The following is a 115,343-nucleotide window of genomic DNA, read 5'->3' as shown; positions in this document are numbered from 1 at the left end:
ACAAGCAAAATATGCTTTCGTATTTTACCGATAGTAGCGATATGCTCTTGCTCATGATTTGGCAACGGGATCATAGTGGCGTTATCAATAACTTCGAGCCGGGCTTCAACAGCTATTCCGGCCGCTGCTTTTTCCGAGTCGCTATAGTTTTCCTCGCCCCATGGGATGCCAATAATTATTTCTGTCCCCTTATACCTGTCACTGTAAACATAAATATCTCCCTTATGCAGTTGCGTAAGGCTTTTTACAATGGAAAGCCCAACACCGGATCCCAGGTGATTTTTACTGATACGGTAATACCTGTCGAAAATACGGGTGATGGATTCGCTGGAAATTCCTATTCCGGTATCTGCAACCCTAAAATAAAGATAATTTTTCGCCCGGTGTTCTTTATTTAGCAATTCAAACCCGGTATTAAAGGATGGTTTAAACTGCCCGATATCAAAAAATAATTCAAAAGAGATACTCCCACCTGCATTGGTGTATTTAAAAGAGTTGTTTAAAAGGTTAAAAAGTATCTTCTCTAATATTTGTACATCAAAGTACCCAGTTAAGGACGATTCGGAATTTTTTGTGTGATCGGTAAGTTCGAAACTTATCCCTTTACTTACGGACATATTCTGAAATTCCCAGGCTAGGTCCTTACAAAACTGATTGGCTATTAAGGGCTGTACCTGAAGTTTAATAACGCTGTCCGCAACTTTTTTAAAGTTCATCAGCTCGGTGATGAGGTTGAGGAGCCTTTTGGCGTTTCTGAACATCAACTGGTATGAATAATCGAGCGCCGTGTTTTTATTTTGACTGATCAAACTTTCCAGTGGTCCAAGTATAAGGGTTAACGGTGTGCGAAATTCGTGGGAAACATTCGTAAAAAACATCAGCTGCTGTTGATAAAGCTCTTCACGCTGGTGATGCATTTCTTCGCGCTTTCCCTCATTGACCGCACTCACCGCCATTTCTCTTTTCAGACGATACCACCTTGCCTGGTAGATGTAGACCCCTGCAAGCACTGATATAAAAATCAAGCTGTAAATAAGTTTGGCAGCTACCGATTTCCACCATGGAGGCGTTATAATGATGGCAGTCTCCGCTTGCGATTTGCTCCAGATCCCATCGTTATTTGTGGCCTCAACTACAAATTTATAACTGCTGTAATCCAAGTTGCTATAAGCTGCACTGGGATTTTTTCCGTCTGTAAACTTCCAGTCATTATCGAAGCCAATAAGTTTATAACGGTAGTTGCATTTTAGCGGATTGGCAAAATGCATAGAAGAAAAATAGATAACAAAATTATTCTGCAAGTAATTTAGCGTTACTTCCTTACAATAACCGATAGCTTGTGTGATGACATTTGGGGATGAACCGGGAGCGCCATAAAGGGGTTTCTGATTATTAATCAGGATATCTGTCAAAATGGGCCTAGCTTCAACACCATTAGCTCTTATCTGCTGCGGGTAAAAAAAGTTGAGGCCGTTTATGCCACCGAAATAAAGCCTTCCGTCTGCACCTTTATTGGAAGAACCAACCTTAAAACTATTGCCCTGCAGGCCATCGTTCTTATCATATCGTATCAGTTTTTCGGTTATGGGGTTAAAGCACTCCAGCCCGTTACCGCCCATCCATAAATTGCCTTCATTATCTATCTCCAGGCTTTCAACGTCCTTAAATATGCCATATTCGTCAGCGTAAGTTTTTATAGAATAAGCATTGGTTTTTCCATTAAGCGACAGCTTATTTAAACCACCACCTATCGTTCCTATCCAATAGGTACTGTCATTTTGTTTACTGATCGGATAGGTATAATTGGAACTCAATGAATTAGCAGCGCCAGATGCTTTGTAAAGATAACTTTGGGTAATATTTCCGGTTTTGTCAAATGTAACCCGTTTTAACCCGTTTGTGCTGGAGATAAGTAATTGCGGCCGTTCCTTATCAGCTAAAATAAAAAATCCTTCGCCATAGTATTTAACGTGATAGGCTTTTTTTTCATCCTTCCATATGACACCAAACTTGTCCGTATGATTGCCAAACCAAATATTGCCGTAGCAGTCTTCCGCGAAGGTATCAATTACGTAAGCCGGGAAGTTTTCATACCCCGGTGGCCGCCAGAGTTCAGTCCCGTTTGGTCTCAAAATTTCTATGCCGGCCGCGCTACCTATCCATAAATTGTGATCTTTATCAAAAGTAAGTGCGGTTATGACATCGTTTTTTAATTTAAGCGGCGAATTGAAAGTATTATAATAGGTAAAACGCTGCGTTTTTAAATTATATAGATTTAATCCGTTAGCCGTAGTGCCTATCCATAATTGATCGCCGTCTGCCAATACAGAGCGGATATGGTTACCACTTAATGAATTTGCTACGGCAGGGTTATGCTGAAGGGTATAAAATAATTTCTCATTTAAGTCACAATAATTCAGTCCGCCTCCAAAAGTGCATATCCACAAACAATCCGTTCGGTCAATGAACGCCTTGGTTAATGAATTTGAATTTAAAGTGTGTGTTGAACTACGTGTGTTTACTTCCTGTATGAAATTAAGGCTGCTATCCACCCGTATTAATGCCGAACCGGTATTAATCCAGTAATCAAGCTTGCTGTCTCTTAAAACGTCACGTACAAAATGATAACCCTCACAGATAAACCGCTTGCTCACGGTTAACCCGGAACTGACAGATTTACCTGTTCTGTTGATACGCAGTACTTGGCTCCCGCTTGCCAAAAGCATGTTATTACTGCGATCAAAAAAAACTCCGGATAATTCACGGTTGATAAGGCCAGCCACAGTAACTGCTTTAAAATGGCCGTTTTTGTTCAACGTCCAGACACCTTTATCACTTGACAAATAAAGAGTTCCCTTTTTATCAGGCTCCATGGATGAAAAATGTACGTTGGCAGGGAGAAGTAGTTTTTGTTGCACGATTGAATTTCCCTTTATGAGGTAGATTCTAACAGAATTATTGGCATAGGCATAGATAAGATTACCAAGGGGCTTAAACAGTTTCCAGAAGGTAGGGGTCTTTGTGTTTTTAGACTCGATAAAGTCCTTATACTTTTCCGATTTGGCATTAAAACATTGAAGTCCTCCTTCGGATCCTATCCAGATATTGCCTTCCCCATCCGGATAGATGCAGGTAATCCTGTTCTTCGCAGCATTATTTAAAGGGACGTTGCTGTTATAGAACTTTTTTACAGAGTAACCGTCAAACCTGTCAAGGCCAAAATAAGTACCCACCCAAATATAGCCTTGTTTATCCTGGGTAATATCGTTTGCATCAGTATGCGATAAGCCTTCATCAACGGTAAGGTAATTAAACTTAAAAGGGTATGACTGGCCCGAAGCAAACCCAGGAATTGTACCGCATGTCAGCACCAAAAAGAACGAAGTCTTGGTACGCAATCGCTTCATAAACCAAATCAGATCTCTAATTTTCATTATATAAAAAATTCAAGTAATAGTACCAAAAAATCAATTAAGATTTCCTTGATTTCTGTTTGTGTTGCAAGTAAAGCTACTCGCGTTTATAATTGGAGACCCTGGAATTGATTTAATTGTTTGCCTGATTATTTGTTAATAACAAAAATGGGTTTATATAACGGATTTTATAATTACAGCCAGATAAAAATGCACTTAATGGCAATTAATATGTACGATTTAACAATCCTGTAGTTTAATTAATTAGAGTTCTTTGTGAGGTCGGTGCCTTTTAATATTAAGGATAGCCTAAGGCCAAATTAATCCTCCTTATGAAAAAATTACTCCTAATTGCCGCTTTACTTGTCGCCAGCGAAACGTTTGCACAACAGGTTAATACGGTATCCGATCCTGTTGAATGGATAAACCCGCTGATGGGCACCGACTCGAAGTTTGAACTATCCAATGGCAATACTTATCCGGCGGTAGCCTTGCCATGGGGTATGAACACATGGGTTGCTCAAACGGGCGGTATGGGAGATGGTTGGATATACACGTATGATGCGCATAAAATACGCGGCTTTAAGCAAACGCATCAGCCGTCGCCATGGATGAATGATTATGGTCAGTTTTCCATCATGCCGTTAACCAAACACTATAAAGTTACCGAAAATGAAAGAGCAAGCTGGTTCTCGCATAAGGCCGAAGTTGCTAAGCCTTATTATTACTCTGTCTATCTGGCAGACCACGATATAACAACAGAGATAACGCCTACTGAACGTTCCGCCCAGTTCAGATTTACTTTTCCGGAGAGTGATAGCTCGTTTATAGTAATCGATGCTTTAGATAAAGCGTCTTATGTGAAGATCATTCCGGGCCAAAATAAGATTATCGGATATTCGACCAAATATTCCCGTGGCCCTTTGCCAAATTTCAAAAATTATTTCGTCATTTATTTAGATAAGCCTTTTACGGTATCCCGCACTTATCGCGACAGTGTGCTGACTGACTCGCTCGAGCTTCACTCAAACAGATCCCTTGCGGTAATTGGATTTAAAACCAGTGCAGGTGAAAAAGTTCACCTGCGCGTTGCTTCTTCATTTATAAGCTTTGAACAGGCAGAGCAAAATTTAAGACGGGAGCAGGGTAACGACAGCTTTGATGTGACCAAGCAAAAGGCGAAGAATACCTGGAATAAAACTTTACGCCGCATCACCGTTGCCGGCGGCTCTGTAGATCAAACGCGTACTTTTTATTCTTGCCTGTACCGGATGTTGTTTTTTCCGAACAAACTCTATGAGATCAATGGAGAAAATAAAATTATTCACTGGAGCCCTTATACAGGTAAGACCGAGCAAGGTTACTTGTTTGCAGGCACCGGATTCTGGGATACGTTCAGGGCGCTGTATCCGTTTCTCAACCTCGTCTATCCGTCTATGGACAAAGAGATGCAGGAGGGGCTTATTAATGCCTACAAAGAGGGCGGATGGCTACCGGAATGGAGCAGTCCCGGTTATGCCGATATCATGATCGGCAACAATTCGGCTTCGGTTGTGGCCGACGCTTATTTAAAAGGTATCCGGGGATACAATATCAATAAACTTTATGAGGCACTTTTACATGGTGCTAATAATGCCGGGCCGAACGCAACCGGCCGCAAGGGAGTAGAATACTACAATGCACTAGGCTTTGTGCCACGCGATAAAATTGGTGAAAGTGCTGCACGTACCCTGGAGTATGCTTACGATGATTTTTCGATTTACCGGCTGGGCAAAGCATTAAATAGGCCCGCTGCGGAAACAGACATTTACAAAAAACGTAGCTTGAACTATAAAAACGTTTTCGACCCATCAACCGGGTTTATGCGGGGCAAAAACCAGGATGGCACTTTTGAAACCCCGTTTAATCCTTACAGATGGGGCGGTGCTTTCATCGAGGGCAATAGCTGGCATTATACCTGGTCGGTTTTTCATGATGTACAGGGATTGATCAATTTAGTAGGCGGCAGCCTAAAGTTTGCAGCTAAACTTGATTCCGTATTTACTGCGCCGCCAATATTTGGAAATAAAGACTATAATGGTGGGATCATACACGAAATGCGGGAAATGCAAGTCGTCCACATGGGGCAATATGCTCATGGCAATCAGCCTATACAGCATATGATCTACCTTTACAATTATGCGGGTATGCCTTGGAAAACCCAGTACCGGGTACGCGAAGCCATGGAAAAATTATATATGGCAACTCCAGATGGTTATTGCGGGGATGAAGATAATGGGCAAACATCGGCCTGGTATGTATTTTCGGCTATGGGCTTTTACCCGGTTTGCCCAACCAGCAATCAATATGTGCTGGGTTCACCATTATTCAAAAGTATAACTTTAAACCTGGAGAACGGCAAAAAATTGATATTGAACGCACCAAACAACAGCAGCGAAAACAAGTATATCAGCAGGATAAATATCAATGGAAAGATCTATAATAAAAATTGGTTAGATCATGACGCCTTGCTCAAAGGAGGATTGATCAACTTCACGATGTCGCCGCAGCCAAACAAACAAAGAGGAGCGGCAGCGGAGAATTCCCCGTATTCCTTGTCCAATGAAAAGTAATTAAAAAATATTTAATGAAGAGAAGGCAATTTATTGGCAGCACCAGTATATTAGGTGCAGGAGTACCAACCCTACTTATATAAATACCCGTAAAATGCTTTTATCGCTTAACAACCCGTTTTTTTTTAAAGGCACGGCAGGCGAGGGCATAGGCGGCCCGCACATTGGTAAAGATATGATCTCGCCTATAAGTATCACCATCCGGGCGTTAACCAGTACCGATGATAACGAGATAAAAGAATGTATTGAAATGTTGCGCAAAACGCATGGCGGTACAGGCTTTATGCACGAGTCATTCCACAAAAATGATCCTACTAAGTTTACCCGTAAATGGTTTGCATGGGCAAATACGCTGTTTGGCGAATTACTTTGGGAAACATACACACAAAAGCCACAATTATTGCTGCGACTTTGAATTATAAATAACAAAGTGGTAAGATTTTTAAAAGATTGATTAGGCGAGACTGATCGGTAGTTGATTAATTCTAAGGCGTTACGGATCAAATATCCGGACGCTTTTTTGCTTTTAGATTATCCGACAAAATAATTCTATTGTTTCCAAATGTTAAAAATTCCGGCATTTTTAACACTGTTGAAAATCTTTTTTAATAATGTCAGGTGTAAGTCGACTTTATTGCCCAATAATTCTGAAATGCACTTTATGTCAATAAATATGTATGATTTGGCAAACTCCCGCTTTAATAAAACATGTTATTTGTCCCAACCAATTAAATAAGTACATATTATTCATTCTGTAATACGCATTAAATGTGTGCCTTACCTCCTGCTGCTTCGGTTAGGTGGTAATCGCAACGCTATTTAAACGAAATTATCGAACCCTTAAAATTTAAAACCATTCACCTAAATGCCAATGAAAGTAAACAGCTGTTATCAAACCAATTTAATTCCAATCCCTCATTATGCGCAATTAAAAGTTCAATTATGAAAAAGACTTTACTAAAAAAAACTTCAATTATTTCACAGCCACGGTTTTACCTGGGTAGTATTGCTCTTTTACTTTTCTCCGGTCTTAGTTCTGCACACAATTTAACCACAGTTTTAGATAATAAAACATACGCCATTGTTAAGGATGCAAACACAAGCCCCATAATTGTAAAAGGAAAAGTTACTGATCGTTCCGACGGTCAATCTATGCCGGGCGTTTCTGTAAAAATTAAAGGGACGAGCATCGGCACGGTCACTGATGTAAATGGAAATTTCTCGCTGCAGGCCGAAGAGAATGCTATCTTGATATTTACCTATATCGGATATGACGCTGTTGAGGCGGCAATTGATGGAAAAACAACCTTAAGCATTAGCTTACAACCAACTAATAAAAATCTGAATGAGGTGATTGTTGTAGGTTATGGCACGCAAAAGAAGACCTCGTCTACCGCAGCGGTGTCGACCATAAATACGGCAGAGATTGCCAGGAAACCGGTTGCGAATTTAACAAACAGCCTTGTGGGCAGGGCTTCAGGCCTTATTGCCACGCAGGGAAGTGGTGAGCCGGGTATCGATGGCTCAGGCATCCAGATACGCGGTACATCTACCAACGGCCGCCAAGGTGTATTGTTGATCGTAGATGGTGTGCCACGTGATTTCAGCCGCTTAGACCCAAATACTATAGCAACGTTTAGTGTGCTAAAAGATGCAGCCGCTGTTGCGCCATACGGCGTCGCCGGAGCAAATGGGGTGTTATTGGTGACCACCAAACCGGGACAAGTTGGAAAGGCTACCTTGTCTTACAGTGGTTATTACGGTTGGCAAAATCCGACCAGCGTTCCACGGTTTGTAAATTCATTTGAATATGCTTCGCTAAGGAATGAAGCAGATGCGAACGAAGGACGTACCCCAACCTATAACGCCGGTGACCTTCAGAAATTTAAAGACCATTCGGATCCTGACGGCCATTCTGACGGTCATCCTCTGGATGACATCATTTTAAAAAATCAGCCTATTCAATACCATAATCTTACGCTTTCGGGCGGTAATGATGATATAAGGTATTTTGCTTCGGTGGGCTATAATCATCAGGCCGGTATGTGGAGTACCACATATCTGAACAGGTATAACGGTTCGTTAAACTTAACAGCAAAGGCTACAAAAACCACAACGGTAAACTTTTCGGTTAACAGCTATCTGGAGAACCAGCACTTTCCATCACAAGGTGCAGGTACAATCATTGGTCAGGCACAAAGGCAAAATCCTACCTATCCGGTTCGATACAATAACGGATTGCCATCAGGCTACATAGGTCAGTCGTTGATAGGTGAAATCTACGGCAGCGGTTATCATGTAAATGAAAACACGTCTTTATTAACCCAACTATCAATAGAACAACAATTGCCAATCAAGGGGTTGAGTTTAAAAGGGGTAATAAGCTATGATAACGGCCCGGACCCTGTATTTGGCGGCAATACATCCTTTACTCGTAGGTACACAACACCGATTGAGTTTTATACGGTTGATACCTTAAAGAAGCCTTACGTTTACAACAAAAGTATTCAGGGAAGTTCGAAACCGCAATTCTATGAAGCGTATACACAAAATCATGCACTTACCTATCAAGGTCTTCTAAATTATTCGGGTTCGTTTGGGAAAAGCGATATCACCGGCTTACTGGTGGCTGAGTACCGAAATGTAAGGACTAATAATTTCTCTGCTAATAGAATAAACTATAACCTTGATATAGACGAACTGGATTTTGGCGGCCCTCTTCCGAGTGACGCTACTGTGGGAGGTAGCTCCGGCGGGCAAAAGCAAATCGGATATGTTTACAGAGTTGGTTATGCTTATGATAAAAAATATCTTTTCGAGGCAACAGGCAGATATGATGGCAGTTACCTTTTTGGGCCTGGCCGTAGATTTGGTTTCTTCCCCGCATTCTCTGCAGGATGGCGACTGTCTGAAGAGAAATTTATCAAGGACAATTTTACCTGGATAGACAACCTAAAGATCAGGGCTTCCTGGGGGCAGTCGGGTAATTATCCAAATGGTTCCTACCTTTATCTAAGCCAGTATAATGTCGCTTCAACGTCCGCAGTGATAGGAGGAAATGCCACACAGGGAATTTATGAAAACCTTCAGAAAAATGCTGATTTTAGTTGGGAAAAAGCCAATAAAACCGATATAGGTTTTGAAGGCAGCTTCTTTAAGGGTGCTTTAGGGCTGGAAGTGGATTACTTTTATGAAAAGCGGTCAAACCTTTTGGTTACCATTGGGGCCGTGTTGCCTGGAGAATACGGCGTTGCAACCGGCCCTGTTAATGCGGGTATTATTGATAACCGTGGCGTCGATCTGACAATCACTTCTTTTAAAAACTTCTCGAACGGTTTAAGGCTGGATATAAAAGGAACCTTAACGTATGCGAAAAACAAGCAGCTTAAAGTTTTCGAAAACGGTGCAACCTTCAACAATCCAAACAGGCGCCAAACAGGTCGCTCTTTAGGTGAGCAGTATGGACTCAATGCCCTAGGTTATTTCAGCGACGCGGATTTCGTAGATCCCAAAGCTACAAACCCAGTTTTAAAGCCAGGGATCCCCGTACCAACATTCGGTCCGGTACATCCTGGCGACCTGCGTTACGCCGACTTAAGCGGCCCTAACGGAACGCCTGATGGCAGGATCGACGGCGATGATAACACCGATATAGGACACCCGCAAACGCCGCAGCTTATCTGGGGTCTTGAGCCGAGGATCGCCTTTAAAAACTTCGACCTGGATCTGCTTTTTCAGGGTTCTGGTTTAAGTAATATCCGGCTTGAAAATTATTATGTGTTCCCATTTTTGGGGTCAGGGTCTGCTACCGAACTTTATTACCAGGACCACTGGACGCCTTCGACACCGAATGCTACCTATCCAAGGGTAACTAATACGCCATCTAACAACAACACACAAGTATCCAGCTGGTATTTAAGAAACAATTCTTACATCCGCTTAAAAAGCGCAGAGCTTGGTTATACATTCCCCAATAAATTAACGGGCAACACGATCCGCTCATTAAGGATTTATGCCGCGGGCCAAAATATTTTTTTCTGGACACCTTCCATGAAAGAAAGTATTGATCCGGAAAATTCCGGCAGTAACCAAAATTATTATCAGCAACGTGTGCTTTCAGTAGGACTCAACGCAACTTTTTAAAAGATTAATATGAAACTCAAAAACATAAAAAACAGACAAGTCTTTTTAATTGCCTTCCTGGTTATAAGTATCGCTGCTTGTAAAAGAGACGACTTTTTAAACGTGCCTCCTAAAGGAATTGTAACAGATGATGCCACATTCAGTTCTGAAACTAATGCCGATTTGTTTGTGAACGATATTTACAATAATCTGCCGGATCTGAATAACAATACGGAAATGCTTGATCAGTGGACCGATAATAGCATGACTGGGGCGTCAAACCAGCCAGGGCAGGCAATCATACGCAATAATTCGATCAACCCTAATGCGGATGGGGCCACCAATGGACCAGTAAACGCTTTTAGATGGGAAACGGTGTACGGCAACATCAGGAAGTGTAATGTTTTTCTGCAACAGGCAGATAAAAATAAAGGCAACTTTTCTGAAACCTTTTATAAATCCCGCGTTGCTGAGATTAAATTTTTACGGGCTTTTTATTACTCTTTGTTATTACAGAATTATGGTGGTGTCCCATTAATATCAACGCCGCTAAATAATTTAGATGGCAGCGACATATTTGTTGCCAGGAGCACTTTTGATGAAACGCTTGCTTTTATAGAAGTTGATTGTGATGCAGCAGCGGCAGATTTACCCGCAACAACAGATAACCAAAACACAGGGCGCGCTACAAAAGGAGCCGCCTTAACATTAAAGGGCGCAGTTGATCTGTTTGCTGCAAGCCCATTAGCTAATACAACCAACGATAAAGCAAAATGGGCGAAAGCTGCGGCTGCCAATCTTGCAGTAATGAACCTGGGCACATATGGTCTATTTCCGGATTATGGTGCGCAATTTTTAGCGGTCAATAATTGGAATAGTGAAACTATTTTTGCCAGGGGCTATGCGCTGCCAAGTAAGGGTCATAAGCGCGAGGGGATCTTGGGGCCGGTTTTTGTTCATGGCGGGCAACAGGCCTGGGGAAATATAGTACCCACCCAAGGTTTGGTGGATGATTATGAAATGGATAATGGTAAACCTATCAATGATCCTGGTTCTGGTTATGACGACCAGCATCCATACGTTAACAGGGAGCAACGGTTCTATAAATCTATTGTATATGATGGCTCAACCTGGCAGGGCGAACCCTTTTTATCAAGAATAGGGGGTGGTAATCAGATAGATCTTGGTTCTACAAGTGATATAACCAATACCGGTTACAATGGGCGCAAAACACTGGACGAATCTATCCTTGGCCAAACAAGTCTTGGAACCAGCCCAGGTACCTCAAATTATCAGTTCTACCGCTACGCAGAAGTGCTCTTAAGCTATGCGGAAGCGCAAAATGAAGCTGTGGGACCGGATCAATCGGTTTATGACGCGGTTAAAAAGGTTAGGGCGCGGGTAGCCCTGCCTGAGATTCCGGCAGGATTAAGTCAGGAGAAAATGCGGGAAAATATCCGTCGTGAACGTCGTGTAGAACTTGCTTTTGAAGATAAACGCTGGTATGATATAAGGCGCTGGGATATCACCACAAAAGGGCCGGCCGTTTTAACCGCTGCTGAATATGGTATGAAGATTACAGTAGGCGGTGGAGGAGTGTTAACCTACACGCCGGTTAAAGTATTTCAAAATACATTTTCACAGTACATGAACTGGCTGCCTATACCGCAACGGATTCTTAACCAAAACACAAAGCTTAAACAAAATCCAGGATATTGAGGCTTTAGTTATAACTTAATTTACGTTCACAATCCCGGCTGGTCCGGGATTGTGTTTTTTTGTTTAATATGATTACTTCATTTATCAATATCCCAACAAAACGATGAAATTAGCCAAGTTAGCATTTTCTGTTATTTGTCATAGTAGGGTGTTCCTGTTTATTTTACCTGGTTTACTATTGCTGTTTTTGACAGGATGCGAAAAAGCGGGGATACACCAAACCTTATTTAAATTATTATCCGAAGAACAAACGCATATTAATTTCACCAATACGTTAACAGAAGGTCTAAACACCAACGTGTTGATGTATGAATATTTTTATAATGGCGGAGGTGTGGCTGTCGGAGATCTAAATAGCGATGGCCTACAGGATATTTACTTTACCGCGAACATGACTGATAATAAACTGTATTTGAACCAGGATCATATGCAGTTTAAGGACATTACTGAACAGGCTGGGGTAGCAGGCCGTCCGGGCCCCTGGAAAACCGGCGTTACGCTGGCGGATGTTAATGGTGATGGCAAACTAGATATCTATGTATGCTACTCCGGGAAAATAAAAGCTGAAAAACGCATTAACCAGTTATTTATAAATCAGGGTAACAATAATTCTGGTGTGCCGCTGTTTTTAGATCAGGCTGCTAATTATGGCCTCGCATTTCCGTCTTTCAGTACACAAGCTTATTTTTTTGATTGCGACCGCGATGGTGATCTTGATCTTTTACTGGTAAACCACAATCCGCAACGGATAAGTCTTGTTGATGATATTTCTGTTAAGGATATGATACGTAAACCGGATGCAGAATCGGGGATACGCTTATTGAGAAATGATCATGGGCACTTTATTGATTTTACAGCAGCGGCTGGAATAATTAACACCTCATTTTCTTATGGGCTGGCGGCCGGCATAGCTGATATTAATGGCGACGGATGGCCGGATTTCTATGTGTCAAATGACTATAGCGTACCTGATCGATTATATATCAATAACGGGAAGGGTGGGTTTACAGATCAGCTTCAAAAGCAAATTGGTCATACCTCCTTTTATTCTATGGGTAACGATGTAGCCGATATTAACAATGACACCAAGCCTGATATCTATACGCTGGACATGCTTCCCGAGGATAATAAGCGTCAAAAACTTTTATTCGGTGCCGATAACTATGATGCCTTCGATTTGAACCTGCGGGTCGGGTTTTACTACCAGTACATGCGCAACATGCTTCATGTAAATAACGGCAATAATTCATTTAGCGAAGTTGGGCAGTTAGCCGGTATCTCCAATACCGACTGGAGCTGGGCCCCCTTATTTGCTGATTACGATAATGATGGATGGAAGGACCTTTTTGTAAGCAACGGCTATACCCGTGATTATACCAATATGGACTTCCTCAAGTTTATGGGGGATAACCTGCGCAACCGTAATGTGATGCGCCAGGATCTGCTAAACATTGTAAACCGAATGCCTTCATCAAAGGTTAGCAGTTACTTTTTTAAAAATAATGGCAACACGACATTTACAAATACCAGCGCTGACTGGGGCATAACAAAATCTTCAAATAGTAATGGCGCAACTTACGCTGACCTTGATAATGACGGCGACCTTGACCTGGTAACCAATAATATTAACCGGCCGGCTTTTGTTTACGAAAACCAGGCGATAAAGCAAAACGGCAATCATTATCTTTCCATCAGCTTAAAAGGTGCCGATGCTAATACGCAGGGGATAGGGGCCAGGGTGACGATCTATAAGGGCAATAAAACCCAATATCTCGAACAAATGCCCATACGGGGTTTTCAATCCGGGGTGTCACCCATATTGCATTTTGGCCTTGGTAAAGATCAAAAGATAGATTCCCTGCGGATAACCTGGCAACGCGGTAAAATGCAGTTAGTTCAAAATATAAAAGCCGATCAGGCGATCACCCTGAAGGAAAAGGATGCCATAACATCCGCTATCAGCAAAAAACAGATAACGCCTGCATTTAAGGAAATTACTTCGCCCATCGTATCGCACGAAAGCGAAAACGCCACTAACGATTTTAAACGACAGCCCTTAATGGTTAACCCAGTTTCTTTTTCGGGCGCCATTATTACCAAAGGCGACGTAAATGCTGACGGGTTAGAAGATATGTATGTTGGCGGGCATGATGGAATACCCGGAATGCTATACTTGCAGCAGGAAAATTTAAAATTTGTAAATAAGCCCAATCCTGCTTTTGCAGCAGACAAAAACAGCACCGATGCAGCGGTGCTGTTTTTTGATGCCAATAGCGATGGTAAGCCCGATCTCTATGTGGCATCCGGTGGCTACGCCGACTATTTGACGGATGACCCGCTGTTGCAAGACAGGCTATACCTTAATGATGGTAAAGGAAATTTCACCAAAGCAATAGGTGGCCTACCAAAAATGCTAAGCAGCAAAAGCTGTGTAAAAGTTGCCGATATCAACGGCGACGGTTCGCCTGACCTGTTTGTTGGTGGCCGTGTTATCCCGGGCCGGTACCCGGAAACGCCGGAAAGCTATATTTTAATAAATGACGGCAAAGGTCATTTTACCAATCAAACCGTTCACTATAACCCTTTATTGAAACACATAGGCATGGTGACTGATGCTGCATGGGTGGATATGAACGGCGATAAAAGGCCTGATTTGGTTATCGTGGGTGAGTGGATGCCGATAAGGGTTTTGGAAAACGCGAACGGGAAACTAACCGATGCGTCGGTAAAATATTTCGATAAAAAATACAGTGGTTGGTGGAACTGCATCCAGGCAAGTGATATTAACCATGACGGGCACCCGGATATTGTTGCGGGTAATTTGGGTTTAAATACCCAATGCAGGGCAAGCGATGCTGAACCAGCAGAGTTGTTTTATAAGGACTTTGACGATAACGGGTCAATGGACCCCATGCTGTGTTTTTACATTCAGCATAAAAGTTATCCTTATGTAAGCCGCGATGAAATGCTTGACCAGATCAGTGTGATGCGTACCCGTTTCTCCGATTATAAAAGTTATGCTGATGCTACGATTGATCAAGTATTTACTTCCGAAGAACTGAAAGGTGCCGGTCACCTTAGCGCAAATCATTTGGCGACAACCCTTTTTATTAGTAACGCCCAGGGCAAGTTACAAATTGCGGCATTACCCTTACAGGCGCAGTATTCACCGATATATCAGATAATGACACTGGATTATGACCATGACGGTAAAAGTGACTTGCTGCTCTGTGGCAATATCAACCACAGCCGTATTCGTTTTGGCAAATACGATGCCAACTACGGTATATTACTGAAAGGCAATGGTGCAGGCAGTTTTAGATATGTGGATCAGCAGCACTCCGGCTTTAACTTATGGGGAGATATACGGGGAGTGCTGCAATTCAACAATGTTTTACTATTTAGCCTTGATCAAGGCCGGTTTAAAGCTTACCAACAACAATAAGCAATGAAAAGAAATGCCCTAATAACCTTGCCAGTGCTGCTACTGCTTTTTATGGCAGCGTGTGTTAAAAAAAACCAGCCTGAGTTAACAAACCGGGATATCGGAAAAGTAACAGCGCATATGACGGACGTAATGGTCCATGACGTGACCAATCCACCACTGGCCGCGCGTTTTTTTGCCTATACCTGTTTGGCTGGGTATGAGGTAATGGCCCAGAATGACAAGCATATTAAAAGTATGCATGGTATCTTAAACCAATATCCTGTTATAAGATTGCCTAAAACCAATACGCCCTATAACCCTAAGTTAAGCGCTGTGCTTGCCATGTTCGAAACAGCCGCCAAACTACAACCATCCGGGAACTTAATGGCCAAACACGAAGATGTATTTTTAGATTCCTGTCGTAGGATAGGTTTTACCAGCCAAGTGGTCGATAGTTCAAAAAGCTATGCTCAAGTTATCAGCAGGGAGATACTGGCTTATGCAAAAGCGGATGGTTACCGTAAAATAAGTAATTATCCAAGGTATAAGCTTAAACGTGTACCGGGTAGCTGGGATCTGACACCCCCTTCCTACATGGTACCGGTTGAGCCTTATTTTAATACTGTACGCACCCTAACGCTTGATTCCGCTTCTCAATTTGTACCCGCCGCGCCTATTCCGTTTTCCGCAGATAAGCATTCAGCCTTTTATAAAATCCTACAACTGAGTTATACGAAAAGCGGCAAAGGTTTAAGCCTGGAAGAAAAAAATATTGCAAATTTTTGGGATTGCAACCCTTTCGCCGTTCAAAACAACGGGCATATGCTGATTGGCTTAAAAAAGATTTCACCAGGCGCGCACTGGATGGGCATAACCGCCATTGCTTGTGAGCAGGGTAAAGCTAATTTTAACAAAACGATGGAGGTAAACACAATGGTGGCCGTAGGTCTGATGGATGCCTTTATCTGCTGCTGGGATGATAAATACCGTACTAATCGCGTCCGGCCGGAAACTGCCATCCGAATGTATATTGATCCTCATTGGAAACCTTTGCTGCAAACACCTCCATTCCCAGAATATATCAGCGGACATTCTGTAGTTTCTGCAACCTCTGCTGTTATCCTTACACATTACTTCGGTAACGATTTTAAATACATCGATAATGTTGAAGTACAGTTTGGCATACCGGCAAGACATTTTAATTCCTTCGCCCAAGCGGCAAAAGAAGCTGCAATTTCCAGGTTTTGGGGTGGGATACACTTTATGGATGCTATTGACAATGGTGTTGTACAAGGTTCGCAGGTGGGTAATTTTATTTTAAATAAAGCGAACGGAACTAAAATGAAATGACGACTAAAAATTGTGGCTTTAATCTAAAGTGCGATACTCCATTATCGTTAATGGCGCGGCCAAAAAGATTAAGAAACTGGCTGTGATAGGCCGTCAACACTCAAATGTTAATGATTTATGGTACGCATTGGCAATAAATATGTATGATAGGGCAATTAACCAGTGTATAATTTATAGTTATTTGTTAGTCAAAAACAAAGCGCGTTAGTACTTTCATTACAATATATTATTATCTTATGAGTAGAACCCTAATTAAGAAAAGGATCGCCTTTTTTCAACTGATTGTTATTTTTTGTTTTAGCCATATGGCAAGTTATGGTATACAGCAACAACCAAATACTTTTTTGTCAAAGTCTGATACGGCATTTGTGCCCAAAGAAATTGAGGACCCTGAAAACATTGGCATCAACAAGGAAGCGAGCCATGCGACATTAATGCCATATGCTTCTTTAAAAGAAGCACTGGCAGCCAAAAGACATGCATCCTCATTTAGTCGGAGTTTAAACGGCGCATGGAAATTTAATTGGGTAGACTGGCCACAAAAGCGCCCTGTTAATTTTTACAAAACTGATTATGATGATTCCAATTGGAAAGAAATTAAAGTGCCATCATGTTTTCAAGTAGAAGGCTATGGAACGCCTTACTACAGTAACTTCAATTACATATTTCAAAAAGATTTCCCAAAGGTGATGAGCACGCCACCCGAAAAATTTACCGCTTATAAAGAAAGGAATCCGGTAGGCAGTTACCGTCGTGATTTTACCTTACCAGCACAGTGGGAGGGCCGCCGCACCTTTATCACTTTTGACGGAGTGGATGCTGGGTTTTTCATTTGGGTGAACGGCAAAAAGGTTGGTTACAGTGTAAATAGCCGCAATGCAGCAGAATTTGACCTGACGAAATATGTGCATCCCGGTAAAAATACTTTAGCTGTAGAAGTCTATCGTTTTACAACGGGCAGTTATTTGGAAGATCAGGATATGTGGCGTTTAAGCGGCATCTTTCGCAACGTAACATTGTGGAGCAGCCCGCAACAACACATTAGGGATTATTTTATCAAAACCGACCTTGATAAGCAATACCGCGACGCAAATGTTTTAGTTACTACAAAAATTAAGAATTACGGCAGCACAGTAACAAAAACACGTCAGGTAAGCGTTACTTTATACAATGGTACTATTCCTGTACCAGGGGCAACCGGCAAAAAAACGATTCCAGCTTTAAAACCTGGAGAAGAGGTTACTGTTAATGTGAATTTAAAAGTAAGCAACCCACAAAAATGGACAGCAGAAACACCGAAGCTTTATACTTCTGTTATTACGCTTACAGATGGGGACAAAACGGTAGAAACACTTTCATCACGCACCGGGTTTCGCGAGATTGAAATCAGAGGGCGCTTGTTTTTGGTTAATGGGATGCCAATAAAATTAAAGGGGGTAAACCGCCACGAGAACTGGCCGGACGACGGGCATGCGATAACCGAAGCACAGATGATACGGGATATTGTGCTGATTAAACAAACCAATAGCAACCATGTACGTACCTGCCATTATTCTGATGACCCAAGGTGGTACGAATTATGTGACGAATATGGCATTTATCTTGTTGCCGAAGCCAATGTGGAATGCCATGGCGCCATGAACGAGTTTAACGATGAACCGAGGATTAAAGCGGCTATAATAGACAGGAATGTAGCTAATACAGAGAATTTCAAAAATCACCCATCTGTAATGATCTGGTCATTAGGTAATGAAAACGGCAGCGGCGGCACTAACTTTAGGGCTGCATTAAAAGCAGTTAGGGCGATAGACCCTACAAGGCCAACACATTACGAAGGTTTTGGTACAGGCGACGACAGAAACCCTGCAGATATGGACAGTCAAATGTACACAAACGTAGTAAGCCTGGAAAATGCTGCTACCGATCCAAAACTTACCAAGCCGTTCTATTTATGTGAATATGCACATGCCATGTTTAATTCTATGGGCTCTGTAGATATTTATAACGAATTATTCGACAAATATCCGGCCTTACTGGGCGGCGCGATATGGGAGTGGCAGGATCAGGGTATTTACAATAACCGGAACCCTGAACATCCTATAACCGCCTTTGGCGGTGGATTTGGCGAATACCCGAATGACCGCTACTTCATTCATAAAGGCGTTGTGTTTTCAGACAGGTCACCTAAGCCGCATTTTCCTGAATTGAAACATGCTTATCAATGGATCAGCATCAGAGCAAAGGATGTTAAAACCCAAATATTTACCATCAAAAACCGCTATCAGTTCATCGATCTTAACAGCTTTACCGCCAAATGGGAACTGAGCGAAAACGGTACCGCTATCGCATCAGGACCGTTATTGGTAGGCTCCATTAGTCCGGGTAACGAAAAAGATATAAAGTTACCTTATCTAGTAAAGCCTAAAGCCGGCGCGGAATATTTTGTCCGGGTCTCATTCCAATTGGCAACAGATAAATTATGGGCTCCGAAAGGATTCGAAATTGCTGCACAGCAATTTGAATTACATACACCAATACCTGCTTTGATAAACGGCTCGCAAGGTGGTAACCTGACATTAAATGACTCAAAAGACGCCATTAAAGTAAAAGGTGCTGATTTTAGCCTTGAATTCGATAAAACGAAAGGCACTTTCACAAAAATGGAAAGAGACGGAGAAAACCTCCTGAGAGACAACGGCGGTCCAATGCTGCATTTATGGCGTGCCCCGCATCAAAAAGATGATATGTGGGCTTATGGCGATTGGGTAAAAAATGGATTACAAGCTATAAACTGGGCAGCGGATGACGTGAAGGCCAGACAAGTTGCGAGTAACGTAGTGGAGATCAGCGTAAGCCTAACAGGTACCGGCAAACAAAACTTTGTCGTCCATCATAAAGCAGTGTATACGATAAATGGTAACGGCGTTATTAAAGCGGTGAATAACGTGGATTTCAGCGATCCTAAACTGGTTCTGGCACGCATTGGTATACGAATGTTCCTCAATAAAGATCTTGACCAGTTTGATTACCTGGGACGTGGGCCCATGGAAAACTATGGGGATCGTAAGAGCGGGTTTGATGTTGGCCATTATTCGGGCAGCGTAGTTAAGGAATTAACCCCGTATGAAAAACCAATGGAATGCGGTAATCATGAAGATGTTCGCTGGGCGAATGTGACATCTGCAAAGGGTTTAGGAATGAATATTAAGCAAGTCGACTCCTTAATGCAGGTGGCGGCATTGCCATTCAGCGACGAGGAAATGGAAAATGTAGAGTATAAAATAGATCTGCCGAAAAGCAAGGGAACTGTTTTATGTATCAGTCATAAAACACTGGGGGTTGGTTCAAACGGATGCGGGCCACAACCATTGGAACCTTACAAGGTATATGCGAAGTCAACCGTGTTCAGTTATCAGATACAATTGTTCCAAAAGAAATAATAGTTAATAATTATATAATGTGAGCAAGGTTAGGGAGCGAAATAAATTTAAACAGTTTAACTTTTGCTCCTTTCCTTTCGTTTAGTTCCAGAGTAGTCGTGGTCATGGCAATTGTATACTACAAATAATTGTAAGATAATTAGCGTGTACAAAATGTAGAAAATAGTCTTTGATGGAAGATTAGGTAACTTAGTTTGTAGAGTAAAAGCTAATAACGACATATCACTGAAAAATGATTATTAAAAAAATATTTCTGCAAGCATCCTTCACATTGATCTGTTTCAATGTTTTTTCACAAGCAACCATTACAAGATACCTTTCAGGGACTGATAAAGATCATACCGTGCAGTGGGATTTTTATTGTAGCGGTGGCAGAAACAGCGGTAAGTGGACAAAAATTGCAGTTCCATCTAACTGGGAACAACAGGGCTTTGGTACCTATAATTATGGGCACGACAAAGTTAAAGCTACTGAACAGGGAAATTATAAGTACAATTTTTCTTCTGCAGGATTTCAAGGCAAAAAAGTATTCATTGTTTTTGAAGGATCGATGACGGACACCAAAGTTCAGATCAATGGTAAACAAGCCGGTCCGGTACACCAGGGAGGCTTCTATCGCTTTAAGTATGATATAACAGACCTGCTCAGGTCTGATGGGGATAACATGCTGGAGGTAACTGTCGACAAAAATTCGGCAAACTCGTCCGTAAATGATGCTGAGCGCAGTAATAGTGATTTCTGGGTATTCGGCGGGATTTTCCGTCCGGTTTATTTGGAAATAGTTCCCGAAACTTTCATTGAAAGGATGGCTGTGAACGCTAAAGCCGACGGCTCACTGCAATTGGATCTATATCCTCAAAATTTAAAAGCCGGTGAAACCATCGAGGCGCAGGTGCAAAAACTAAACGGCGAAAATGTAGGTAAAGCTTTTGCTATTGAAGCAGAGCCTGGCGCGGAGCATCTTGAACTAAAAAGTAACATTAACAAACCATTATTATGGAGCGCCGAGTTCCCTAACCTTTATCAGCTAATAGTATCTATAAAAGAGGAACCAAACATTATTCACCGTGTTAAACAAAAATTCGGTTTCCGTACGGTTGAATTGCGAATAAATGATGGCTTTTATGTAAACGGGGCCAAGGTAATATTTAAAGGCAGTAACCGGCACAGCTTTTGGCCTGAAACCGGGCGTACCTTGAGCCACAGTATCCAGCTAATGGATGCAAGCTTGATGAAGCAAATGAATATGAATGCGGTGCGCATGTCGCATTATCCGCCGGATCAGGATTTTCTGGATGTTTGCGATTCTCTGGGCTTATACGTTCTGGATGAATTAACCGGCTGGCAGGCAAAATATGATACCATAGTCGGCCGTAAATTGGTAAAAGAATTGGTGGTTCGCGATGTAAATCATCCATCTATCGTTTTTTGGGACAACGGTAATGAAGGCGGGTGGAACAGGGGACTGGACAATGACTATGCCTTATATGATCTACAAAGACGCACGGTTATACATCCATGGGAGAAATTTAACGGAACCGATACCAAGCATTATCCTGATTATAATTATATGGTTAAAGCTGCCGCTAAAGGGCAAGAAGTATTTTTTCCAACAGAGTTTATGCACGGGCTTTACGATGGAGGTGCCGGTGCCGGGCTTGATGATTTTTGGAACATGATGTTAAAACACCCGCATGGGGCAGGCGGTTTTATCTGGGCATTCTTGGATGAGGCGATTATTCGTACCGATAAAAACGGTGTTTACGATACCGATGGTAATCATGCACCTGATGGTATAGTTGGTCCACATCGTGAAAAAGAAGCCAGTTTTTATACCATAAAAGAAATCTGGTCGCCGGTTTATATTGAATCGAAACCTATAGATGGTACCTTTAAAGGTAAGATACCTGTAGAGAACAGGTATGCCTTTACTAACATGAACAAATGTGCCTTTAAATGGAAACTGGTAAAATTTCCAACAGCACACGATAAAAAAACCGAAGCAATAGTAAATGCTACCGGCATACCTGCTGTAGCCAATATCAAACCCGGCGAAAAAGGCTTACTTAATTTAAAGCTACCTTCATCGTGGAGAAGAAACGACGCGCTGTATCTCACCGCATATGGCCCGGATAAAAAAGAGATATTCACCTGGAGCTGGGCAATTACTCCTCCTTTGGCCGTTGCTAAAAAAACAATTATCCCTCCTCCCAAATCTTTAATAATTGTAAAAGAAAACGATGGTGTTTTGATTGTGAAATGCGGTGGAATAAATTATTTTTTTGATAAATCAACCGGGTACATACAAAAGGTGATGAAACCCACAGGCACCGTTTCTTTATCGGGTGGTCCGGTTTTGGCAGGCATAGATAACCAGTTGAAGAGCTTCACCCATCAAGGCAGCAAAAGACAGTATATTGTGGAAGCCAATTATCAGGGCGTTGCTCCGCTACATGTGAAATGGACTTTTACAACTAAACAACCCGTTAAGATGGAATTTCAATACACCCAGCACGGCGACGTCTATTTTATGGGTATCACTTTCAATTATCCCGAAGATAAAATTACAGGTATGAAATGGCTTGGTCGCGGACCCTACCGGGTTTGGAAAAACAGGCTGAAAGGCCAGGCATTTGGTGTTTGGCAAAAAGCGTACAACAATACCATAACAGGAGAAACCTGGGGATACCCGGAGTTCAAAGGCTACCACGCTGAAGTTAACTGGGTTGTCATAGAAAATAAAGAATCGCCGTTTACGATTTATATAGCTGATAAAAATACTTATTTGCAAGTGCTTAACCCGTCCCGGGAACAAGATGGGCTTCAAAATAATAACGTAGAACCCGCTTTTCCTGCCGGTACGATAGGGTTCTTAAAAGCTATAAGTGCCATCGGTACTAAGTTTCAGCCAGCAGATGTATTAGGGCCGCAAAGTCAGAAAAACCACGCCACCGGCGAAAAAATAACCGGGACATTGTGGTTTGATTTTAGCCAATGATGAATAGATTCAATCTTCCAATAAACATCAATATGAAAAATTACCAGGGAGTAAATTTGTTTTCTATCTTATCCTGTTTAGTGTGGGCGCGGCCACATGCCTTTTTCTTCTTACGTAAGCATTTCGTTTTAAAGACCATCGGACAACAGATCCTGGTTCGTTACCGCTTAATACAGTTAACGCACAAACGGTGCAGTTTGCTTGCATTCTCCTACCGCGATTACTTTTCCGGGCAATGGGAATATCTGGGTAACCGAGCAAACGGATTTTATCCGGATAATTAAAAATGGAAAACTTTTCGTTTACACTAAACGCTACACCGAGTTGTACCAATTTTGGCTCTGGGGTTCATATAAGATCCGCAACCTTATCTATGGCACCAGACGTTAACGTAACGGTTACAACGGCTGCCGGCCCCACGATCATCTCACGCCGTTAATGTTGAATTTATAGAGCCTTTCAAGTTTCACAATTTGGTAATAATGAATGCACGTATCGGACTTTTTAAAATTATCTCTTTGCTGTTAAATAGGCAAAATTTAGCTCCGTATCAATATCAATATTGCCTTTGTCAAAAGAAATCGCAGCCACATCATCTTGGTTTTGCCTTAAATTTTTTTTGCACCTTCGTTTCCTTTTAGATGAAGGAGTGCGGGGAAATAAGTCTTTTTAAATAGAGCCAAGATTGCAAAAAATTAATATAAATATCTTATATTCAGTTAGTTATATAGTCAAATCTAATTAGTATACCGCGAAGTATACCGAATTCTTTGTATCAATTTGATGTTGTTTCAGAACGTTTGTTACTTAAATATAAGAATTAAATTTGCACAATTCAAATGAAAAGGTAAATATCAAATGAGCAAATTTATCAAAAGAACCATTTTGCCCGTTATTTAATTGACCAATGTGCGATAGCTTTTAACTGCACCGCCAGTTTATTTTGTTCTTCGGTGAATATTTCTGTTTTGGTTAAACCCATAATTATATCGCAATATTACGATGTATATTTGATAGACCAAAATAAACTTTAAGATGGGGAGTTGATATGAATGTTAGCTTATTTCAAAACAGAGTATATTAAAAAAATGTTAAGCCAGCTGTTTAGCGGGCTGGTTAAAAGACTTCCATCGCTTTATCTAACTCTTCGTTTAGAATTTTGGCATATACCTCAGTATGTTTTACTGATGAATGGCCCATTAATTTGGAGACATACTCAATTCGCATCCCCTTTTGTAATGCCCTTACAGCCCAACTGTGCCTGGCTGTATGAAAGGAGATGTTTTTATAGATCTTCGCTTTTTTAGTAGGTTCTCGCAAGCTTTTATTTACGTATGTAGTTGCTGAGGAAATTGCCTTGTGCAGGATCAATTTATCAGATTCATCTGTAGCTATTTTTAAGAATGGAAAAATAAAGCTTTCCGGATCAATAAAAGTTTCACCTTTTCGGCTTTGAGCTATAGTCCTATAATAAGTTAACATATCCAACGACTTTTCGGGAAGCTTGATGCTTATATCTTCCTGATTCTTTTTAATGATAAAATAAAGGTGGTCGCCATCAAAGTTTTTCCAGCGCATGGTCAAAAGATCGGAAATCCTAATGCCTGCGGTGTAAGCACTAAATATGTATAAATTCCGGTGGTGACATAATATCGTATTTTCCCGTAATTCCAACTTCTCCAATCTATCTAATTCATCGTCAAGCAAAAACTCCCTAGAGGTCTTTTGAGATCTCAACTTTATCTTATTGAACGGATTTTTTTCAATTGGCATTAGTTCCTCGGCAGTTGCGTCATTTATCAATGTCCGAATTATTTTGAGATTAGAGTGTATCGTATTCGTGTGGTTATTCAGGTCATTTTTCAAATGCTCCTGAAATCCCCTGATAAAAGGAACGTTGAGTTCATCGAAAAAAAGCCGTTCCTTTCCACTAAATGCTTTTAATTTTTTAAGGACGCAATTATAATGATTGATGGTTCCTATACTAAATTCTTCCGTGCGTTCCCGAATTCGCTTTTCAACAAAAGTGAAAAAATCTCCGGGGGTTATACCACTTAATTTAGATTTAATATCATAGGCGCTCACAAAGTTTGACCTGCTTTCCATTTCCAGGGAAGTTGCTTCCGCCTCTGCCTCTTTGATTGATAGGTAACTATTGATCTGTTTCGCGTTTACAACACCAGACCTTACCTTGCCGGTTTTTTCATTCCAGTCCTTCGGGTTAATGTATACGTCAAGTGCAATATATTTTGACCGGCGTTTTTTTGTTATTCGAAGATAAATAGGTACTTGACCATATTTATTGATCTTATTCATTTTTGGGAAAACTTTAATGGATGCCATTTTAGTGAATTTTGAGGGTGAAACTTTTAGTAACGTTCTCCCAATAAAAAAGGCTCCACGAAAAAATTGAAATATTCGTTTGGTACAGTTTGAGATGTTTTACCTTAAAATCACACGATCCCAGTTTAAGAAATGTAAAAGCCCCTACATAAGCTAAATTTTAGCTATATCAAATGTTTTACCTATGTTGTACCAAAACGAAAAACGCCTTAGTAGTCGTTTGACTACCAAGGCGTTACTTTAAATTTTCGTGATCCCGCTGGGATTCGAACCCAGGACCCCAACATTAAAAGTGTTATGCTCTACCAGCTGAGCTACGGAATCATCCTTCTAACATTTTCGGTAGTGTTACCGTTTCCGTTTAAAGTGGTGCAAATATAGGATTAATAGATATACGGCGCAAGCCTAATTTAAATAAATTGTAAAGTTTATAATAAGTGCCTAAAACACACAATTTTAAAATTTAAATATTCCGAGTTTGCCGCGGTCGCCGGCCAATAAAACGAGGTTTCCATGCTTTGCCTTACGGCAAACGTTATAACTGGTGCCATCTATCTTAACCCATGTTTTGCCGCCATCTGCAGTTAGGTTGGTTCCGGGAGTGCCTGTCGACAAAAATTTATTGCTTTTTAAATACTCAACGCACGACTGATAACCCGCCGGCCCGATAACCGGGGTGTTATTTTTAAACTTAGCTTTTGCCCCGGGGATAACGTAGGCTACCGAGTCGGGTAGCTTATCTTTTGAATAATTACCGCCTACAACAATGGTTTGGTGTTTACCAAACGCAACCGAAAATGCGCCACGGCTTGCAACGCCATTAGTTAATGGCAATGCTTTATTAACCCAAACCATATCGCCAATTGGCGACATTAGCATACGGCTGTTACTACCACCGGTTACAATGGCAAGGAAACCCTCAGCTCGTAAGCAGGTGCCGCTGGCTGCGAAGGCTGCCTCATCTTTTAAAGCTGCAGGCGCGTTTTTAACCGGGGCCCAACTGTCGCCTGCATCGTCAGTTTCTAATAACAGGAACTTGCCGTTGATAGGATCGCCTAATACAAAGCCGTTTTTTGAATTGGCAAAATCCATCGCATCTAAAAAGTAGGTGCTGTCTGTTTGTTGAAATTTTGTTTCCCAGTGCCGGCCACCGTCTGTAGTTTTTAAAATATAGGCAGGCGAGCCGGACGCTATCATCACCGCCTCTTTGTCAGAAAATGCTTCAATGTCCCTAAAGTCTGATTTTTCGAAACCTTTAACTTGCTGCCAGGTCCAGTTTGTACCACCATCGGTTGTTAGGCCAACAGTACCTTTAGAGCCGCTCACCCATGCAACTTTATCATCTAAAACAGAAAGGCCCCGAAAGCTTACAGGTTTGTTTTGTTGGATAGGTGTAACGGTTTGGGCTTTGATACTTGCGCAAAACAGCGTAATCAATAACGCCAGTATGATCTTTAATCTCATTATTTTACTCGTTTCCAGATTTCGCTTCGGCCTAATAATGCTATGCCAATAAATCCGCGTATTTTTAAATTGTCGTCGTTTAAGGTCATTTTGCAACTATAGGTTTTGCCGTTTTTGGGGTCATAGATGGTGCCGTCTTCATAAACATCGTCGCCATCAAACACAAAATCCTTTAATAATTCCAGCCCCAACTTAGGGCGAGATTGTAAGGCTTTGTCGGGATTTTGGTTATCCAGTTTAGGCTTACCGTTTACCTCATTCGGAAATTTCATCCAGGTAAGCTTACCATAATATTTAGTGCCTTTTTTAAAGATCTGCACCTGGCCTTCGCCACTTGGGTTGATCCATTTACCTAAAATGGCATCAGCATTTTGCGCAGATGCAGCTAAAGAGCATACTGCTAAAAATAATATCAAACAGGCTTTTTTTATCATGAAATTTATAATTGGTACCCGAAGTTACCCTTTGCGCGTGGTTTTACAAAGCAACGCCTTATTTTTTCAAATATTTTAGCCCCGCTGCGTAAAACAATTATATTTGCAACCTCTTGAATGCCCGGATGGCGAAATTGGTAAACGTTGCGGTCTCAGAAGCCGTTGAGAATTGTCTCTTGAGAGTTCGAGTCTCTCTTCGGGCACATACATTTAAGATATGAGATTAGAGATGTGAGGTATGAGAAAACTTGTGTCTCACATTTTTTTTGAAGAGGTTTATTGATTTATACGCGTTGGTTTTAAATCTAAAAATGGTATCTCAATCAAATGCCCGGGTGGCGAAATTGGCAGACGCACCACCTTGAGGGGGTGGCATTCGTAAGGATGTACGAGTTCGAATCTCGTTCCGGGCACTATACTGCAAAAATCACCTGCTTGTTGGTTTAAATTTGTTTTTATAATACCACTCAACTACGCAAACCCCGTCGCTCCAGGTCAATTCACCATCAGCAGCTACCCGGGCAATCATTACAGATAAATTATGCAAATAGGCAGATTTGACATTGCTATTTAAACCTTGCAGTGTTTTTACAGCGCATTTTATAATTTCTTCCGGATCTGTAAGTTCACCACATTTATCAGCAAGTTTTAAATTTGTTAAGATAACGGGTAATGCTGATCGTAGCGATTGCTTAATCTTATCATCAATATCGCCCGGAATAAGCATAGTTAAAATATCAGACACGGGCGAATCAACAAATCTTTTTACGTTTTCTGTTACCGTAACTGCAATATGTACAGCCGACCTTATCTCTGACGGGAATTTGTTAAACAGGGATTGGATGGTGCCCCATATTTTCGAAAAGAACGATTTTATACTCATGTTATTGATGTTTTGCAGGTTTTATATATTCCATTTCGCGCTGTAAAACCGCAACCTGGCCTTCAAGTACTTTTAGCCGTATCTCGTTTACCCGCGTTTGTGATTGCTGATCGAGCTTTACTTCGTTTATATCGCCCTTAAGGCCGAAATAAGTCGTCATAACTGACGCTACAATACTTGCAGTGCTAACAATTGTGACAATGATATTCTTGATGGTGATGCCTTTTAGCTGGCTATGTTCTATAGATGTCATAATGATAAGAATAATGCGCGCTCCTGTTCGCGCCGTTGGATAAGTGTTTTAGAAACTACTTTTTTACCCGTGTGCGGGTCGGTTATTTTATTCCAGAGCAGGAATTGGTCAGCCGCGCCTTGGTAATCGCCGGCGTTTAGTTTTTTGAACAGGGTGGATGATCTGACAGCGCCTGTACCTACGTTATAGATGAACGAAACTAACGCGTCGAATTGATTTTGGGATAAATGAACCGTAGTGCCTTCATCGACAGCGCCGATATAATCTGTTGAAGTACTTTTTAATAAACTTTCTGCCTGGGCTGTGTCGGCCAATTTATCGCCTTTTTTAACAGCCTTGCCATCAACGTACCTTGTTGAGCCATATCCAATTGTCCACACCCCGGCAATATCCTGGTACGAATTCAACCGCAGCCCTTCAAAGTTTTTAATAATGGCAATGCCCCGTTTACTTAATGTTCTCATCTTGTTTAGTATTTAAAGGTTGATATTGTTTAACTGCAAATTGAGCAACGATGGTAATGGTAGTACCTGCCGAGATCATTATTGTGGTGAGTCTTGCTGGTATGCCTGCCACCTGTGTTAACGAAGTACCCAAACCAACCAACCCCAAACCAAATGCCTGGGCGCGTTTAAAAAATTTGGGTGTAGCGCTACTAATGCGCTCCCAAAGCGTGTATGTTTTTTCCATGATATTTATTGTTTTATGAGTGAAGGGAAATGCTTTGTAGGTTTCTTAGTGCGATTTAAATCGTTTTAAACTATGAGTTGGTAGGTTTATATTTGTTGGAAGGCTTATAACTATTGGATTTAGTAGTTGGATTCTAATTGGCGTTTCCCTTAATACGCCAATTTATTATATTATTAATTGAATTTTAAAAGTTCAAATATTCGCCTGCCTAATTCAATTTGTGAGTTAGCAAGAAGGTGATAACCCTCTCCAAGGGTATCGAAAGTCAAACCGTCACTATCAACCAAATTATAATTAGTTATCACTGCACTGTTCTGTATTTTGGCTTGCCTGATGCGGTCATAGTAATCTGGTATTCCGCCACGCCGACTAATGAGTACAGAATATATTTTAAGGTTAGGTAAACTCATGTCAGTTTTAAACTGGTTTAAAAGAGCATATTCATTGGCTCTATATTGCACAGTAGACTGATTTTGAAACGCATCTTCTTCGCCCTGGTACCAAATAAAACCGCTTATAGTAGGTTTAAGACCTAAAATCGTTAATTTACTCATTGCAGTATTCACACAATCCTTTAATCCTTGAAAAAGGCTATTGGTTGTACCTGTGGCAATATTCCAGTTTGGGTTAGCGTTTTGTGATAGAGCAGTACCGCCCCATGCATATTTAATGATATAAATATTTTCATTCGTAAACTGCTGGTATAATCTTCCCATGCTAAGATCAGGCCCTACATTCAGAGAATTACTATCATTTACAATTGAAAAATTAGAATGACTTACTAATTGCTGATATTGAAAAATCCTATTAACCCCTGCTAACGCGCCAACATAGTTGGATGGCAAGGTCTCTAAAGCATATTGTTCACCACCTGCGTTACTCTGCCCTGCTACAATGATAACTTTGGTATCAAGAATGCTTGAATTGTTATCTCCATTTGCAAGATGTGATTGCGAAGTACTTCCAAAAAAATTGATCATAATTAGTTATTTGGTACCCAATTCACAGTTACCGATGCTGCCACCGTTATGTCGTGATAGTAGGCGGTGTTTGATTTTGCCTTAATCAATATTTTTTTATTGGTCTGATCTAATTCTATAAACGCACTCCAATCTGTTGCACCTGCTGATTTTTGCGATGCTGAAATTGTTGCACCAGTTCCATTTGTAAATGAAAGTGTGCCTGCACCATAATGATCTGCCACAACACCCGCAGTCATTATAAAAAAAGCATTGTCATAATAAGTGTAAGATCCGCTACTTGATGAGAGCCCAGTTGTAATTTCAAACACATAATACCCTCCTCCATATCCATTGTCTGTTAAAAAACTAAAAATTGTAATTGCATCTGTACTACCAGTTACTATAGTACCTTTCAATTGGTGTTTTTCAGAATAGAACCCATGTTGTATACCTATTGCAGGCTTTGATAATGATGAAGTCGCATCTATTCTTAGCATTTCGTTATAATCATTTGACACTGAGCCTATTCTGAGCTTGTTTAAGGAGCGATTACCATAAAAATCAGCTTTGAACATGATATCTGAACCAGTGCCACCTATAAGCTGAAAACCACCACCAACATCACTTGTGTCTATAGTTGGAGTATTAGTTACCGCATCCCTATAAAGCGTCATACCCAAACGTAACTTAAAATACTCTTTGCCATTGTTGTCTATAGCGTACCTAATTACATCTGTTTCAGATGCAGTAGTGGGGTCAACGTTAACAACTCTAAAGTGGTCGTAAAAAGGAAAAACCGTTCTACCATCCAACCTGTTTTTAATTAAAAAACCTGTTAATCCAGTAAGGTCAGCGAGCGCTTTTAAATCTGTATCAAATCGCCAACCTGTAGAACTGCCTGAATTAGAAGTGTCGTTAGTCCTAACCTTCGTCTTAAACCAGTTTGCTATATAATCAAAGGCACCGCCTATACCACTCCTATCTAAAAAGGTTGTTACATTCAATCCCGTATCGTCACCAAATTTGAAACCATCGGATCCTTTTAAATCACCTAACGCATCCCGGAATACAACCTGGCCGTTACTAACCGAATTTGCAGAAACCGAGTTTGCTATTTTTACCACACCATTGGCATCTATTTTTATATCCCCGGATGGTGTTACGGCTTTCGCTTTGTTTGTGGCATCGCCGATTGGAATTTTCCCGCTGGCTAAGTCGCCACCAATTAGCGCGCCACCGCCACCTCCCGAAGTGCCACCCTCAAAACTTATGGTTACCCTAACCTCAGTCGCAGAAACATAATTGAAATAGAGGTAATTGGTTTTGGTGTTGTCTACCGAGCCGCTAAGCACTTTAAAGGCACTACTAAAGGTTATGGTGTGCGTGCTGTTGCCAACTATCTTGGCCGAAATTGTTTTGCCTAACACATTGCCGGATGCCGCCAGCGTAAATGCGATATTAGCGGTTTGTGAAACCGCCATATACGCATCGTTATTGAAGATCAATTCAGGATTGAAATCTATTTCAATAGCTTCTGTACCACCGCTACCACCACCCGCAGGGCCGGCGGGGCCTGTCGCGCCATTAGCACCCGTCGCACCTATCGGCCCGGCGGGGCCGGTTACGCCTGTTGGGCCGGCCGGGCCTTGCGGGCCTGTTTCGCCCGTTTCGCCCGGTTGGCCTATTATGGCCACGCCACTTCCCCAGTTGCCTGCTGTTTTAGGCCCGAATAGCTGGTAGGCATTGGTATTGATATAAAAATCGCCATCAGCCCCGGTGGCGGAGTTTGATGGATTGGACGTTCCGTTTAGGATAGTTCTACCATCAATTCCCGGAATCCCAATGCCGCCCGTTTCGCCTCGCGCGCCTTGCGGGCCGGTTTGCATGGAAAACACCTGCGACCAGCTACCTGTGGCTTTATAGTAAAATATCCCCGTGCCGGTATCAATGTAGGTGTCGTTATTGCTACCGATGGCTGTGCCGGGCGCGCCAGATCCGTATAAAACGGTTCCGTCTTTAGCACCGTTGGCCGATGGTAATGTGTATTTTACCAACCAGGTGCCCGATACTTTTTGTGCAAATGAATTAGCAGCGGTGTTTATAAAAAGGTCGCCGTTTTTACCGGTGTTGTTTTGGGGGAGGGTGTTGCCAAAAGATACTGCTGCGCCACTGCTAATGCCCGAACTAACAAAATCTAACAGCGTGTTAAAGTTAAATTGGTAGTCGGTGCCGTTGTGTACCACAACAGATGTATCAGCTGCGGTAACAGCATTGAGTATGGGTAATTCGTTTATTTTTTTATCTGCTGCCATTAGTTTAAAAATTCGGTGATTAAGTGATCGGTGCTGAAACTATCAGCAGGGAAATTGAAATCTGTTTTATCTACAGCGCGGATGCGCGGACCGGCTTGCCTGCTGCTTTTGTTGCGATGATTATAATGCCATACCGGGAAGTCATCCCTGTGATCCATTAAAAATCTTTCGGTTTCGTTAGCGTAGGCGTTAGCCGTGCTGCGTTGCTGCTGTACCAGTTTTACCACATCCTTTTGTGCCAAAGCATCGGCATTGTCGTAGCGTTTGGTTACCGGGCCGCTGGCGGTATAGTGCACCGAGTCAACCTCTATGAAACGCGCGAAAGCGAAGTAGGCCAGTACCGGTTGCAGCCCCTGGTGTAGTACAATGTGGCCGTCGTCATCCAGGTATTCACAACCGTTTAGCAGGTCTTTGTAGTGCTGTGGGGCGTCTTCCTTAAGGTTGCCGTCAGCATCCAGTTGCTTTATTAGGTCATAATATAAGATGTAACCTAAAAATGGTTTCAGGTCCAGTTCCTGGGCTTTTTGGATAAATACCTTTATCCGTTCGGGTTTTATGTTCGTGGCAATATCCTGGTATCGCTGCAAAGTGTCGGGGGTTATTAAATTTAACATGCAATGGTTCTCCTGTCCCCGCCAGCCGGCGGAGAATTTTTTAAATTCTTCATAATCTTGTCTCGTTTATTTCGCCGGCTGGCGTGTTAAGCGCACATGGCTTCGGCCTCTTCCTGTTTTAACCCGTAGGCATAAACAAGGGCAGCTATTTTACTTTCGGCAGGTAGGGAAGACTGCAGGAGCTGGTTGATATTTGCCCCGGCTTTAATGCCGATAACGTCGTCAGCAACCGATGCCGGGATAGGTATAATGGTCCAGTTTGCGGATGTATTTACATCGGTATAAAAGTTACTGAACAAATCCTCCAGTGTCTCGCTTAGTTCCAACCTGTCGGCCGCGGTATTGTCATTAAATTCGCGGATGGCTTCCTTCTTTTCGCCGCCATTGCTCAAGCCGGATGATTTTTCGGCATTGATGAGTTCCTTTGGGACCGAAAAGCCTTTGATGATGCGCGCCTCTACCGATCGCTCAGTGGTTTCAAAAAGCTTATCGTTGTTTTGGATGGCGTAGGGTTGAAAGTCGGGCTTTGAGCTTTCATCCTCATATTCTATCACGATTATCTTTTGCGCACTCTTGGCTCCCTGGAAACTTCCCAGGTCTCTTTCCAGTTGAGATGGCGTATTTGAACCCTTGCCCGTATCTGCACTGTTATCGGCTTCTTCGCGCCGCGATTGCATAAACAGCATGGTTGATGGCAGGAAACCGGTAGTTACCTCGCGGTTGTTAAAGATCTTGATACCCGCCTCGGTCTCAAAATCCTCCCAAACAGAATCTGCTTCTATCAGCGGGTAATCATCCACCTCGGGATTAAAATAGAATAACTGACCTTTGTATTTATCCCAGCCGCCTGCTGCTATAACCTGCTGTTTGATGGTCTTTTCGTCGGGGTTGTAGCTATCCAGGAAGCTGATCTTGCTGCGCGTAATGTTCTTCCAGGTTTTACGCCCCCAATCATTATAGATAGCAAACTTACCGGCGGTTTCGTTATTGTCGGTATCGCCCATGCGGATGTCCTCGAACTTTACGTAATTGACCGACGCTATCTTGAAATTGGCGTTATAATTTACATGGATCCCAAACCCCCTGAATAGTGCTTTATCTGATGCAATGGCTTTTAATAGTTTGGCTATAGTAAGGCCTTTATCATTGATGATCCGTTTGCCCAGCGAGGCATCCTCAAAACCATTGCCTGCAATAAATTTGGTCCGCTTGTTCCAGCAATCTTTGGCGGTGGGCGATTGGCCAACCAACTCCAGCATACGCTGCGGATAGGCGTTATCCATATCGTAGTTTAATATGCCGAAGGTTTGGTTTGGCCTTACCATTATGCGCCGTTCTATTTGTGGTAAATAGGTTTTCATAGTAATTAGTGAATTATTGATTTAGTGATAGGACCACCAATTACACGCCTGGCCCGGCGCTTGCGCGGCTTTTCTACTTCCGGACTTACCGACTTACTGTCTTCGGGGGGCGCAATAAATAACCCCGCTATGTGCGGATATCGCTGCAAGTACCATTCAGCCTCCTCGTCGGTAAGGTTATCGCTGCTGTGTACCGCTGCCGAACCGGGGGCAAACTGGTGCCTGCCTGGTTTTAAAATGTATTTTTTCATGGTAATTGGTTCGTGGTTAATAGATCATTCGCTTTATGAATGGTTCATAATCCATTACTACAGATTATGAACCATTTGCTATTAAATTAACCTACCAGTTCTTCCAGCGCGGCAATGGTGCTGGCATAAGTAGCTGAGCCGGTTATCGGCGGGATAGATACCGCGCGTGGAGGATACGGCTCTTTCAACTTATCGGGGTTGGTTAATTTGATCTTGTAACCACCGTCTAAAGTTTCGTCGGCTGCGTTGCGCTCAGCCTCGGTTACTATCAGACCGTTTACCGCGCCAAATAGCTCCACGGCCGAGTCGCCATCCTTGTGGTTGTTGATCGCAATGGCGCGCACACGGCCATAGCCCATAGCCATTATCTGCGTTTTAACATCGGTAGATAAACCAGCGATGTTAAAATCTATCTCCTCTGTATAGCGTGGGCCCACTTGTGTTTTGGCCAGCTTGCTCATGGTGTTGAAGCTGTTATTGGTGCCCTCGAATTTGTAAACCTTGGCTGTACCTACCGCGGTAATATCTTTAATGATCAATGGGTTTAATGTGTCGTACGTCAGCACGAAATCATCCTGGTTAAAAATGTACACTACATCTTCGATACCCGAAGTAATTGGCTCGGCCGAGCCCAGGCTAAAGCCCGCGTTTATTTTATTGTAAATTGACATATTAAGTAATTAGTGATTTATTGAATTAGTGATTTTTAAATAGTATCAAGTAGTTAGTATCAGGTATCTTTAATGTCTCGATACTAAATACCTGATACCGGCTACTACGCGCCCAGGTAAAACAGTTCGTTAGCGAATTTGAAATTTACGGCCGCCTTCATGCGGGCTTTCATACGCACCACGTTATCGTTGGTGTAGGGCTTCATGTAAACGGTTGATAGTTCTGAGGCATCGCCCAAAAGATCCACACCAAGGAACAGGTTTGACGAGCGTGCACCTAATATGGTGTTGGCCTGCCAGTGGTTCATCAGTTGCAACGGTACACCCAGGTAGTCCATTTTCTTAGGATCGGTAAAGGCATTAAGCACGTTCACCGCTTTGTCTGCCTGTGCCTGTGCGTAGGCATAGCCAACATGTAACGGGATCTGCAAGTTAAAATCTTCCTGGCTGCGGTCTGCCGGGTCAAGCTGGGCGTAGATGCCGGTTAGTACACCTAACACATTGCTTGCGTTAATGTAGCTGGCGGTTGCTGCCGATGCGCTGCCGCTAAAGGTTGCCGCTTTGCGGGTGTTTATCTCGTTGTAGTTACGCACCAGTTTAAAGGTAGTTGCGCTTAATACCTGGATAAAGTAGGATTGCCCCGCAACATCAATACCTGCGCCGCCGTTGGTGGTATCTTTTATAACGCCGGTTACAGCTGTTATGGTAACCACATCGCCATCCCGCAGGGTTGCGGTGCTGCCTACGGTTACTACGCCCAGGCCGCTCATAGCCGTTACCGCCAAATAGGTGTCTGATTTACCCAGGCCAACTTTGTACACGCCGCTTGCTGCCGCTATAGATGGCAATAAGCCCGTAAATGGTGCGGTGAACGCAGCTTCTTTAGTAGAGCCTTTGCCCAGCCAGTACAAGCGCTCGTTAGCTATTTGTATTTTGGTTAGGTAGCGTTGCACCATAAAGTCGCTTAGGTCAACCACGCCTTCGTAATCAAGGAAGGCGCCGGGTTTTAGCTGCTGGCTCTCCCATGATTGTACCAGTTTGTCCCATTGTTCCGCTGCCATTGCGGAACTCGAACATCCTGTCGGTTTTGTTATAGCCTTTTACAAGGCGTTTCAGGATGTCCGACTCATCGTAAATTTCCTGTGCATCGCGCAGGGCGCCCGATTTTAAATTGGGGATATCCTGCCCAACCACGGTGATGATCTGTTTTTCGGCTTGTATCGCCAGGCAAAAAAGTACCTGTTCTATAGCGTAGGTTTTGCCCGAACTGGTGCCGCCCTGGTTTATCACCACGTGGGCGGTAGCCTCGTAATTATGTTGGAATAGGGTAGACGTTTTCATTTATAGGTAATGTTAATGAATGGGCCTTTGGGAAGCCTGCGGATGGTGGGGTGGAAAGGTATTGATCGCGTTTGTTTAAAAAAGAAAAACGCTAATTAAGCAAAACTTCTTTTTCCGCCGATGCCAGTTTAAAGCCGGAATTGATAACCTCTATCTTCATTGTTTTGGGAATCTCTGCTAATAATGTACCATCCGGTTTTTCGGCCCAGCCCAGGCTTTTCAACATGAAGATAGCACCCGTTGCCGATTGGTAATGCAGTTTCTTTTCATACTCGGCCTCGATCCTTAAACGCGCCCTTTTTACATGGTTGGCAAATTCGCCGGTATGTTCGTAGGCCTCAAATTCGTTGCGACTGTTAAACCCAAGAAAAAGCGCCAGGCCCGATAGGGTGGGCGGTTCTGGCTCAACATCCCAAATCTTTTGATAGGCAAGTTTGGTTTTGTCTTTGGAGGCCGCTTCGGGCAATAACTCCATGTGGAACTTGCCTTTTATAGATTCGAAATACCGGTTGATGCGCATGGTGTAACCACGGGCCGAATTGACACGTTTCATGATGTAAACTTGTTATGTAAATAATGCCGATTGGCATTTGGTATATACAAAGATAACACTATTTCTTTAATTATACAAATAAAATAAAGAAATATCTTTATATGTGTGCTTTAGATTTTATATGACGGCTGTGTGCGGGTGTGCATTAAACTGAACAAAGTCTTCAGGACAATATCGCGGTAGATTATGGCTTTGGTAAGTAGGTTTGTAAGGGGTTTTTGTAACCATTAACGAAATATTTTAAACTTTTGCTAACGTTTTATATCCAACCATATATCCTTTAAAATAAATGATGAAATTTTGATGAAATTAGCCAACCTTTGGCATGTTTAATGCGTATACTCACTAAAGTTAAAAAGTGTTAAATAATTGCACTGAAACTATAGAAAACGCATAATTGCAAATATTTTTTATTTAGCTTTAACGCATCTATTAACCTATGGACTTAAAACGGTTTACTAATTGGTACTTTTCGCTTGTGTTGCTCCTTTCGGTGCTGCTTGTGTCGTGCCAAAAAGATTCCGGCGACCAACAGGTAGAGCAGAAGCAAATAGCCGTTGCTGCCGATAGCGTTATCAACGCCGCCTCGCCGGATAATTTCCTGGCAACCGAGGGTACGCTAACCATCACCATGCAAGATAGTGTTTACACATTTGATGCCGCAAAAGATTCGGTAGCGTTTGTGAACATGAACGTTGGTGAGAACAGGTATTTCGGAATTACAGCTATTAACAAGGCACATACCATGAGCTTCGGCGTAAGTTCTAAAGGCGCCGCTGCCGATAGCCTTACCAAGCCTGTTGCAGGCGGCCAGTTGCTAATGATGGCCGATGTGATCCACACCAAACAATTTACACTTACCCAATACGCCGAGCCCGGCGATGCAGGTAAAATTAACCTTGACCAATACCGCCAAAAAGATGTGCTTGCAAAGGGTAGTTTCTTTACGTTCCTTTCTAAGGATGACGAGCCTAACTCGTCTCTTTACAGGGTAGAGGGCACCTTTGATCTGAAGCTTAAAAAGCGGTAATGCCATCCTCGTGTCGTAATGACACCTTATTGTAAAAAACAACTTACAAGCCTGCCATTTTGCCCCGCGTTAGCTGAAAATCGCCCTTTTTTACCTATCTTTACAGAAAAACAAAAGGAGATTAATGAAAGTATTTATTGGAGGCCTTCCGTTAGAAGTAAGTGAGGCCGAACTTAATGCGGTTTTTGGTGATTTTGGGCCGGTTAAGAGCCTAAGGATCGTTAAAGATCGTGAAACAAAAGAGAGCAGAGGCTTTGGATTTGTGGAGATGGTAAATGAGGATGAAGCTAAAGAAGCTATCCGCTGCATGAACGGACAAAGCTATTATGGTAAACGTATAACAGTTAACATCGCCGAGGACAAAGGTCCGGGTTTTGGTGGTGGTGCTGGTGGTAACAGAGGTGGCTTTAGCCGCAACTAACCCATAATATTTTCTTTGAAGATAAGATGAGTCCCGCAATGCCGGGACTTTTTTTATGCCCGGAATTTTTAAGTATGCTCAGCATTTTTTACTTTTGACTATTATGAAGGTTGGCGATAAAGTGATATGTATTAACGATAAAATTGATCCTGAAAAGAACGAGGAGATCCGCCGCGATTTCGAGATTTGGATCACCCGGGATAAGGAATATACCATCCGCGAAATACTTGATAATAACAACATCGTAACCGGTGTACTGCTTGATGAGGTACACAACTTCCCCAAATTTTTTAACCTCATCAACCGTTTCCAGGAACCTGCCTTCGCCATCTGGCGCTTCCGTAAACTCAACTACGCTACCAAACCTGCCGAAGAAGTAAGCGAGGTAGAGGAGTTGGTAGGGGTTGACGAAAAGCAGGAAGAGTTGGTTAAGACCAAGTAATTAAACTTCCCACTTTAATTTATTAATACTTATTGGTACCAACTGTGCCTCCCCGGGCGTCATTGCTGAGCGTTAGCGTGGCAATTCGATCGAATAATCGTGGATTAGTTCTCCGTTAGGTAGGGGCTGTGGGTTACCATTTGGCCTGTGGATGTTCATTTTCTTTGCCTTAGCCGCAAAGAAAACGAACCAAAAGAAAAGGCCAAGTCAAAGCGACGCTTCCGCCCGCCCTGCCGGTTCTTAACGCTTTCTCGCCGCATGCGCGGACTTCGACGCTAAACCGACATTCCCGCCATACTCCCGGCCCGCCCGCTTTGACGTTTGGGCCGCCGCTTTTAATAAAGAGCACTAAGAAAACCCCTTAATTCTAAAAATTCCGGTTCATACAAACGAATGGACCGGTAGTTTCCTTAATGCGGCATTAGCGTGTTGTCGGATAGCACAGGCATTGCTTTACCACACCCTTTAACAGCGACACGGTACAGCCGCGTGTTTTTTCTTTGGTTCGTTTCTTTTTTGCGACAAAAAAGAAATGAACATCCACAGGCCATACAACTTAAAACTACCATTCCTAATAACACACTAATTGCCATTGCCCTTCCATATCATTTTTATGCTATAAATGCCATTTGGCATAATATTTACCAGCCTTTATCGATTGCCGCCTCTGTTTCTACCAACTGCGTTAATATAGCTTTTAGCATCGCTTCGCGGGCCCATTGTTGTTCTACCAGGGTAGCGTCCTGCTGGTACCAGGTAATGGCCTCGTTGATCTGTACGCGGGTTTTGTAAACAAACTGTTTGTTGGGGTGCACGCGCTGGCCCTCGTAACTGTTCAGGTTTTCGGTAGTGATCACCTTGGCAAAGTTTTTCAGGCTGATATCCAGCTGCAGGCATTCATCCAGCGAGTTCTTGAAGTCCTGTTTGTCCTCCAACCATAGGGTCAGGTGATCGTCGGTAAGGTCGTGGTCGGCAATGCAGATACGGCTGTAGTTGTAATCTACCGTGATGATGAGCCACCACAGCTGGGTTTTGATTTTTTGTGCGATTTTTATCATGATTATTTAGTTAGTTTCCCAATAGCGGGATATTGATTAGTGATTAGTCGATGGTTAATAGATAATGGTTGATGGTTCATGGAGAAGTTAAAACCTTTGTCCTTCCCCGGCTTTTCGCCTTTAACCTTTCCCCTCCAAAAAAGGAGGTACCCATCCGGGGATATACTGCTGTATGGCGGCTATCTCCGCGCGGTATTTGTTGCAGGCGGTTTGGTAGCCCTGGTAGCGTTGGGTCAGTTCATCGTTGATAAGGGTGGTTGTCCCGTTCTTTTTTTTAGTGCGCAGGGCGCAGTAGGCTATATGCATGGGTTATATATAATTTAGCTTATTTATTGTTGATCTTTAAAGTCCCCTAACGGCGGAGATTTAGAGGGGTTAATAAAGTATATTCTTTAAGTTCTGTATGCATAATATTTGGATTGTTGATTTTTAGTTTTAAATTAGCAATTATCGAACGAACAAATATAAAGAAATATCTTTAATTAAATAAAGAAATATCTGTAATTATTTTTTATTGCTATGGATGACCTGTCAAAACCGAATAAAATAAAAACAGTAAGGCCTGAAACACTCGAGTTTATTATCCTGTACAACCAGTTGCGTGGCCGGGCTTTTAATAATAATAGCGAGCTGGCCGATGCCCTTGGCTTCAATTCGGCGAGTTCTATTACCGAAATCATCAAGAGCCGCCAAAACATCGACCCTGAAAAACTAAAGACCTTTAAAGAAAAATATGCGGAGCACCTTGGCGGCGCAAAAAGGAACGCGGATAAACCCGCTGCCATGCATCGCGAAGAAGGCATCCCCATGTATGATATTATAGCTACGGCATCGGGCGTGGAGGTGTATAACGATATAAACGATTCGCAATCGGTAGGCCGCATGAATTTCCCGGGGATAGAGGAGTGCGATTTCGCGCTGCCGGTTTGGGGCCACTCGATGTACCCATACCTGGAGAACGGCTGCTGGGTTGCCCTCAAAACTATCAACGATAAAAAGATATTACCAGGCGAAGTGTATTACATAGAATGGGGCGATTACCGCATGTACAAACGCCTGCTGGCCAGCGATAACCCCGAAGAAGTGATAGCGCACTCAGATAATGTAACAGAAATGGTTGCCGGCCGCCTAAAATATGCCCCGTTCCCCATCCGCATAGATGAAATTAAAAAACTATGCCTGGTAAAGGATATCCATAAAAAGCATAACCATTAGTGGATGTGCAGATATGCAAATGTGCGGATATGCAGATGTGCAGATGTGCAGATGAAAAGTTCGCAGTCCGAAAGATAAATACAAAGAAATGTCATTTCGAAGGAGCGTTAGCGAGGAGAATACTTCTACGTGTGCATGTCGAAATTTGCAGGATGTTGAAATTTGTTACATGAAGATCAAAAAAATAAATCCGGAATCTAAAATCGTAATTCTAAAATCAAAATGATCCGCCTTGCTACCTTAACCGATATTCCCGCCATCATGCTTGTTATAGCCGAAGTTGTGCCCATTATGCGTGCGGCCGGCAATTTACAGTGGGACGATAAATATCCCAACCCACAAATTTTTGAGGATGATATTAACGCCGGCCAACTTTGGGTGGCGGATGAAAATGGCGAAATTGCAGGCCTGACCGCCATCACTACCGAGCAATATCCCGAGTATGCGCAGGTTGGCTTGGATATTACTGAAGAAGCGATTGTAACCCACCGACTGGCGGTTAGTGCGCGGTTTAGGGGCAGGGGCTTAGCCGCCGATCTTCTTTACCAGGCCGAGGTTGTGGCGCTTGCCCGTGGCATCCACACGTTACGCATAGATACTAACTCGCAAAACCATGCTACGCAGCAGCTTTTCCCAAAATTGGGGTACTGTTTAAAAGGCGAAATAACGTTAGAATTTAGGCCGGGCCTCAGCTTTGTATGTTTCGAAAAACGGCTGGATTAACCCGCTTACTCAAAAAACAAACTGAATGTAAACGTGTGCAGCGATAACTTGCTGATAGGCGAAGCAAATGGCGTATTATCGGCAACCAATATATTGCCAATACTATTGGTCAATTTTATCTCTGGTGACAGCTTAAAATATTCAAAGTAAATATCAAACCCAAAGCCCGCCTCGTACGATGGATATCCGCGCACGTTGCGCAAAAGGCGCTCGGTAGGGGCGGTGTTGGGCTGGTCCTTTTTTGAGCCTATGGCACCCGAGTATTTTATCCCGCCTATTAAATAAGCGCGGGCATTCCCTAACCTGTCCGATTTTAATTTCAACTGCAGCGGGAAATCAACTGTAGTGGTTTGCACGGGCTTGACCACATCCTGGGCTGGGTCCACATAATTATAGGTAACGGACCTGTCCGAAAATACCAGCGACGGGGTAATCCTGGCCTCCAGGTGTTCCGTTAGGCGGTAGCGGGTCAAAAAACCAACCGCGAAACCGGGCGTACTTTTAGAACTGATGGCATTTAGCGGCGTGCTTACGTTCGCGCCCGTTTCCGGGTCTACAAAAGGCGTTTGCCAGTTGGGTTGTTTGATTATCTTAAAACTGTTTGATACGTACGAGAAGGAAAAGCCAAAACTCAGGTCGTTTTGGTCGGCGCCGCCGCCCCATGCCTGCGCCCGCAGCAAATTGCTGCAGCCTATGAGCATTATGGTAATGAAGAGGCGGGTTTTGATCATTTAGTACCAGTGTAAATGGAACAGATACCAAACGCCAAAGGGCGCTGTTTGGTATTTTTAAAGCCTGCTTTTTGCATCAACGTAGTAAACGCTTCACCATCCGGGAAAGCCGCAACAGACTCCGGCAGGTAGGTGTATGCCCTGGCATCTTTAGAAAATAGCTTGCCAATACCCGGCGTTACGTAGTTAAAGTAAAAAGCGTAAAGCTGTTTTATCGGGAAGCCTTTTGGTTTCGAAAACTCCAGCACCACGGCCTTGCCACCCGGTTTCAACACCCGGTGAATATCGGCCAGTCCGGTTTCTAAATTTTCAAAATTACGCACGCCATAAGCCACTGTAACCGCGTCAAATTCATCAGCCTCAAAGGGCAACTTTTCCGAATCGCCCAGTTTAACCTCAAACTTGTCGCCAAGGCGGCGTTTAGCAATTTTTTGGTCGGCAATATCCAGCATCCCGCGCGAAATATCCACACCAATAATTTTCTTAGGCTTCAGGATCTTTAGAGCCTCAAACGCGAAATCGCCGGTACCGGTAGCCACATCCAGTATCAGTTGGGGCTTATCGTCCTTCAATTCGTTGATCGCCTTTTTGCGCCAGATGATATCTATCCCCAGCGACATAAAATGATTCAAAAAATCGTAAGTTTTAGAAATGTTGTTAAACATATCGGCCACCTGCTCTTTTTTGGTGCCCTGCTGGTTTTGGTATGGTGTTACAGTTTTGCTCATTGTGTGTAGCGGCAAAGATAAGTATTGGAGTTCATAGTTCATGGGTTATAGTTGATGGTTAAGGTGCTGGGGGTTGGAAGGCGGGAGCGGACTTTGAACTTTCTACTTTGAACTTTACACTAACTATGGCGTTGCCTGCGGCCCGGGCTTTCCGTTGCAACTCCTCATTACAGGCTGCTGATAAAAGCAGCCCTGCATTCCGGGGTTTCCACTGCAATCCCTACCGCGATTGCATTTGATAAGGGATAAAATTATTTCCCTACTATTTTTTTCCGGTGTACAATTCCCCAGTCCGAAAGATTGTTGATGATGGTTTGCAGCGTATCCCCATGTTCCGTAAGTTCGTATTGTACGGTTATGGGTTGTGTATCTAAAACGGTTCGTTTTATCAAATGGTTTATTTCCAATTCTTTTAATTCTTTGCTCAACATTCTGTTAGAAATTCCACTAACATCATTCAAAATATCCGAAAACCGCCGTTTGCCATAACAGCAAATGGATGATATGATGGAGATCTTCCATTTCCCGTTCAGTACGTCCATTGAATCCCTTACGGATCTCATTTTTTTCTTGAGCTCCTCTTGATAATTTGCTATTTGTTGCATAATAATGTTACTTGGTTACACCTGTGTTACTGTTACTTTTCGGTATAAAGTTACTAAAAGTAACTTATCTAACCTACCTTTGTTGTACAAATATTAAGTAATAGAAATAATGAGTAAATTAAAAAACAAAGTAGCGATCATAACAGGTGCATCAAAAGGGATAGGTGCAGCCATCGCAAAACACTTCGCGGCAGCGGGCGCTAAGGTTGTGGTAAATTATGCCACCAGTAAAGACGGAGCGGATAAAGTGGTTAAAGCCATAACCGATAACGGAGGCACAGCCATCGCGGTACAAGCCGATGTATCTAACGAGGCCGATGTAACCAGGCTGTTTGATGAAACAGAGAAGGCTTTTGGCACGTTGGATGTTTTGGTAAACAACGCGGTTTACCAGCAATTCCTCCCTATCGAACAGGCATCCGTAGAAGCTTTTCATCAGCATTTTAACGTAAATGTTTTGGGCCCTGTACTTACTATCCAGGCATCGTTAAAGCTTTTTGGCGATAAGGGCGGTAATATCATCAATATCAGTTCGGGTGCAAGCAAATCGCCGATGGCGGGAGTCTCGCTGTACTCTGCAAGTAAAGCGGCGTTAGATGCCATAACTATTTCTTTATCGAAAGAGTTGGGTGTAAAAAACATCCGCATCAATTCTATTTTGCCGGGCGCTACAGAAACAGAAGGAGCGACCAGCGCGGGAGTTACTGCCGGCAGCGAGTATGAAAAAATGTTTGTTGCCAACACCCCGCTTGGCCGTAGGGGCCAGCCCGGGGATATCGCGAAAGCTGCCGTTTTTCTTGCGTCTGATGACGCAGCCTGGATCACGGGCGAGCAAATTTCCGTTTCGGGTGGTATGTATGGTTTTTAAACATTAACAAAAGAACGAGGAATAAAATCAAAACATCTATTTTTGATTTTATTCCTTAGATACTTGTAAGATGTCCAATTTTGAAGCGCTGTTCGATTACGTTCAAACATTATCAGGCAAAATGCTTTCAGCGGATGAGAAGCAGGTGTTTAGGGCACATTTCAAACCCAAAAAACTCCGGAAGCGGCAATATTTTTTACAGGAAGGGGATGTTTGTAAATACACCGGCTTTATTGTAAAGGGATCTGCCAGGACGTTCACGGTAGATGAAAAAGGGCATGAGCATATCCTTAAATTAAGTGTCGAAAACTGGTGGCTGGCCGATTTTGAAAGCTATTACCAGTTAACGCCAAGCCGCTTTAATATCGAAGCACTGGAGGACCTGGAGCTGCTGCAAATAACGAATGCGCAGGCCGAGGAGTTTATAAAACCCATCCCTGCTTTTTCGGCCATGCAAAATGTGATCAGTCAAAATAACACTATTGCAGCGCAGAAAAGGATGCAATCCGCCATCAGCAATTCGGCCGAAGGGCGTTACCAGGAACTGGTTAATGATTATCCTCATTTCCTACAGCGGTTCCCGCAAAACATGATCGCTTCTTACCTGGGTTTATCCCCCGAAACTTTGAGCAGGCTAAGGAAAAACGCTTTAAAATAGATTGATTTATATCAAGCGTGTTTTATGATATATGTCAAGGCACAGCCCGTTACAAGGCCGCACCTTTGGATATAAAGTAAAATAATATAAATCATGAGTAAATTAAAAAACAAGGTCGCCGTAATTACAGGCGGCAATAGCGGTATTGGATTTGGCATTGCGGAAGCATTTAAAAACGAAGGCGCGGTCGGGGCTATCGTCGGCAGAAATCAGGAAACTTTAGATGGCGCTGCGGCCCGCCTTGGCGATAATTTTATTGCTATAAATGCCGATGTAACTAACCCTGCCGACCTGGAAAGCACGTTTGCAGCAATAGCTGAAAAGTTTGGTAAAATAGATGTGGTTGTGGCCAATGCGGGTGGTGGAGCTGTGGGGACTGTAGCAACTCTTGGTGAAGCCGACTATGACAAGGCGATGGATCTAAACCTGAAAAGTGTTTACTTCACCGTTAATAAAGCGCTGCCTTATATGAATGATGGCGCTTCTATTATTTTGATCGGGTCGAATGCAGCACATCGGGCATATCCGTCATTTGGCCTTTATGGTGCCGCAAAAGCGGCGGTGATCTTTTTTGCAAAGGCGTTTTCTAACGACCTTTTAGATAGAAAGATCAGAACAAATGTAATAACACCGGGTACAACAGATACGCCGGCGTTTGACAAGTTTGTTCCCGCAGAACAAATTAAGGCTTTAAAAACGCACTTCGCAAGTGTAATGCCAATAGGCAGGATCGGGCAACCATCGGATATTGGCAAAACAGCCGTTTTCCTGGCCTCTGACGACTCTTCGTTTATGCTTGGTGCCGAAATCCTTGTTGATGGCGGGATGACCTATTTGTCTAAATAAGTAAATCACCGATGGACGGGTTGATTACCTGTGCCATTAATTAATTAAATTAAAAAAAATCATCATGAGTAATTCAGAAAATAATGCAACGAGCTATGCTATAATCGGCTTTGGCAGTATAGGCAAAGCCCTTGCCAAAGCATTTGCCCGCAAGGGGATTAAAGTGTCCGTTGCAACCACACGCAGCCCGGAGAGCTTTGCATCAGATGCAGCCGCGATTGGCGCCGGGATCATTCCCGCAACACTGGCGGAAGCCGTGAAGGCGGACGTTATTTTTTTGGCTGTGCATTTCGAGTCGCACCCGGATGTCGCAAAGGCATTGCCCAACTGGCAAGGGAAGATCATCGTTGATGTAACCAATGCCTACGGCGTACCTCCCGAAAAGATGGGAGGACTACCTTCTGCCCGGTTTGTCGCGCAGGCCTTCACCGGTGGCAAATTGGTTAAAGGTTTTAACCATTTGATCGCTGCCGTACTAAACCAGGATCCGGCCGTACATGGTGGCCGCAGGGTTGTGTTCCTGGCGAGTGACGATGCCGGCGCGGCAGCAGAGATCAGCGCGCTTGCAGAAGACCTTGGTTTTGCACCAGTAAAACTTGGCGGGCTTTCCGACGGCGGGCTGCTTGTGCAGGCACGCGGAAATAGCTGGGGTCAGCTCATCTTTCAGGACTTGGTCAAGTTCGATTGAAGGAAGGCATCCTTGCGGATGGCGGTATATTTAATGCCTTCTCCGTGAGATGAAAACATCAATAACTATTACCGGCAATAGGATATGCCCGCGATCATCGTATACGCGGCATATTCCGTTGCCGGTTTTTTGGTTGATTACGGAAGCTGATAGCTTTCCGAAATATCATTCCTTCTACCGGGATAGCCTACCAATAAAATACCAACCCTAAAACAATTCCCTGACCAATGGCCGTTCCCCCCATGAACCATACCTATCAACTATTCACTCCAACTATGAACTATCAAACAAAAATTATACCTTCACTTTTCTACAAACAACTAAACTATATACCTCACTATTATGAAAGAAAATCCCGAAGCATCCCGCAGGGGCTTTATTAAAAAACTGGCAACTACAGCGGCAGCGGTAACCGCGGGCAGCAGCTTACTGGCTGCCGATAAGCACAGCTTTCATTACCTGAAACAAAAGTATAACCAATATGGCCCTAACGACCAGGTGAACATCGCCCTGATTGGTGCCGGCGGTATGGGTACGCAGGATGCCATTGTTGCCCTGCAGGTGCCCGGTGTAAAACTGGTTGCCGTGTGCGACCTTTACGACGGCCGGCTTAAAGAAGCGAAAACCCGTTGGGGCGCCGATATTTATACTACCAAAATTTACAAAGAGATCCTGAACCGCAAAGATATTGACGCGGTAATTATAGCCACCCCGGATCATTGGCACCAGCAAATTTCTGTAGATGCCATGCACGCCGGCAAGCATGTTTATTGCGAAAAACCAATGGTACACTCGGTGGCCGAAGGCCCCGCGGTTATAAAAGCGCAGAAAGAAACCGGGAAGATCTTCCAGGTGGGCAGCCAGGGGGTATCATCATTAGGGAACGAAAAAGCGCACGAACTTTTAAAAAGCGGCGCCATTGGCGAACTTAATTACGCAGAAGGTTTTTGGGCGCGCCGCGCGCCCGTCGAAGTTTGGCAATACCCTATCCCTGAAGATGCATCGGCACAAACGGTAGATTGGGAAACTTACGTATCTAACGTCCAAAAACGCCCGTACGATTCCAAGAGGTTTTTCCGCTGGCGTAACTATACCGATTACGGAACAGGCATGGCTGGCGACTTGTTCGTTCACCTGTTCAGCAGTTTGCACTTCATAACCGGATCTATGGGGCCGAACAAAATTTACGCCTCGGGCGGGTTACGTTACTGGAACGATGGCCGCGAAGTGCCTGATGTTTTATTGGGCACGTTTGATTACGGCAAAACGATGGCGCACCCGGCGTTCAACCTTTCGCTGCGCTGTAACTTTGTGGATGGCACCAGCGGCACAACTTACCTTAAACTGGTAGGCAGCGAGGGTTCTATGGATGTTACGTGGGATAGCGTTACCCTTAAACGTAACAAAATGATCGCGTCTGACGATCCCTTCTATATCGAAAAAATGCGCAAGGCGGGCCAAAGCGATGCAGGCCGTAAACATATCCTGCCGCCCGAAGAAATTACCTACAATGCCGAAAAAGGCTACCTGGGCGGCCCGTACGATCACATGAATAACTGGATCACGGCCATCCGCACCAACGGCAAAATTACCGAAGATGCCATCTTCGGTTACCGCGCCGCAGCCCCGGCACTTTTGTGTAACGACAGCTACTATAAAAACACCCCCATGTTTTGGGATCCCGAAAAAATGAAAATGGTGAGTAAATAACTGTAGGCATAATGATCAGATCGAAAAATTTCTGGATAGGCGCTGTTTTGCTGGCTATTATACCTATTTTACTAATTGACCTGGGCGAATACTATGTGGCTTGGCAAAAAGAGGTACGAGAGCCAATTGTTGAGGTTGTGCAAAATTTTAAGGATATTAACAGTGCGCAAAAGGCAGGCATTTTAGATACCGTATTTGAAAAAAATCAAAGCTTAATTCAACTATCTGCTTTAAAGGGTGGTGTTAGCATTGTATTTTTATTGATCGGGGTATATTTGTTAAGGCGGTATGCCAAAACTCAAAAACCAACATTTTTAAAACCCGCTTTTACATTTGCAGGGTTGGTGGTTGTATTTATAGCTGCAAAAATATTATTAGCAATGGCTATAAATACCCCAGCCGGTGCAACATTTATTACGGTTGATGCCGGCGAAACATCCTTTAAAAGCATCATTGGTAAAAATTTTAAAGGCAAGGTAGTTTACGTTGATTTTTGGGGCACTACCTGCGGGCCATGCCTGCTGGAGTTTGCTAATTTTACCCATCCTGTAAAAGACCATTATAAAGCACGTAATGATATTGCATACCTTTATATATCTGGCGGTAACAGGTATCTGTGGAAAAAACAGATCGAAAAATTTCATGTTACCGGGTCGCACCTGTTTTTAGAAGGGGAGGAGTATGAAAAACTCTATCGCGACGCATTAAGTGACAACCAAGCAGAGGTTTTAATGCCCCATTATTTGATCATAAATAAACAGGGCAATATTGCGGTTGCCGATGCCGCGCGACCAAGTGATTACTCACTGTTAACTGCCCAGTTAGACAGAAACTTGAAATAGTATGTTCTACATAGTAAAGGCCCCAATTATCGGGGCCTTTGATTTAATAAAACTTGGGTAATGGGTTTAACCTCGTATCCTGGCGTTGGTGCCAGTAGGGGTAAATAGGGTCGCGGTCGCTGGCGGCATCCAGTTTTTTTACCTGCTCGGTAGTAAGGTTCCAGCCCACAGCGGCAAGGTTTTGTTTTAACTGCTCTTCGTTACGTGCGCCAATAACCACATTGGCAACGGTAGGGCGCTGCAGTAACCAGTTAATGGATACCTGCGCTATCGATTTGCCGGTTTCTTCGGCTACTTCATCCAGGGCATCTACAATGGTATAAAGGCGTTCAAAATCGGTTTCGGGGCCGTGGCTGCCACCCTGGCTGCGGCGGTTATCCTGCGGGATAGGCTGCCCCCTGCGGAACTTGCCACCCAACTGGCCGGATGCCAACGGGCTCCAAACAATGGTGCTCACTTTTTGGTCGATCCCTAACGGCATCAGTTCCCATTCAAATTCGCGGTCTAATAACGAATAATACGCCTGGTGCCCAACATATTTTGCCCAGCCGTAACGTTCAGATACCGAAAGCGATTTCATCAAATGCCAGCCCGAAAAGTTGGAGGCTGCAATGTACCGTACCTTTCCGCTGCTGATCAGGTCATCCAATGCGCGCAGGGTTTCTTCAACCGGCGTGTTGCCGTCAAAACCGTGCATGTGGTAAATATCAATATGGTCGGTTTTTAATCGGCGCAGGCTATCCTCTGCCGATTTAACCAAGTGATATCTTGATGAACCGTAATCATTTGGCCCGTCGCCCATTTTAAAGGTGGCTTTGGTAGATATCAGCACTTTATCGCGCAAGCCTTCCAGCGCCTGTCCTAAAATTTCTTCGGAGATGCCGCCCGAGTAAACGTCGGCCGTATCAAACAGGTTAACCCCTGCATCAAGGCAAAGATGAATCAGCTTTTTCGCATCATCAAGCTGGGTATCGCCCCAGGCCTTAAAAAACTCGCCCGAGCCGCCAAATGTAGCCGTGCCAAAGCTAAGTACCGGCACGTGTAAACCCGATCCGCCTAATTGTCTGTATTCCATTGATGTATGTTTTTGTGGTGTGATGTATTAATAATACCCAAACTTCTCAGATAGTTTTAAAGTTTATATCATGGTAATAACATAAATGGAATAAGGGCCAAATCATCTGCTTGGCTGGTAATAGTCAATTAGTTCTTTGTTAGGAATGGGCTTTTCTAAGTTGTGGGCCTGTGGATGTTCATTTCTTTTCTCTCAAAAGAAACGAACCAAAGAAAAGTCGCGGCAGAACCGTGTCGCTGTTAAAGGGTTTGGTAAGGCAGTGCCTGTGCTATCCGCAACACGCTAAGGCCGCATTTAAGAAAGTATTGTTGGGTTCATCAAACTCGTTTTCCAAAGAGCGTCGGCCTAAACGTCAAAGCGCGAGGGCCGGTTGTGGCGGGCGAAAAAATAAACATCCACTGATGACTCATATTACTTACTGCCAATCCTAATGAAACACAAATAGCAGACCTGTCCTTTGTGCGATTGCCACGTACCTTGCAATCACGGATTGTTGTAGAACACACCCTTAACCCCTCTCAAGAGGGGAACTGCTGCTCCTTACTATAAAAAGACAAAATAAGTCAACATAAAAACATAATTTCGTTGCCGATAGTTACATTACCTATGGCAAAGATCGCATTAATAACAGGCGCCACCGCGGGGATAGGCGAGGCCTGCGCCCACACCTTCGCACGCGAGGGTTACAACCTGATCCTCACCGGCCGCCGTATGGATAGGCTGGAAAAGATAGCGCACCACTTAAATGATAAATATAACGTAGAGGTAGCCGTATCATCATTTGATGTACGCAACCGCGAACAGGTTATTCAAAGCCTGGAAGGGCTGCCCGCCGACTGGAAAAAGGTTGATGTGCTGGTAAACAACGCCGGCCTCAGCCAGGGGCTCGACCCGATCCAGAACGGCAGTTACGACGACTGGGAAACCATGATAGATACCAATATTAAAGGCCTGCTGTATGTAAGCCGGGTAGTATCTAACTGGATGATCACCAACGGTTACGGCCATATCATCAACTTAGGCTCGATAGCCGGGAAAGAGGTTTACCCTAACGGGAATGTGTATTGCGCCACCAAGCACGCGGTTGATGCCCTTAATAAAGGTATGCGTATGGACCTGAATGATAAGGGGATCCGGGTATCTGCCATACACCCCGGCGCTGTGGAAACCGAATTTTCTGAAGTGCGCTTCAAGGGTGATAAGGACCGCGCCAAAAAAGTATACGACGGTTTTGAACCGCTGGTGGCAAACGATGTTGCCGAAACCATCTGGTTCATCGCATCGCGACCCGCGCATGTAAATATCAACGACCTGGTAATTATGCCAACCGCGCAAGCCTCGGCAACCAATATTTTTAGGAAGAATAGTTAAGTCGGAAAGTCGGTGAAGTCTGATAAGTCCGAAAGACGAAAAGATACATAACTTATTAATTATAAATTACACTTCCGGACTTTCCGACTTATCGGACTTTCGGACTAAATACTTAAAGCCATGTCATTACTTACCCAAATAGACCAGGATATAAAACAAGCGATGTTAAGCAAACAGCCCGACAGGCTTAGGGGGCTGCGTGCTATAAAATCGGCATTGTTGCTGGCTAAAACAGAAAAAGGCGCTACCGACGAATTAACCCAGGATGCCGAGATAAAAGTGTTGCAAAAACTGATCAAACAACGTAAAGAATCTGCCGACATTTACAAAACACAAGGCCGCGAAGACCTGTACGATATTGAAATGGCAGAAATGTATGTGATTGAGCCGTACCTGCCGCAGCAAATGAGCAAGTTTGAGATAGAGGGTTTTATACAGGAAGTTATTGAACGGCTTGGCGTTACATCTGTAAAGGATATGGGCCGTGTAATGGGTGTTGCCAATAAAGAACTTGCAGGCCGTGCTGATGGCAAAACGGTATCTGAAGTGGTAAAACAACTCTTAGGCTAAACGCCGCGTAAATAATTATTGAAGTTAAAGCTGGCAAACTATCTTAATAATTATAATTTTACAACAAAGCAGACTGTAATTAATTTCGGTCTGATATATTTACCAAAATACTTACACCAGCCACACTATGGATTATGTGCTTAAAGAAGAAAAGGGTTTCACTTACATCGAGGAGGGGCAGGGCGAACCGCTGTTGCTGCTTCACGGGTTAATGGGCGCTTTAAGCAATTGGGACGATGTTATCCGCGAGTTTAGCCCAAACTACAGGGTTATAATTCCGTTACTACCTATATATGATATGCCTTTGTTAACTACGGGAGTCCGCGCGTTATCAAAATTCGTACATAAGTTTATAAAGTTTAAACAGCTTAGCAATGTGGTGCTTTTGGGCAACTCGCTTGGCGGCCACGTTGGTTTGGTTTATGTGCTGGCTCATCCGGGCTATGTTAAAGCGTTGGTTTTGGCGGGCAGTTCGGGCTTATATGAAAATGCTTTTGGTGGTTCGTTCCCGCGCCGCGAGAGTATCGATTTTGTGAGGGAAAAGGTGCAATACACCTTTTATGACCCCATTATAGCTACCGAAGAAATGGTACATGAAATACATGTAATGATCAACGACAGGCATAAGGTGCTTAGGCTATTGGCTATGGCAAAATCGGCCATCCGACATAACATGAAAGACGAGCTGCGTAAGATTACCATGCCTGTATCGTTAATTTGGGGCCGGGACGATAAAATTACCCCGCCCGAGGTTGCGCTTGAGTTTAACGAACTGTTACCAAACTCGGAACTGCATTGGATAGACAAGTGCGGCCACGCCCCAATGATGGAGCGCCCGAAAGAATTTAACGAATACGTAAAACTGTTTTTAGAAAAGTTAAAAAAATAAAATATGCTTGCAATTGAGCTTATATCTGATGCGATACCGCCGGTACATACTTCTGATACCATCCAGAAGGTGTTTGACCGTATGGCAGAGTTTCGCGTTTGCCATTTGCCAATTGTAAACGAGGATCAGTTCCTGGGCCTTATCAGCGAGGATGACCTGATAGAGGAAACCGACTATAACGCGCCCATCGGGTCGTTGGCCTTATCGCTGGTAAACCCTTACGTTTTAGAGGAGCAGCATATTTACGATGTTATCCGCCTGTTTTATGAGCGCAAACTTAGCGTGGTGCCGGTACTCAATAATAAAAAGGACTACCTGGGCATGATCAGCATCAACACCATGAACGAGTACTTCGCCAAGCTTACCTCGGTATCCGAGCCGGGCGGTATTATTGTTTTGGAGGTTGACAACAAGAATAATTCGCTTGCGCACATGTCGCAGGTGGTAGAGTCTGATAACGCGCAGATCCTGAGCTCGTACACCCGCACCTTCCCGGATAGTACCAAAATGGAAGTAACCCTAAAAGTGAACAAGCAGGATATTTCTAATATACTGGCTACATTTCAACGTTATAATTACGACGTAAAGGCCACCTTCAACTTCACCGACCACAACGACAATTCTATGGATAGGTTTGATTCGTTCATGAATTATTTGAACCTGTAAACCCTTATATGAAAATAGCAGTTTACGGCAGGCAGTTTAACGATCCATCGGTGTTCCCGTACATCCGCCAGGTGTTTGACAGCCTCGCGCAGCACAAGGTTGATGTTTATGTTCACCCGGTTTTAAACGAATACTTACAGGGTAATGTAGATACCAGCACCTGCGCCATCCTTAATTGCGATGAACCCATAAAAGGTAATGTAGATGTTTTTATAACCCTTGGGGGGGATGGTACCCTGCTTGATATGGTTACCCTGGTGCGCGATTCGGGCGTGCCGGTTATCGGTATCAACTTTGGCAGGCTTGGCTTTTTGGCCAGTATCAACAAAAGCGATATTGCCGCTGCCATCCACGCCGTGGTAAACCAGGAATTTTCTTTAGATGCCCGCGAGTTGCTGATGATAGATTCTGAACTAAAGATCTTTGGCGACAATAACTTCGCCCTTAATGATGTAACCATCCATAAGCGCGACGATAGCGCCATGATAACCACCCACGTATCGTTGGATGGTGAGTTTTTGAACTCGTACTGGGGCGATGGGCTTATTGTATCTACGCCAACAGGATCTACCGCGTATTCGTTAAGTTGTAACGGGCCAATCATCTTCCCGCAATCAAATAGTATAGCGCTTACACCCGTGGCGCCGCATAATTTGAACGTAAGGCCGGTGGTACTGCCGGATACCAGCGAACTTACGCTGGATATTGATTACCGCGGCAATAATTACATCGTATCTTGCGATAGCCGCACCGTTATTGTGGACAAACCCATGCAGTTTAAGGTTTACAAGGCCGATTTTAAGCTAAATTTGGTACGCCTGAATAATGAAAGCTACTTATCTACGTTAAGGAAAAAACTATTATGGGGTTTAGATGCCCGTAATTACTAATTGATCCTTGATGCTCAAATTATATGCCTTTTGTATTTTACTGTTCATCAGCATAAATGTGCAGGCGCAACAAACTTGGGAAATTGGCGGTAATATTGGCGCGGCCGGTTATATAGGCGATTTGAATATTAATAACCCCATTAAACCCAGCGGCGCGCAGGCAGGCCTTTTTGTAAAGCGTAACTTTAACCGTTACCTGGGCCTAAAACTAAACTACAGTTTTGGGCAAATAAGCGGCGATGACAGCCAATCGTCGAGCCAGCAGCTTCGCGATCGTAACCTGAGCTTTAAAACCCCAATAAATGAACTTAGTTTAATGACTGAGCTTAACTTTATGAGTTACATACCAGATGCGGGCAAAAACAAATACACACCTTATATATACCTCGGGGCCGGTATAGCATCATACGCGCCAAGGGCCGAGTACCACGGCCGTATTGTTGGTTTACGGCCGTTGAAAACTGAAGGGCAAAGCAACCCCTACTCAAAAACAGCTATTGTTATCCCGTTTGGTGCCGGGCTCAAATACAACTTTTCGGGCAAATGGACCGTTGCTGCCGATCTTGGCTATCGCTTCACCAATACCGATTACCTGGACGATGTAAGTAAAAACTACGCCAACAAAGGTTCGTTTAATAGCGAGATAGCCAGAGCACTGTCAGACCGTTCTGGCGAAAAGACTGGTTTTAATACAGGCACAGCCGGCTCACAGCGCGGCGATTACCGCCCCAACGATTTTTACATGTTTGTAGGCTTTACCATATCTTACACTTTTGTAACTCAGGAGTGTTATTACTAAATTTTAAATTCCCTCGCCTTGGATGGTGTGTAGGGTCGTGATGTGGCAGGGGGGCTCTGCTTTATGCGGATTTTGCAAAAAACTTGCCTTAGTAAGAGGAAACAAGCTTTCAATTTAACTCAACCGGTCATTGCTTCGCTCGACCACCCTCTCTTCGCTACGCGGAAAGAGGGTTGAAAATAGTCTTCACCTTTTAATATTTAACTCACCCGGTCATTGCTCCGCTCGACCACCCTCTCTTCGCTGCGCGTAAAGAGGGTTGAAAATAGCCTTCACCCTTTAATATTTAACTCACCCGGTCATTGCTCCGCTCGACCACCCTCTCTTCGCTACGCGGAAAGAGGGTTGAAAATAGCCTTCAGCTTTTAATATTTAACTCACCCGGTCATTGCTTCGCTCGACCACCCTCTCTCCGCTACGCGTAAAGAGGGTTGAAAATAGCCTTCACCCTTTAATATTTAACTCACCCGGTCATTGCTCCGCTCGACCACCCTCTCTTCGCTACGCGGAAAGAGGGTTTGAGAATATTTTTTTCTTCACCCTCTTTGCGCAGCAGAGAGGGTCGACTAACGTAGTGCAGTCGGGGTGAGTAAACTACGCATTAAATATAGCCTTACTAAGTAAGGCTCAATAATCAAAATATAAAATCTTATAATTTGATTATTACAAAATTTAATTTGGTTTATTGAAACAATACAGTATATTTATATGTTTAATTACATGTAACCAATTGTTTCACCTTAAACTATATTACCATGGCCGAATTAAATTCAACCCCGGAAAAATCAGGCACTAAAACCCGCTCAAAAAAAGCCGCGTTAAGGGTAGACCTTACCGCTATGGTTGATCTTGCCTTTCTGCTTATCACCTTTTTTATGCTTACCACAACGTTGAGCAAACCCAAGGCCATGGATGTAACCATGCCCGTGGGCGACGAGCCGGGCGGCCAGGCACAATCGCGCACCATGACCATCTGCCTGGGAAAAGATAACAAGGCCATGTATTACCTCGGTATGGCCGATCATCCCATTATTCCAGCCACTATTACTAATTATAGCGGTAGCGGCCTGCGCCACGCTATAATGGAAACCCGCAAACAAGTACAAAAAACCACCGGCAAAAGCATGCTGGTAATTATAAAGCCTGCCGAAACATCCGTTTACGGCAACCTTGTAAACACCCTCGACGAAATGAAGATAACCGATGTGCAGCAATACGCCATTGCAGATATCGCCCCAAAAGATATTAGTTTGTTGAAAGAGCAGCAGGCGTATTAAAGGCAATTGAATAATAAACCGCTTTTGTTGGTGCAACACCAGCAAAATGTTTATTATTCGCAGAGCTTAGCATACGGGTTGTTGATGACAACACCAACAACGGCAAAAAAAAGCCTATCCCCAGCCCTATCCTAAGTAGAGGGTGGCCGGGCAATCTTTTCTTCACCCTCTTTGCGCAGCAGAGAGGGTCGGCCAACGTAGTGAAGCGGGGTGAGTAATCTATGCGAGCGGAAAATCCCGGACATCCAAAACCACCCTCCGATACAATTATTTCTTTTTTGCCGCATACTAAAATAAATACAATTAAGTTTTACCTTTGTCACCTGAAAAAAAGGGCATAAGTTGTTGAGGGCTTTGCTAAAAACTTTTTAATTTTAACAAGGCAATAGGCGCTACAGTTCATAAGCAACTGTTAACACCGTTCGGGAAATGAGTTATAAGGACCAGATAGATCTTCAAAAATTACCCCGCCACATAGCTGTTATTATGGATGGCAACGGCCGCTGGGCTAAGGGTAAAGGCAAGTTAAGGGTGTTTGGCCATCATAACGGCGTGCTATCTGTACGTGATATTGTAGAGAGCGCCGGCGAACTGGGTATCGAATACCTTACCCTGTACACCTTTAGTGCCGAAAACTGGAACCGCCCCAAATTTGAAGTTACCGCTATAATGGAACTGCTCATCAGCACCCTTAATAAGGAGATTGCCAAGCTGATGAAAAATAACGTGCGCCTAAACGCCATAGGCGACCTTAAGGCCCTACCCGGCAAATGCCACAAGGAGTTAGAGAATGCAATAAGCAAAACGGCGGGTAATACCGGGCTGGTGCTTACACTTGCATTAAGCTACAGCAGCCGTGGCGAGATGGTACAGGCCGCTAAAAATATAGTAGCCAAAGTACAAAGCGGGGAATTAAACCCTGCAGATATTGATGAACAATTGTTTGAAGATAATTTATATACCGGCGGTATGCCCAACCCCGAACTGTTGATCAGGACGAGTGGGGAGTACCGCATAAGTAACTATTTACTGTGGCAAATTGCCTACGCCGAGCTGTACTTCACCACCAAATTATGGCCCGACTTTAGGCGCGAGGATTTGTATGAAGCTATACTTGATTACCAAAAACGCGAGCGCCGTTTTGGGATGACGAGCGAGCAGGTAAACTAAATTTTTACTTTTAACACTTTTTAACAACTGTATAAATTATTTTTAGCCCACTAAAATATTCGAATGAATAAAGTTTTTTTTGCTCTACTCTTCTCTGTTATAAGCACTGCAGCAATGGCTCAGGTAGGCAGCCAAAGGCAATCAGCACTGTCTGGCAGCTCTGTCCCGGCAGATAGTTTAAGTTACCTTAACCCTAAAGATTATATTATAGGTGGTATCACCGTATCCGGCGCCAAATATTTGGATAAGGATGTGTTGCTTACCATATCTAAACTTAATAAAGGCGACAAGATAAACCTGCCCGGCGAAGCAAACGCCAACGTGATAAAGGATCTGTACAAACAGGGCCTTTTTGATAATGTGCAGCTTAATGTTACCCGCTTTAATGGCGATACCATTTATCTGGAGATAGCCGTAATAGAGCGCCCGCGTTTATCGCGTTTGCACATTACGGGCATCCGAAAGGGCGAGATAGAGGACGTAAATAAAAAACTGGCAGATAAAACGGGTAAGATCGTTAACGAAAACTTACTGAGCACAACATCAGCTATCATCAAAAAACACTTTAATGAAAAAGGGTACCTGAACACCACAGTTACCATGACACAAACCAAGGACCCCGGGGATGCCAATAGCGTTATACTGGACGTCGCGGTAGACAAAAAATCTAAGGTTAAGATCAATAGTGTAGATTTTGATGGTAACAAGGCGTTTAGCGATGCCCAGTTGCGCAAGCTGTTGAAGAACACCCGCGAGAAAAAGGTCTATAATATCTTTGGTTCTAAAAAATTCAAACAGGATAAATACGAAGAAGATAAGCAAACGCTTGTCGAGAAAATGCAGGCCAAAGGTTACCGCGATGCCGAAGTAATAAGCGATACCGTTACCAAACACGATGAAAAAACTGTTGACGTAAAAATTAAAATTTACGAAGGCCCCAAATATTACTTTGGTAAGGTTAAATTCTCCGGTAATGCCCGCTACCCGTCAGAAGTATTGGAGCGGATCTTACGTATCGAAAAAGGACAGGTATTTAGCGAGGACGAATTAGAAAAACGTTTAACAGGCCCAACACCAAGTAATGACGACGTATCATCATTATACCTTAACGATGGTTACCTGACCTTTAATGCCGACCCGGTACAAACCAGGATCTATAATGATACTGTCGATCTGGATATCCGTATCTACGAGGGCCCGCAATACACCATTAACCGCGTTATATTAAAAGGTAACGATGTTACCAACGATAAAGTGGTAATGCGCGAGATCCGTACCAAACCGGGGCAAAAATTCAATAAGGAATTATTGATCCGCAGTGCTCGTGAGATTGGCCAATTGGGTAACTTTGATGAGCAAAAAACTGAGCCAAGGCCTACAAATATTAACCCTGCCGATGGTACGGTAGATCTGGTTTACAACGTAGTTGAAAAACCATCAGATCAGATAGAACTTTCAGGTGGTTTTGGCGGTGGCCAGTTAGTGGGTACTTTAGGCTTAACGTTCAACAACTTTGCGTTGCGTAACCTGTTTAACCTTAAAGCATACAAACCGTTGCCAAAAGGCGATGGGCAGAAATTGAGCTTAAGGGGGCAATCGAGCGGGCGTACCTATCAAAACTTCTCGTTCACTTTCTCCGAGCCATGGTTAGGTGGTAAAAAACCTATTTACTTCGCGTTATCGGCTTATACACAAGGTAGCTCTACAGGGCAGTATTACCCTAAAACCAGCCCTAACTATAATAAGTTGCGCATCAACGGTGTGGGTATTACTTTGGGTAAGCGTTTAAACTGGCCGGATAACTACTTCCAGTTAAACTACTCGCTTAACGTAGATCATTACGATCTGGATAACTACGGTGGTTACCTGTTCCAGAACGGTACATCATACAACATTAAATTAACGCAGGAGCTTAGCCGTAACTCGGTTGATGTGCCTTTGTACCCAACATCGGGTTCAAACATAAAATTAACCATACAGGCAACACCGCCATACTCGGCTTTCAACAGCATTAACTATAAGGTTGCAACACCAGAAGAGCGTTACCATTTTGTAGAGTACTACAAATGGAAGTTTGATGCACAGTGGTTCCAGCGTATAACCGGTAAATTGGTATTAATGTCGCAGGTGCGTTTTGGTTACCTGGGCCAGTATAACGCGTTGGTTGGTCCGTCTCCGTTCGAGCGTTTCAAACTGGGTGGCGATGGTATGCAAAGCTACCAGTTCCTGCAAGGTACAGATGTGATAGGTTTACGTGGTTACGAGAACTTCTCGATAGTGCCCGAGGGATCAAGGCTTAATGCCAATACCAACCAGGGTAGTGCTATCTACAATAAATACACTATGGAGTTAAGGCACCCGGTAATTACAGGCCAGTCTGCAACGATATTCTTACTGGCATTTGCAGAAGGTGGTAACGTTTGGGATAATTTTAGCCAGTTTAGTCCGTTTAATGTAAGGAAATCTGTAGGTGTAGGTGCAAGGATATTTTTACCGATATTTGGTTTACTTGGTTTAGATTACGGTTACGGTTTCGACAAGATCCCTAACCAGCCCGATGCCAACAAAGGCCATTTCCACTTTACTATATCACAAAGCTTAAGTGGCGGGTTTAATTAATTTGTAAAACGAATTATTATAATGAAGAAGATAATTTTAATACTATTTGTTACGTTTGCAACATGCACCGCCGCAATGGCGCAGCGCTTTGCTTATGTAGATTCTGATTATATTTTGAAACACATGCCGGAATATGCTTCATCGCAAAAACAGCTGGCAGCACTTTCAGAATCGTGGCAGAAGGATGTTGACGGCCGTTTCCAGGAAATCGACCGCCTGTACAAAGCCTACCAGGCCGACCAGGTGCTAATGACGCCGGATATGCGTAAACGCCGCGAAGCAGAAATTGTAGATAAGGAGAAGCAAGCGAAGGATTACCAACGCCAGATATTTGGCCCTGATGGCGAGCTTTCTAAAAAAAGTAACGCGCTGATTAAACCAATACAGGATAGGGTGTCTAAAGCTGTACAGGCCGTAGCCGAAAGCGAAAGCCTTGATATGATATTTGATAAAAACAGCGAAGTGATTATGTTGTACGCAAGTCCGCGTTATAATAAAAGCGATGCTGTAGTAACCCGCTTAGGTTTAAAACCGGGTGTGTTTGCTAAATAAAGATTGTATATTTATAATTAGAACTATTTTTTTAAACACCAGAAGAACACAAATGAAAAAACTATTTAAAGTTGCTTTAGTTGCAGCAGCTATGTTATTTGCAGGCAACTTTGCCCAGGCTCAATCAAAAATTGGCCACATTAATTTCCAGCAGTTGATCGATTTTATGCCCGAAACCAAAACTGTAAAATCTCAGCTTGAAATTTACCAGAAACAATTCATTGACCAACTAACTACAATGAATAACGAATACCAAACCAAAGGCCAGGCTTACCAAACCAAACGTGCCGGTATGACCGATGCTGCACGTACAGCTTCTGAAGCAGATCTGCAGGACATCGCAAAACGCCTACAGGATTACCAAACTTCATCTCAGCAACAAGTTGAAGCTAAACAACGTGAGTTGGGTAAACCATTGATCGATAAAGCACGTGGCGCGGTTAGCGCGGTAGCTAAAGAAAAAGGTTACGGTTACGTATTAGATACCACCAGCGAATACCTGGTAGTATCACCGGATGCTGATGACCTGATGCCAGCTGTAAAGGTTAAATTAGGATTAAAGTAATCTTAAATTAAATTATTTAGAAAGCGCCTCCAATTCGGGGCGCTTTTTTTATTTTTGATGATATGGCAACAGGCAGCCCAATAGGGGTATTTGATTCGGGTATAGGTGGTTTAACGGTTTTCCGCTCCATAGTAGAGCAGATGCCCGGTTACGATTACTTATACCTGGGCGATAACGGCCGCGCCCCTTACGGTAACCGCTCGTTTAAAACCATTCACCAGTACACCTGGGAGTGCGTGCAGTGGATGTTTAAGCAAGGGTGCCCGTTGGTGATACTGGCCTGCAACACCGCATCGGCCAAGGCCTTGCGCACCATACAGCAGCAGGATATGCCCGGCATGCATAACGATAAACGCGTGCTTGGAGTTATCCGCCCCACTGCCGAGGTAATTGGGAATTACACCCAAACCAAACAGGTAGGGGTGTTGGGCACACAAGGAACCGTACAATCAGGCTCGTACCTGTTAGAGATAGCACATTTTGCCCCCGATATTAAAGTTTACCAACAAGCCTGCCCGCTTTGGGTACCCCTCATAGAGAACGGCGAATACAACAAGCCCGGCGCGGATTATTATGTGCAAATGTACCTGGACCAGTTGATGGCACAATCGCCGGATATTGATACCATACTGCTGGCCTGCACCCATTACCCGCTGTTACAGGAAAAGATAAAAGCCCACCTGCCCGCAAACATAAATGTAGTAGCCCAGGGCGATATTGTAGCTACCAGCCTGGTAGATTACCTGCAACGCCACCCCGAAATGGAGCAGCGCCTAAGCAAGCAAGGCGGCCGCCAATTTTACACCACCATTGATGACACCCCCGACTTTGACCATCACGCCTCCCGGTTCTTCGGCAACGAAGTAAAGAGCGAGTTTGTTGATGTAAAACCGGCGTGTTAGCTTTTAACAAATCCCCTCTTGAGAGGGGTAGGGGTGTGTTATACAAGCAACCAACGTTATATCATTGCGAGCAATAGCGCGGCAATCGCACGCAGGCCATCCGGCGATTAGTTCTTCGTTAGGCGCGTTTATGTTTTTGAATGAGCGGACTGCCATTAATAAAAGCACTGGCGTAATATAGAAGCACAAACCTAATATGTGGGGTGCTGAAACAAGTTAGCATAACATTATGGGAAATCTGCAGGCCACTTATCGCTGCAATCCCATCGTGCAACGCAAAAAAAACTACCAAAACAGTCAACTATCCTTAGCATTTATTAAGTTTGCAACCCAAAGCAATTGCCCTTGAATTATTACATTACATATTTTATTGTAGCAGCAGGTTTATTTGCTTTTGTGGCCCTGTTTACCATGTTTGGCGTATATGCCGAACGTAAGGTGAGCGCCTTTATTCAAAACCGCCTCGGGCCGACAGAAACGGGCAAGTTCGGCTCCCTGCAGGTACTGGCCGATATGATGAAGATGGCGCAAAAGGAACTTATTATCCCCGCCGCGGCAGATAAGATCCTGTTCCTGGCGGCACCCGTTATAATTTTCATCGGGGTGTACCTCGCTTTTGCTGCCCTGCCCTGGGGGCCGGGACTCATCCCAGCTAACATCAATATCGGGCTTTACTATATATTCGCGATCATATCCATCGAAACCCTGGGCATACTGATGGCCGGTTGGGGGTCCAATAATAAATATTCCATATTGGGGGCAATGCGGTCTGCCGCGCAGATCATTTCTTACGAGATCCCGGCAGGGTTCGCGCTGATCTCCGTTGTGATGATAGCACAGACCCTAAACCTGCAGGATATTGCCATGCAGCAGGGCATCCTATCGGCAGAGAAAACTAAGTTCTTCGGCTTTTGGGATGTATCACAAATTGGGGGCATCCTGTCATGGAATATTTTCCAGGCGCCGCATTTGATGGTGGCTTTTGTGATCTATTTCATTGCTTCGCTGGCAGAAAGTAACCGCGCACCGTTCGATATTCCCGAGGCCGAATCTGAACTGGTGGCGGGTTTTCATACCGAGTTTACCGGTTTGCAATTCGCGCTGGTGTTTTTGGCCGAGTACTCGATGATGTTTTTGGTATCGATGGTAGGCGTAATTTTATTTTTAGGCGCATGGAACACGCCTTTACCAAACATGGGTTCGGTACATTTGGCAACGTGGACAACCGGCGCGGGCTGGGGCATCATCTGGATCCTGATAAAAACCTTATTATTAATAGGCGTACAAATGTGGATCCGCTGGACCCTGCCACGTTTAAGGGTAGACCAACTGATGAACTTGTGCTGGAAAGTACTAACCCCACTGGCATTTGCCTGCATGCTCATATCCGGCGTGTGGCGGCTGTGGGTGATGTGAGTTTTATTTCGGATTTACGATTTACGATTTCGGATTTCCGTTTCGGGATTTAGAGTTTAGGATTTATATTTTAGGATTTAGTAATTAGAATTTAGGATTTGATCAAACGGGCAATAAACGGTTTTACAACGGCATGGAAAGGCTTATCCCTTACCATCAGGGCCTTGTTTGCCTCAAATGCCAAAAGGCAGGTAACGCCCATCACCAACGATAATTACTTCCATCAGCAAAATAATACTAATACCATCCAGTACCCTAAACAGGAACTGCCCGTGCCCGAGGTTGGCCGTTATCAACTGGATGTGGAGATAGACGACTGTATCGTGTGCGACCTTTGCGCCAAAATTTGCCCGGTAAACTGTATCACCATCGAGTCCATAAAATCTACCGAGGGCAGCATCGGCGAAACATCCGACGGGTCTAAGAAACTGCTTTACGCCGCCCAGTTTGACATTGATATGGCCAAGTGCATGTACTGCGGGCTGTGTACCATTGTGTGCCCAACAGAGTGTATTGTGATGACTAACGAGTACGATAAAACGGTATTTGACCTAAGCAATCTTACCTACGAGTTTTCGGATATGTCGCCAGAACTTGCTGCCGAAAAACGCGACCTGCTGGAACGCCAGACCGCCGAAAAGCAAGCCGCCAAATTAGCTGCCATGAAGGCAAGGGAGGGCGGAGCGTGAGTTTAGTACAAGTGATGTTTTACCTGATGGCGTTTGTAACGCTGGGCTCGGCATTGGTGGTAGCTGCTGGCAAAAATTTGGTGCGCAGCATCTTTATGTTCTTCGTAACGCTGTTTGGCCTCGCCGGGTTATACGTAATAGCCTTGGCCGATTTTGTGGCCGTTACCCAAATTGTAATTTATGTAGGCGGTGTTTTGGTACTGATACTGTTCGCCTTTATGCTTTCGGGCAAGGATGCTTTGGCTACCGCGGAACAACAGAAGACTAAGTTTATAAGTCTGCATAATTTGCCGGCGTTTATACTGGCCGCACTGTTTTTAGTAGTGATGCTTAACGTGGTTTTTAAAGCGGACATCAACAACCTACCCTGGATAAAAACAGCCATCGTTACAAAAAATATAGTGCCGGTGAATGGGACAGGTATCAACGATATTGGCGTAAGTTTGATGACGCGCTACCTGCTGCCGTTCGAGGTGATCTCGGTATTGCTGATGATAGCCCTGGTTGGCGCGGCGCATTTGTCCAGAAAGGAGCCGGTAGAAGCATGATAGGTTTGCAGGATTTTATGCTGGTGAGCGTGGTGCTGTTTTGCATCGGGCTGTTTATCATCGTATCAAAAAAGAACGCGATACAAATATTGATAGGGATAGAGTTGATGCTTAACGCCGCCATTTTAAACCTGGTAGCATTTGGCAAGTATGATAGGATAAATAACGGCGGGCAGGTGTTCGCGCTGTTCGCCATCGTTTTGGCGGCTGCTACCACAGCGGTTGCGCTGGCTATAATATTGAACGTTTATCGCCGTTACAAAACCATAGATCCTGATAAAATAAACCAGTTAAAAGATTAAGATATGAAGAAGTTAATTGTTGTTTGCGCGTTGTTCTTGTCGGTTGGCGCTATGGCGCAAAAGCCCGATACAACAAAAAAGGAGATCACTACTATTAACGGCTTTACCAATAATAATTTGCCCCCGTTGGTGATAGTTGATGGCGTGAAATATAAAGGCGATATAAAAAGCATCGACCCAAAAAGTATTGAACAGATGGAGGTGTTAAAATCTTCATCGGCAACATCTATATATGGCGCGGAGGGTTTGAATGGGGTAATATTGATCACTACCAAGAAAAATAAAGGGAGTATCAACCTGTTATCTAAACCAACTGCAGCGGCTAAATCAGATACTGCTAAAATAAACCCGTTGTACATTATTGATGGTAAAAAATCGACCGCCGCAGGCATGCAAAGCTTAATTCCCCAGGATATCGATAATATCTCGGTTCTGAAAGACGCGTCGGCAACTTCCATATATGGCCCTGCAGGTAAAAACGGGGTTGTGATCATAGTTACCAAAGCCTATAAGAAAGAGCATGCTGCTAAGAAAGCAGAAACCGAAAGACAAGGGAAAAACTAAAATGAAGAAACTGCTTTTAATAATGCTGATGTTAATTACCGTAGGCGCTTTTGCGCAGCGGAAGAAGCATGCATCAAAAAAGAAGGCGAAGCAAAGCACCAGGCACACAAAAAAACGCTCGTCGAGACACCGCTCAAGCGGGAGTGAAGCCCGGGTAGAAGAAACTGTTGAGGAAGAGGAGCGGGTAGCTTATCCGTTTTTCTCGGTAGATAGTGTCACCAAAAAACTGGTGCTGAAAGACCCGCCCGAAGAACGCGACCGCCCGTTTGTTATGGTAAACGATAACGTTTACAACGGCCGCCTGCAAGACCTAAAACCCGAGAGCATCCTGGATATATCGGTCATCAAGCCAAAAGGTGCTAAAATGATGTACGGCCAAAAGGCTGCTGCCGGTGCGCTCATCGTTAAAACGAAACAAGCCTTGCCTGCTGATCTGCCGGGTACTTTGCTGCCTTTGCCCAAACAACAGGTTAATCAAAAGGGATTTGTGCTGAATGAGGAGGTGAGCTACGGCAAACTATCAGATATCGATACCGCTACTATCCTGAAGATGGATACGCTGATCCAGCCAAAATTTGCCGGCTCGAAAGATAATGATACCACGGTAAACGTCACCACCAAAAAGTACGGTACCAAGCTATACCAATGGAAATTTGGAACATTATCCAAGGCTTATAAATCGTACATCCGCTCGCGACGGGGCAACGATGCCAACGTGGTTTACCTGTTGCCAAACGGTATCGAACTGACGGGCGCCAACAAACTTGACCTTTTTGAACAGGCCACCAAAGCAGATATAAAAGGGGCAACCTTTACCGGCCCCCGCGGAACCCGCAAGAACCGCCAACCCGCGACATTAGTAATTGAACTAAACCAAGCGGCAAACTGATGAAAAGGTTACTGGTTATATTATTGGTTTTTATAACGTTTGCTGCTTTTGGACAGGTGAACAAAGATACTGCAGGTGCGGTATTTATCATCCACGACGCGCCTATTGCTAAAAGTAAGCCACTATATGTAATCGATGGTCGACTCACAAAAGTGCAACCCCAATTTAAAGAGGCAGATCTTTTAGAAGTTTATATAGTAAGTAATAAAAACGCGGTTAAGGAATATGGTGAAAAGGCAAATGATGGCGCAATTATTATCGTAACAAAAAAATGGGGCATTGAAACGTATCAAAAAAAGTTTGCCGGTTTCTCAAAAGAATACAGTTCATATTTGATAGCTAACGCAGGAGATGACAGCAGATTAATGTATGTATTGTCTACTGATGGAAGTGTTTTGGCTGCTAAGAATATAGACAGCCAACGGAAACTATATAGTCTCCCTGCCTCGGATATTGAAAGTATTACTTTCGAAAAAGAGTCTGAAAACGGGTTGGGCATAAAGCCGGCAATTGTCAGGATTAATATTAAAGCAAAAACTAAAATTTGAACCCAACCTTACCAAATACCGATGTACAAACCGTAACTCTTGCAATACTTGCAGTGGCGTTGCCTTTTGCTGCCTTTTTGGTAAACTTTTTACTGTTGGGTAAAAGCAAGGCGTCGGGCTGGGTATCTACGCTGGCTATTGGGGCAAGCACGGTACTTGCCGCCAATGTGTTCTTAAAAATTTGGGGCAACCACACCATTCACGCGCAGCAGGTTTGGTTTACTATTGGGGCCACCAAAGTACAAGCGGGTGTTTTGCTTAATAATTTATCGGTGCTGATGTTGCTGCTGGTATCGGTGATCGCGCTGCCGGTGCATATCTACTCTACCGCTTACATGAAGGATGATGACGGTTACAGCCGTTACTTCCGCTATTTAAGTCTGTTTTGCTTTAGTATGCTGGCGCTGGTAGTGGTAGATAATTTGATACTGCTGTATGCCTTTTGGGAGATGGTGGGCTTTTCGTCTTACCTGCTTATCGGTTTCTGGTTCACCCGCAACAGTGCGGTAATAGCCAACAAAAAAGCTTTTATTATGAACAGGATAGGGGATATCGGTTTGCTTACCGCTATCATTATCCTGTACACCCAATTCAATACTTTTGATATAGAAGCCCTGTTCGGGTCAAAGGGGTTGATCGCCAATGCCACCATCGCCAACGGCGAATGGACAAGTGCAGTTAACCACATCCCGGCTACGTATCAGTACATCGCCTTTGGCGGCATCTTCCTGGCCGTGGCTGCAAAATCGGCACAGTTCCCGTTACATACCTGGCTACCCGATGCCATGGAGGGGCCAACCTCGGTTTCGGCGTTGATCCACGCGGCTACCATGGTGGCGGCAGGGGTGTTTTTGTTAGGCAGGTTTTACCCCATGTTTAACGATACCGAGCTAACCGTACTGGCGGTTATCGGTTGTTTTACCGCGTTTATGGCGGCAACCATCGCCCTTACGCAAAACGACTTAAAACGGATCTTAGCATATTCCACCATATCGCAATTGGGCTTTATGGTGATGGCGATGGGGGTGGGGGCATATGCTTCGTCGCTGTTCCATTTGGTAACGCATGCGTTTTTTAAGTGCCTGCTGTTTTTGGTAGCGGGGATCGTTATCCACCAAATGAAACATATTAAGGACGATAACAACCTCGATATCGACCCGCAAAATATCCTGCACATGGGTGGCCTGCGCAAAAAACTGCCGCTAACATTTATCGCCACGTTAATAGGTGGTTTGGCGTTGGCCGGTTTACCTTTAACATCCGGTTACCTGTCTAAAGACGGCATCCTGATACAGGCCTTCGACTGGAGCGACGACAAGCCATTCCTGCTGAAACTGGTCCCATACTTTGCCCTGCTGACCAGCTGGCTTACAGCGTTCTACATCGCAAGGCTCATCGTTAAAGTTTTCTTTGGCGATTTCCGCCTGCAAAAGGTGAACCCGCATATTCACATTCACATGGGTGATGGCGGCTGGCAATACAAACTGCCGCTGGTGTTTTTGGCGCTGTGCTGTTTGTTCCCGGTGTTTAGTTACAGCCCTGTGTTTTACGAGGATGCCTGGCTGTACAAAGGCTTCCTGCTCACTAATATCTTCGCCCGCGAAAACCTGTACCATGTGCTTGTCCCCCTTATTGTGGTTATTTTAAGTGTGGTGGTGATGTACGGCGCGTTCGTGATCTATGTAAAACGCAATACATGGTCGTTCCCGCAAAAGGGGCTGTTGTTCCGTATCTCGTTTAACGAATGGTATATCGATAGGTTTTATAACCGTGTTATTGTACGTTTTGTAATTTGGTTGAGCAATGCCCTGTACTGGTTCGATAAAAAAGTGGTAGACGGCTTTGTAAATTCACTCGAAAAAGTGGGCAGGGCCATAGCCGGGGTTGCCGCCTGGTTCGATAAAAACATTGTAGACGGACTGTTGCATTTGGTGGCCGGCGTGGTACATGGCATTGGCGGTTTTGCCCGTCGTTTTCAAAGCGGTAAAATTCAATATTATTTATACAGCATGCTTTTAGTGCTGATCACCGTATTTATTTTAAAACTGATCTGGACCTGATGAATATATTAACCCTGCTCATTTTTACCCCAATTTTGTTTGGCTTAGTTATTCTGCTGCTGCCGTCTTCGCTGCGCGCCAGTTTTAAATATATCACGCTTGCGGCTACTTTTTTGCAGCTGTGTTTCAGCATTTACATTTACCTGCATTTCCAGACAGGGGCGGCACACGCGGGCATCAACCACGAGGGCCAGTTCCAGTTCGTGCAAAAGCTCCCGTGGATAAGCCTCGACCTGGGCAGCGCAGGTAAAATGCAAATAGAATATTTTGTGGGGATAGACGGCATTTCCGTAACGCTGCTGGTGATGACCTCGCTGGTAATGGTAATAGCCGCCGTTGCATCGTGGGAAATAAAGAGCAACCTAAAAGGTTTCTTCGCGCTATTTTTGCTGTTGGATATGGCCGTTATCGGCGTTTTCTGCGCATTGGATTTCTTCCTTTTTTATACTTTTTACGAACTAATGCTGTTGCCGCTATACTTCCTGATAGGGATGTGGGGCGGTGCCAGGCGCGAGTACGCGGCTATCAAATTTTTCTTGTACACGCTGTTTGGTTCGGTGTTTATGTTGCTGGTTATGGTGGGTTTATACCTGTCGGTGAAAGACCCGGTTACAGGCAGCCACACCTTCAATATGATCCACATGATGAACCCGGCTAATTATATCGATGGGTCGGTATTCTCGGTACTTAGCAACGCCACCATACTGGGCATGCCTGCGCGTACTGTGGGCTTTGTGGTGCTGTTCATCGCTTTTGCCATTAAAGTGCCGGTAGTGCCATTGCACACATGGCTGCCAGACGCGCACGTGGAAGCGCCAACCCCGGTATCTATTATCCTTGCAGGTATCCTGCTAAAAATTGGTGGTTACGGGATCATCCGCATCTGCATGGGCATCTTCCCGGAAGTTGCCTTATCGGTCGCTTTCTGGTTAGGATTATTAGGGGTGATCTCCATATTATACGGCGCATTTAACGCCCTTGCCCAGCGCGATCTGAAACGCATGATCGCCTATTCGTCGGTATCACACATGGGGTTTGTATTGTTAGGCCTTGCCTCCAACACGGCCGAAGGTATCAGCGGCGCGGTGCTGCAAATGGTGAGCCACGGCTTTTTATCAACCATGCTGTTCTTCCTGGTAGGCGTCATCTACAACCGGGTACACGACAGGGATATTTACAATTTCCGCGGGTTAGGCACGCTGATGCCGCGCTATACGGTTTATGTAATGGTGGCGTTTTTTGCCTCGTTAGGTCTGCCGGGCTTCTCGGCTTTTGTGGCCGAAGCATTTACTTTAGCTGGGGCATTTAAATCACACTCGGTAAACGGCTTGCTACCCTACTGGATGGCCATTTGCGGCTCGGTGGGCATCTTACTGAGCGCGGCCTACTTCCTGTGGACCTTACAACGTATGTTCTTCGGCACCGTTTCCCTAAAAGGCGGCGACGTTTGGAAGACAGCCCTAACAGATGTCAACTTCCGCGAAACGGCAACCCTGCTGCCGCTGGCATTAATCGCCTTACTGTTGGGCATCCTGCCATCGCTGGTATTGGGTAAGGTGAATGATTCGGTACTGGCGCTGGTGCAATTTATACAGGCAAAATAATTAACCAACGTAGCGGTGGGTATAAGTAACGATGGGTATAAACCCATCGCTAAAAAGTGAATTTAAAAATAACTTTAAAAATTAGAATTGATAAATAGCAATGGGTTTCATACCCATCGCTATAAAAATGATATATATATATATAATATGCCCCGTACTTATTCTGCCGTTTGGGTACACCTGATTTGGTCTACAAAAAATCGTGAACCGATCTTAACTATTGACTTACGGAAAGAACTTTTTCAGGTTATCAGATCAATAGCTTCAGATTATGAAATATATATCGACTGCATTAATGGCATTGAAGACCATATACATTTATTAGTAAGATTAAGAACCGACCAATCAATAGCGGAGGTCGTAAAAACAATAAAAGGCAGTTCGTGGGAGCACTTTAAAGATCAACCCGAAAAGTATATTATGTGGCAAGATGGGTTCGCCGTATTTTCGGTAAGCCCGGATAGCCTCAAAAAAGTCCGCAATTACATATTTAATCAGGTAAAGCATCATCAGAATAAAGATTTTAATCTGAATTAAAGGAAATAAAAGAATCAATAAACAAATCTTAATTATTTCGACACAGGTTTATGGAAAACTTATGGCTTGCGCATCATACAGGTAAAATTAAATATCATGACTAAAAAGTTATTATTTATTGCCTGCCTGTTCATCAGCCTTACCCATATCGCTAATGCGGATGACTCCCAAAAGATCGTATCGAAAGTGCAAAAGGTTACCCTGTTTTTAAACGGGGCGCAAGTAACCCGCACATCGCCCGTTAATGTGGTGCCGGGTACGTCGACTTTAGTTTTCGAGAATATCTCGCCCGGTATAGATGTGCAAAGCATCCAGGTGCGTGCTGCCGGCGATTTTACCATCTTATCGGTAAAGCACGAGCTGAACTACCTGAACGAGCAAGCCAAACAAAAGCATGTAGACGAATTGCAGGCCCAGCAAAAAGTCCTGAATGATAAAATATCGCTGCTAAACTATTCGCTCACCATCAACCAGGAAGAATACAATATGCTGGTGAAAAACCAGGTGGTAAGCGGCCAAAACAGCAACCTGGATGTGCTAAAGTTAAAGCAGGCGCTGGATTACCAAACCATTCGCCTTACCGAAATTAAAAAAAAGGAACAACTGATAAACAACCAGGTAGCCGATCTTAACGTGCAGCAGCAACGTTACGCTAAGCAAATTAACGAGATAGTAAGAGGCAGCAGCACGGTTACCAGTAATATATTGGTAACGGTTTCAGCTAAGGTAGCTTTGCAATCGCAGTTTACGCTTACCTACCTGGTTAACAATGCCAACTGGTTCCCTACTTACGATATCAGGGCTAAAAATGTGAACAGCCCCATTACCATATCATACAAAGCAAATGTGAGGCAGCAAAGCGGCGAGGATTGGAAAAACGTAAAACTTACCCTATCTACCGGTAACCCAACGGTTAGCGGTGGCAAGCCCGAGCTTAGCCCATATTACTTAACCTATGGCATGTACTACAGCGGCCAGCAATCGGCTATTACTAAAGTAACGGGCCAAGTAATTGGCCAGGATGACCGCTTGCCAATTGCGGGTGCATCCATCCGTGTAAAGGGAACATCTATAGGGGCGCAAACAGATGCCGCGGGTAACTATTCTATCCAGGTACCAAACAGCAGCGCAATTTTAGAGTACAGCTACATCGGGTACGAAAAAACGGAACGGACCGCCCAGTCGGTTTTAAATATTGGCCTCAAAGCAGCGGCTAATACGTTGAATGAAGTTGTGGTGGTGGGATATAGCTCGGAGGATAAACAAACTTCATCAGCAGTACAAAAGCTACAAGGTAAAGTGGCAGGGGTTAATATCCGTGGCGCTGCCAGCATCCAATCTAACCCAATTGAAGTGCAACAAGTAGAAAACCAAACCAATGTGGAGTTTAACATTGCCAACCCATACACGGTGCCAAGCGATGGCAAACAATACCTGGTAGAGATAAACGAAGTAAGCACCGACGCCATCTACCAATACTTTGTGGCACCTAAATTAAGTACCGATGTATTCCTTACCGCGCGCATTACGGATTGGAACAAATACAACTTTTTATCGGGCGAAGCCAACCTGTTTTTCGAGGGCACGTTCATAGGTAAATCGTTGATTGATACCCACGCCACTGCCGATACCTTAAATTTATCGTTAGGTACCGATAAAAATATTGTAGTAACCCGTACCTTGCAAAAAGATTTGACCGGGAAACAAGGCTTCGGCTCCAACAAAAAAGAAACCCGCGACTGGCTCATCACCGTGAAAAACCGTAAGAACCAGCCCGTGAATTTATTGGTGGAAGACCAGGTGCCGGTATCGCAAAACTCAGGCATCGAGGTAGAAACGCAGGACGTGAGCGGCGCGCAGGTGGATAAGCTTAGCGGCAAACTATCGTGGAGCCTAAGCCTGAAACCTTTGGACGAGAAACAATTACATTTAAAATACCAGGTTAAATATCCAAAAAACCAGTTAGTTATAGTACAATAAAATAAATGAAGGATCTGTTACCGGAAGTTACCACCCAGTTAAACGAAGTATTACGCGGCCTGCGCTTTTTTGTGCCCGAGTTGTATTTAACCGCCTTGTTTATTTTGGTGCTGGTGACAGATCTTTTATTCGGCAAGCGGTCGGCAGCGTTGTGTCGCGCGGTGGCAACGGGGGGGATGATGCTGGTAATTGTACAGGTCATCAGCCAAAAATTGAGCCTTAACGCTAACGACACCGCCCGTTTTTTTGGCGGTATGTTGATGCTGCACCACACAGGCATCGTTTTTAAACTGATCATAGATGTGCTGGCGATGATGCTGCTATTCTATTTTGCCTGTGATAAAAAACTGGCATCGCATAAAAAAGGATTGTCGGACCTGTACACCATTGTCATCGGTTCCGTACTGGGCTTGCATTTAATGGCGATGGCGGTAAACCTGTTATCTATTTACCTTGCTATCGAAATGGTTTCCCTTGCATCGTACCTGCTTACGGCTTACCATTCGGGCAATGCCAAAAGTACAGAGGCGGGGTTAAAATATGTGCTGTTTGGCGCGGCGGCATCGGCGGTAATGCTGTATGGCATCTCGCTTATTTATGCCTATTGCGGTACGCTGGATATCTTCTCGCGCGAGATGCAGGAAGGGCTCATCCAGGTGAACCACTTAAGTGTATCGTTCGCGCTCACGCTGATCTTACTGGGCATTGGGTTTAAACTGTCGCTGGTGCCGGCGCATTTTTACGTGCCGGATGTTTACGAAGGCGCGGCGACCCCGGTAACTGCATACCTATCAACCTTGCCAAAAATAGCGGGCTTTGCCTTGCTGGTAAATTTTGTAACACCATTCATCACCTCCAGCGGGATGTATATCAACTGGGCGGGGCTAAACTTTAGGTTGGTGCTATCTGCCGTGGGTATTGTAACTATGGTGGTGGGTAATTTCGCGGCGGTTTGGCAAAATAGTGTGAAACGGATGCTGGCCTACTCGGGCATTGCGCATACAGGCTTTGCTTTGATGGCCGTGGTAACTTTTAGCGGGCAAGGGTTGACAGCCTTAACCTACTACCTGTTTGTTTACGGCCTGGCAAACATCGCCGCGCTAATGCTTGCCAATTACTTTGAAAATAACGAAGGCATCACCAACATTAGCGATTATAAAGGCCTGGGCTTTAAATACCCACTGGCATCTGTTTGTTTTGTGGTAGTACTTATCTCGCTAACGGGTATCCCCATCAGCGCGGGTTTTACGGGGAAGGTGGTGGTGTTTTCTGCAGTGTATGGCGTGTATCAGCAAACGCATGATGTCTGGCTGATGGCCTTGCTGATAACCGGCGCGGTCACCACCGTGGTAGGTTTATTTTATTACATCAAAATCCCGCTTAACTTATTCTTAAAACGCACCGAAATTATCCCGAACGAAATTCCGTATTCGCGTAATTTGGTAATTTTTTCTTCGGTTATTGCATTATTGCTAATAATATTCGGACTTATCCCCGATAAATTGATAAACTTATTGTAATTGTTTCATTTTTTATAAAATGTCTACTAAAATTGTATAAATTGAGGCCGTTTTAATAAATGGTTTTTAATTTGATATGAAGCGTTACTTTCCTTTCCTCGTCATCCTGGTAATTTTATCACTTACGTTTATTTTTCCATCCGTAGAATACGATAAAAACATAAAATCTAACTTCAATACCGGGGATATCGCCTGGATGTTGATGTCTACGGCCCTGGTTTTAATTATGACCCCCGGCCTTGCCTTTTTTTACGGCGGAATGGTGAATAAAAAGAATGTAATCTCTACAATGCTGCAAAGTATTGTGTGTATGGTTATCATTACCGTGCTTTGGGGCATATTTGGTTTCAGTTTAGCCTTCGGTAAAAGCATTGGCGGCGTAATTGGCAACCCATCTACTTTTTTTATGATGAAAGGGATGCTGGGAAATGCCAGCTGGCCCGCCGCGCCAACAATCCCTTTGTTATTATTTGCCATGTACCAATTAAAGTTCGCCATTATAACCCCGGCGCTAATAACCGGTGCCTTTGCAGAGCGCATCCGTTTCAACTCGTACATTATATTTTTGGTGCTATTTTCCATATTTATCTTTTCGCCATTGGCACATGCCACCTGGCACCCGGATGGCTTATTGGCTAAACTTGGCGTGTTAGATTTTGCAGGCGGCACGGTAGTACACATGTCGGCAGGTTGGGCGGCTTTGGCGTCGGCCCTGTTCCTGAAACGCCGTAACGAGGCCAACCACGCCCCGGCACGCATCACCTATGTAATGATAGGTACAGGGTTGCTATGGTTTGGCTGGTTTGGCTTTAACGCGGGCTCGGCATTTGGCGCGAACCATTTGGCGGTAACTGCTTTGGCAACAAGCACAACAGCATCTGCCGCGGCGGGTGTAACGTGGATCTTTTTTGACATGCTGCGCGGCCGCAAACCATCGGCTATGGGCACCTGTATTGGTGCGGTAGTGGGTTTGGTAGCCATAACCCCGGCAGCAGGTTTTGTGAGTGTGCCACACTCGCTGGCCATCGGTATTATATCTGCCGTGGTGAGTAACCTGGTTGTAGAATGGCGCACCCGCACCACTATCGACGATACTTTAGACGTATTCCCCTGCCATGGTGTAGGCGGTATGGTGGGTATGCTGCTAACCGGCGTATTTGCCAACCACAACGTAAACCCCGCCAATGTAACCGGCGACGGCCTTTTCTTCGGCCATACCCATTTGTTTTTCATCCAGCTATTCGCGCTGGTAGCCACATCACTTTTCTCATTCTTCGGGTCGGTAATATTGCTAAAAGTTACCGATATGATCTCACCTCTGCGTGTATCAAAAGAAGATGAAGTTGTAGGTTTGGATATCAGCCAGCACGGGGAGAGGTTGTAGGATAACTCACCCCGCGGCACTTCGTGCGCGACCCTCTCTGCTGCGCAAAGAGGGTTGGAAGAAAAATAATTCTGAAACCCTCTTTCCGCGCAGCGATGAGAGGGTGGTCGAGCGAAGCAATGACCGGGTGAGTAAATAGCCTGCTTGATATTTTAGCGGGATATGGGGCGATTTCCCAGTATCTTTTGAACCTGGGCTCATATCCGTTACAACTCCTCATTTCGGCCTGCCGGTAGGGGCCGCCCTGCATTCCGGGGTTTCCACTGCTATCCCTATCGCGGTTTTCTGAACCGGGATTTAAGGGATTTTCCAGATCAAAGAATTTTTCTTTTGTAGCAATGGGTTTAAAACCCTCGCTATTGTTTTAGACGCATTTTTTTAATCAGCTTGATCCCCTTACTATTCGTACAACTCCGCCTTAAACCTCTTCGCCAATAATCCAGTCGCTTTTGCGGGGTCGATCTCTGCTACAATAATACCTTCAACACCGTAAGCCTGATAGGCAAGGCATTTGCCATTGGGCGCTATGAGGGATGTGGCGGCTTCCTGGTATTGCATGGTGTAGCCAACACTGGCGAAATATATGGTGTTTTCTAAAGCACGCATCATCATGGCTTTTTCGTAGTAGGGGCTGTTGATGTTACCCCAATCGGTGAGTTTTGTGCCTTGCACATCGCTGCCGGACAGGTGCGGATGGAATACAATACTCGCACCCTCGCGCGCCGCCCAGCGTACAGATTCTGGGTAGCGGAAACCTTCGTGGCAAATGGTGATACCAAATTTCAATCCGCTTACTTCAAAAATATGGCGCTCGGTTCCCGGCTGCCAGGTGGTATCTTCAGATGGATCGAGCTGGTTTTTAGTCTGGTAGCCTAATACTTTTCCTTCGGCAGAGATCACCTTGGCAACGTTAAGGAATTTGCCGTTGTCGTACCAATCCATCGGCATAATTATAGCAATGTTGTTTGCTGCGGCTATCCGGCAAAGGTTTTCTAATGCCGCTTTTAGCTCTTCTTCAGAGGCTTTGCGTACGGTTACATCTGCAAGCGGATATCCTGGGATAAATGTTTCGGGGAAGCAAATGAGGATAGCCCCCTTTTCCGTCGGCAATTGATTTTGGGAAGGTAGGGGTGGCAAGGGCTATTTTCATGGAAGTAAATTTAGGGAATGTTTTTATTGTTTGCAGAATTTACTCACCCCGCGGTACTACGTGCGCGACCCTCTCTGCTGCGCAAAGAGGGTCGCGAGAAAAATAATTTTGAATCCCTCTTTCCGCGAAGCGAAGAGAGGGTGGTCGAGCGAAGCAATGACCGGGTGAGTAAAAACGCGCGGAAGGCAGCACAACCTAACGCCCCTAAACCCGATAGAAGCGGATACCGGCCTCGCGCCTAATGCCTGTGCGCGTATAATTATTATTCATCAAATTCAATTTCAGACAATGACCCCATAATCGAATAAATGGTATAATCTCCGTTCATATAATCCCTAAAATTCGCTCAATCCCGGTCTCTTTTCCCACCTCATAAAAAATACTAACTAATGACAATATGTTTAAACACAATATAAGATAAAATTTTACCTTTGCATGCTCATTCCCAATCATGAGCGATCAGATTAAACATGAATGCGGTGTGGCATTTATCCGCCTTTTAAAGCCACTCTCTTTTTATCAGAAAAAGTACGGGACTGCCCTGTACGGACTAAACAAGCTTTACCTTTTAATGGAAAAACAGCACAATCGCGGGCAAGACGGCGCGGGCGTTGCTACCATTAAACTGGATATTGAGCCTGGGAAGCGGTACATAAGCAGGCACCGGTCAATGGCCTCAAACGCCGTTGCTGATATCTTCGAATATATCCAGAAAAAGTTTGCTGAGATACAAAAGGAAACGCCTGAAAAAATGGCTGATACCGAATGGCTCAAAGAGCACGTAAGCTTTACCGGCGAAGTGTTGTTGGGCCATTTGCGTTATGGTACGCACGGTAAAAACAGTATAGAAAACTGCCACCCCTTTCTGCGCCAAAACAACTGGATGACCCGTAACCTGGTTATTGCCGGTAACTTTAACATGACCAATGTTGATGAACTGCTGCAACAACTTTACGACCTTGGCCAGCACCCTAAAGAGAAAGCCGATACCGTGACCGTTCTTGAAAAAATGGGCCACTTTATTGATACCGAGGTGCAGGGCTTGTTTGACCAGTACAAACGCGAAGGCCTTGACGATAACGCCCAGATTAGCAAGCTGATTGCTAATGACATGGATGTTGCCAAGATATTGCGTAAAAGCGCAAAAAACTGGGATGGTGGTTACACTATTGCAGGTATATTAGGACACGGCGACGCGTTTGTAATGCGCGACCCGGTTGGCATACGCCCGGCTTACTATTATTATAACGACGAGATAGTGGTTGCCGCTTCAGAGCGCCCCGCTATTATGACGGCCTTTAATATCCCTATCGAGGAGATTAAGGAGATAAAACCGGGCCATGCCCTTATTGTAAAAAAGGACGGTAAGATAACCGAAACCATGTTTAGTGAGCCGTTGGAGAAAAAGGCATGTTCTTTCGAACGCATCTATTTTTCTCGTGGCAGCGATGCTTCTATTTACAAGGAGCGTAAACAACTGGGCAGGTTGCTTTGCCCGCAGATACTGGATGCCGTGGAAAACGATGTGAAGAACACCGTATTCTCGTACATTCCAAATACTGCCGAGGTTGCCTTTTACGGTATGGTTGAGGGTATCCACAAATACATAAAAAAATACCAGCGCGACAGGTTACTGAACCGCGACGATAAAATTAGCGAAGAAGAGTTAACGGAAGTTTTGGCACTTGCACCACGTGTGGAGAAGATAGCCATTAAAGATGTAAAACTTCGTACGTTTATTACCCAGGACGCCGACCGCAGCGAAATGGTTGCCCACGTTTATGATACCACATACGGTTTAATAAACAAGGATGCCGATACGCTGGTGGTTTTGGATGACTCTATTGTTCGTGGTACTACTTTAAAGCAAAGCATCCTGAAGATCTTAGACCGCCTGGGCCCTAAAAAGGTTGTGGTGGTATCATCTGCCCCGCAGATCCGTTACCCTGATTGTTACGGTATAGATATGTCGCGCATGGGCGAGTTCGTGGCTTTTGAAGCCGCGATAAGTTTGTTAAACGAGCAAGGCAAAGAGAATATCATTGTTGAGGTTTACCAGAAATGTAAGGATAGCTCAAAACTGGCTAAAGAGGATGTGGAGAACTATGTAAAAGCCATCTACGCGCCGTTTACCGATCAGGAAATTTCTGACCGTATTGCCAAAATTATTACCCCGCCAAATATCACGGCTAAGGTACAGGTGCTTTATCAAACGCTTGATAACCTGCATATTGCTTGCCCAGATCATACCGGCGACTGGTACTTTAGCGGCGATTACCCAACCCCGGGTGGTAACAAGGTTGTAAACCGCGCCTTTGTTAACTGGATGGAAGGTAATAACCAAAGGGCTTATATGTAATTGCTTGAGGCGAAAGCTAAAAGGAAAAAGGCGAAAGGTGTAAACTTTTCGCCTTTTGGTTTCGATCAATCCAAATAGTATTTGTCATTCTGAGCGATAGCGAAGAAGCTAATAGTAACTGTGCATATGCGTCAGGTATGTTGGCGAATAGATGCTTCACTATCGTTCAGCATGACAAATTGAAAATAGATTTTCACTACTTATCCACTAATAACTGGGGGGCTTTGGCTTACGTTACTGCCGGTGCCGAAAATATAAAATGCGTTACCAACCTATCCACCAATACCAACGAGGCGATGATGAGGGCAATCCCGGCAACTTCGTTTAGGCGGTGTACAAATTTCACGGAGATACGGTCGCGGAGTTTATTGGCGTAAAACGCCTTTACAGCATCCAGTCCAAATTGTACAATAAGGATGGTGGCAAACATCACGGCAATTTTAAACGAGCGGTTATGCACGCCGGCATGGTAAACGGTACTGGCGGCACCAATTACAACCGTCCAATGCAGCAGCACGGTTGGGTTAAAAATGCACATCACAAAACCTTTAAAAAAATACCCCGCATGGTTTATTTTGCTGGGGATGTTGTTGTTGTACTTAACCGCGGCCTTTTTAAAGATGTAGTAGATACCGATACTAAAGAGGATGATGCTGCCTACAATACCCGCTATGGTTTTATCGTGTGCGGTTACATCAAAATATTGCGAACCAAATAGGATGGCGCCAACGAAAACCATATCACAGGTTACTACGCCCAGGGCGAGGGAAAGGCCTGCCTGAAAACCACTCTCGATACTGGTTTTTATCAAAGCAAAAAAGACCGGGCCTGTTATAAACGTAAGCACTAATCCAAATCCAATTCCCGAAATAATGGCTTCTATCATTATGTAGGCTTATATATCCTGTTTCTCCCTACAGGTAAAAAATCAGGACACTAAGATGCAAATTTATCTTTTAAACAATGGTAATATAAAGTGGTAATTTAATTTTTGAAAAATTTATAGTCATAATTATAAAATTTGATTTATGTTTAGTGTTTTAAACACCAATAGTATTAACCTTAATTAAACAATGGCACAAGACAACTCTAAGAGTAATGGTTCGGCTTTATATACCATCATTACCGTGTTTTTCTTTTGGGGCTTTTTAGCAGCTTCTAATGGTATCTTCATCCCTTTTTGTAAAGCGCATTTCAGCTTATCACAATTCGAATCTCAATTGATCGACTTTACCTTTTACGGCGGTTACTTCATCGGCTCGCTGATACTATACTTTGCTTCATCAGCAACCAAAGTAGATATACTTAATAAGATAGGGTACAAAAACGGTATCATATATGGCCTTTTAATTTCGGCTGTTGGCGCGTTGATCATGATCCCGGCCATCAATTCGGGTTCGTTCGCGTTCATCTTATTCACCTTCTTTGTAATAGCATTAGGTTTCTCGTTACAGCAAACCGCTGCCAACCCGTTTGTGGTTGCTTTGGGTAGCCCCGAAACAGGCACCCACCGCTTAAATTTTGCGGGTGGTGTAAATAACTTTGGTAGTATCTGGGGCCCTGTTATTGTAGGTTTCGTTCTGTTTGGTTCGGCATCGGCAAAGATCCCGGCGTCAGAAGTGAAAATTGCCTCAGTAAACACCTTATATATTATACTTGCCGTGTTGTTCCTGGCAGTTGCATTGTTCTTTTGGGTATCTAAATTACCAAGCGTAACCAGCAACGAAAAGATAGAATCGAGTAACAAAGCCAATAAACCGTTAGGTATTATCTTTATCGCATTCCTGCTTATTTTAGCGGCAACACCGCTTGCACAGGCAACCGGCATCCACAAACAATACTTTGTTTACGCGTCGTTAGCTATTATTTTGTTCACCCTTATTGGTACTGCATCGTCGGCAGGCAAAGGCGGCCAAGGTTGGGGCGCTATGCAATTCCCGCAATTGGTTTACGGTATGCTTGCCATATTTACCTATGTAGGTGTCGAGGTTACCATCCAAAGTAACATGGGTTCGTTATTAGAAACCCCTGCTTTCGGTAATTTTAAAACCGATCAGGTGGCACCGTTTATATCGTTATACTGGGGTAGCTTAATGGTAGGCCGTTGGACGGGCGCCATCGCCGCGTTTAACCTTTCCAAAGTAAATAAGCTTATCTTAACTGTTGTTGTACCGTTTATAGCGTTTGGCGTGGTATTACTTGTGAACCGTATTAGTGGTACAGATGTTAGCACGCTTTACCCTTATGCAGGTTGTGTGGCTTTATTGGTTATCGGTTTCCTTATGGGTAACCAAAAACCGGTACGTACACTGGCCATCTTCGGTATCCTGGGTGCTGTATTTATGGTGATTGGCTTATTAACTACCGGTATGGTTGCAGTATTTGCATTCATCAGCGGTGGTTTATGCTGTTCTATCATGTGGCCGTCTATCTTCTCATTATCTGTTACAGGTTTGGGCAAATACACCAGCCAGGGTTCGGCATTTTTAATTATGATGATCCTGGGTGGGTCTATCATCCCGCCGGTACAAGGTATCCTTGCCGATGGTATCGGTATCCACGAATCATATATTATCCCGGTTATTGGTTTCGCTTACCTTGCATTCTTTGCATTTAAAGCCGGCGCCATCCTTAAAAAACAAGGTATCGACGTTGATAACCTGGAAGCATCAGGAGGACACTAATTTGAGAATTGACATTAGAGATTGGAGATTAGGTAGGACTAATCTCCAATCTCTAATCTCTAATCAACTATGAAAAAACCAAGTTTCGAACATATTTTCATGAACCTGGCAACCGACCTGGCCCAACGCTCGCACTGCGTAAAGGCCCAGGTCGGTGCCGTTTTAGCTAAAGACACGCGCATTATATCCATTGGGTATAACGGCCCGCCTGCTGGCACCCATAACTGCGACGAGGAGTGGCCTCAAACAGGCTGCGCCCGAGATTCTAAAGGCAGCTGCTCGCTTGCCCTGCATGCTGAGGAGAACGCCATTCTGTACGCCGTAAAAAACGGCGCCAACCTCGAAGGTGCTACGCTTTATACCACGTTATCGCCATGCCTGCCATGCGCAAGGCTCATTTTCTCTGCCGGGATAAAGCACGTTTACTTCGATAAATCATATGCCCAGTACAAAGGCCTCGCCAGTGATGAAGGTGTCGATTTTTTGAACCGTTTCGGCGTAAATGCGGTGCAGTTTACAGGGGAGTAGGTTTTTCACGGTGTCATTTCGAACGAGGTACGAGGAGAAATCTTCTACAAGCAATAAGTGTCCGCCATGTGGAATTATAATTATTACGTTTACATTACTACAAATCACAACAGAACCGTATTGTATATTGGTGTTACAAATGATTTAAACAGAAGGTTATTTGAACATCGCGAAAATAAAGGCACAGGTAAATCATTCACTGCAAAATACTACTGCTATAATTTAGTGCACTACGAGCATTTCTTTAATATAGAGCACGCCATTGAACGAGAAAAAGAGATAAAGAAATGGCGACGAGAGAAAAAAGATGCCTTAATTAAATCAACCAATCCTGATTGGAAGTTTTTGAACGACGAAGTAATGTAATGGGTTGATCTTAAAGTTAAGCCTTGCAACTGTTAAAGCTTGGAGTAGAAGATTTCTCCTCGTACCTCGTTCGAAATGACATGGTGGTAGTTTTCTAAACGATTGCATTGTGTTTCAGAATTGCGTTTTAATGCGTTCAGCTTTGGTCTTTCGGCTTTCAACTTTAACCTTTCAACCCCTCAATCTTATCCAGCGCGAACTGTAACTGCTGCCCGGGGGTAAGGTTGGTATTATCCAGTATAATGGCATCCGTGGCGCGTACGAGGGGGCTTTCGGTGCGGGTGGTGTCCTGGTAATCGCGGTGGGCGATGTTCTCAAAAATATCTTCTAAGGTAACGTCGGGGTTTTTCAGGTGGATCTCGTCGTAACGGCGTTGCGCACGAACCGCCGGGTCGGCTGTCATGAAGATCTTTAGGGGGGCATTAGGGAATACAGCGGTGCCAATATCGCGGCCATCCATCACAATATTTTTTGATTTCCCCATGCGCTGCTGTTGCTTTACCATTTCGCGGCGCACTTCTTTCAAAGCAGATACCGCGCTAACCTTTTCAGATACCGGCATCTGGCGGATCTCTTCAGAAACTTCCTCGTCGTTTAGTGTGATATGGGTCTCGTAATCGCGCGAGTGAAAGTTGAGGTGGATGTTTTTCAACGCTTCCTCAATTTGCTCGTGATCGGTAAGGTCAATATTGTTCCTTAAAAAATACAAGGCTACGGCACGGTACATGGCGCCGCTATCTACATAAATGTAATGAAGTTTTTTGGCTAATGCCTTGGCCAGCGTGCTTTTACCGCATGATGAGTAGCCATCAATAGCTACTATAATATTGTTGCTCATCGTGGTTCGAAGTTACGGTTTTTACTGATTAGTTGAATGGTGATTAGTGGGTAGTTAACAAAGCTAAACGAACTTTTCACCACTCAACTTAATCAACCACTCACTATATTTGCCCCATGAACTTAACTAAGGCCGACCTGCAGAAAGAAATTTCTTACAAAACATCGCGCAGCGGGGGCAAAGGGGGGCAAAACGTAAATAAGGTATCAACCAAGGTCGAGTTACTTTTTTCTATCGATAACAGCATCCTGCTTACCGACGAAGAGAAACTATTGCTAAACCAAAAGCTTCAAAACCGTTTCAATAAAGATGGCTTGGTGCAAGTGATCTGCGATGAAGAACGCAGCCAATTCCTTAATAAAGAGATAGCGGTAGAACGCCTCATAGTACTTATCACCAACGCCCTGCACAAACCAAAGGTACGCAAACCAAGCAAGGTTAGCCGCGCGGCAAAGCTGGCCCGCCTGGGTAATAAAAAGATCCAGTCGACTAAAAAAGCCGACCGTAAAAAGAATTTTGATTTTTAATTAAACCTGTACACCACACTTAACGACCCCCACTGGTGGGTGCTTTTTGCCTGTTGTTTAACCTCGCGGGTGTTGATCACCGCGCCAATATCAAACACAAAGCGGTTGGTGGTTAACGCTACACCCAATTGATTGCTAAATACAAAGTGATTGATATCGCCAACTATCTCTTGCGTGCCCGGCTCTGGGTGGTCCTTAAAAATGTTGCCCTGCACGGTGGCATCATATAACACCCCGTTTATTTGCGGTTTGTAGTAAAAGAAAAGTTCCTGATTATGCAGCAGCGGGGTGCTTGTATTTTTGCTCGCTGTGCTTTGTGTACTTACGGATTGGAACAGCTGGTTAAAATTACCCAAACGGATCATCGGCCCGATACCTGCAGCGTTAAAACCTGTACCTAAATTTACATAACCCGCGAAGCTAATATCAGCCCTTGAGCCACGTGCCAAAAGTTTGTTCACTTCAAAGTTTAGGTTAACCTGCGCGGCATTGCGCACCTGGTACTGCCATGTGTTAAGTTCGTAAAAACCGAAAGTGTTGTGGATGAATTTTTGGATGGCGTAGCCACCTGCTGCCGGGCCTATAATCCCCACCCGTGCTGTTAACTTAACCGCGGTCTCATTTTTATAAATGATGTTTCCGGATAAGCCAAGGTATAGGTAACCGGCAACAGGCCTGTCCACAAAATCCGCAGAAGGCAACCTGCCCGACTGCGCGTTGAAGATCTTTTGGCCAAGCTCGAACCCTACGATATAATTCGCAATAGCGTCATGGTGCTTCATTTTGCTAAAGTCAACGGCTTGGCGGTAGTTTAGGAAAAAACCATTGGTGTAATAACGGTCGGACCCCTGGCCCAGGAAAGAATCGTTATCCGACTGGAAACCAATTTCGTGCCCACGTGTTTGCGCTAAAGTGCCGGCACCTGCAAACAGGCATACGGCTAACAGGAAAAGCTTATTCTTCATTACGGGATTATCGATGCGCTAATGTAAAAAAATCAGGGATAATATCCCTGATTTTGTATTGATTTAAAACGAGTAGCCCAAACTTAAATAGGGCCACCGGCTTTGTATTACTTGGGTGAGAAATGCTGAAATAAATTTAGCTTATCTTTTTCTTACTCCACCACCGGTTTCACTTCTTTTTCTTTCACCGTTAGGTCAAGCGGTTCGCTTACCAAATCGGTTAACAGGGCAAGGTTTATTACCTCGCGCATATCGGTAACGTAGTGGAAGTTAAGGTCGGTGATGTAGTCTTCTTTGATCTCCAGGATATCTTTTTGGTTGGATTTGCACAGGATGATCTCTTTGATATTGGCACGTTTCGCCGCCAGTATCTTTTCTTTGATCCCGCCTACAGGCAGCACCCGGCCGCGCAGGGTTATCTCACCTGTCATGGCCAAATGTGGTTTTATTTTACGTTGGGTAAATGCCGATACCAAGGCGGTAAGCATCGTTACACCTGCCGATGGGCCATCCTTAGGGGTAGCACCTGCCGGTACGTGCACATGCACATCCCATTGTTCAAAAAGTTTTGGGTTAATATTAAAGTAAGCTGCATGCGCGCGCAGGTATGCTAACGCTATGATCACCGATTCCTTCATTACATCGCCAAGGCTGCCGGTTAGGGTAAGCTTGCCATTGCCGGGGCTTAGGCTGGCTTCAATAAACAATATATCACCGCCTACCGATGTCCAGGCCAGGCCTGTTACCACACCGGCGGTATCATTATTCTCGTAAAGGTCTTTATCGTAAAATGGCGCGCCCAGTATCTTCTCGACTTCTTTCTTGCTTACAAGTACATTGTATGGCTCTTCCATAGCGATGTTTTTAGCAACGCCGCGGATAACAGACCCTATCCTTTTCTCCAGCGTACGCACGCCCGATTCGCGGGTATAATCTTCTATCAGTTTTTCCAATACATCGGCCTTTACCACAACATCTTTAAGCGTTAAGCCGTGGGCTTCGCGCTGTTTTGGAAGCAGGTGTTTCTTGGCGATTTCTATCTTTTCTTCAATAGTGTAACCGTTTACTTCGATGATCTCCATCCTATCTAACAAGGCGGGCTGGATGCTGCTCAGCGAGTTGGCGGTAGCGATGAACATCACGTTAGACAGGTCGAAATCCATCTCTACGTAGTTATCATAAAAAGTACTATTCTGTTCAGGGTCAAGCACTTCTAACAAAGCAGATGAAGGGTCGCCACGGAAATCGGTGCTTACCTTATCAATCTCGTCCAGTATAAATACCGGGTTAGCCGCGCCCGCTTTTTTCACCGACTGGATTATCCTGCCCGGCATAGCGCCAATGTAAGTTTTACGGTGCCCGCGGATCTCCGCTTCGTCCCTAACGCCACCTAAAGCCATCCGTACATATTTACGGCCTAATGCTTTAGCTATCGATTTACCCAACGATGTTTTACCAACCCCCGGGGGGCCAACCAAACAAAGGATGGGCGCTTTCATGTTATGTTTCAACTTAAGCACCGCCAAATATTCGATGATGCGCTGTTTTACCTTATCAAGGCCAAAGTGGTCCTTATCAAGCACCTTTTGTGCCCTTTTAAGGTCAAAATTATCCTTTGTAAAATCATTCCACGGTAGGTCAAGCAGCAGCTCCAGGTAATTGATCTGCACCGAATAATCTGCTGCGGCAGGGTTGGTACGGGCAAGTTTTTCAAGCTCTTTGGCAAAATGGGTTTTAACCTCTTTGTCCCATTTCTTTTTCAAGGCACGCAGGCGCAGGTTTTCGATCTCCAGATCCGGCGAGGTGCCACCAAGTTCTTCCTGGATAGTTTTTAGCTGCTGGTTCAGGAAGTAATCGCGTTGTTGTTTGTCAAGGTCTACACGCACCTTGGTCTGGATCTGGTTTTTTAGCTCCAGCATCTGCAGGTCTAAAGTAAGATGTTCCAGCACCAGGTTTACCCTGTCGCGCAGGCTTGCAGTTTGCAACAAAGCCTGTTTAGCAGCCATATCCGCGTTCATATTAGATGATATGAAGTTGATCAAAAACGATGTGCTTTCGATGTTGCGGATAGCAATACCTGCCTCGCTTGGGATATTTGGCGATAGTTGTATGATGTTCATGGCCATATCTTTAACAGACGACACCATGGCTTTAAATTCTTTATCCTCTTTAGCTTTTATCTCTTTAAAAGGTTCTATGCTCGCTTTGATGTACGGCTCGGTTTGCACCTCTTCCTTTAGTGTAAAGCGTTTTTTACCCTGTAGTATCACGGTGGTGTTACCATCCGGCATTTGCAGCATTTTTACAATGAACGCGATGGTACCAACCTTGTTTAGCTGGTCAAAAGTGGGGTCTTCTATACTTACGTCCTGCTGGGCAACAACACCAATAAGGCGCGTACCTTTGTTAGCATCGCGGATCAGTTTAATAGATTTATCGCGGCCAACGGTAATAGGGATCACAACACCGGGGAATAACACGGTATTGCGCAACGGAAGTATAGAAATAATATCGGGCACCTCTTCATTATTCATCTCCGCTTCATCCTCTGACGACATCAGCGGGAAAAATTCAGAATCTTCATTAATGGAGGGCATGGTATTCTTAAAATCGAACGGATCAAAACTCATCAATCACCTTTTATGTATGGTAACAACGTCATAATGGCAGGCACGGAAACTCCGGCCTTGCAAATACGGGTTAATTGCCAATAGTTATATATTCAAATATACAGTTTCAAGAGCTATGCCAATATACCGTAATCAACCGCGGTAAATTCCAAGGGTTTGTAAATGATTGATTTGTTGTGGTTTGCGGCCATAAAATAAATAACAAAAGGTTTTAATGGATTTTGAGGAAAGTGGAAAAAAAGTCATGCGGGATTAAGGTGCCGCATAGTTTATTAACCCCGCGGCACTACGTGCGCCACTCTCTCTTTTATTCAAATAAGTTGTACACTTGTCTAAATTTATTAACAAATTGCACGGGAGGCATAATAATTAACCACATTGGTAGTTTATGTATTGTTAACGAATGATACCCGCTAATTAAGTATGAGGCTGTCGGCTATAATTTCTTTGATCCTGTTTACATCGGTAGAAACGCTATCGGCGCAAAACGCTTATGTGAAAATGGGGCAGCAGGCTTTTATGGATGGCAACTTTAAAGCCGCTGTAAAACAACTGGAAAAAGCCTGTATTGTAGATTCTACCAATGCCAACGCTTTCTGGATGCTGGGTTACTCTTATTATCACAGCGAAAACTACCGCAAATCTATCGCGGCTTATACCAAAGTTATTTTCATAAACCCAATAGATGCTACGGCATATTACTACCGTGCGCGTGCTAAAGGTTATTTGGGGAAAGATACCTACCTGTCGCCCCAAGAGCGCGAAAAACACCTTTTAGGGGCTATTTTTGACTTGACTAAAGCGATTGCTATTGATCCTAACGATCATGGTAAGTGCTTCCAGACACGTGGTATTGCTTACCGCGAGTATGGTGTATTCAAATTGCAGCCCGGCGCTACCTTTGATAAGTTGAGAGGCATAAATTCCCTAAGGGCATCAGTAAGTGATCTTGAAAAAGTATTGGCCGATAATCCCGGAAGGTCTGATATCTCTACGCTGATAGAGCTTTCTAAAGAAAAACTGTCATCCGCCGTTGGCCATCACTAAAAAGTATTTAATGGAATCAGTAATTGATTTTCCAATTTATTCATAATTTAAAGCCACCTAATACATGGCTTTTTTTATAAACCTAAAATCTTAAAACATTATGGACCATTCAACTGCAATCCTTATCACTTATGTAATCGGCTGCCTAATAGCATTCTTGATTGGCGCGTTAATTACCCGTGCAATCTTTAGCATCCCTACAATAGTTTATAACATCAAAGTACAAACTGTATTGTTAGAGAGAATTGCCCAAAAACAAGGGGTCTCACTTGACGAATTAGATGGAATCAGGAGAGCCAACTACTAATTAGCAAAGCTGCCTTTTATCCGGTAGTTGTTTGTACCCATAATTTTTACATGCTGCATTTTTTCAATTAAGTAATAGGCATTTGGCGCGTAAACCAATTTTTCGGTGGTGTTGTACAGGATGTTGTGGGTATTGTTTAGGATAGAAATTGCTGTAACCTGCCCCGCTTTTTTGCGGATGATGATCTCTCGCGTTTTCAACTCCGGGGATTTGGCTTTGTAAACGGTGCTGTCTTCGTTTGATGTAATATCGTAGCTCTGTTTCCAGGCGGGTTTGTTGATGTCGCTTTCGGTAAACAGGTTAAGCTCTTTTTTCCAGCTGGCAATGCGTACCTTTTTGCTTTCGGCAGCGCCGTTGTGCGCTACAGATTTGTCCACTTCCGGGTTTTGTTTGGTAAGCAAGCTATCCTGTTTTTTGAAATAGTCTTTCAGGTCAAAGTATTTCAACTCGGCGCCGGTCTCTTTTATTTCGGGCTTGTTACAGGCGTAGCTGCTGCCCAAAAGCAGCAGCACACCTGTGTAAACTGTATATTTTTTGAGTGGTTTATACCAATACATTACCGGTCATTTCAGCAGGGATAGTTACGCCCAAAATATTTAATACGGTTGGGGCAATATCGCCCAGTTTACCATCTTTAACGTGCTTAACATCGCCATCTATAATAATACACGGCACCAGGTTGGTGGTGTGGGCGGTATTAGGCGAACCGTCCTCATTGATCATGTAATCGGCGTTACCGTGGTCGGCAATGATGATAAACGAATAGCCGGTTTTTAAACCCGCCTCTACGACCGCTTTACAGCAGGCATCGGCAGTTTCGGCGGCTTTCATCACGGCGCTGAACACGCCTGTGTGGCCCACCATATCGGTATTGGCAAAGTTAAGACAAACAAAATCCGGCCAGCCGGCTTCCAATTCGGGGATGATGGCATCGCGGATGCCCTCGGCACTCATTTCGGGCTGCAGATCATATGTAGCAACCTTTGGCGAGGGTACTAAAAGGCGTTTTTCGTCTATAAACGCCGTTTCGCGCCCACCCGAAAAGAAGAACGTTACGTGCGGATATTTTTCGGTTTCGGCAATACGGATCTGTTTTTTACCGGCACTTTCTAAAACCTCGCCCAATGTTTTGCTCAGGTCATCCTTACGGAAAACTACTTTTACATTCTTAAAGGTTTCATCGTACGATGTCATGGTTACATAATGGATATCCAGCGGCTTCATATCATACTCCGGAAACTCCTTTTGAGTAAGCGCCTGCGAAATTTCGCGGCCCCTATCCGTACGGAAGTTGAAACAGATAACTGCGTCGCCATCTTTTATCACCGCGATAGGGTTGCCGTTCTCATCAATCTTAACAATCGGTTTAACAAACTCGTCGGTAACACCATCCGCGTACGAGCTTTTTATTGATTCTAAAATATCATGGGTAGGTGCACCTTCGCCTTTTACCATAAGGTCATAAGCCAGTTTAACGCGCTCCCAGCGGTTATCACGGTCCATGGCATAGTAGCGGCCAATGGCTGATGCCAAACGCACGGGGCTATCAGCAATGTGGTTCTCCAGGTCGGTAATAAACTTTAAACCCGAGTTTGGGTCGGTATCGCGGCCATCTAAAAAGGCGTGTATAAATACTTTCTCGATACCCAAAGCCTTGGTAGCATCTGCGAGGCCTTTAAGGTGGTTGATGTGGGCATGTACCCCTCCATCGCTCACCAGGCCAATCAGGTGCAGGTCTTTATGGTTTTCTTTTGCATAGTTAAATGCGTCAAGTATGGTTTCGTTTTGTACAAATTCGTTATCAATAACGGCTTTGTTTATGCGGCCCAGTTCCTGGTAAACCACGCGGCCGGCGCCAAGGTTCATGTGCCCAACTTCCGAGTTCCCCATCTGCCCTTCAGGTAAACCTACAGCAAGGCCTGAGGCTTCGAGCTTCGAGTTTGGATATTTGGCGATCATCTCGTCAAAGAACGGCGTATTTGCCGCCACAATAGCGTTTGATCTGTCGTTAAGGCCGTAACCCCAGCCATCAAGTATAATTAATGCAACTTTTTTTATGTTTTCCACAATGCAAATATAAAAGCAACGTTTATAGGTTGTAGGTTAAAACCTTTATTTTTTTAATTGCAACAATTCTTTGGTTTATTGGTCATATATAGTAATGAAACTAAGATACCTGCCGCTACTCACTTTGCTTTTTTTGCTGCCATTGGTAGCAAGCGCGGATGTTATTGATAAAATTACCAACCTTTTAAAAACATCAAACGCCCACGAAATAGCCAAATATTTTGGTAATAATGTAGATATCAGCATTGCGGAAGAGAGTAATTCCTACTCGGGAACACAGGCCGAAATGATATTGGATAAGTTTTTTAAGGATAATAAACCCCACACGGCCAAATTATTACACCGCGTTAGCTCTAACCCCAATTATAATTTTGGCGTATATATTTTAACTACCGAAAAGGGCAAGTTCAGGATCTCGTGCACGCTTAAGGAAGTAAATAAGGTTATGCAGATAATGGAGTTGCGAATAGAAACGGAAAAACCTAATTAGTGCGCAATTGTTCTTACTTTTGAAACTCAAAAAACAAAGGTTTGGACAAACAACTTATACACCAATTTATAGTTAATGCTTTAAGTGAAGATGTTGGCGACGGCGACCACACATCGTTATCAACCATTGAAGCAGGCACACAAGGCAAAGCAAAATTATTAGTTAAAGATACGGGGATACTGGCAGGCGTTGAGCTGGCCTTAGAGATTTTCCGCGAGGTAGACCCAAACCTTAAGGTTACCGTATTTTTAAATGACGGTGCGGAAGTAAAACCAAAAGATATAGCCCTTGAAGTAGAGGGCGACGCCCGGGCTATTTTAAAAGCAGAGCGCCTTGTGCTAAATTGCATGCAGCGCATGAGCGGCATTGCTACCACTACCCACCAAATTGTAGATATTTTAACAGGTACCAACACCAAAGTGTTGGATACCCGCAAAACCACACCCGGCATGCGCTACCTGGAAAAATGGGCTGTGCGCATAGGCGGCGGCGTAAATCACCGTTTCGGCTTGTATGATATGATCCTGATAAAGGATAACCATGTAGATTACTCTGGCGGCATCCGCCAGGCTATAGAGAACGCCAACAGATACCTTGCCGATACCGGTAAAAAACTGGCTATTGAAATTGAGGTGCGTAACCTGGAAGAATTGGAGCAAGTTTTGCAAACAGGAAACGTGAACCGCATTTTGATTGATAACTTTAATTTTGAAGACCTGCGGCAGGCCGTAAGTATGATACAGGGCCGCTACATTACCGAGGCATCCGGAGGCATCACTATCGATAACATCCGCGATTATGCCGATTGCGGTGTAGATTACGTGTCGGTAGGGGCGTTAACTCATTCTGTAAAAAGTTTAGATCTGAGTTTAAAAGCTGTAAAATTATAATGATATATTGCGGTAGTATAACATCAATTTAATAATATTGCAGGCAGATGCTATCAGTCTACTCGATTTCGGCTCTTATTGCGGCTTACCTTTTCGGATCAATTCCTACTGCAGTATGGATAGGGCAGGCATTCTACCACGTTGACGTGCGCGAATACGGCAGCGGCAATGCCGGGGCTACCAACACATTCAGGGTTTTAGGTAAAAAAGCGGGTATTCCTGTTATGCTGTTAGATATTTTAAAGGGGTGGACAGCCACCAACCTGGCTTATGTTGTTGGTACAAGCGTAACCGGGCCGTTTAATTCGGTAGCGTTTGTTAACTTACAGTTAGCGCTGGGGGTAGCGGCCGTTATGGGCCATTTGTTCCCGATATTTGCCGGCTTTAGGGGCGGCAAAGGCATAGCCACACTTTTTGGAATGATATTAGCTATAAACCTGCCGGCTGCCTTGCTTTGCGTTGCTGTATTTATCACAACGTTGCTAATAACACGCTATGTATCGCTTTCATCGATATTAGCCGGGTTTATTTACCCTATAGGGATAACATTTGTTTTCCATGTGAGTATTAAATCGGTCATTATTTATGGGATGTGTATATTTATACTGGTATTGGTAACGCATCAAAAAAATATAGAGCGATTATTGAAGGGCAAGGAGTCGAAAGTTAATTTATTTAAAAAGAAAACCACCTAAATTCTATGAAAACACTTAAACCCCTACTGGCATTAGCTGTGATAGCAATTTCTGCGTATGCATGTTCAACCGTGCCACTTACCGGCCGCTCGCAATTGAGCTTGGTAAGCGACGACCAGATTAACCCCGCGGCAGCGCAAAGCTACCGCACCCTTTTATCAGACCCATCAACCAAAGTTGTTAGTACCGGCACCGATGCCCAGCGTGTAAAACGTATAGGCAGCCAGCTTGCTGTAGCTATAGATAGCTATTTAAAAGCAAATGGTTACGGCAGCCAATACAATTACCAATGGGAATTTAACCTGATACAAAGCAAAGAAATTAACGCATGGTGTATGCCGGGCGGTAAAGTTGCCGTGTATAGCGGCATATTACCTGTCACCGCTACAGACGCAGGTTTGGCAACCGTTATGGGCCACGAGATAGGCCATGCTATTGCCCACCACTCGGCCGAAGCGCTTTCTCAGCAAATGGCAGTGCAGGCAGGCGGTACCGCGATTGGTGCAGCAACAGGCAGCAAATCACAAGCCACGCAGACCATTATCGGTACACTTTACGGTGTAGGTGGCCAGTTGGCTACTTTAAAGTATTCAAGGGATAAAGAGAACGAGGCTGATAGACTGGGCCTAACCTTTATGGCCATGGCTGGTTATGACCCGCGCCTGGCGGTTAGCTTTTGGCAACGTATGGCTGCCCAAAACCAGGGCGCCCCACCAGAGTTTTTAAGTACTCACCCAAGTGATGCTACCCGTATAGCTAATATACAAAGGCTTGTACCCGAGGCTATGAAATATTACAAAGGAAAATAAGAAATGCTTCAAAAAGGCCATCAGATACTCTGGTGGCCTTTGTTGTTTAAAGGTGCCACAGCGTAGATTCTATCTACCGGTCATTGCTTCGCTCGACCACCATTTCTACCGTAAACGGAAGAGGGTTATATTACCTACCATTTTATAACCCTCCTTGCGCAGCAGAGAGGGTCGACCAGCGGAGCGAAGTCGGGGTGAGTAGACCTGCGGCACACTAAACAAACCACCAAATTCTTACTTTTATCATTATGGCTACTTCTAAATCACGCTTCCTTACAGCCCAATGGCGCAACCTGGTGATGCTTAATTATGAGGTTGACCCTGAGATATTAAAACCACACCTGCCCGCCGCTACCGAAATTGACCTTTGGGAAGGCAAAGCATTGGTAAGTATGGTAGGCTTTATGTTTCAGGATACGCGGGTGCTGGGCGTCAAATGGCCTTTCCACGTAAATTTTGAAGAAGTGAACCTGCGCTTTTATGTACGCCATTTTGATGGTAAACAATGGAAACGCGGCGCGGTATTCATCAGCGAAATTGTGCCCAAAAGTATTATTGCCCTAATTGCAAATAACCTTTATAAAGAGCATTATCGTGCGCTGCCAATGCGGCATTCCATTACAAAATCCGGGCCCAACCACACGCAGTTCTTATACGAGTGGAAGTTGAAAGGTGTATGGAATAAGCTTGGCGCCACTGTGCGCAACAGCCTTACACCGATAGTAGCAGGAAGCCCCGAAGAGTTTATTTTTGAGCATTATTGGGGATATAATTATTTAACCGACCGTAAAACAATGCAGTACCAGGTAGAGCATGTATCCTGGCAAATTGCGGAGGTTAAAGATTTTGTTTTCGAAGCGGATATAAAGGAATTATACGGCGATGCTTTTGTGCCTTACCTGTGTGCGAAGCCTTTCTCGGCCTTTTGGGCTAATGGCTCGGAGATAGCGGTGAGGATAGCGGATAAGTTGTTGCTGGAACCGGTGTTGCCGGGGTAGATAATCAAAACCAACCTGTCATTTCGAACGAGCATGAGGTGGGGTGTGCGCGGCGCGAGGAGAAATCTTCTACGCTCTACATTCAGAAATATGAATTCCTTATCAAGCGCAGAAGATTTCTCCTCGTACCTCGTTCGAAATGACATTGAAGCTTTTTGCCGTTGTTATTGTTGTCACCAACAACCTTAGGCAAGTAGCAGACAGGCATGACGCCTTGTTGTTGACAACACCAGCAAGGGCGGGAAGTGTTCACGTTCACGGCCATGTGTGCGTGTGAACAGATCGTATGTTACTTATAATCAGAGTTTTAAATTTTTTTGTTGTTGATGTTGTACGTATCTTCCTTATAATCAGCGTTTTAAGTTTTTGCAGTTGTTACCAACAACTTTTAGGTAAGTAGCAGCCAGGCACGGCGTCTTGTTGGTGACAACACCAACAAGGGCTGGAAACGAGCAATTGGCGATTATCGTGTTACCCCTAAAACTTCCAATATCGCTTTTGCCTTTAGCAAACATTCCTCATATTCGCTTTCGGGATCGGCATGGTAAGTAATAGCACTGCCAACGTGAAACGACAGATACTTTTCGGCGCTATTATACAGCAACGTACGGATCACTACGTTAAAATCAAAATCACCATCGGGACTAAAATACCCCACCGCGCCGGAGTACACGCCGCGTTTGCTGCGTTCATATTGTTCCATGAGCTGCATGGCGCTAATTTTTGGGGCACCCGTCATGCTGCCCATCGGGAAAGTGTTTTGTATGGCCTCAACTGCCGATACATCATCGCGCAGCTCGCATACAACGGTTGATACCATCTGGTGTAGCTGTTTAAAGCTTTGGATGCCGTAAAGTTCTTCCGTTTTAACGGTACCGGGTTTGGCGGAGTGGGTAAGATCGTTACGCACCAGGTCTACTATCATTACGTTTTCCTGCAATTCCTTAGGGTGGTTGCGCAATTCTTCGATGATGGTTTTATCAATGGCTTCATCTGCATCTCGGCGGGCAGTGCCCTTTATAGGTTGCGAGATGAGTTTGCTTCCCCGCTTCGCTAAAAACCGCTCGGGCGAAGCACACATGATATAGTTACCTTTCCATTTAAAAAAAGTAGAAAATGGGGTGGGCGATAGGCCGTTTAAATTTTGGAAGATGGATAGCGCGTCTACATTAGCATCTTCCGCGTAAAATTCCTGGCAAAAATTAGTTACATAGATATCGCCACGCACAATATGCTGCTGAATTTTTTCTACCGTTTCTACATACCCGGCTTTGCTGAAGCGAGGTTGTAGTTGGACTACGGTCTGATTTTGGCGCGAAGTGAGTTCTAATTTCCCTATTGTTTCCAATATTGCCGGTCCGTCTACCCCGGTTATTTCAACTTCATTTCCTTTTAAACAAATAAGGATCTCAGGTGCGAAAAAGTATAGGTCGGGGAAGTTAAGGTGGTCCGGGTTGTTGGAAAGAAGGTTCTCAACTTCATTCTTTAGGTCGTACCCAAAAAAGCCAGTGATCCAGCCTGGATTATCGTTTCTAAATGTATTTAGTTGCGTAAAGGCATCTCCTGCGTTGGCCGCCAGTTCGGCTTTGGCACCAATGGCTATAATGGTATCAAACTTGCCGTATGGGTCGTTAAAGCTATTGCTATCGAGGTAGCACAGGGTATCAAATTGTGCAGCCCATGCAAGTGCCTTTTGTTTAAATAAAGCTACGTCGGTTACCTCGGTTATCACATGGCAAAAATAGTAACTAAATATAAAAGGCCCCGATTTATCGGGGCCTTTTGAATAATTAAATGATATATAGCTTAGTGCAATACCAAAGTCTGCTTTCTATCCGGGCCTACAGATAACCATTTGATAGGTACTTCTAATTCGGCTTCTAAAAAGTCGATGTATGATTGTAATTTCTCCGGGATCTCATTCAGTTCGGTTATGCCGGTAATGTCTTCTTTCCAACCGTCAATTTCTTTCAACACAGGCACGGCATCAACAGAGCAAATGTCGTACGGCATGTAATCGATCTGTTCACCTAAATAGTTGTAGTGGGTACAAGCGTAGATCTTTTCGAAACCGCTTAGCACATCAGCTTTGGTCATCACCATTTGGGTAACGCCGTTCAGCATAATGGCATATTTAAGGGCGGGCAGGTCTATCCAACCGCAACGGCGCGGCCTGCCGGTAGTAGCACCAAACTCGTGGCCTATGCGGCGCAGTTCTTCGCCCGTCTCGTCATTCAATTCGGTAGGGAAGGGGCCGCCACCAACACGGGTACAGTAAGCTTTAAAAATGCCTATCACATCGCCAATTTGGCGGGGCGCAATACCTAAGCCGGTACAGGCACCAGCTGCGGTAGTATTTGACGAAGTAACAAATGGATAAGAACCGAAATCGATATCCAGCATAGCGCCTTGTGCGCCCTCAGCTAATACTTTTTTACCTTCTTTAATGTAGTTGTTCACCAAATGCTCGCTATCAACCAGCGGGAATTTTTTGATCAGCTCAATAGCTTCAAAAAACGCTGCTTCGCGCTCGCTAAAGTCGGCAACTTCGCCATACATTGCCTGTAGCATCGAGGTATGTTTGTCAACCAGTTTTTGGTATTTCTCTTTAAAATCGGGCAGGGTGATATCGCCAATGCGCAAACCGTTACGGCCTGTTTTATCCATGTAAGTTGGGCCGATACCTTTTAGGGTAGAACCAATTTTACCGTCGCCCATTTTCTTTTCAGACGCGGCATCAAGCAACTGGTGGGTAGGCAGAATAAGGTGCGCCTTTTTGGCTATCATCAAATTCTTTTTGGCCAACAGGTCGTGGCCTGCATCTTTCAGCTTATCAAGTTCCTTTTTCAGGGTTATAGGGTCAATAACAACGCCGTTACCAATCAGGTTCATGGTGTTGTCAAAGAAAATACCCGAAGGGATGGTGTTCAGTACAAATTTTTTGCCTTCAAACTCTAAGGTGTGGCCGGCATTGGGGCCGCCCTGGAAACGCGCTATCAGGTCGTACCCTGCGCTTAGTACATCAACAATTTTACCTTTACCTTCGTCGCCCCACTGGAGGCCTAATAATACGTCAACAGCCATTAAATGATATTTTGAAATCGGATAATAAATTTAATTTTTGAATTTGTTAAGCACTGTAAAGTTCCCAGGGCTGAGGTTTAAACGGTTTAATAGGGTAGATAAAATCTTGCATGTTTAGCTTGAATATTAAACAGCAAAAATTAGCTTCTTTCGAGTCGAGGTTTTGAGAATTTATAATTTCTCTTTTCCATCTTTCTTCGCCGTAATACTTTGTTAAAGATAAGAAATCATCAAAAGAGCCCCACTTTATTATTGTTTCCATCACCAGCACGGCGTGTTTTTCATAGTCGATACTATTCATATCAACATCCCAAAATGCCTGTTTGCTTAGAATTGGTTTATCCATTTTTATTGCGCTTTCCTGTCGCAAAAACCTGCGCGCAGTTTGGTGCAGTTACCGTAAAGGTTTAGCGAGTGGTGTTTAATTTCGAACTTTAAAATATCACCCATCATGCTCTGGATCTGCTGGATTCTCGGGTCGCAAAACTCAACTACTTTACCGCAATCTATGCATATGATGTGGTCGTGCTGTTTGTAGCCGTATGATTTTTCGAACTGGGCCATGTTTTTGCCAAACTGGTGTTTGGTAACCAGGTCGCACGATACCAGTAATTCGAGGGTATTATAAACCGTAGCGCGGCTTACGCGGTATTTCTTGTTCTTCATGTGGATGTATAACGATTCCACATCAAAATGGTCTGTCCTTGAATAGATCTCTTCAAGTATGGCGAAGCGTTCCGGGGTTTTCCGGAGGCTTTTATTTTCGAGATAGGCCTCAAAAATCTTTTTCACCAACGCAATGGTTTCCTGTACAGGCATAATGTTAAATTAACAGGGCAAAGGTATTAATAAAATATAATATAGAGCCAAGAAACAAGAGTCAAGAAATAAGAAATTGAATAGCGAAAAAGTAAATATTGTATCTGGCTTACTTAATGTATAGATACGATAAAAGTAATTTATATACTAATATTCATATTACTTTTTAGGTAATTAAATTTTAACTTTCGCCAATAGAGATAATTAATTTTTTTTAATTCTAATCAGTTTTTTAAATACAAACTAAAACAAAAAAGCCTTTAAATTTATTTCCCTAATTTGTACCTGCAACACCTGTTACATTAGCGGCTAAAAATTGTTTATAAATTTTACTTATGTATAAAGTATTCTTTTATTATTTATTGTTACTATTGCCTATTGCTTTTATCTTTTGGTTAAGTAAAAATGGCAACACAGCTTCTGTAGGTATAGCTATATTATTGTATGCAATTGTTTATAGGCCTTTAATTGATGGTTATAAATTAATTATAAAAGGCATAATTGCTAAAAAAGATATTTGGAAAATGTATATACCTTCTACCTACAGAAGGTATTTTAAAGAGCTTTATTTAAGTTAGGGTTAGGGTATTTAGTCACACAACAATAGCGTCAGGAATCAAGAAGTCAAGAGCCAAGAAAGGGCCACGATCTTTGAAAATACTTTTTGTCTTGGCTCTTGGTTCTAATTTCTTGTCTCTCTGTTAAGATGCTTTTTCCACTACCGAATCAAACCTTATCACCGATGTAATACCCTTTACCTGGTTCAGTTTTTTGATCAGGTTATCCAGGTGTTCGGTATCGTTCACATAAACCATTATCGCGCCTTCAAAAATACCGTTATCGCTATCCACCGTAATAGAGCGGATGTTTACCTTAAAGTCGGTTGATATAACAGTAGTAAGCTTGTTTATCAAACCAACATCATCAATACCCCTTATGCGCAGGCCGGTTAAAAATGCCAGTTCCAATTGTTTGGTCCACTTGGCTTTTACAATGCGGTAACCATAATTGGCCATCAACTTGGCGGCATTAGGGCAGTTGGTGCGGTGAATTTTGATGCCATCGCTTACGGTAACAAACCCAAACACATCATCGCCCGGGATGGGGTTACAACAATTGGCAAGTTTGTAATCTATTTTTTGCAGGTCCTCACCAAACAGCAACACGTCGCTATCCTTGGTTTTGATATTGCGGACGATGCTCTGCAGTTGTTCGTGCTCAATTTTATCCTGCGGTTTGTTCTCAATTACCTTTTCTGATGCCTGGTACTCCTTCAGGTCCTTCATATCAATCTGGCCTTTGGCCACGTTGTAGAAAAGGTCCTGCGTGGACGGCAGCTTAAAGTAGTAGCTAAGTTTATGGATGTTCTCGGAGTTATAAGTGATCTTAAGCGATTTCATCTTCCGCTCCAAAATCTCCTTGCCATCATCGGCAACCTTACGTTTCTCTTCTTTAAGGGCCGATTTAATTTTGGCTTTTGCCTTAGCCGTAACCACAAAGCTAAGCCAGTCTTCTTTAGGTACCTGCTTGCCCGAGGTGATGATCTCTACCTGGTCGCCGTTTTGCAGTTTGTAGCTAAGAGGTACCAGTTTATGGTTCACCTTGGCGCCAATACAGCCCGCGCCCACATCGGTGTGGATCTCGAAGGCAAAATCAAGCGCGGTGGCGTTAAGCGGCAATTGGATCAGCGCGCCTTTCGGGGTAAAAATGAAGATCTCGTCGCTAAACAGGTTCATCTTAAAATCATCCAAAAAGTCGAGCGCGTTCGAGTCAGGGTTCTTTAGCATATCCCTAACTTTTTGCACCCAAAGGTCCAGGCCGCTATCGGTAGACGATTCCTTATATTTCCAATGCGCCGCGAAACCCTTCTCGGCAATTTCGTTCATCCGTTTGGTACGGATCTGTACCTCCACCCATTGCCCGCGGGGGCCCATTACGGTGGTATGCAGCGATTCGTAACCGTTTGCCTTTGGCGATGAGATCCAGTCGCGCAGCCTGTCGGGGTTTGGCCTGTACAGGTCGGTAACTATCGAGTATGCCTTCCAGCAATCAGCTTTTTCGTTCTCGGGCGTGCTGTCTAATACGATGCGGATGGCGAACAAGTCATACACCTCCTCGAACGGGATGGCTTTTTTCTTCATCTTGTTCCAGATGGAGTGGATAGATTTTGGGCGGCCAAAAAGCTCGCCATGCACATCCTGGCTTTCCAGCACTTTATTTACAGGGTCAATAAAGTCGCAGATAAATTTCTCTCGCTCGGTTTTTTTCTCGTTTAGTTTATTTTTGATGAACTGGTAAGTTTCGCGCTCCATGTATTTCATGGAGAGGTCTTCCAGTTCGGATTTTATGGCGTATAACCCCAGGCGGTGGGCAAGGGGCGCGTACAGGTACACCGTTTCTGACGATAGCTTAAGCTGCTTATCGCGCGGCATAAACTCCATGGTACGCATGTTGTGCAACCTATCGGCCAGTTTAATCAGTATTACCCTCACATCATCGGCAAGGGTAAGCAGCATTTTACGGAAATTTTCGGCCTGCAAGGAACTGTTAGTATCAAACACGCCCGATATTTTGGTTAGGCCGTCAATAATCTTGGCGACTTTTTTACCAAACTCCAGCTCAATATCTTCCAGGGTAACATCGGTATCTTCCACAACATCGTGCAACAGGGCACAAACGATAGATGTGGTACCCAAACCTATCTCTTCGGCAGCTATTTGGGCTACCGCTATGGGGTGGTATATATAAGGCTCGCCGCTTTTACGGCGCATATCTTTATGGCTCTCCAAAGCCATCTCAAAGGCCTTGCGTATCATACGTTTATCTCCCTTTTGCAGGGTAGATTTACTTGCGCGCAGCAATGCCCGGTATCTCTTCAGGATCTCTTTTTTCTCAGCTTCCAGGTCAATCACTAAATCTTTCATGTATTGGTATGGGGTATTACTACAATAAACCCGCAAACATTAAATTTTATTGCAGGTTTATATAAAATAACAAAATAAAATGCGTTAATTTTGTATCAAGTAAAAATATGAAATTTATTATTTCTCTTTTGTTGTTTTGTTGCGTGTTTGGGAGCTTAAAAGCCCAGGACGACAAACCTGCTAAACCGGTAGTACTTGGCAAAAATGATACCATTAAGGTGTATATGACCAAGCTGGATGGTGAGCTGGTGCCCTGGATCGTAGAACCGGAGGTACGCATTGTAGATACACGCATTTTTGCCAGCGAGCAGGACAGGCTTGATTACCTGCGTTTACGCTATAATGTTAAAAAAGTAATGCCTTATGCGCGCTATGCCGGCCAGCGTTACCGCCAGTTACAGCGCGACCTTGCCCTTACCGGCGATAAAAAGAAGCAAAAGGAATTGATGAAAGCCTGCGAGAACGAGATTAAAACCTTGTTTAATCACGACATCAAGAATCTGACAATTAGTCAGGGTGAGGTATTGATAAAATTGGTGAGCCGCGAAACAGGCAACACCAGCTTTGCTTTAGCTAAAGAACTTAAGGGTGGTTTTAACGCCTTCGTTTTCCAATCGGTAGCCCGTTTATTTGGGCATAACCTCAAAGAAACGTACGACCCTGCCGAACAGCGCGACATTGAACAGATACTGCGCGACGCCGGATACGTTTCGAGCTACAACTAAATGGATAACGACAGTATTTACCCGTTCACGGTTGAGAAACTGAATGGCGAGCATATAGGCCTTGCCGACTACCAGGATAAAGTTTTACTGATCGTGAATATCGCGTCGCAATGCGGTTTTACCCCACAACTGCAAGACCTGAGCGACCTTAAAAAAGAATTTTCAGATCAGGATTTTGAGATATTGGCTTTCCCATCAGATGATTTTGGCGGACAAGAACCACTTGAAGGTGACGCCATAGCCACTTTTTGCAGCAACTATGGCAACAATTTTCCCATTTTTGAAAAAAGCCGTGTGCGCGGCGAGTTTGCCATCCCGCTTTACAAGTATTTAGCAGGCAGCTCAAAGCCCCGCTGGAATTTCCACAAATACCTTATTGACAAAAACGGCAAGGTTGTTGATTTCTTTTACCCGTTCACCAAACCTACATCATCTAAAATAAAGAAAAAGATACAGCGACTTTTGGCTGCTGTACCTAAATAATGTGCTGTTTATGAAATTAGATATTTTAGTTTTACCCGTACACCCGGACGATGCCGAACTGGGCTGTGCAGGCACCATATTAAAACATATAAAACTTGGCCACAAAGTTGGCGTTGTAGACCTTACCCGTGGCGAACTGGGTACCCGCGGCTCGGCCGAGATCCGCGATAAGGAAGCCGCTAAGGCCGCCGAAATATTAGGTTTGACCGTAAGAGAAAACCTGGCAATCCCTGATGGGTTTTTTACCAACACGCAAGAGTACCAGTTAAAGGTGATAGCGGCTATCCGTAAGTTTCAACCGGAGATCGTGATCACTAATGCCTACCATGACCGCCACCCTGACCATGGGCGTGCTAATGAACTGGTAGAGGCATCCGCGTTTTTATCGGGCCTGCGCCGGATAGAGACTTTTGAAGACGGGCAGTTACAGGAACCATGGCGCCCAACACAGGTGCTCCATTTTATACAGGACAGGTACATTAAACCGGATATTATTGTAGATGTTACCGAGTTTTGGGATACCAAAATAGAGAGCATTTATGCTTACGGTTCACAGTTCCACAACCCGGATTACAATGAGGATGAACCACAAACCTACATCTCCTCACCGGATTTCATTGAGCAAATAAACGGCCGCGGCCGCGAGTTTGGAAAAAGCATCAACACCAAATACGGCGAAGGCTTTACATCCAAGAAGATACTGGGTATAGATAATTTGTTTGAGTTGAGGTAGTGTTTTACGCCTTTGTTGGTGTTGTTACCAACAAATACCGGATAACGCAAAAGGCCACTCTATATGAGCGGCCTTTTGCGTTAGAGTGGCTTTACTTAAACACCTACGTATTCGAAACGGTTGTTTTCGTTGCTGCGTTCGCGTTTAAGTTTGTTGTCTTTGGCAAGCTTTAGTAAGATGCCCGACAATTCGGAAGTTTTAAATTCCGAATCGAATTTTTCTTTGCAATACTCTGCAATTGATGATATAGAGTGCGGTGTTTTAAAATAATCGCTGCTTAGCAATTGGTTTAGCACCTTGGTAGCACCAGGTTTTTTACGGCCGTGTTCCTCGTTCACTTCATTTTCTCTTGATGGCCTGCGTCCTCTTTTATTGAAAATTTCAGATCCTTCCGTATCACCCCGCTCTGTTTCCATAATCTCGTCTAAAAGCCTGTCAACCACTCTCACTTGTACAGCTTCAGACTGGAAAGAATTAACAACCTCAGCGATCTCTGTAAGTTGTTTTTTTAATTTTTCAATTTGTCTGTTCATCCTATTTATTGTACTATATGTATTTCAATAATGCATTATTTTACGTTACGTGTATGTGCCTCAATGTATAACAACCTAAAGCACAATTATTAATTAATATTATAATAACGCCGTTTGGCAATTATAGTATTTGATAAATAAAAAAAGCCCCTGTTTGTGTCAAAACAAGGGCCTGTAGCAATATTATTACAGTTTAGTTATAGGCGCGGCAATATCTTTTCAAGCATTTGCATGCCCTCGTCAATATGGGTGTTATCCATGATAAGCGCCGGCCTGAAGCGGATGCTGCGTTCGCCACAGCCCAGGTACATGATATTATTATCTAAACCAATATTAATAAAGGTGTTACGGGTATTAGCGTCCGGGAAATCGAATGCGGTTAGCAGGCCTTTGCCACGTACATTGGTTACGATATTATTTTTGGCCGCGATATTTTTAAGGCTGGTTTGCAGGTACTCGCCAGTTTTGGCGGCTTGCTCGCAAAGGCCATCTTCTTCGATGATCTCCATGATCTTGGACGAGCGCACCATATCCACCAAACTACCACCCCAGGTAGAGTTTATGCGCGATGAAACATTGAATACATTATTCTCCACCTCATCCACCTTTTTGCCGGCCAGTATGCCGCAAACCTGCATTTTTTTACCGAAGGCGAGTATGTCCGGGCGGGCGTTTTCGCCAAAGTGCTGGTGCAGCCAAAACTTGCCGCTTAGGCCAACGCCGGTTTGCACTTCGTCATATATTAGCATCGCGTCGTTCTCATCAACCAATACGCGCAGTTGTTCTAAAAACTCCTGTCGAACGTGTTTATCGCCACCTTCGGATAATACAGGCTCTATAATAATAGCGCAGATATCATCCGGGTTATCAGCAAAGGCTTTTTTTATCTGGGCGATGGATTTTGCTTCGCGATTAAGCAGGTCCTGTTTGTTTGCATCTGTTAACGGGAAGTGAATCTCCGGTAACGACACCCTCGGCCAATCGAACTTGGCGAACCACTTGGTTTTAACAGGCTGGGTATTTGTCAAACTTAGGGTATAGCCCGAGCGGCCGTGAAAAGCATTTTCAAAATGGATCACTTTAAAACCTTTTTCGGTTGTGTGGCCTTTGGCGAAGTTCTTTTGAACTTTCCAATCCATGGCAACTTTAAGCGCATTCTCAATGGCTAAAGAGCCGCCTGCAATAAAAAAGGCGTGGGGCAAATAATCTGGGATGCCAACTCGACTAAAGGTATCTACAAACTGGGCGTATTGCTCGGTATAAATGTCGGAGTTGGAAGGGTTGGTTAACGCTGCCAACATCAGGCTTTTTTTAAAGCCCTCGTCGTTTAGCATTTTTGGGTGGTTGTAACCCAGCGGTACCGAAGCAAAACAAGTAAAAAAGTCTAACAACGTGCGGTTGTTTTTAGCATCGTAAATATGAACGCCCTGGCTTTTTTCCATATCAAAGGTAAGGTCGAAACCATCGGCCAAAATATGCTTGCTAAGGGTAGCCTGAACGTTTAGTGGTGTTACTTGCAATTGGTACATAAAAGTAGAATTATTGGTTAAACAAATCTAACAAAAAGCCCTAAATAACAATAATTTAAAGGTTTTTATACCAATTGACAGAAAAGTAACTTTAAATGAACTAAACCTATTTTTTGGACTAAAGCGGTTATTGGTATGCCGATGATTGATGTGCAGATGTGCAAATTTCAGATGTGCAGATGCTGGAAATTGGCGCATCTACACCATTATAGCTTGGAAAATTAATCATTTGCACATTTGCATATTTACGCATTTGCACACTACATAAATTTGTCCTTCATCCCCAGCAACCCCCAAATGCCCCCACTATGGATGGCAAGGATCTTGCTGCCGGGTGCGAGGTAGTCTTTGGCGGCCAGATCGTAAATGGCGTAGAGCATTTTGCCGGTGTATATTGGTTCTATGAGGATGCCAGTTTCGGAAACGAATTGTTTGATGAATTGGATCAGGTCTGGCGTGGTTTTGCCGTAGCCGCCGAAATGGTAATCGAGGTGCAATGTGTAATTGGCAGCAGAGGTGAGGAATCGGTTGATCTCATCGCGCATAAACCCGCCATTTTTTAGTACGGGGATGGCGTTGAATTGGGTGGATAGTCCAGCAGCGGTTAATCCATTAATGATGCCCGCCGCTGTGGTCCCGGTTCCGCAGGCGCAAAAGATGTGGTCGTAAGTTTGAGGGAGTTCCTGCACCAGTTCGCTTACACCTTTGGCGCCTTCGGCAGATGCGCCGCCTTCGTCAATAAAAAAGGCTTGTTCATCATCAGCAAAAAACTTATGAAAGAGGGCCTGTTTATCGCGGTAGCTTTCCCTATCGGTAAAAAGCAACTGCATGCCGTGCAGTTTACAAAGAAAAAGGGTGTCGTTTTGCACTTCTTCACCCCGCACAATACCGGTAGCTTTAAAACCAAATTTAGCCGCCGCCGCCGCTGTTGCCAGTAAGTGATTGGAGTACGCCCCGCCGAATGTTACGAGGTGGGTTTTGTTAAGCGCCTGTGCCTTTTGCAGCAAATACTTTAGTTTGCGCCATTTATTTCCCGAAATAATGGGGTGAATGAGGTCGTCGCGCTTGATAAAAACCTGTAGCCCTTTTTCAGCGAATAGCTTGTTTTCAATCTGCTGTACGGGGCTGTATATGTCAAGGTTGAGATCCACGGGGTAAATTTAGGAAAATAATATGCGGAGCAATCGAATATTTAACTCACCCCGCGGCACTACGTGCGCGACCCTCTCTGCTGCGCAAAGAGGGTATGGAAAAAAGGGATTAAAAATAGTTAATTCCCCTCTTTGCGCAGCAGAGAGGGGGCGGGGGGTGAGTAAATTTGGTAAACTTTGAGTGTTCGTTATTTAACTCACCCCGCGGCACTACGTGCGCGACCCTCTCTGCTGCGCAAAGCGGGTGTGGAAAGGGGGATTGAAAATAGTTAATTCCCCTCTTTGCGCAGCAGAGAGGGGGGTAGGGGGGTGAGTCAGCCTCTTAAATTTTGCTCTATTTTTTGCAATACACTTTCCATATCTTTTTCGATCTGATCATTTGTAAAACGCAATATTTTTAACCCTAAACCTTCTAAGACTATATCCCTGTTCTTGTCGTATTCCTTTTTATAAAGGTGCACGGGGCCATCCGCTTCTATAACCAATTTAGCTTCGTCACAATAAAAATCGGGGATATAATATTCATTTTTACCCATTACAGATCTTACGCAAACGGGGTGCTGCCTCAAGAATTTCATTCCCGTAAAATTCCTGTTTCTTAAAATTTGCCAAAGCAGACTTTCTGCAGGCGTTTGTTTTTGTCTAAGGTCGCGGCAAAATTCGATTATGGTTGGCATGAGGGGAAAATACGAAATCAATCGCATATTCAACTCACCCCGCGGCACTACGTGCGCGACCCTCTCTGCTGCGCAAAGAGGGTATGGGAAAATGTTGGAGTAGGTTTGTTTTTGCTGCATTGCAAAGTCTGTAAAAAATGGGGTGTTTAAACCCTCTTTCCGCGCAGCGAAGAGAGGGTGGTCGAGCGAAGCAATGACCGGGTGAGTAAAATCTCAAATTGCTAAGAGTTATAAGATGCATTCCTAAACCCTCTTTCCGCGCAGCGAAGAGAGGGTGGTCGAGCGAAGCAATGACCGGGTGAGTAACTAAACGCCATGCAATGAAATACGCGTATCTAAGCGTAAATGCTTTTTTCTTACTTTTGCCACATGATTGATGAAACGGCCATAATTGATAGCGACGAGCAGGATCTGTTTGAACACCTGCGCGTGGTTGTTGATAAGGGGCAGTCGCTGTTGCGGATTGATAAGTTTTTGATGCATCGCGTAGAGAATGCTTCGCGTAATCGCATCCAGAATGCTATTGATGCAGGCAATGTGTTGGTGAACGATAAAATCATTAAGGCCAGTTACCGGGTAAAACCGCAGGATGTGATCTCGGTAGTTTTACCGCACCCGCCGCGCGATACGGAAGTTTACCCCGAAGATCTGCCGATCGAAATTGTTTACGAGGATAACGACGTACTGATCGTAAATAAGGCCGCCGGTATGGTGGTGCACCCCGGTTTTAATAATTACGAAGGCACGTTGGTTAACGCCCTGGTTTACCATTTTAACCAACTCCCAACCTTGCCGGGTAACGATGGCCGGCCGGGACTTGTGCACCGGATAGATAAGGATACATCAGGCCTGCTGCTTATCAGTAAGAACGAGCGCAGCATGAGTTACCTGGCCAAGCAATTTTTCGATCACACTATAAACCGTAAGTACCTGGCACTCGCCTGGGGCGATATCGCCGAGGATGGCACGGTTACGGGCTACATAGGCCGCAGTATTAACGACAGGCGCGTAATGTCGATATACGATGACCCGGAGAAGGGGAAATGGTCGGTAACGCATTATAAGGTGCTGGAGCGCATGGGCTATGTTACGCTAATAGAATGTAAATTGGAAACAGGCAAAACCCACCAGATCCGTGCGCATATGAAGCACATCGGCCACCCGCTGTTTAGCGATGCCATGTATGGCGGCGATAAAATTTTAAAAGGCACTGTGTTTAGCAAATACCGCCAGTTTGTAGAGAATTGTTTCGAAATAATGCCGAGACAGGCCCTGCATGCGCAGTCGCTTGGATTTGTGCACCCGTCGTTAAAAAAAGATATTTACTTTGAAGCCCCGCTACCTGCTGATTTTGAAGGTGTTTTAGATAAGTGGCGAAAGTATGTAAAAGCAGATAATGCTGGTTAATATAAGATTTGAGAACAAATCTTCCTTACAAGGGTTCATCCAAAATAAAACGCACAGCGAGTAAAATTTTTTAACTTAATAAATGTTTTAGAGTGGGAGAAAAGGTATTGCATAATTGCAAACTTATAAAGTCTCAAATCTAACAGCTCAAATCTCATATATCTATCCATGCCGCCTGTTTATATCAATTTTAACGGAGAGATCATACCTGCAGATAGCACACTGCTTACCATTGCCAACAGGGCATTCAGGTATGGCGATGGCTTGTTTGAAAGTATGCGTGTGATGAAGGGTAAACTTAAGTTCCCCGAGCTGCATGCCGAGCGCCTGCAAAAGGGGATGAGGGCGTTAAAGATAGATGGCTATTCGCAGGCCGATAGCTGGTTCCTGAATGAGAAGGTAGAAGAACTGGCGCGTCGCAATAAGATTAAACATGGTCGTTTGCGCTTAACCGTTTTCCGCGATGCGGAGGGGTTGTATGCGCCTACTCAAAATAAAATGGCGTATTGTATGGAGATCCAGCCAATTGAGGAACCCCGCTATTTCCTGAACGAGCGCGGCCTGATCATGGATGTGTACACCGAGCTGCCTAAACCACTTAACTGGTTATCTAATATCAAAACCTGTAACTCGCTCATATATGTAATGGCGGGCATCTACAAACAGCAAAACAAGCTGGATGATGTGTTTCTGATCAACCAGAACAGGTATTTATGCGAGGCCAACAGCTCTAACATATTTGTGTGGTATCAAAACCATTTGTACACCCCTGCATTAAGCGAAGGTTGTGTGGAAGGTGTGATGCGCAAGGTGGTGATCCAACTCGCAATGGATAACAACATCCCCGTTACCGAGGCCCAGATAAACCCTGAAATACTGAACCAAGCCGATGAAGTTTTTCTAACCAACGCCACCAAAGGCATCCAATGGGTTATGGGCTACGGCGTAAAACGTTACTTTAACCGCATCAGTAAAACGCTGATGGATGAGTTGAATAAGTTGTAGAAGAACCCTTCGTAACAATTTTTATAGTTTGCTATCAAATGGTAAATTATAATATGAGATCAACCGCCTTATTATCAGCCTTAGTAATTATCGTTTCGTTTTCTGCCTGTAATCAAACAGTAAAAGATAAAACCGTCGCCGAAAAGGCGGAACTTCCCGAACCATTAAACGAATCGAAAGGTGATGTTTCCAGTTTCAAGCGATATGCATCGGGTGATATGGTTAATGCCATTTATATAGACCTGGTGAAGAAAACACCCGACCTGCAAATTTTAGAAAACCAGCTCGAACAATTTGATGGAAGTAAATCTGATAGTTTAGCAGCATTTAATAAATATGCGGCTAAGGTTGAGAGTTATTATAGTTCCGCAGATCAAAATTTAGAACGTATTGACGACACCGTGTTAAAAGAAAGGCTAAAAACCCTCTTAGCTGCCGAAAAAGGCAAATATGCGGCAAAAGCAAATAAATATGAAACCCTGATAAAGGATATTGATAAGGAAAATATTGTGATGAAAGATTATTACGAAACGTTAAAAATCGTAGCTACACTGCCGGTTATCGTAAAATATCAAAACAACAATCTCCCGGATTTAAAAAGTATAAAAGCAGTAGACGAGCAAGCCAAAATACTAAAAGCCAAAACCCTTAAGCTGGGTAAGAAATATGGTGATGCAGGTGTGATAGGAAATTAAAGGTTGTCATTTCGAAGGAGGTACGAGGAGAAATCTTTTACGCCCTGTTTACAATACAAGTCCCAACTTACTGCGTGTAGAAGATTTCTCTCTATCGTTCGAAATGACAAGGGTATAAATTTTACCCTTCCAAAACCCCAACCTTTATCTCCGCCAGGATCCCATCCCACAAAGCAACCCTTGCCTGCAAAGCTTGTTTAACAGCGGTGGTTGCCTGGGCCCATTTATTATCGTCATTACCGCAAAGTTCGGCGGTCATTTGGTAGGCTAATTGGGAGTGGTGGTCGCCGTCGACTTCTATGTGGCGCTCCAGGTAATACAGCAATATTTCAACTTTACCGGGCAGTTGTCCGTTTAGTTTTTTAACCATTTCTATGAACATGCCGGGGATCAGATCTTCGCGACCGAACGTAAAAACGGCTGCCTGCAAAAAACTTTGATTGGTGGATATCACTTCAAAAGTATGTTTTACAAACTCGCGGGCGGCTTGTGGTATAGCTGCACTTGCTAACGCGACGTTAACATCTTTTTGCGTGCTCAATTGCTCAAATAAAGAAACAATGGCCGAGCTATCGGCACCTGCCTGTTCCATGGCTTTCAGGTACAATTCAAAATGGCTGGTGCGGGTACCGGTATGGTCTACGTCGCTTTCCTCGCCGGTGACTATCTCATTGATAAGGTAGCGGGTATTGGCGTTGCCAACGGGCATCCAGGGCAGGGTGGTGCAGGTAAGATTTTGCTGTAAAGCTTTTAACAGCGACATAAAGTCCCAAACAGCAAATATGTGGTTCTGCATAAAAGTTTGCAGGCTATCAATGGTATTAATGTTGCGGTACAGCTCGTGGCTAATCAGTTGTTCTCGTAGTGGCTCAATCTCTTGTTTTAGTTGGGCAATTCTATCAGTAGTATTCATCAATTACAATTTATTCCCTCTTAAAAATTCTTCGATACTCATTCGTTTTTTTCCTTCCAGTTGCACATCGGTTAGGCTGATGAAGCCATCTGTGGTGGCAAATTTCAGGCGGGTTTTATTATCGGTAACAAAGCCACCAGCAGCAATACCAGGTTCGCCGGGTTCGTGGGTGGCGCCGTAAATTTTCAGGACTTTATCATTCAATAATGTATATGCCGTTGGCGACGGACTCAACCCACGGATCAAATTATAAACATCTTCTGCCGATTTATTGAAATCTACGAGACAATCCGTTTTAAAGATCTTTGGCGCGTGTTTTAATTCCATTCCTTCTGCCAGCTCTTCTTGTGGGTGTTCGTGGTAGCGGCCGCTTTCAATTCCTTTCACGGTTTTTACCAGCAGGCCCGCGCCTTTGTTCATGAGGCGGTCGTGCAAGTCGCCGGCGGTTTCAGAGCCGTTTAGGGTAACTTTCTCGGTGAACAGGATGTCGCCTGTATCAATATCGTGCTTTAAAAAGAACGTGGTAACACCGCTTTCCTTTTCACCATTTATAATGGCCCAGTTGATAGGCGCGGCCCCACGGTATTGTGGTAACAAGGATGCATGCAGGTTAATGGTGCCCTTTGGCGGCATATTCCAAACAACCTCGGGCAGCATACGGAAGGCTACAACCACCTGCAGATCGGCTTTTAATGCCCTCAGTTCGGCCAAAAACTCCGGGTTCTTCAGTTTTTCGGGCTGCAAAACTTTTAGTCCGTTGGCATCGGCATATTGTTTAACTGCCGATTGATTTACCTTTTGGCCGCGGCCTGCGGGTTTATCTGGTGCGGTTACTACGGCAACAATATCGCTGCCGGCCTTTATCAAAGCATCAAGCGATGCAACAGCAAATTGGGGGGTGCCCATAAATATAATTCTCATTCGCGCGCTCGTTTTTATGTTTTTGTAGAGAGATCGTATTAGTTATACAATAGGTATTTAACCCGCATGGCCTTAAAATTTGTTAAGCCGGGTTCCCAGCTCCGGCGAATCTCGGCCTCGGTTTTACCGGCAATAATTTGCTTACGTAGCTCATCGGTACCGGCCAGGCGTTTAAAATAGGGTATAAAAAAATGCGCCTTATCCGGGTATATTTTATACATGTCAATTACCCAAGCTAAATTAAGTTTTCCGCTGTTGCGGATGGTTTGCATATTGTAATTTTTAAGGTCGAGGCCGTAGCAAACGGTATCCTGCAATGGTGGCTTATCGCTCATGCCGGGGATGCTTACTGGCTTAAAATTAAAATCATACTTACCTTTCAGTAACGGGCTGCCAACCACCTGGAAGGGGAATAGCGTGCCGCGCCCAAGGCTAAGTTTTGTGCCTTCGAAAAAGCATATGTGCGGGTATAATAAGATCGATTGCGCGGTATTTAAATTGGGTGACGGGTTTACAGGTAACACATAATCCATATCACGTGTGTAGTTGCCTACCTTCACTATTTTAAGTTTACATTTTACTTTGTTTTTTAACCAGCCCTGGCCGTTTATCATTTGGGCATATTCGGCAATGGTCATCCCGTGCAACACGGGGATAGGGTGCATCCCCACAAAAGAGCGGAAACCGACGGTATCCAGTATAGGGCCATCTACATAAACACCGTTGGGGTTTGGCCTGTCCAGTACCATCAGTTCAATATTGTTTTCGGCGCAGGCCTCCATTACGTAATGCAGGGTAGATATATAGGTGTAAAACCGGGTGCCAACATCTTGCACGTCAAATATCATCAGGTCGATGCCTTTCAGATCCTCGGGTGTGGGCTTAAAATGTTTGCCGTAAAGGGATATGGCAGGCAGGCCGGTAACGGCGTCAACGGTGTTGCCAATGGTAGCGCCATCGCTTGCGTTTCCCCTAAAGCCATGCTCGGGCCCGTAAATCTTTTTAACATCAACACCCAGTTTCAGCAGGCTATCTACCAATGGTTTTTTATTGTTGCCGATGATGGAAGTTTGGTTTATCAGCATGCCAATTTTGCGGCCTTTAAGGTATTGCAGATAAATATCCAGCCTATCGGCAGCGGGCAGTATAGGCGCTGTTATTTTTTTTACGGCAACCGTTTTATTTGTTTTGACTGATGCCTTTGGGGCTTGTGCAAAATCGTCGCATTTT

104 protein-coding genes, 3 tRNA genes and 1 pseudogene (2 of these 108 cut by a window edge) are annotated in these 115,343 nt (G+C 44.1%); 65 read left to right on the top strand and 43 right to left on the bottom strand.

The annotated features are described in order from the left end of the window. Positions 1–3,434, bottom strand: the 5' portion of a protein-coding gene (locus ABIB39_RS17350; RefSeq protein ID WP_354431438.1) for a hybrid sensor histidine kinase/response regulator transcription factor. 742 nt of this gene lie to the left of the window's left edge; 3,434 of the gene's 4,176 nt are visible here — the first part of the coding sequence; it begins with the start codon at positions 3,432–3,434; the stop codon falls past the left edge of the window. Between the two features lie 311 nt (positions 3,435–3,745). Between ABIB39_RS17350 and ABIB39_RS17345 the strand changes: the two genes are divergently transcribed. From ABIB39_RS17345 to ABIB39_RS17310, 8 genes and pseudogenes are all read left to right on the top strand, one after another. Then, complete coding sequence (locus ABIB39_RS17345; protein WP_354431437.1) at positions 3,746–6,025, top strand: GH92 family glycosyl hydrolase; 2,280 nt, start codon at positions 3,746–3,748, stop codon at positions 6,023–6,025. A gap of 67 nt (positions 6,026–6,092) precedes the next feature. Then, positions 6,093–6,440 (top strand): annotated as a pseudogene (locus tag ABIB39_RS17340) (glycoside hydrolase family 125 protein); the annotation flags it as partial. Positions 6,441–6,967: 527 nt separating this feature from the next. After that, positions 6,968–10,168 (top strand): SusC/RagA family TonB-linked outer membrane protein, encoded by a 3,201-nt coding sequence (locus ABIB39_RS17335; RefSeq protein WP_354431436.1) that lies wholly within the window; start codon positions 6,968–6,970, stop codon positions 10,166–10,168. A gap of 9 nt (positions 10,169–10,177) precedes the next feature. Continuing rightward, positions 10,178–11,866, top strand: coding sequence for a RagB/SusD family nutrient uptake outer membrane protein (locus ABIB39_RS17330; protein ID WP_354431435.1), 1,689 nt, complete (start codon positions 10,178–10,180; stop codon positions 11,864–11,866). Between the two features lie 103 nt (positions 11,867–11,969). Then, entirely contained in the window at positions 11,970–15,311 is a 3,342-nt protein-coding gene (locus ABIB39_RS17325) for a VCBS repeat-containing protein (protein ID WP_354431434.1), read from the top strand. A 3-nt stretch (positions 15,312–15,314) separates the two neighbouring features. Beyond that, a complete protein-coding gene (locus ABIB39_RS17320; protein WP_354431433.1) occupies positions 15,315–16,643 on the top strand; it encodes a vanadium-dependent haloperoxidase in 1,329 nt (442 codons plus the stop codon). Between the two features lie 344 nt (positions 16,644–16,987). Further along, complete coding sequence (locus tag ABIB39_RS17315) at positions 16,988–20,083, top strand: glycoside hydrolase family 2 TIM barrel-domain containing protein (protein WP_354431432.1); 3,096 nt, start codon at positions 16,988–16,990, stop codon at positions 20,081–20,083. Between the two features lie 232 nt (positions 20,084–20,315). Next, a complete protein-coding gene (locus ABIB39_RS17310; RefSeq protein WP_354431431.1) occupies positions 20,316–23,081 on the top strand; it encodes a glycoside hydrolase family 2 protein in 2,766 nt (921 codons plus the stop codon). 1,116 nt (positions 23,082–24,197) lie between these two features. Here the strand turns inward: ABIB39_RS17310 and ABIB39_RS17305 are convergent. From ABIB39_RS17305 to ABIB39_RS17290, 4 genes are all read right to left on the bottom strand, one after another. Next, the gene (locus ABIB39_RS17305) at positions 24,198–25,424 is read right to left on the bottom strand and encodes a tyrosine-type recombinase/integrase (RefSeq protein WP_354431430.1); all 1,227 of its coding nucleotides are present in this window, start codon (positions 25,422–25,424) and stop codon (positions 24,198–24,200) included. 251 nt (positions 25,425–25,675) lie between these two features. Continuing rightward, positions 25,676–25,748, bottom strand: a tRNA-Lys gene (locus ABIB39_RS17300). A 132-nt stretch (positions 25,749–25,880) separates the two neighbouring features. After that, the gene (locus tag ABIB39_RS17295; RefSeq protein ID WP_354431429.1) at positions 25,881–26,888 is read right to left on the bottom strand and encodes a WD40/YVTN/BNR-like repeat-containing protein; all 1,008 of its coding nucleotides are present in this window, start codon (positions 26,886–26,888) and stop codon (positions 25,881–25,883) included. Further along, positions 26,888–27,322, bottom strand: coding sequence for a DUF2147 domain-containing protein (locus ABIB39_RS17290; RefSeq protein ID WP_354431428.1), 435 nt, complete (start codon positions 27,320–27,322; stop codon positions 26,888–26,890). The genes ABIB39_RS17295 and ABIB39_RS17290 overlap by 1 nt, the downstream gene beginning before the upstream one ends. Positions 27,323–27,441: 119 nt before the next feature. Between ABIB39_RS17290 and ABIB39_RS17285 the strand changes: the two genes are divergently transcribed. Beyond that, positions 27,442–27,525, top strand: a tRNA-Leu gene (locus ABIB39_RS17285). A 126-nt stretch (positions 27,526–27,651) separates the two neighbouring features. After that, positions 27,652–27,735, top strand: a tRNA-Leu gene (locus ABIB39_RS17280). A gap of 14 nt (positions 27,736–27,749) precedes the next feature. Here ABIB39_RS17280 and ABIB39_RS17275 read toward each other — a convergent pair. The 13 genes from ABIB39_RS17275 to ABIB39_RS17215 form a co-directional block, all read right to left on the bottom strand. After that, a complete protein-coding gene (locus tag ABIB39_RS17275) occupies positions 27,750–28,205 on the bottom strand; it encodes a hypothetical protein (RefSeq protein ID WP_354431427.1) in 456 nt (151 codons plus the stop codon). A gap of 1 nt (position 28,206) precedes the next feature. Further along, a complete protein-coding gene (locus ABIB39_RS17270; protein ID WP_354431426.1) occupies positions 28,207–28,458 on the bottom strand; it encodes a hypothetical protein in 252 nt (83 codons plus the stop codon). Then, entirely contained in the window at positions 28,455–28,922 is a 468-nt protein-coding gene (locus ABIB39_RS17265; protein WP_354431425.1) for a lysozyme, read from the bottom strand. Before ABIB39_RS17265 ends, ABIB39_RS17270 begins: the two co-directional genes overlap by 4 nt. Beyond that, positions 28,906–29,148: a hypothetical protein gene (locus ABIB39_RS17260; protein WP_354431424.1), complete on the bottom strand. Its 243-nt coding sequence runs from the start codon at positions 29,146–29,148 to the stop codon at positions 28,906–28,908. The genes ABIB39_RS17265 and ABIB39_RS17260 overlap by 17 nt, the downstream gene beginning before the upstream one ends. 173 nt (positions 29,149–29,321) lie before the next feature. After that, positions 29,322–30,128, bottom strand: coding sequence for a sialate O-acetylesterase (locus tag ABIB39_RS17255; RefSeq protein ID WP_354431423.1), 807 nt, complete (start codon positions 30,126–30,128; stop codon positions 29,322–29,324). Positions 30,129–30,130: 2 nt separating this feature from the next. Beyond that, positions 30,131–32,422: a collagen-like triple helix repeat-containing protein gene (locus ABIB39_RS17250; RefSeq protein WP_354431422.1), complete on the bottom strand. Its 2,292-nt coding sequence runs from the start codon at positions 32,420–32,422 to the stop codon at positions 30,131–30,133. Continuing rightward, entirely contained in the window at positions 32,422–33,036 is a 615-nt protein-coding gene (locus ABIB39_RS17245; RefSeq protein ID WP_354431421.1) for a DUF6712 family protein, read from the bottom strand. The genes ABIB39_RS17250 and ABIB39_RS17245 overlap by 1 nt, the downstream gene beginning before the upstream one ends. An 86-nt stretch (positions 33,037–33,122) precedes the next feature. Beyond that, the gene (locus tag ABIB39_RS17240; protein WP_354431420.1) at positions 33,123–34,397 is read right to left on the bottom strand and encodes a hypothetical protein; all 1,275 of its coding nucleotides are present in this window, start codon (positions 34,395–34,397) and stop codon (positions 33,123–33,125) included. Between the two features lie 5 nt (positions 34,398–34,402). Next, positions 34,403–34,648 (bottom strand): hypothetical protein, encoded by a 246-nt coding sequence (locus ABIB39_RS17235; RefSeq protein ID WP_354431419.1) that lies wholly within the window; start codon positions 34,646–34,648, stop codon positions 34,403–34,405. A gap of 86 nt (positions 34,649–34,734) precedes the next feature. Continuing rightward, entirely contained in the window at positions 34,735–35,319 is a 585-nt protein-coding gene (locus ABIB39_RS17230; RefSeq protein WP_354431418.1) for a hypothetical protein, read from the bottom strand. Between the two features lie 104 nt (positions 35,320–35,423). Further along, a complete protein-coding gene (locus tag ABIB39_RS17225) occupies positions 35,424–36,380 on the bottom strand; it encodes a hypothetical protein (RefSeq protein ID WP_354431417.1) in 957 nt (318 codons plus the stop codon). Then, positions 36,307–36,660, bottom strand: coding sequence for a hypothetical protein (locus ABIB39_RS17220; RefSeq protein WP_354431416.1), 354 nt, complete (start codon positions 36,658–36,660; stop codon positions 36,307–36,309). The genes ABIB39_RS17225 and ABIB39_RS17220 overlap by 74 nt, the downstream gene beginning before the upstream one ends. A gap of 91 nt (positions 36,661–36,751) precedes the next feature. Continuing rightward, the gene (locus tag ABIB39_RS17215) at positions 36,752–37,213 is read right to left on the bottom strand and encodes a terminase small subunit (RefSeq protein WP_354431415.1); all 462 of its coding nucleotides are present in this window, start codon (positions 37,211–37,213) and stop codon (positions 36,752–36,754) included. A 439-nt stretch (positions 37,214–37,652) separates the two neighbouring features. Here ABIB39_RS17215 and ABIB39_RS17210 point away from each other — a divergent pair, with 439 nt between their 5' ends. From ABIB39_RS17210 to ABIB39_RS17200, 3 genes are all read left to right on the top strand, one after another. After that, positions 37,653–38,243: a hypothetical protein gene (locus ABIB39_RS17210; RefSeq protein ID WP_354431414.1), complete on the top strand. Its 591-nt coding sequence runs from the start codon at positions 37,653–37,655 to the stop codon at positions 38,241–38,243. A 124-nt stretch (positions 38,244–38,367) separates the two neighbouring features. Further along, complete coding sequence (locus ABIB39_RS17205) at positions 38,368–38,664, top strand: RNA recognition motif domain-containing protein (protein ID WP_354431413.1); 297 nt, start codon at positions 38,368–38,370, stop codon at positions 38,662–38,664. Positions 38,665–38,767: 103 nt separating this feature from the next. Next, a complete protein-coding gene (locus ABIB39_RS17200; RefSeq protein WP_354431412.1) occupies positions 38,768–39,106 on the top strand; it encodes a hypothetical protein in 339 nt (112 codons plus the stop codon). 641 nt (positions 39,107–39,747) lie between these two features. On the opposite strand, the gene ABIB39_RS17195 is transcribed toward ABIB39_RS17200, so the two are convergent. Both ABIB39_RS17195 and ABIB39_RS17190 read right to left on the bottom strand, forming a co-directional pair. Beyond that, positions 39,748–40,164, bottom strand: a complete 417-nt coding sequence (locus tag ABIB39_RS17195; RefSeq protein WP_354431411.1) for a hypothetical protein — start codon at positions 40,162–40,164, stop codon at positions 39,748–39,750. A 120-nt stretch (positions 40,165–40,284) separates the two neighbouring features. Next, a complete protein-coding gene (locus ABIB39_RS17190; protein WP_354431410.1) occupies positions 40,285–40,470 on the bottom strand; it encodes a hypothetical protein in 186 nt (61 codons plus the stop codon). Between the two features lie 213 nt (positions 40,471–40,683). On the opposite strand from ABIB39_RS17190, the gene ABIB39_RS17185 reads away from it, so the two are divergent. Both ABIB39_RS17185 and ABIB39_RS17180 read left to right on the top strand, forming a co-directional pair. Then, positions 40,684–41,379 carry a S24 family peptidase gene (locus ABIB39_RS17185; protein ID WP_354431409.1) on the top strand — a complete coding sequence of 232 codons (696 nt, stop codon included), beginning with the start codon at positions 40,684–40,686 and terminating at the stop codon, positions 41,377–41,379. A gap of 222 nt (positions 41,380–41,601) precedes the next feature. Continuing rightward, entirely contained in the window at positions 41,602–42,102 is a 501-nt protein-coding gene (locus ABIB39_RS17180; protein WP_354431408.1) for a GNAT family N-acetyltransferase, read from the top strand. Positions 42,103–42,107: 5 nt separating this feature from the next. On the opposite strand, the gene porT is transcribed toward ABIB39_RS17180, so the two are convergent. The 3 genes from porT to ABIB39_RS17165 form a co-directional block, all read right to left on the bottom strand. Continuing rightward, a complete protein-coding gene (gene porT / locus ABIB39_RS17175) occupies positions 42,108–42,833 on the bottom strand; it encodes a type IX secretion/gliding motility protein PorT/SprT (RefSeq protein ID WP_354431407.1) in 726 nt (241 codons plus the stop codon). Next, positions 42,830–43,561, bottom strand: coding sequence for a bifunctional demethylmenaquinone methyltransferase/2-methoxy-6-polyprenyl-1,4-benzoquinol methylase UbiE (gene ubiE / locus ABIB39_RS17170; RefSeq protein WP_354431406.1), 732 nt, complete (start codon positions 43,559–43,561; stop codon positions 42,830–42,832). Before ubiE ends, porT begins: the two co-directional genes overlap by 4 nt. A gap of 251 nt (positions 43,562–43,812) precedes the next feature. Continuing rightward, the gene (locus ABIB39_RS17165) at positions 43,813–44,124 is read right to left on the bottom strand and encodes a winged helix-turn-helix transcriptional regulator (protein WP_354431405.1); all 312 of its coding nucleotides are present in this window, start codon (positions 44,122–44,124) and stop codon (positions 43,813–43,815) included. A gap of 151 nt (positions 44,125–44,275) precedes the next feature. On the opposite strand from ABIB39_RS17165, the gene ABIB39_RS17160 reads away from it, so the two are divergent. From ABIB39_RS17160 to ABIB39_RS17135, 6 genes are all read left to right on the top strand, one after another. Beyond that, a complete protein-coding gene (locus ABIB39_RS17160) occupies positions 44,276–45,034 on the top strand; it encodes an SDR family NAD(P)-dependent oxidoreductase (protein WP_354431404.1) in 759 nt (252 codons plus the stop codon). A 70-nt stretch (positions 45,035–45,104) separates the two neighbouring features. Then, positions 45,105–45,692, top strand: coding sequence for a Crp/Fnr family transcriptional regulator (locus ABIB39_RS17155; protein WP_354431403.1), 588 nt, complete (start codon positions 45,105–45,107; stop codon positions 45,690–45,692). 93 nt (positions 45,693–45,785) lie between these two features. Then, positions 45,786–46,538, top strand: coding sequence for an SDR family NAD(P)-dependent oxidoreductase (locus ABIB39_RS17150; RefSeq protein ID WP_354431402.1), 753 nt, complete (start codon positions 45,786–45,788; stop codon positions 46,536–46,538). A 64-nt stretch (positions 46,539–46,602) separates the two neighbouring features. Next, positions 46,603–47,226, top strand: coding sequence for an NADPH-dependent F420 reductase (locus ABIB39_RS17145; RefSeq protein ID WP_354431401.1), 624 nt, complete (start codon positions 46,603–46,605; stop codon positions 47,224–47,226). A 342-nt stretch (positions 47,227–47,568) separates the two neighbouring features. Next, positions 47,569–48,936, top strand: coding sequence for a Gfo/Idh/MocA family protein (locus ABIB39_RS17140; RefSeq protein WP_354431400.1), 1,368 nt, complete (start codon positions 47,569–47,571; stop codon positions 48,934–48,936). Positions 48,937–48,947: 11 nt separating this feature from the next. Then, a complete protein-coding gene (locus ABIB39_RS17135; RefSeq protein ID WP_354431399.1) occupies positions 48,948–49,778 on the top strand; it encodes a TlpA family protein disulfide reductase in 831 nt (276 codons plus the stop codon). Positions 49,779–49,821: 43 nt separating this feature from the next. Here ABIB39_RS17135 and ABIB39_RS17130 read toward each other — a convergent pair whose 3' ends face one another. Then, a complete protein-coding gene (locus tag ABIB39_RS17130) occupies positions 49,822–50,853 on the bottom strand; it encodes an aldo/keto reductase (RefSeq protein ID WP_354431398.1) in 1,032 nt (343 codons plus the stop codon). Positions 50,854–51,459: 606 nt separating this feature from the next. Here ABIB39_RS17130 and ABIB39_RS17125 point away from each other — a divergent pair. The 25 genes from ABIB39_RS17125 (at position 51,460) to ABIB39_RS17005 (ending at position 77,164) form a co-directional block, all read left to right on the top strand. Next, positions 51,460–52,224 carry an SDR family oxidoreductase gene (locus ABIB39_RS17125; RefSeq protein WP_354431397.1) on the top strand — a complete coding sequence of 255 codons (765 nt, stop codon included), beginning with the start codon at positions 51,460–51,462 and terminating at the stop codon, positions 52,222–52,224. Positions 52,225–52,344: 120 nt separating this feature from the next. After that, a complete protein-coding gene (locus ABIB39_RS17120) occupies positions 52,345–52,794 on the top strand; it encodes a GatB/YqeY domain-containing protein (RefSeq protein ID WP_354431396.1) in 450 nt (149 codons plus the stop codon). A 127-nt stretch (positions 52,795–52,921) separates the two neighbouring features. Beyond that, the gene (locus ABIB39_RS17115) at positions 52,922–53,683 is read left to right on the top strand and encodes an alpha/beta fold hydrolase (RefSeq protein WP_354431395.1); all 762 of its coding nucleotides are present in this window, start codon (positions 52,922–52,924) and stop codon (positions 53,681–53,683) included. Positions 53,684–53,686: 3 nt separating this feature from the next. After that, positions 53,687–54,349 carry a CBS domain-containing protein gene (locus ABIB39_RS17110; protein WP_354431394.1) on the top strand — a complete coding sequence of 221 codons (663 nt, stop codon included), beginning with the start codon at positions 53,687–53,689 and terminating at the stop codon, positions 54,347–54,349. 8 nt (positions 54,350–54,357) lie between these two features. Further along, a complete protein-coding gene (locus ABIB39_RS17105) occupies positions 54,358–55,239 on the top strand; it encodes an NAD kinase (protein ID WP_354431393.1) in 882 nt (293 codons plus the stop codon). A gap of 10 nt (positions 55,240–55,249) precedes the next feature. After that, entirely contained in the window at positions 55,250–56,038 is a 789-nt protein-coding gene (gene porG, locus ABIB39_RS17100) for a type IX secretion system protein PorG (protein ID WP_354431392.1), read from the top strand. 755 nt (positions 56,039–56,793) lie between these two features. Then, entirely contained in the window at positions 56,794–57,315 is a 522-nt protein-coding gene (locus ABIB39_RS17095) for an ExbD/TolR family protein (protein WP_354431391.1), read from the top strand. 429 nt (positions 57,316–57,744) lie between these two features. Then, positions 57,745–58,485, top strand: a complete 741-nt coding sequence (uppS, locus tag ABIB39_RS17090) for an undecaprenyl pyrophosphate synthase (RefSeq protein WP_354431390.1) — start codon at positions 57,745–57,747, stop codon at positions 58,483–58,485. A 63-nt stretch (positions 58,486–58,548) separates the two neighbouring features. After that, complete coding sequence (gene bamA / locus ABIB39_RS17085; protein ID WP_354431389.1) at positions 58,549–61,104, top strand: outer membrane protein assembly factor BamA; 2,556 nt, start codon at positions 58,549–58,551, stop codon at positions 61,102–61,104. Between the two features lie 21 nt (positions 61,105–61,125). Next, positions 61,126–61,656, top strand: coding sequence for an OmpH/Skp family outer membrane protein (locus ABIB39_RS17080; protein ID WP_354431388.1), 531 nt, complete (start codon positions 61,126–61,128; stop codon positions 61,654–61,656). Between the two features lie 52 nt (positions 61,657–61,708). After that, the gene (locus ABIB39_RS17075; protein WP_354431387.1) at positions 61,709–62,221 is read left to right on the top strand and encodes an OmpH/Skp family outer membrane protein; all 513 of its coding nucleotides are present in this window, start codon (positions 61,709–61,711) and stop codon (positions 62,219–62,221) included. A gap of 62 nt (positions 62,222–62,283) precedes the next feature. Beyond that, positions 62,284–63,123: a glutamate racemase gene (gene murI / locus ABIB39_RS17070; RefSeq protein WP_354431386.1), complete on the top strand. Its 840-nt coding sequence runs from the start codon at positions 62,284–62,286 to the stop codon at positions 63,121–63,123. Between the two features lie 345 nt (positions 63,124–63,468). Continuing rightward, complete coding sequence (nuoH, locus tag ABIB39_RS17065) at positions 63,469–64,539, top strand: NADH-quinone oxidoreductase subunit NuoH (RefSeq protein ID WP_354431385.1); 1,071 nt, start codon at positions 63,469–63,471, stop codon at positions 64,537–64,539. A 98-nt stretch (positions 64,540–64,637) separates the two neighbouring features. Then, positions 64,638–65,228 (top strand): NuoI/complex I 23 kDa subunit family protein, encoded by a 591-nt coding sequence (locus ABIB39_RS17060; RefSeq protein WP_354431384.1) that lies wholly within the window; start codon positions 64,638–64,640, stop codon positions 65,226–65,228. Further along, entirely contained in the window at positions 65,225–65,776 is a 552-nt protein-coding gene (locus ABIB39_RS17055) for an NADH-quinone oxidoreductase subunit J family protein (protein WP_354431383.1), read from the top strand. Before ABIB39_RS17060 ends, ABIB39_RS17055 begins: the two co-directional genes overlap by 4 nt. Next, on the top strand, positions 65,773–66,078 hold the full coding sequence (nuoK, locus tag ABIB39_RS17050) for an NADH-quinone oxidoreductase subunit NuoK (protein WP_354431382.1): 306 nt from the start codon (positions 65,773–65,775) through the stop codon (positions 66,076–66,078). The genes ABIB39_RS17055 and nuoK overlap by 4 nt, the downstream gene beginning before the upstream one ends. Before the next feature lie 3 nt (positions 66,079–66,081). Next, the gene (locus tag ABIB39_RS17045) at positions 66,082–66,642 is read left to right on the top strand and encodes a TonB-dependent receptor plug domain-containing protein (protein WP_354431381.1); all 561 of its coding nucleotides are present in this window, start codon (positions 66,082–66,084) and stop codon (positions 66,640–66,642) included. Position 66,643: 1 nt separating this feature from the next. Beyond that, positions 66,644–67,531, top strand: coding sequence for a hypothetical protein (locus ABIB39_RS17040; protein WP_354431380.1), 888 nt, complete (start codon positions 66,644–66,646; stop codon positions 67,529–67,531). Continuing rightward, a complete protein-coding gene (locus ABIB39_RS17035; protein ID WP_354431379.1) occupies positions 67,531–68,079 on the top strand; it encodes a hypothetical protein in 549 nt (182 codons plus the stop codon). The genes ABIB39_RS17040 and ABIB39_RS17035 overlap by 1 nt, the downstream gene beginning before the upstream one ends. After that, positions 68,076–70,139: an NADH-quinone oxidoreductase subunit 5 family protein gene (locus ABIB39_RS17030; protein WP_354431378.1), complete on the top strand. Its 2,064-nt coding sequence runs from the start codon at positions 68,076–68,078 to the stop codon at positions 70,137–70,139. The genes ABIB39_RS17035 and ABIB39_RS17030 overlap by 4 nt, the downstream gene beginning before the upstream one ends. Continuing rightward, complete coding sequence (locus ABIB39_RS17025; protein ID WP_354431377.1) at positions 70,139–71,743, top strand: complex I subunit 4 family protein; 1,605 nt, start codon at positions 70,139–70,141, stop codon at positions 71,741–71,743. The genes ABIB39_RS17030 and ABIB39_RS17025 overlap by 1 nt, the downstream gene beginning before the upstream one ends. A 147-nt stretch (positions 71,744–71,890) precedes the next feature. Then, the gene (gene tnpA / locus ABIB39_RS17020) at positions 71,891–72,280 is read left to right on the top strand and encodes an IS200/IS605 family transposase (protein ID WP_354431376.1); all 390 of its coding nucleotides are present in this window, start codon (positions 71,891–71,893) and stop codon (positions 72,278–72,280) included. Positions 72,281–72,376: 96 nt separating this feature from the next. Beyond that, entirely contained in the window at positions 72,377–74,260 is a 1,884-nt protein-coding gene (locus tag ABIB39_RS17015) for a DUF4139 domain-containing protein (protein WP_354431375.1), read from the top strand. A 5-nt stretch (positions 74,261–74,265) separates the two neighbouring features. Further along, complete coding sequence (locus tag ABIB39_RS17010; RefSeq protein ID WP_354431374.1) at positions 74,266–75,780, top strand: NADH-quinone oxidoreductase subunit N; 1,515 nt, start codon at positions 74,266–74,268, stop codon at positions 75,778–75,780. Positions 75,781–75,856: 76 nt separating this feature from the next. Next, positions 75,857–77,164 carry an ammonium transporter gene (locus tag ABIB39_RS17005; RefSeq protein WP_354431373.1) on the top strand — a complete coding sequence of 436 codons (1,308 nt, stop codon included), beginning with the start codon at positions 75,857–75,859 and terminating at the stop codon, positions 77,162–77,164. A gap of 399 nt (positions 77,165–77,563) precedes the next feature. On the opposite strand, the gene ABIB39_RS17000 is transcribed toward ABIB39_RS17005, so the two are convergent. After that, positions 77,564–78,274 carry a carbon-nitrogen hydrolase family protein gene (locus tag ABIB39_RS17000; protein ID WP_354431372.1) on the bottom strand — a complete coding sequence of 237 codons (711 nt, stop codon included), beginning with the start codon at positions 78,272–78,274 and terminating at the stop codon, positions 77,564–77,566. Positions 78,275–78,765: 491 nt separating this feature from the next. Between ABIB39_RS17000 and ABIB39_RS16995 the strand changes: the two genes are divergently transcribed. Then, positions 78,766–80,673 carry an amidophosphoribosyltransferase gene (locus ABIB39_RS16995; RefSeq protein WP_354431371.1) on the top strand — a complete coding sequence of 636 codons (1,908 nt, stop codon included), beginning with the start codon at positions 78,766–78,768 and terminating at the stop codon, positions 80,671–80,673. A gap of 229 nt (positions 80,674–80,902) precedes the next feature. On the opposite strand, the gene ABIB39_RS16990 is transcribed toward ABIB39_RS16995, so the two are convergent. Then, positions 80,903–81,559 (bottom strand): LysE family translocator, encoded by a 657-nt coding sequence (locus ABIB39_RS16990; protein WP_354431370.1) that lies wholly within the window; start codon positions 81,557–81,559, stop codon positions 80,903–80,905. A gap of 187 nt (positions 81,560–81,746) precedes the next feature. Here ABIB39_RS16990 and ABIB39_RS16985 point away from each other — a divergent pair, with 187 nt between their 5' ends. From ABIB39_RS16985 to ABIB39_RS16975, 3 genes are all read left to right on the top strand, one after another. Next, positions 81,747–83,357, top strand: coding sequence for an MFS transporter (locus ABIB39_RS16985; protein ID WP_354431369.1), 1,611 nt, complete (start codon positions 81,747–81,749; stop codon positions 83,355–83,357). A 69-nt stretch (positions 83,358–83,426) separates the two neighbouring features. Next, entirely contained in the window at positions 83,427–83,885 is a 459-nt protein-coding gene (locus ABIB39_RS16980; protein WP_354431368.1) for a deoxycytidylate deaminase, read from the top strand. Positions 83,886–83,951: 66 nt separating this feature from the next. Continuing rightward, entirely contained in the window at positions 83,952–84,251 is a 300-nt protein-coding gene (locus tag ABIB39_RS16975; protein ID WP_354431367.1) for a GIY-YIG nuclease family protein, read from the top strand. 163 nt (positions 84,252–84,414) lie between these two features. On the opposite strand, the gene cmk is transcribed toward ABIB39_RS16975, so the two are convergent. Next, a complete protein-coding gene (cmk, locus tag ABIB39_RS16970) occupies positions 84,415–85,089 on the bottom strand; it encodes a (d)CMP kinase (protein WP_354431366.1) in 675 nt (224 codons plus the stop codon). Positions 85,090–85,205: 116 nt separating this feature from the next. On the opposite strand from cmk, the gene arfB reads away from it, so the two are divergent. Then, complete coding sequence (arfB, locus tag ABIB39_RS16965; RefSeq protein WP_354431365.1) at positions 85,206–85,616, top strand: alternative ribosome rescue aminoacyl-tRNA hydrolase ArfB; 411 nt, start codon at positions 85,206–85,208, stop codon at positions 85,614–85,616. Here the strand turns inward: arfB and ABIB39_RS16960 are convergent. Together ABIB39_RS16960 and lon are read right to left on the bottom strand one after the other, a co-directional pair. After that, a complete protein-coding gene (locus tag ABIB39_RS16960) occupies positions 85,613–86,581 on the bottom strand; it encodes a lipid A deacylase LpxR family protein (protein WP_354431364.1) in 969 nt (322 codons plus the stop codon). The two genes, arfB and ABIB39_RS16960, sit on opposite strands and share 4 nt — an antisense overlap. A gap of 152 nt (positions 86,582–86,733) precedes the next feature. Next, positions 86,734–89,211 (bottom strand): endopeptidase La, encoded by a 2,478-nt coding sequence (gene lon, locus ABIB39_RS16955; RefSeq protein WP_502916208.1) that lies wholly within the window; start codon positions 89,209–89,211, stop codon positions 86,734–86,736. A 423-nt stretch (positions 89,212–89,634) separates the two neighbouring features. Between lon and ABIB39_RS16950 the strand changes: the two genes are divergently transcribed. Both ABIB39_RS16950 and ABIB39_RS16945 read left to right on the top strand, forming a co-directional pair. After that, positions 89,635–90,258: a tetratricopeptide repeat protein gene (locus tag ABIB39_RS16950; RefSeq protein ID WP_354431361.1), complete on the top strand. Its 624-nt coding sequence runs from the start codon at positions 89,635–89,637 to the stop codon at positions 90,256–90,258. Positions 90,259–90,358: 100 nt separating this feature from the next. Further along, on the top strand, positions 90,359–90,565 hold the full coding sequence (locus ABIB39_RS16945; protein WP_354431360.1) for a hypothetical protein: 207 nt from the start codon (positions 90,359–90,361) through the stop codon (positions 90,563–90,565). Here the strand turns inward: ABIB39_RS16945 and ABIB39_RS16940 are convergent. After that, complete coding sequence (locus ABIB39_RS16940; protein ID WP_354431359.1) at positions 90,562–91,122, bottom strand: hypothetical protein; 561 nt, start codon at positions 91,120–91,122, stop codon at positions 90,562–90,564. The two genes, ABIB39_RS16945 and ABIB39_RS16940, sit on opposite strands and share 4 nt — an antisense overlap. Then, on the bottom strand, positions 91,109–92,632 hold the full coding sequence (gpmI, locus tag ABIB39_RS16935) for a 2,3-bisphosphoglycerate-independent phosphoglycerate mutase (RefSeq protein WP_354431358.1): 1,524 nt from the start codon (positions 92,630–92,632) through the stop codon (positions 91,109–91,111). The genes ABIB39_RS16940 and gpmI overlap by 14 nt, the downstream gene beginning before the upstream one ends. A 94-nt stretch (positions 92,633–92,726) precedes the next feature. On the opposite strand from gpmI, the gene ABIB39_RS16930 reads away from it, so the two are divergent. The 5 genes from ABIB39_RS16930 to ABIB39_RS16910 all read left to right on the top strand — a co-directional run bounded on the left by ABIB39_RS16930 (position 92,727) and on the right by ABIB39_RS16910 (position 96,514). Then, complete coding sequence (locus tag ABIB39_RS16930; protein ID WP_354431357.1) at positions 92,727–93,122, top strand: DUF4783 domain-containing protein; 396 nt, start codon at positions 92,727–92,729, stop codon at positions 93,120–93,122. Positions 93,123–93,163: 41 nt separating this feature from the next. Continuing rightward, positions 93,164–94,012, top strand: a complete 849-nt coding sequence (gene nadC / locus ABIB39_RS16925; RefSeq protein ID WP_354431356.1) for a carboxylating nicotinate-nucleotide diphosphorylase — start codon at positions 93,164–93,166, stop codon at positions 94,010–94,012. Positions 94,013–94,059: 47 nt separating this feature from the next. Next, positions 94,060–94,707, top strand: a complete 648-nt coding sequence (gene plsY, locus ABIB39_RS16920) for a glycerol-3-phosphate 1-O-acyltransferase PlsY (RefSeq protein WP_354431355.1) — start codon at positions 94,060–94,062, stop codon at positions 94,705–94,707. A gap of 5 nt (positions 94,708–94,712) precedes the next feature. Continuing rightward, positions 94,713–95,516, top strand: a complete 804-nt coding sequence (locus ABIB39_RS16915; protein WP_354431354.1) for a M48 family metallopeptidase — start codon at positions 94,713–94,715, stop codon at positions 95,514–95,516. Between the two features lie 248 nt (positions 95,517–95,764). Then, positions 95,765–96,514 (top strand): YqjF family protein, encoded by a 750-nt coding sequence (locus ABIB39_RS16910; RefSeq protein WP_354431353.1) that lies wholly within the window; start codon positions 95,765–95,767, stop codon positions 96,512–96,514. 463 nt (positions 96,515–96,977) lie between these two features. Here ABIB39_RS16910 and ABIB39_RS16905 read toward each other — a convergent pair whose 3' ends face one another. From ABIB39_RS16905 to ABIB39_RS16890, 4 genes are all read right to left on the bottom strand, one after another. Beyond that, the gene (locus ABIB39_RS16905; protein WP_354431352.1) at positions 96,978–98,246 is read right to left on the bottom strand and encodes an anthranilate synthase component I family protein; all 1,269 of its coding nucleotides are present in this window, start codon (positions 98,244–98,246) and stop codon (positions 96,978–96,980) included. Positions 98,247–98,320: 74 nt separating this feature from the next. Beyond that, complete coding sequence (locus ABIB39_RS16900; protein ID WP_354431351.1) at positions 98,321–99,598, bottom strand: adenylosuccinate synthase; 1,278 nt, start codon at positions 99,596–99,598, stop codon at positions 98,321–98,323. 46 nt (positions 99,599–99,644) lie between these two features. Beyond that, the gene (locus ABIB39_RS16895; protein WP_354431350.1) at positions 99,645–99,944 is read right to left on the bottom strand and encodes a DUF6922 domain-containing protein; all 300 of its coding nucleotides are present in this window, start codon (positions 99,942–99,944) and stop codon (positions 99,645–99,647) included. A gap of 2 nt (positions 99,945–99,946) precedes the next feature. Then, positions 99,947–100,417 (bottom strand): Fur family transcriptional regulator, encoded by a 471-nt coding sequence (locus ABIB39_RS16890; RefSeq protein ID WP_354431349.1) that lies wholly within the window; start codon positions 100,415–100,417, stop codon positions 99,947–99,949. Positions 100,418–100,752: 335 nt separating this feature from the next. On the opposite strand from ABIB39_RS16890, the gene ABIB39_RS16885 reads away from it, so the two are divergent. Beyond that, positions 100,753–100,995, top strand: coding sequence for a hypothetical protein (locus ABIB39_RS16885; RefSeq protein ID WP_354431348.1), 243 nt, complete (start codon positions 100,753–100,755; stop codon positions 100,993–100,995). 123 nt (positions 100,996–101,118) lie between these two features. Here the strand turns inward: ABIB39_RS16885 and ABIB39_RS16880 are convergent, their stop codons facing one another. Next, the gene (locus tag ABIB39_RS16880) at positions 101,119–103,341 is read right to left on the bottom strand and encodes a RelA/SpoT family protein (RefSeq protein ID WP_354431347.1); all 2,223 of its coding nucleotides are present in this window, start codon (positions 103,339–103,341) and stop codon (positions 101,119–101,121) included. 107 nt (positions 103,342–103,448) lie between these two features. Here ABIB39_RS16880 and ABIB39_RS16875 point away from each other — a divergent pair, with 107 nt between their 5' ends. From ABIB39_RS16875 to bshB1, 3 genes are read left to right on the top strand one after another with little or no spacing between them, the layout of a single operon-like run. Next, positions 103,449–104,066, top strand: coding sequence for a DUF4294 domain-containing protein (locus ABIB39_RS16875; RefSeq protein WP_354431346.1), 618 nt, complete (start codon positions 103,449–103,451; stop codon positions 104,064–104,066). After that, the gene (locus ABIB39_RS16870) at positions 104,067–104,549 is read left to right on the top strand and encodes a glutathione peroxidase (protein WP_354431345.1); all 483 of its coding nucleotides are present in this window, start codon (positions 104,067–104,069) and stop codon (positions 104,547–104,549) included. 10 nt (positions 104,550–104,559) lie between these two features. Further along, positions 104,560–105,282, top strand: a complete 723-nt coding sequence (gene bshB1, locus ABIB39_RS16865; RefSeq protein WP_354431344.1) for a bacillithiol biosynthesis deacetylase BshB1 — start codon at positions 104,560–104,562, stop codon at positions 105,280–105,282. 95 nt (positions 105,283–105,377) lie between these two features. Here the strand turns inward: bshB1 and ABIB39_RS16860 are convergent, their stop codons facing one another. The 4 genes from ABIB39_RS16860 to ABIB39_RS16845 form a co-directional block, all read right to left on the bottom strand. Beyond that, the gene (locus ABIB39_RS16860) at positions 105,378–105,815 is read right to left on the bottom strand and encodes a hypothetical protein (RefSeq protein ID WP_354431342.1); all 438 of its coding nucleotides are present in this window, start codon (positions 105,813–105,815) and stop codon (positions 105,378–105,380) included. 197 nt (positions 105,816–106,012) lie between these two features. Next, the gene (gene lat, locus ABIB39_RS16855) at positions 106,013–107,344 is read right to left on the bottom strand and encodes an L-lysine 6-transaminase (protein ID WP_354431341.1); all 1,332 of its coding nucleotides are present in this window, start codon (positions 107,342–107,344) and stop codon (positions 106,013–106,015) included. Positions 107,345–107,604: 260 nt separating this feature from the next. Beyond that, positions 107,605–108,495, bottom strand: coding sequence for a 1-aminocyclopropane-1-carboxylate deaminase/D-cysteine desulfhydrase (locus tag ABIB39_RS16850; RefSeq protein ID WP_354431340.1), 891 nt, complete (start codon positions 108,493–108,495; stop codon positions 107,605–107,607). A gap of 314 nt (positions 108,496–108,809) precedes the next feature. Continuing rightward, positions 108,810–109,172: an endonuclease domain-containing protein gene (locus ABIB39_RS16845; RefSeq protein WP_354431339.1), complete on the bottom strand. Its 363-nt coding sequence runs from the start codon at positions 109,170–109,172 to the stop codon at positions 108,810–108,812. A gap of 369 nt (positions 109,173–109,541) precedes the next feature. On the opposite strand from ABIB39_RS16845, the gene ABIB39_RS16840 reads away from it, so the two are divergent. The 3 genes from ABIB39_RS16840 (at position 109,542) to ABIB39_RS16830 (ending at position 112,279) form a co-directional block, all read left to right on the top strand. After that, positions 109,542–110,579, top strand: a complete 1,038-nt coding sequence (locus tag ABIB39_RS16840; RefSeq protein WP_354431338.1) for an RluA family pseudouridine synthase — start codon at positions 109,542–109,544, stop codon at positions 110,577–110,579. Positions 110,580–110,747: 168 nt separating this feature from the next. Then, positions 110,748–111,584 carry an aminotransferase class IV gene (locus tag ABIB39_RS16835; RefSeq protein WP_354431337.1) on the top strand — a complete coding sequence of 279 codons (837 nt, stop codon included), beginning with the start codon at positions 110,748–110,750 and terminating at the stop codon, positions 111,582–111,584. 53 nt (positions 111,585–111,637) lie between these two features. Continuing rightward, positions 111,638–112,279, top strand: coding sequence for a hypothetical protein (locus tag ABIB39_RS16830; protein WP_354431336.1), 642 nt, complete (start codon positions 111,638–111,640; stop codon positions 112,277–112,279). Positions 112,280–112,400: 121 nt separating this feature from the next. Here the strand turns inward: ABIB39_RS16830 and ABIB39_RS16825 are convergent, their stop codons facing one another. The 3 genes in view from ABIB39_RS16825 to ABIB39_RS16815 are tightly spaced (at most 38 nt apart) and all read right to left on the bottom strand, a layout consistent with a single transcriptional unit that may run on beyond the window. Continuing rightward, on the bottom strand, positions 112,401–113,192 hold the full coding sequence (locus tag ABIB39_RS16825) for a DUF3050 domain-containing protein (protein WP_354431335.1): 792 nt from the start codon (positions 113,190–113,192) through the stop codon (positions 112,401–112,403). Between the two features lie 3 nt (positions 113,193–113,195). Beyond that, positions 113,196–114,113 (bottom strand): methionyl-tRNA formyltransferase, encoded by a 918-nt coding sequence (gene fmt / locus ABIB39_RS16820; protein ID WP_354431334.1) that lies wholly within the window; start codon positions 114,111–114,113, stop codon positions 113,196–113,198. A gap of 38 nt (positions 114,114–114,151) precedes the next feature. After that, positions 114,152–115,343: the 3' portion of an exo-beta-N-acetylmuramidase NamZ family protein gene (locus ABIB39_RS16815; RefSeq protein ID WP_354431333.1), read on the bottom strand. The gene runs 53 nt beyond the window's last position; 1,192 of the gene's 1,245 nt are visible here — the last part of the coding sequence; its start codon lies off the right edge, out of view — the gene reads right to left on this strand; it ends in the stop codon at positions 114,152–114,154.

The organism is Mucilaginibacter sp. UYP27 (assembly GCF_040547175.1).
Taxonomy (GTDB): domain Bacteria; phylum Bacteroidota; class Bacteroidia; order Sphingobacteriales; family Sphingobacteriaceae; genus Mucilaginibacter.
The sequence above is the reverse complement of the archived record's forward strand: the minus strand, read 5'-3'. Positions and strand labels throughout refer to the sequence as shown.

Coding starts and splice junctions, on each gene's coding strand:
- ABIB39_RS17345 (WP_354431437.1), top strand. CDS start 3,746: ATGAAAAAATTACTCCTAATTGCCGCTTTACTTGTCGCCAGCGAAACG.
- ABIB39_RS17335 (WP_354431436.1), top strand. CDS start 6,968: ATGAAAAAGACTTTACTAAAAAAAACTTCAATTATTTCACAGCCACGG.
- ABIB39_RS17330 (WP_354431435.1), top strand. CDS start 10,178: ATGAAACTCAAAAACATAAAAAACAGACAAGTCTTTTTAATTGCCTTC.
- ABIB39_RS17325 (WP_354431434.1), top strand. CDS start 11,970: ATGAAATTAGCCAAGTTAGCATTTTCTGTTATTTGTCATAGTAGGGTG.
- ABIB39_RS17320 (WP_354431433.1), top strand. CDS start 15,315: ATGAAAAGAAATGCCCTAATAACCTTGCCAGTGCTGCTACTGCTTTTT.
- ABIB39_RS17310 (WP_354431431.1), top strand. CDS start 20,316: ATGATTATTAAAAAAATATTTCTGCAAGCATCCTTCACATTGATCTGT.
- ABIB39_RS17305 (WP_354431430.1), bottom strand. CDS start 25,424: ATGGCATCCATTAAAGTTTTCCCAAAAATGAATAAGATCAATAAATAT.
- ABIB39_RS17295 (WP_354431429.1), bottom strand. CDS start 26,888: ATGAGATTAAAGATCATACTGGCGTTATTGATTACGCTGTTTTGCGCA.
- ABIB39_RS17290 (WP_354431428.1), bottom strand. CDS start 27,322: ATGATAAAAAAAGCCTGTTTGATATTATTTTTAGCAGTATGCTCTTTA.
- ABIB39_RS17275 (WP_354431427.1), bottom strand. CDS start 28,205: ATGAGTATAAAATCGTTCTTTTCGAAAATATGGGGCACCATCCAATCC.
- ABIB39_RS17270 (WP_354431426.1), bottom strand. CDS start 28,458: ATGACATCTATAGAACATAGCCAGCTAAAAGGCATCACCATCAAGAAT.
- ABIB39_RS17265 (WP_354431425.1), bottom strand. CDS start 28,922: ATGAGAACATTAAGTAAACGGGGCATTGCCATTATTAAAAACTTTGAA.
- ABIB39_RS17260 (WP_354431424.1), bottom strand. CDS start 29,148: ATGGAAAAAACATACACGCTTTGGGAGCGCATTAGTAGCGCTACACCC.
- ABIB39_RS17255 (WP_354431423.1), bottom strand. CDS start 30,128: ATGATCAATTTTTTTGGAAGTACTTCGCAATCACATCTTGCAAATGGA.
- ABIB39_RS17250 (WP_354431422.1), bottom strand. CDS start 32,422: ATGGCAGCAGATAAAAAAATAAACGAATTACCCATACTCAATGCTGTT.
- ABIB39_RS17245 (WP_354431421.1), bottom strand. CDS start 33,036: ATGTTAAATTTAATAACCCCCGACACTTTGCAGCGATACCAGGATATT.
- ABIB39_RS17240 (WP_354431420.1), bottom strand. CDS start 34,397: ATGAAAACCTATTTACCACAAATAGAACGGCGCATAATGGTAAGGCCA.
- ABIB39_RS17235 (WP_354431419.1), bottom strand. CDS start 34,648: ATGAAAAAATACATTTTAAAACCAGGCAGGCACCAGTTTGCCCCCGGT.
- ABIB39_RS17230 (WP_354431418.1), bottom strand. CDS start 35,319: ATGTCAATTTACAATAAAATAAACGCGGGCTTTAGCCTGGGCTCGGCC.
- ABIB39_RS17225 (WP_354431417.1), bottom strand. CDS start 36,380: ATGGCAGCGGAACAATGGGACAAACTGGTACAATCATGGGAGAGCCAG.
- ABIB39_RS17220 (WP_354431416.1), bottom strand. CDS start 36,660: ATGAAAACGTCTACCCTATTCCAACATAATTACGAGGCTACCGCCCAC.
- ABIB39_RS17215 (WP_354431415.1), bottom strand. CDS start 37,213: ATGAAACGTGTCAATTCGGCCCGTGGTTACACCATGCGCATCAACCGG.
- ABIB39_RS17210 (WP_354431414.1), top strand. CDS start 37,653: ATGGACTTAAAACGGTTTACTAATTGGTACTTTTCGCTTGTGTTGCTC.
- ABIB39_RS17205 (WP_354431413.1), top strand. CDS start 38,368: ATGAAAGTATTTATTGGAGGCCTTCCGTTAGAAGTAAGTGAGGCCGAA.
- ABIB39_RS17200 (WP_354431412.1), top strand. CDS start 38,768: ATGAAGGTTGGCGATAAAGTGATATGTATTAACGATAAAATTGATCCT.
- ABIB39_RS17195 (WP_354431411.1), bottom strand. CDS start 40,164: ATGATAAAAATCGCACAAAAAATCAAAACCCAGCTGTGGTGGCTCATC.
- ABIB39_RS17190 (WP_354431410.1), bottom strand. CDS start 40,470: ATGCATATAGCCTACTGCGCCCTGCGCACTAAAAAAAAGAACGGGACA.
- ABIB39_RS17185 (WP_354431409.1), top strand. CDS start 40,684: ATGGATGACCTGTCAAAACCGAATAAAATAAAAACAGTAAGGCCTGAA.
- ABIB39_RS17180 (WP_354431408.1), top strand. CDS start 41,602: ATGATCCGCCTTGCTACCTTAACCGATATTCCCGCCATCATGCTTGTT.
- porT (WP_354431407.1), bottom strand. CDS start 42,833: ATGATCAAAACCCGCCTCTTCATTACCATAATGCTCATAGGCTGCAGC.
- ubiE (WP_354431406.1), bottom strand. CDS start 43,561: ATGAGCAAAACTGTAACACCATACCAAAACCAGCAGGGCACCAAAAAA.
- ABIB39_RS17165 (WP_354431405.1), bottom strand. CDS start 44,124: ATGAGATCCGTAAGGGATTCAATGGACGTACTGAACGGGAAATGGAAG.
- ABIB39_RS17160 (WP_354431404.1), top strand. CDS start 44,276: ATGAGTAAATTAAAAAACAAAGTAGCGATCATAACAGGTGCATCAAAA.
- ABIB39_RS17155 (WP_354431403.1), top strand. CDS start 45,105: ATGTCCAATTTTGAAGCGCTGTTCGATTACGTTCAAACATTATCAGGC.
- ABIB39_RS17150 (WP_354431402.1), top strand. CDS start 45,786: ATGAGTAAATTAAAAAACAAGGTCGCCGTAATTACAGGCGGCAATAGC.
- ABIB39_RS17145 (WP_354431401.1), top strand. CDS start 46,603: ATGAGTAATTCAGAAAATAATGCAACGAGCTATGCTATAATCGGCTTT.
- ABIB39_RS17140 (WP_354431400.1), top strand. CDS start 47,569: ATGAAAGAAAATCCCGAAGCATCCCGCAGGGGCTTTATTAAAAAACTG.
- ABIB39_RS17135 (WP_354431399.1), top strand. CDS start 48,948: ATGATCAGATCGAAAAATTTCTGGATAGGCGCTGTTTTGCTGGCTATT.
- ABIB39_RS17130 (WP_354431398.1), bottom strand. CDS start 50,853: ATGGAATACAGACAATTAGGCGGATCGGGTTTACACGTGCCGGTACTT.
- ABIB39_RS17125 (WP_354431397.1), top strand. CDS start 51,460: ATGGCAAAGATCGCATTAATAACAGGCGCCACCGCGGGGATAGGCGAG.
- ABIB39_RS17120 (WP_354431396.1), top strand. CDS start 52,345: ATGTCATTACTTACCCAAATAGACCAGGATATAAAACAAGCGATGTTA.
- ABIB39_RS17115 (WP_354431395.1), top strand. CDS start 52,922: ATGGATTATGTGCTTAAAGAAGAAAAGGGTTTCACTTACATCGAGGAG.
- ABIB39_RS17110 (WP_354431394.1), top strand. CDS start 53,687: ATGCTTGCAATTGAGCTTATATCTGATGCGATACCGCCGGTACATACT.
- ABIB39_RS17105 (WP_354431393.1), top strand. CDS start 54,358: ATGAAAATAGCAGTTTACGGCAGGCAGTTTAACGATCCATCGGTGTTC.
- porG (WP_354431392.1), top strand. CDS start 55,250: ATGCTCAAATTATATGCCTTTTGTATTTTACTGTTCATCAGCATAAAT.
- ABIB39_RS17095 (WP_354431391.1), top strand. CDS start 56,794: ATGGCCGAATTAAATTCAACCCCGGAAAAATCAGGCACTAAAACCCGC.
- uppS (WP_354431390.1), top strand. CDS start 57,745: ATGAGTTATAAGGACCAGATAGATCTTCAAAAATTACCCCGCCACATA.
- bamA (WP_354431389.1), top strand. CDS start 58,549: ATGAATAAAGTTTTTTTTGCTCTACTCTTCTCTGTTATAAGCACTGCA.
- ABIB39_RS17080 (WP_354431388.1), top strand. CDS start 61,126: ATGAAGAAGATAATTTTAATACTATTTGTTACGTTTGCAACATGCACC.
- ABIB39_RS17075 (WP_354431387.1), top strand. CDS start 61,709: ATGAAAAAACTATTTAAAGTTGCTTTAGTTGCAGCAGCTATGTTATTT.
- murI (WP_354431386.1), top strand. CDS start 62,284: ATGGCAACAGGCAGCCCAATAGGGGTATTTGATTCGGGTATAGGTGGT.
- nuoK (WP_354431382.1), top strand. CDS start 65,773: ATGATAGGTTTGCAGGATTTTATGCTGGTGAGCGTGGTGCTGTTTTGC.
- ABIB39_RS17045 (WP_354431381.1), top strand. CDS start 66,082: ATGAAGAAGTTAATTGTTGTTTGCGCGTTGTTCTTGTCGGTTGGCGCT.
- ABIB39_RS17040 (WP_354431380.1), top strand. CDS start 66,644: ATGAAGAAACTGCTTTTAATAATGCTGATGTTAATTACCGTAGGCGCT.
- ABIB39_RS17035 (WP_354431379.1), top strand. CDS start 67,531: ATGAAAAGGTTACTGGTTATATTATTGGTTTTTATAACGTTTGCTGCT.
- ABIB39_RS17025 (WP_354431377.1), top strand. CDS start 70,139: ATGAATATATTAACCCTGCTCATTTTTACCCCAATTTTGTTTGGCTTA.
- tnpA (WP_354431376.1), top strand. CDS start 71,891: ATGCCCCGTACTTATTCTGCCGTTTGGGTACACCTGATTTGGTCTACA.
- ABIB39_RS17015 (WP_354431375.1), top strand. CDS start 72,377: ATGACTAAAAAGTTATTATTTATTGCCTGCCTGTTCATCAGCCTTACC.
- ABIB39_RS17010 (WP_354431374.1), top strand. CDS start 74,266: ATGAAGGATCTGTTACCGGAAGTTACCACCCAGTTAAACGAAGTATTA.
- ABIB39_RS17005 (WP_354431373.1), top strand. CDS start 75,857: ATGAAGCGTTACTTTCCTTTCCTCGTCATCCTGGTAATTTTATCACTT.
- ABIB39_RS16995 (WP_354431371.1), top strand. CDS start 78,766: ATGAGCGATCAGATTAAACATGAATGCGGTGTGGCATTTATCCGCCTT.
- ABIB39_RS16990 (WP_354431370.1), bottom strand. CDS start 81,559: ATGATAGAAGCCATTATTTCGGGAATTGGATTTGGATTAGTGCTTACG.
- ABIB39_RS16985 (WP_354431369.1), top strand. CDS start 81,747: ATGGCACAAGACAACTCTAAGAGTAATGGTTCGGCTTTATATACCATC.
- ABIB39_RS16980 (WP_354431368.1), top strand. CDS start 83,427: ATGAAAAAACCAAGTTTCGAACATATTTTCATGAACCTGGCAACCGAC.
- ABIB39_RS16975 (WP_354431367.1), top strand. CDS start 83,952: ATGTGGAATTATAATTATTACGTTTACATTACTACAAATCACAACAGA.
- cmk (WP_354431366.1), bottom strand. CDS start 85,089: ATGAGCAACAATATTATAGTAGCTATTGATGGCTACTCATCATGCGGT.
- arfB (WP_354431365.1), top strand. CDS start 85,206: ATGAACTTAACTAAGGCCGACCTGCAGAAAGAAATTTCTTACAAAACA.
- ABIB39_RS16960 (WP_354431364.1), bottom strand. CDS start 86,581: ATGAAGAATAAGCTTTTCCTGTTAGCCGTATGCCTGTTTGCAGGTGCC.
- lon (WP_502916208.1), bottom strand. CDS start 89,211: ATGAGTTTTGATCCGTTCGATTTTAAGAATACCATGCCCTCCATTAAT.
- ABIB39_RS16950 (WP_354431361.1), top strand. CDS start 89,635: ATGAGGCTGTCGGCTATAATTTCTTTGATCCTGTTTACATCGGTAGAA.
- ABIB39_RS16945 (WP_354431360.1), top strand. CDS start 90,359: ATGGACCATTCAACTGCAATCCTTATCACTTATGTAATCGGCTGCCTA.
- ABIB39_RS16940 (WP_354431359.1), bottom strand. CDS start 91,122: ATGTATTGGTATAAACCACTCAAAAAATATACAGTTTACACAGGTGTG.
- ABIB39_RS16930 (WP_354431357.1), top strand. CDS start 92,727: ATGAAACTAAGATACCTGCCGCTACTCACTTTGCTTTTTTTGCTGCCA.
- plsY (WP_354431355.1), top strand. CDS start 94,060: ATGCTATCAGTCTACTCGATTTCGGCTCTTATTGCGGCTTACCTTTTC.
- ABIB39_RS16915 (WP_354431354.1), top strand. CDS start 94,713: ATGAAAACACTTAAACCCCTACTGGCATTAGCTGTGATAGCAATTTCT.
- ABIB39_RS16910 (WP_354431353.1), top strand. CDS start 95,765: ATGGCTACTTCTAAATCACGCTTCCTTACAGCCCAATGGCGCAACCTG.
- ABIB39_RS16900 (WP_354431351.1), bottom strand. CDS start 99,598: ATGGCTGTTGACGTATTATTAGGCCTCCAGTGGGGCGACGAAGGTAAA.
- ABIB39_RS16895 (WP_354431350.1), bottom strand. CDS start 99,944: ATGGATAAACCAATTCTAAGCAAACAGGCATTTTGGGATGTTGATATG.
- ABIB39_RS16890 (WP_354431349.1), bottom strand. CDS start 100,417: ATGCCTGTACAGGAAACCATTGCGTTGGTGAAAAAGATTTTTGAGGCC.
- ABIB39_RS16885 (WP_354431348.1), top strand. CDS start 100,753: ATGTATAAAGTATTCTTTTATTATTTATTGTTACTATTGCCTATTGCT.
- ABIB39_RS16880 (WP_354431347.1), bottom strand. CDS start 103,341: ATGAAAGATTTAGTGATTGACCTGGAAGCTGAGAAAAAAGAGATCCTG.
- ABIB39_RS16875 (WP_354431346.1), top strand. CDS start 103,449: ATGAAATTTATTATTTCTCTTTTGTTGTTTTGTTGCGTGTTTGGGAGC.
- ABIB39_RS16870 (WP_354431345.1), top strand. CDS start 104,067: ATGGATAACGACAGTATTTACCCGTTCACGGTTGAGAAACTGAATGGC.
- bshB1 (WP_354431344.1), top strand. CDS start 104,560: ATGAAATTAGATATTTTAGTTTTACCCGTACACCCGGACGATGCCGAA.
- ABIB39_RS16860 (WP_354431342.1), bottom strand. CDS start 105,815: ATGAACAGACAAATTGAAAAATTAAAAAAACAACTTACAGAGATCGCT.
- lat (WP_354431341.1), bottom strand. CDS start 107,344: ATGTACCAATTGCAAGTAACACCACTAAACGTTCAGGCTACCCTTAGC.
- ABIB39_RS16845 (WP_354431339.1), bottom strand. CDS start 109,172: ATGCCAACCATAATCGAATTTTGCCGCGACCTTAGACAAAAACAAACG.
- ABIB39_RS16840 (WP_354431338.1), top strand. CDS start 109,542: ATGATTGATGAAACGGCCATAATTGATAGCGACGAGCAGGATCTGTTT.
- ABIB39_RS16835 (WP_354431337.1), top strand. CDS start 110,748: ATGCCGCCTGTTTATATCAATTTTAACGGAGAGATCATACCTGCAGAT.
- ABIB39_RS16830 (WP_354431336.1), top strand. CDS start 111,638: ATGAGATCAACCGCCTTATTATCAGCCTTAGTAATTATCGTTTCGTTT.
- ABIB39_RS16825 (WP_354431335.1), bottom strand. CDS start 113,192: ATGAATACTACTGATAGAATTGCCCAACTAAAACAAGAGATTGAGCCA.
- fmt (WP_354431334.1), bottom strand. CDS start 114,113: ATGAGAATTATATTTATGGGCACCCCCCAATTTGCTGTTGCATCGCTT.